Origin of the sequence: Pseudomonas typographi (assembly GCF_014694385.1) — a bacterium.
In the GTDB taxonomy this organism is placed as follows: Bacteria; Pseudomonadota; Gammaproteobacteria; order Pseudomonadales; family Pseudomonadaceae; genus Aquipseudomonas; species Aquipseudomonas typographi.
Genome location: NZ_JAAOCA010000019.1, coordinates 1 through 111705, shown reverse-complemented (window position 1 = coordinate 111705; position 111705 = coordinate 1). Strand labels below are relative to the sequence as shown.

Annotated in this window: 112 protein-coding genes and 1 tRNA gene; 75 read left to right on the top strand and 38 right to left on the bottom strand. The window is 64.1% G+C overall.

All coding sequences use genetic code 11. The features are described 5' to 3' along the window. Positions 1 to 77 precede the first annotated feature (77 nt). Genes HAQ05_RS16030 through nadE form a run of 3 tightly spaced genes read left to right on the top strand, consistent with a single transcriptional unit; the run spans position 78 to position 2762 of the window. Positions 78 to 728 (top strand): nicotinamidase, encoded by a 651-nt coding sequence (locus tag HAQ05_RS16030; RefSeq protein ID WP_190422346.1) that lies wholly within the window; start codon positions 78 to 80, stop codon positions 726 to 728. Then, positions 721 to 1908 carry a nicotinate phosphoribosyltransferase gene (pncB, locus tag HAQ05_RS16025; protein WP_190422345.1) on the top strand — a complete coding sequence of 396 codons (1188 nt, stop codon included), beginning with the start codon at positions 721 to 723 and terminating at the stop codon, positions 1906 to 1908. Before HAQ05_RS16030 ends, pncB begins: the two co-directional genes overlap by 8 nt. A 26-nt stretch (positions 1909 to 1934) precedes the next feature. After that, positions 1935 to 2762 (top strand): ammonia-dependent NAD(+) synthetase, encoded by an 828-nt coding sequence (gene nadE / locus HAQ05_RS16020; protein WP_190422344.1) that lies wholly within the window; start codon positions 1935 to 1937, stop codon positions 2760 to 2762. 30 nt (positions 2763 to 2792) lie between these two features. Here the strand turns inward: nadE and HAQ05_RS16015 are convergent, their stop codons facing one another. The 4 genes from HAQ05_RS16015 to HAQ05_RS16000 form a co-directional block, all read right to left on the bottom strand. Continuing rightward, on the bottom strand, positions 2793 to 4076 hold the full coding sequence (locus HAQ05_RS16015; protein WP_190422342.1) for an MFS transporter: 1284 nt from the start codon (positions 4074 to 4076) through the stop codon (positions 2793 to 2795). Between the two features lie 114 nt (positions 4077 to 4190). Beyond that, positions 4191 to 5501 (bottom strand): glutamine synthetase family protein, encoded by a 1311-nt coding sequence (locus HAQ05_RS16010; protein ID WP_190422340.1) that lies wholly within the window; start codon positions 5499 to 5501, stop codon positions 4191 to 4193. Positions 5502 to 5672: 171 nt separating this feature from the next. Next, positions 5673 to 6875, bottom strand: coding sequence for a multidrug effflux MFS transporter (locus HAQ05_RS16005; RefSeq protein ID WP_238935177.1), 1203 nt, complete (start codon positions 6873 to 6875; stop codon positions 5673 to 5675). A gap of 595 nt (positions 6876 to 7470) precedes the next feature. Further along, positions 7471 to 8109, bottom strand: a complete 639-nt coding sequence (locus HAQ05_RS16000; RefSeq protein ID WP_190422336.1) for a TetR/AcrR family transcriptional regulator — start codon at positions 8107 to 8109, stop codon at positions 7471 to 7473. Between the two features lie 383 nt (positions 8110 to 8492). Between HAQ05_RS16000 and fabF the strand changes: the two genes are divergently transcribed. Continuing rightward, positions 8493 to 9794, top strand: a complete 1302-nt coding sequence (gene fabF / locus HAQ05_RS15995) for a beta-ketoacyl-ACP synthase II (protein WP_190422334.1) — start codon at positions 8493 to 8495, stop codon at positions 9792 to 9794. 11 nt (positions 9795 to 9805) lie between these two features. Here fabF and HAQ05_RS15990 read toward each other — a convergent pair. Further along, a tRNA-Arg gene (locus HAQ05_RS15990) sits at positions 9806 to 9877 on the bottom strand. Positions 9878 to 10361: 484 nt separating this feature from the next. Here HAQ05_RS15990 and HAQ05_RS15985 point away from each other — a divergent pair. The 3 genes from HAQ05_RS15985 (at position 10362) to HAQ05_RS15975 (ending at position 11752) form a co-directional block, all read left to right on the top strand. Continuing rightward, a complete protein-coding gene (locus HAQ05_RS15985) occupies positions 10362 to 10610 on the top strand; it encodes a hypothetical protein (protein ID WP_190422332.1) in 249 nt (82 codons plus the stop codon). A gap of 12 nt (positions 10611 to 10622) precedes the next feature. Continuing rightward, positions 10623 to 10808, top strand: coding sequence for a PA3371 family protein (locus HAQ05_RS15980; protein WP_190422330.1), 186 nt, complete (start codon positions 10623 to 10625; stop codon positions 10806 to 10808). 617 nt (positions 10809 to 11425) lie between these two features. Beyond that, positions 11426 to 11752, top strand: a complete 327-nt coding sequence (locus tag HAQ05_RS15975) for an Arc family DNA-binding protein (RefSeq protein ID WP_190422327.1) — start codon at positions 11426 to 11428, stop codon at positions 11750 to 11752. A gap of 60 nt (positions 11753 to 11812) precedes the next feature. Here HAQ05_RS15975 and mgtE read toward each other — a convergent pair whose 3' ends face one another. Then, on the bottom strand, positions 11813 to 13255 hold the full coding sequence (mgtE, locus tag HAQ05_RS15970) for a magnesium transporter (RefSeq protein WP_190422325.1): 1443 nt from the start codon (positions 13253 to 13255) through the stop codon (positions 11813 to 11815). Between the two features lie 320 nt (positions 13256 to 13575). Here mgtE and HAQ05_RS15965 point away from each other — a divergent pair, with 320 nt between their 5' ends. After that, entirely contained in the window at positions 13576 to 13905 is a 330-nt protein-coding gene (locus HAQ05_RS15965; RefSeq protein ID WP_190422323.1) for a hypothetical protein, read from the top strand. Between the two features lie 4 nt (positions 13906 to 13909). On the opposite strand, the gene def is transcribed toward HAQ05_RS15965, so the two are convergent. The 4 genes from def to HAQ05_RS15945 all read right to left on the bottom strand — a co-directional run bounded on the left by def (position 13910) and on the right by HAQ05_RS15945 (position 16658). Beyond that, positions 13910 to 14449 (bottom strand): peptide deformylase, encoded by a 540-nt coding sequence (def, locus tag HAQ05_RS15960; protein WP_190422321.1) that lies wholly within the window; start codon positions 14447 to 14449, stop codon positions 13910 to 13912. A 10-nt stretch (positions 14450 to 14459) separates the two neighbouring features. Further along, on the bottom strand, positions 14460 to 15404 hold the full coding sequence (locus HAQ05_RS15955) for a YihY/virulence factor BrkB family protein (RefSeq protein WP_190422319.1): 945 nt from the start codon (positions 15402 to 15404) through the stop codon (positions 14460 to 14462). 118 nt (positions 15405 to 15522) lie between these two features. Beyond that, entirely contained in the window at positions 15523 to 15705 is a 183-nt protein-coding gene (locus HAQ05_RS15950; protein ID WP_190422317.1) for a CsbD family protein, read from the bottom strand. A 116-nt stretch (positions 15706 to 15821) separates the two neighbouring features. Then, positions 15822 to 16658, bottom strand: coding sequence for a CvfB family protein (locus tag HAQ05_RS15945; protein WP_190422364.1), 837 nt, complete (start codon positions 16656 to 16658; stop codon positions 15822 to 15824). A gap of 285 nt (positions 16659 to 16943) precedes the next feature. Here HAQ05_RS15945 and HAQ05_RS15940 point away from each other — a divergent pair, with 285 nt between their 5' ends. Continuing rightward, positions 16944 to 17666 (top strand): TorF family putative porin, encoded by a 723-nt coding sequence (locus HAQ05_RS15940; RefSeq protein ID WP_420825776.1) that lies wholly within the window; start codon positions 16944 to 16946, stop codon positions 17664 to 17666. 134 nt (positions 17667 to 17800) lie between these two features. Here HAQ05_RS15940 and HAQ05_RS15935 read toward each other — a convergent pair whose 3' ends face one another. The 3 genes from HAQ05_RS15935 to HAQ05_RS15925 all read right to left on the bottom strand — a co-directional run bounded on the left by HAQ05_RS15935 (position 17801) and on the right by HAQ05_RS15925 (position 21489). Next, the gene (locus HAQ05_RS15935) at positions 17801 to 18778 is read right to left on the bottom strand and encodes a 2-hydroxyacid dehydrogenase (protein ID WP_190422313.1); all 978 of its coding nucleotides are present in this window, start codon (positions 18776 to 18778) and stop codon (positions 17801 to 17803) included. A gap of 24 nt (positions 18779 to 18802) precedes the next feature. Next, on the bottom strand, positions 18803 to 20167 hold the full coding sequence (locus HAQ05_RS15930) for an MFS transporter (RefSeq protein ID WP_202988089.1): 1365 nt from the start codon (positions 20165 to 20167) through the stop codon (positions 18803 to 18805). Positions 20168 to 20454: 287 nt separating this feature from the next. Continuing rightward, positions 20455 to 21489, bottom strand: coding sequence for a LacI family DNA-binding transcriptional regulator (locus tag HAQ05_RS15925; protein WP_190422310.1), 1035 nt, complete (start codon positions 21487 to 21489; stop codon positions 20455 to 20457). 285 nt (positions 21490 to 21774) lie between these two features. On the opposite strand from HAQ05_RS15925, the gene HAQ05_RS15920 reads away from it, so the two are divergent. Both HAQ05_RS15920 and HAQ05_RS15915 read left to right on the top strand, forming a co-directional pair. Further along, on the top strand, positions 21775 to 22665 hold the full coding sequence (locus HAQ05_RS15920) for an alpha/beta hydrolase (protein ID WP_190422309.1): 891 nt from the start codon (positions 21775 to 21777) through the stop codon (positions 22663 to 22665). Positions 22666 to 22715: 50 nt separating this feature from the next. After that, positions 22716 to 23567, top strand: coding sequence for a formate/nitrite transporter family protein (locus HAQ05_RS15915; RefSeq protein WP_190422308.1), 852 nt, complete (start codon positions 22716 to 22718; stop codon positions 23565 to 23567). Between the two features lie 52 nt (positions 23568 to 23619). On the opposite strand, the gene cysS is transcribed toward HAQ05_RS15915, so the two are convergent. Then, entirely contained in the window at positions 23620 to 24993 is a 1374-nt protein-coding gene (gene cysS, locus HAQ05_RS15910) for a cysteine--tRNA ligase (protein ID WP_190422307.1), read from the bottom strand. 6 nt (positions 24994 to 24999) lie between these two features. Beyond that, entirely contained in the window at positions 25000 to 26688 is a 1689-nt protein-coding gene (locus HAQ05_RS15905) for a glutamine--tRNA ligase/YqeY domain fusion protein (protein WP_190422306.1), read from the bottom strand. 127 nt (positions 26689 to 26815) lie between these two features. On the opposite strand from HAQ05_RS15905, the gene HAQ05_RS15900 reads away from it, so the two are divergent. The 4 genes from HAQ05_RS15900 to HAQ05_RS15885 all read left to right on the top strand — a co-directional run bounded on the left by HAQ05_RS15900 (position 26816) and on the right by HAQ05_RS15885 (position 29662). Continuing rightward, on the top strand, positions 26816 to 27316 hold the full coding sequence (locus HAQ05_RS15900; protein WP_190422305.1) for a peptidylprolyl isomerase: 501 nt from the start codon (positions 26816 to 26818) through the stop codon (positions 27314 to 27316). Beyond that, positions 27313 to 28056: a UDP-2,3-diacylglucosamine diphosphatase gene (gene lpxH / locus HAQ05_RS15895; protein ID WP_190422304.1), complete on the top strand. Its 744-nt coding sequence runs from the start codon at positions 27313 to 27315 to the stop codon at positions 28054 to 28056. Before HAQ05_RS15900 ends, lpxH begins: the two co-directional genes overlap by 4 nt. A gap of 85 nt (positions 28057 to 28141) precedes the next feature. After that, on the top strand, positions 28142 to 28621 hold the full coding sequence (greB, locus tag HAQ05_RS15890) for a transcription elongation factor GreB (protein ID WP_190422302.1): 480 nt from the start codon (positions 28142 to 28144) through the stop codon (positions 28619 to 28621). Between the two features lie 72 nt (positions 28622 to 28693). Beyond that, positions 28694 to 29662, top strand: a complete 969-nt coding sequence (locus HAQ05_RS15885) for a GlxA family transcriptional regulator (protein ID WP_190422300.1) — start codon at positions 28694 to 28696, stop codon at positions 29660 to 29662. Here HAQ05_RS15885 and HAQ05_RS15880 read toward each other — a convergent pair. Both HAQ05_RS15880 and HAQ05_RS15875 read right to left on the bottom strand, forming a co-directional pair. Next, positions 29646 to 30434, bottom strand: a complete 789-nt coding sequence (locus HAQ05_RS15880; protein WP_190422298.1) for a nitrilase-related carbon-nitrogen hydrolase — start codon at positions 30432 to 30434, stop codon at positions 29646 to 29648. The two genes, HAQ05_RS15885 and HAQ05_RS15880, sit on opposite strands and share 17 nt — an antisense overlap. Further along, positions 30431 to 32425 carry a CocE/NonD family hydrolase gene (locus tag HAQ05_RS15875; protein WP_190422296.1) on the bottom strand — a complete coding sequence of 665 codons (1995 nt, stop codon included), beginning with the start codon at positions 32423 to 32425 and terminating at the stop codon, positions 30431 to 30433. Before HAQ05_RS15875 ends, HAQ05_RS15880 begins: the two co-directional genes overlap by 4 nt. A gap of 243 nt (positions 32426 to 32668) precedes the next feature. Between HAQ05_RS15875 and HAQ05_RS15870 the strand changes: the two genes are divergently transcribed. Genes HAQ05_RS15870 through HAQ05_RS15835 form a run of 8 tightly spaced genes read left to right on the top strand, consistent with a single transcriptional unit; the run spans position 32669 to position 41974 of the window. Beyond that, positions 32669 to 33283 carry a DUF1989 domain-containing protein gene (locus HAQ05_RS15870; protein ID WP_190422294.1) on the top strand — a complete coding sequence of 205 codons (615 nt, stop codon included), beginning with the start codon at positions 32669 to 32671 and terminating at the stop codon, positions 33281 to 33283. Between the two features lie 33 nt (positions 33284 to 33316). Further along, positions 33317 to 34261, top strand: coding sequence for an ABC transporter permease (locus tag HAQ05_RS15865; protein ID WP_190422292.1), 945 nt, complete (start codon positions 33317 to 33319; stop codon positions 34259 to 34261). Positions 34262 to 34263: 2 nt separating this feature from the next. Beyond that, the gene (locus HAQ05_RS15860) at positions 34264 to 35160 is read left to right on the top strand and encodes an ABC transporter permease (protein WP_190422290.1); all 897 of its coding nucleotides are present in this window, start codon (positions 34264 to 34266) and stop codon (positions 35158 to 35160) included. Continuing rightward, positions 35157 to 36125, top strand: coding sequence for an ABC transporter ATP-binding protein (locus HAQ05_RS15855; RefSeq protein ID WP_190422288.1), 969 nt, complete (start codon positions 35157 to 35159; stop codon positions 36123 to 36125). The genes HAQ05_RS15860 and HAQ05_RS15855 overlap by 4 nt, the downstream gene beginning before the upstream one ends. Further along, a complete protein-coding gene (locus tag HAQ05_RS15850) occupies positions 36118 to 37092 on the top strand; it encodes an oligopeptide/dipeptide ABC transporter ATP-binding protein (protein WP_190422286.1) in 975 nt (324 codons plus the stop codon). The genes HAQ05_RS15855 and HAQ05_RS15850 overlap by 8 nt, the downstream gene beginning before the upstream one ends. A gap of 11 nt (positions 37093 to 37103) precedes the next feature. After that, positions 37104 to 38660 (top strand): ABC transporter substrate-binding protein, encoded by a 1557-nt coding sequence (locus HAQ05_RS15845; protein WP_202988086.1) that lies wholly within the window; start codon positions 37104 to 37106, stop codon positions 38658 to 38660. A 56-nt stretch (positions 38661 to 38716) separates the two neighbouring features. Continuing rightward, positions 38717 to 40000, top strand: coding sequence for an MFS transporter (locus tag HAQ05_RS15840; RefSeq protein ID WP_190422282.1), 1284 nt, complete (start codon positions 38717 to 38719; stop codon positions 39998 to 40000). Positions 40001 to 40003: 3 nt separating this feature from the next. Beyond that, on the top strand, positions 40004 to 41974 hold the full coding sequence (locus tag HAQ05_RS15835) for a CocE/NonD family hydrolase (protein ID WP_190422280.1): 1971 nt from the start codon (positions 40004 to 40006) through the stop codon (positions 41972 to 41974). A 196-nt stretch (positions 41975 to 42170) separates the two neighbouring features. Here HAQ05_RS15835 and HAQ05_RS15830 read toward each other — a convergent pair whose 3' ends face one another. Next, positions 42171 to 43082 (bottom strand): LysR family transcriptional regulator, encoded by a 912-nt coding sequence (locus tag HAQ05_RS15830; RefSeq protein WP_190422278.1) that lies wholly within the window; start codon positions 43080 to 43082, stop codon positions 42171 to 42173. A 309-nt stretch (positions 43083 to 43391) separates the two neighbouring features. Here HAQ05_RS15830 and HAQ05_RS15825 point away from each other — a divergent pair, with 309 nt between their 5' ends. From HAQ05_RS15825 to HAQ05_RS15815, 3 genes are all read left to right on the top strand, one after another. After that, complete coding sequence (locus HAQ05_RS15825) at positions 43392 to 44273, top strand: alpha/beta fold hydrolase (protein ID WP_190422276.1); 882 nt, start codon at positions 43392 to 43394, stop codon at positions 44271 to 44273. 367 nt (positions 44274 to 44640) lie between these two features. Beyond that, positions 44641 to 47064 (top strand): endopeptidase La, encoded by a 2424-nt coding sequence (lon, locus tag HAQ05_RS15820; protein ID WP_190422274.1) that lies wholly within the window; start codon positions 44641 to 44643, stop codon positions 47062 to 47064. 39 nt (positions 47065 to 47103) lie between these two features. Then, entirely contained in the window at positions 47104 to 47508 is a 405-nt protein-coding gene (locus tag HAQ05_RS15815) for a protease inhibitor I42 family protein (RefSeq protein ID WP_190422272.1), read from the top strand. Between the two features lie 51 nt (positions 47509 to 47559). Here HAQ05_RS15815 and HAQ05_RS15810 read toward each other — a convergent pair whose 3' ends face one another. The 3 genes from HAQ05_RS15810 to HAQ05_RS15800 form a co-directional block, all read right to left on the bottom strand. Next, positions 47560 to 48792 carry a D-mannose isomerase gene (locus tag HAQ05_RS15810; RefSeq protein WP_190422270.1) on the bottom strand — a complete coding sequence of 411 codons (1233 nt, stop codon included), beginning with the start codon at positions 48790 to 48792 and terminating at the stop codon, positions 47560 to 47562. A gap of 66 nt (positions 48793 to 48858) precedes the next feature. Beyond that, on the bottom strand, positions 48859 to 49122 hold the full coding sequence (locus HAQ05_RS15805) for a DUF6021 family protein (RefSeq protein WP_238935176.1): 264 nt from the start codon (positions 49120 to 49122) through the stop codon (positions 48859 to 48861). Positions 49123 to 49275: 153 nt separating this feature from the next. Beyond that, complete coding sequence (locus HAQ05_RS15800) at positions 49276 to 49587, bottom strand: hypothetical protein (RefSeq protein WP_190422268.1); 312 nt, start codon at positions 49585 to 49587, stop codon at positions 49276 to 49278. 138 nt (positions 49588 to 49725) lie between these two features. Here HAQ05_RS15800 and argC point away from each other — a divergent pair, with 138 nt between their 5' ends. Further along, positions 49726 to 50667, top strand: a complete 942-nt coding sequence (gene argC, locus HAQ05_RS15795) for an N-acetyl-gamma-glutamyl-phosphate reductase (RefSeq protein ID WP_190422265.1) — start codon at positions 49726 to 49728, stop codon at positions 50665 to 50667. Between the two features lie 18 nt (positions 50668 to 50685). Here argC and HAQ05_RS15790 read toward each other — a convergent pair whose 3' ends face one another. Next, on the bottom strand, positions 50686 to 52575 hold the full coding sequence (locus HAQ05_RS15790) for a sigma 54-interacting transcriptional regulator (RefSeq protein ID WP_190422263.1): 1890 nt from the start codon (positions 52573 to 52575) through the stop codon (positions 50686 to 50688). Positions 52576 to 52794: 219 nt separating this feature from the next. Between HAQ05_RS15790 and HAQ05_RS15785 the strand changes: the two genes are divergently transcribed. From HAQ05_RS15785 to HAQ05_RS15755, 7 genes are read left to right on the top strand one after another with little or no spacing between them, the layout of a single operon-like run. After that, positions 52795 to 53277: an MSMEG_0572/Sll0783 family nitrogen starvation response protein gene (locus HAQ05_RS15785; RefSeq protein ID WP_190422261.1), complete on the top strand. Its 483-nt coding sequence runs from the start codon at positions 52795 to 52797 to the stop codon at positions 53275 to 53277. Between the two features lie 58 nt (positions 53278 to 53335). Continuing rightward, positions 53336 to 54289, top strand: a complete 954-nt coding sequence (locus tag HAQ05_RS15780; RefSeq protein ID WP_190422259.1) for a Nit6803 family nitrilase — start codon at positions 53336 to 53338, stop codon at positions 54287 to 54289. Then, positions 54282 to 55367, top strand: a complete 1086-nt coding sequence (locus HAQ05_RS15775) for an MSMEG_0568 family radical SAM protein (RefSeq protein WP_190422257.1) — start codon at positions 54282 to 54284, stop codon at positions 55365 to 55367. The genes HAQ05_RS15780 and HAQ05_RS15775 overlap by 8 nt, the downstream gene beginning before the upstream one ends. A 24-nt stretch (positions 55368 to 55391) precedes the next feature. After that, the gene (locus HAQ05_RS15770; RefSeq protein ID WP_190422255.1) at positions 55392 to 55952 is read left to right on the top strand and encodes an MSMEG_0567/Sll0786 family nitrogen starvation N-acetyltransferase; all 561 of its coding nucleotides are present in this window, start codon (positions 55392 to 55394) and stop codon (positions 55950 to 55952) included. Beyond that, entirely contained in the window at positions 55945 to 56931 is a 987-nt protein-coding gene (locus HAQ05_RS15765; RefSeq protein ID WP_190422253.1) for a sll0787 family AIR synthase-like protein, read from the top strand. The genes HAQ05_RS15770 and HAQ05_RS15765 overlap by 8 nt, the downstream gene beginning before the upstream one ends. A gap of 2 nt (positions 56932 to 56933) precedes the next feature. Beyond that, positions 56934 to 57260 carry an MSMEG_0570 family nitrogen starvation response protein gene (locus tag HAQ05_RS15760; protein ID WP_190422251.1) on the top strand — a complete coding sequence of 109 codons (327 nt, stop codon included), beginning with the start codon at positions 56934 to 56936 and terminating at the stop codon, positions 57258 to 57260. 13 nt (positions 57261 to 57273) lie between these two features. Next, complete coding sequence (locus HAQ05_RS15755; protein ID WP_190422249.1) at positions 57274 to 58500, top strand: MSMEG_0569 family flavin-dependent oxidoreductase; 1227 nt, start codon at positions 57274 to 57276, stop codon at positions 58498 to 58500. Here HAQ05_RS15755 and HAQ05_RS15750 read toward each other — a convergent pair. Continuing rightward, positions 58489 to 59199 carry a dienelactone hydrolase family protein gene (locus HAQ05_RS15750; protein ID WP_190422247.1) on the bottom strand — a complete coding sequence of 237 codons (711 nt, stop codon included), beginning with the start codon at positions 59197 to 59199 and terminating at the stop codon, positions 58489 to 58491. The two genes, HAQ05_RS15755 and HAQ05_RS15750, sit on opposite strands and share 12 nt — an antisense overlap. 120 nt (positions 59200 to 59319) lie before the next feature. Between HAQ05_RS15750 and HAQ05_RS15745 the strand changes: the two genes are divergently transcribed. From HAQ05_RS15745 to HAQ05_RS15735, 3 genes are all read left to right on the top strand, one after another. After that, a complete protein-coding gene (locus HAQ05_RS15745) occupies positions 59320 to 59742 on the top strand; it encodes a low affinity iron permease family protein (protein WP_190422245.1) in 423 nt (140 codons plus the stop codon). A 49-nt stretch (positions 59743 to 59791) separates the two neighbouring features. Then, on the top strand, positions 59792 to 60832 hold the full coding sequence (locus tag HAQ05_RS15740; RefSeq protein WP_190422243.1) for a substrate-binding domain-containing protein: 1041 nt from the start codon (positions 59792 to 59794) through the stop codon (positions 60830 to 60832). Positions 60833 to 60983: 151 nt separating this feature from the next. After that, complete coding sequence (locus HAQ05_RS15735) at positions 60984 to 62342, top strand: MFS transporter (RefSeq protein ID WP_190422241.1); 1359 nt, start codon at positions 60984 to 60986, stop codon at positions 62340 to 62342. Between the two features lie 243 nt (positions 62343 to 62585). On the opposite strand, the gene HAQ05_RS15730 is transcribed toward HAQ05_RS15735, so the two are convergent. Beyond that, positions 62586 to 63524 (bottom strand): lipid A biosynthesis lauroyl acyltransferase, encoded by a 939-nt coding sequence (locus tag HAQ05_RS15730; RefSeq protein ID WP_190422239.1) that lies wholly within the window; start codon positions 63522 to 63524, stop codon positions 62586 to 62588. 121 nt (positions 63525 to 63645) lie between these two features. Between HAQ05_RS15730 and minC the strand changes: the two genes are divergently transcribed. The 6 genes from minC (at position 63646) to HAQ05_RS15700 (ending at position 69768) form a co-directional block, all read left to right on the top strand. Then, positions 63646 to 64389, top strand: a complete 744-nt coding sequence (minC, locus tag HAQ05_RS15725; RefSeq protein ID WP_190422237.1) for a septum site-determining protein MinC — start codon at positions 63646 to 63648, stop codon at positions 64387 to 64389. A gap of 120 nt (positions 64390 to 64509) precedes the next feature. Next, complete coding sequence (gene minD, locus HAQ05_RS15720; RefSeq protein WP_190422235.1) at positions 64510 to 65325, top strand: septum site-determining protein MinD; 816 nt, start codon at positions 64510 to 64512, stop codon at positions 65323 to 65325. Next, positions 65322 to 65576 carry a cell division topological specificity factor MinE gene (gene minE, locus HAQ05_RS15715; RefSeq protein WP_190422233.1) on the top strand — a complete coding sequence of 85 codons (255 nt, stop codon included), beginning with the start codon at positions 65322 to 65324 and terminating at the stop codon, positions 65574 to 65576. Before minD ends, minE begins: the two co-directional genes overlap by 4 nt. 70 nt (positions 65577 to 65646) lie before the next feature. Then, positions 65647 to 66282: an RluA family pseudouridine synthase gene (locus tag HAQ05_RS15710; RefSeq protein WP_190422231.1), complete on the top strand. Its 636-nt coding sequence runs from the start codon at positions 65647 to 65649 to the stop codon at positions 66280 to 66282. A gap of 36 nt (positions 66283 to 66318) precedes the next feature. Then, entirely contained in the window at positions 66319 to 67608 is a 1290-nt protein-coding gene (locus HAQ05_RS15705; protein ID WP_190422229.1) for a M18 family aminopeptidase, read from the top strand. Next, the gene (locus tag HAQ05_RS15700; RefSeq protein WP_190422227.1) at positions 67609 to 69768 is read left to right on the top strand and encodes a mechanosensitive ion channel family protein; all 2160 of its coding nucleotides are present in this window, start codon (positions 67609 to 67611) and stop codon (positions 69766 to 69768) included. A 36-nt stretch (positions 69769 to 69804) separates the two neighbouring features. Here the strand turns inward: HAQ05_RS15700 and HAQ05_RS15695 are convergent, their stop codons facing one another. Both HAQ05_RS15695 and HAQ05_RS15690 read right to left on the bottom strand, forming a co-directional pair. Continuing rightward, positions 69805 to 70257, bottom strand: a complete 453-nt coding sequence (locus HAQ05_RS15695) for a DUF421 domain-containing protein (protein WP_190422225.1) — start codon at positions 70255 to 70257, stop codon at positions 69805 to 69807. 10 nt (positions 70258 to 70267) lie between these two features. After that, on the bottom strand, positions 70268 to 70789 hold the full coding sequence (locus HAQ05_RS15690; protein ID WP_190422223.1) for a hypothetical protein: 522 nt from the start codon (positions 70787 to 70789) through the stop codon (positions 70268 to 70270). Between the two features lie 208 nt (positions 70790 to 70997). Here HAQ05_RS15690 and HAQ05_RS15685 point away from each other — a divergent pair, with 208 nt between their 5' ends. The 20 genes from HAQ05_RS15685 (at position 70998) to HAQ05_RS15590 (ending at position 90551) form a co-directional block, all read left to right on the top strand. Continuing rightward, complete coding sequence (locus tag HAQ05_RS15685) at positions 70998 to 71714, top strand: TetR/AcrR family transcriptional regulator (RefSeq protein WP_190422221.1); 717 nt, start codon at positions 70998 to 71000, stop codon at positions 71712 to 71714. Between the two features lie 182 nt (positions 71715 to 71896). Next, complete coding sequence (locus HAQ05_RS15680; RefSeq protein ID WP_190422219.1) at positions 71897 to 72955, top strand: aromatic ring-hydroxylating oxygenase subunit alpha; 1059 nt, start codon at positions 71897 to 71899, stop codon at positions 72953 to 72955. Next, positions 72942 to 73898: a PDR/VanB family oxidoreductase gene (locus tag HAQ05_RS15675; protein WP_190422217.1), complete on the top strand. Its 957-nt coding sequence runs from the start codon at positions 72942 to 72944 to the stop codon at positions 73896 to 73898. Before HAQ05_RS15680 ends, HAQ05_RS15675 begins: the two co-directional genes overlap by 14 nt. 34 nt (positions 73899 to 73932) lie before the next feature. After that, the gene (locus HAQ05_RS15670; RefSeq protein ID WP_190422215.1) at positions 73933 to 75192 is read left to right on the top strand and encodes an FAD-dependent monooxygenase; all 1260 of its coding nucleotides are present in this window, start codon (positions 73933 to 73935) and stop codon (positions 75190 to 75192) included. 111 nt (positions 75193 to 75303) lie between these two features. Then, the gene (locus HAQ05_RS15665; RefSeq protein WP_190422213.1) at positions 75304 to 76515 is read left to right on the top strand and encodes an ABC transporter substrate-binding protein; all 1212 of its coding nucleotides are present in this window, start codon (positions 75304 to 75306) and stop codon (positions 76513 to 76515) included. A gap of 45 nt (positions 76516 to 76560) precedes the next feature. Continuing rightward, complete coding sequence (locus tag HAQ05_RS15660; protein WP_190422211.1) at positions 76561 to 78492, top strand: ABC transporter permease; 1932 nt, start codon at positions 76561 to 76563, stop codon at positions 78490 to 78492. After that, positions 78489 to 79265 carry an ABC transporter ATP-binding protein gene (locus HAQ05_RS15655; RefSeq protein ID WP_190422209.1) on the top strand — a complete coding sequence of 259 codons (777 nt, stop codon included), beginning with the start codon at positions 78489 to 78491 and terminating at the stop codon, positions 79263 to 79265. Before HAQ05_RS15660 ends, HAQ05_RS15655 begins: the two co-directional genes overlap by 4 nt. After that, positions 79262 to 80002: an ABC transporter ATP-binding protein gene (locus HAQ05_RS15650; RefSeq protein ID WP_190422207.1), complete on the top strand. Its 741-nt coding sequence runs from the start codon at positions 79262 to 79264 to the stop codon at positions 80000 to 80002. Before HAQ05_RS15655 ends, HAQ05_RS15650 begins: the two co-directional genes overlap by 4 nt. A gap of 78 nt (positions 80003 to 80080) precedes the next feature. Next, on the top strand, positions 80081 to 81283 hold the full coding sequence (locus HAQ05_RS15645) for a benzoate/H(+) symporter BenE family transporter (protein ID WP_190422205.1): 1203 nt from the start codon (positions 80081 to 80083) through the stop codon (positions 81281 to 81283). A gap of 321 nt (positions 81284 to 81604) precedes the next feature. After that, positions 81605 to 81952, top strand: a complete 348-nt coding sequence (locus HAQ05_RS15640) for a RidA family protein (protein WP_190422203.1) — start codon at positions 81605 to 81607, stop codon at positions 81950 to 81952. A gap of 15 nt (positions 81953 to 81967) precedes the next feature. Beyond that, on the top strand, positions 81968 to 83215 hold the full coding sequence (locus tag HAQ05_RS15635; RefSeq protein ID WP_190422201.1) for a D-amino acid dehydrogenase: 1248 nt from the start codon (positions 81968 to 81970) through the stop codon (positions 83213 to 83215). Next, positions 83212 to 83988 carry a maleate cis-trans isomerase family protein gene (locus HAQ05_RS15630; RefSeq protein WP_190422199.1) on the top strand — a complete coding sequence of 259 codons (777 nt, stop codon included), beginning with the start codon at positions 83212 to 83214 and terminating at the stop codon, positions 83986 to 83988. The genes HAQ05_RS15635 and HAQ05_RS15630 overlap by 4 nt, the downstream gene beginning before the upstream one ends. Next, a complete protein-coding gene (locus HAQ05_RS15625) occupies positions 83985 to 84686 on the top strand; it encodes a GntR family transcriptional regulator (protein ID WP_190422197.1) in 702 nt (233 codons plus the stop codon). The genes HAQ05_RS15630 and HAQ05_RS15625 overlap by 4 nt, the downstream gene beginning before the upstream one ends. 28 nt (positions 84687 to 84714) lie before the next feature. Further along, a complete protein-coding gene (locus HAQ05_RS15620) occupies positions 84715 to 85803 on the top strand; it encodes an ABC transporter substrate-binding protein (RefSeq protein ID WP_190422195.1) in 1089 nt (362 codons plus the stop codon). A 51-nt stretch (positions 85804 to 85854) separates the two neighbouring features. Next, positions 85855 to 86748, top strand: a complete 894-nt coding sequence (locus HAQ05_RS15615) for a branched-chain amino acid ABC transporter permease (protein ID WP_190422193.1) — start codon at positions 85855 to 85857, stop codon at positions 86746 to 86748. Further along, the gene (locus tag HAQ05_RS15610) at positions 86741 to 87628 is read left to right on the top strand and encodes a branched-chain amino acid ABC transporter permease (protein WP_190422191.1); all 888 of its coding nucleotides are present in this window, start codon (positions 86741 to 86743) and stop codon (positions 87626 to 87628) included. The genes HAQ05_RS15615 and HAQ05_RS15610 overlap by 8 nt, the downstream gene beginning before the upstream one ends. After that, positions 87625 to 88407, top strand: a complete 783-nt coding sequence (locus tag HAQ05_RS15605; protein ID WP_190422189.1) for an ABC transporter ATP-binding protein — start codon at positions 87625 to 87627, stop codon at positions 88405 to 88407. The genes HAQ05_RS15610 and HAQ05_RS15605 overlap by 4 nt, the downstream gene beginning before the upstream one ends. Then, the gene (locus tag HAQ05_RS15600; protein ID WP_190422187.1) at positions 88404 to 89123 is read left to right on the top strand and encodes an ABC transporter ATP-binding protein; all 720 of its coding nucleotides are present in this window, start codon (positions 88404 to 88406) and stop codon (positions 89121 to 89123) included. The genes HAQ05_RS15605 and HAQ05_RS15600 overlap by 4 nt, the downstream gene beginning before the upstream one ends. Beyond that, positions 89120 to 90343 carry an MFS transporter gene (locus HAQ05_RS15595; RefSeq protein WP_190422185.1) on the top strand — a complete coding sequence of 408 codons (1224 nt, stop codon included), beginning with the start codon at positions 89120 to 89122 and terminating at the stop codon, positions 90341 to 90343. The genes HAQ05_RS15600 and HAQ05_RS15595 overlap by 4 nt, the downstream gene beginning before the upstream one ends. Continuing rightward, positions 90312 to 90551, top strand: a complete 240-nt coding sequence (locus HAQ05_RS15590) for a helix-turn-helix domain-containing protein (RefSeq protein WP_190422183.1) — start codon at positions 90312 to 90314, stop codon at positions 90549 to 90551. Before HAQ05_RS15595 ends, HAQ05_RS15590 begins: the two co-directional genes overlap by 32 nt. A gap of 27 nt (positions 90552 to 90578) precedes the next feature. On the opposite strand, the gene thpR is transcribed toward HAQ05_RS15590, so the two are convergent. The 3 genes from thpR to HAQ05_RS15575 form a co-directional block, all read right to left on the bottom strand. Further along, positions 90579 to 91115, bottom strand: coding sequence for an RNA 2',3'-cyclic phosphodiesterase (gene thpR / locus HAQ05_RS15585; RefSeq protein ID WP_190422181.1), 537 nt, complete (start codon positions 91113 to 91115; stop codon positions 90579 to 90581). A gap of 87 nt (positions 91116 to 91202) precedes the next feature. After that, complete coding sequence (locus HAQ05_RS15580) at positions 91203 to 92060, bottom strand: 1-aminocyclopropane-1-carboxylate deaminase (RefSeq protein WP_190422179.1); 858 nt, start codon at positions 92058 to 92060, stop codon at positions 91203 to 91205. Positions 92061 to 92097: 37 nt separating this feature from the next. Next, complete coding sequence (locus HAQ05_RS15575) at positions 92098 to 94134, bottom strand: NADPH-dependent 2,4-dienoyl-CoA reductase (RefSeq protein WP_190422177.1); 2037 nt, start codon at positions 94132 to 94134, stop codon at positions 92098 to 92100. A 161-nt stretch (positions 94135 to 94295) separates the two neighbouring features. Here HAQ05_RS15575 and HAQ05_RS15570 point away from each other — a divergent pair, with 161 nt between their 5' ends. Together HAQ05_RS15570 and HAQ05_RS15565 are read left to right on the top strand one after the other, a co-directional pair. Further along, positions 94296 to 95339, top strand: coding sequence for a carbon-nitrogen hydrolase family protein (locus HAQ05_RS15570; protein ID WP_190422175.1), 1044 nt, complete (start codon positions 94296 to 94298; stop codon positions 95337 to 95339). A 4-nt stretch (positions 95340 to 95343) separates the two neighbouring features. Next, positions 95344 to 96372 (top strand): AraC family transcriptional regulator, encoded by a 1029-nt coding sequence (locus HAQ05_RS15565; protein WP_338050237.1) that lies wholly within the window; start codon positions 95344 to 95346, stop codon positions 96370 to 96372. A gap of 59 nt (positions 96373 to 96431) precedes the next feature. Here the strand turns inward: HAQ05_RS15565 and HAQ05_RS15560 are convergent, their stop codons facing one another. Then, a complete protein-coding gene (locus HAQ05_RS15560; protein ID WP_190422171.1) occupies positions 96432 to 97178 on the bottom strand; it encodes a DUF2242 domain-containing protein in 747 nt (248 codons plus the stop codon). Between the two features lie 201 nt (positions 97179 to 97379). On the opposite strand from HAQ05_RS15560, the gene HAQ05_RS15555 reads away from it, so the two are divergent. Together HAQ05_RS15555 and HAQ05_RS15550 are read left to right on the top strand one after the other, a co-directional pair. Next, on the top strand, positions 97380 to 98270 hold the full coding sequence (locus HAQ05_RS15555; protein WP_190422169.1) for a LysR substrate-binding domain-containing protein: 891 nt from the start codon (positions 97380 to 97382) through the stop codon (positions 98268 to 98270). Between the two features lie 164 nt (positions 98271 to 98434). Then, entirely contained in the window at positions 98435 to 98968 is a 534-nt protein-coding gene (locus tag HAQ05_RS15550; protein WP_190422167.1) for a cytochrome b, read from the top strand. Positions 98969 to 98999: 31 nt separating this feature from the next. Here HAQ05_RS15550 and HAQ05_RS15545 read toward each other — a convergent pair whose 3' ends face one another. Then, positions 99000 to 99464, bottom strand: coding sequence for a TlpA family protein disulfide reductase (locus tag HAQ05_RS15545; protein WP_338050236.1), 465 nt, complete (start codon positions 99462 to 99464; stop codon positions 99000 to 99002). Between the two features lie 70 nt (positions 99465 to 99534). Here HAQ05_RS15545 and arsC point away from each other — a divergent pair, with 70 nt between their 5' ends. Genes arsC through HAQ05_RS15530 form a run of 3 tightly spaced genes read left to right on the top strand, consistent with a single transcriptional unit; the run spans position 99535 to position 101155 of the window. After that, positions 99535 to 99888 (top strand): arsenate reductase (glutaredoxin), encoded by a 354-nt coding sequence (gene arsC / locus HAQ05_RS15540; protein ID WP_190422163.1) that lies wholly within the window; start codon positions 99535 to 99537, stop codon positions 99886 to 99888. Further along, entirely contained in the window at positions 99885 to 100484 is a 600-nt protein-coding gene (wrbA, locus tag HAQ05_RS15535; RefSeq protein WP_190422161.1) for an NAD(P)H:quinone oxidoreductase, read from the top strand. Before arsC ends, wrbA begins: the two co-directional genes overlap by 4 nt. Next, on the top strand, positions 100484 to 101155 hold the full coding sequence (locus tag HAQ05_RS15530; RefSeq protein WP_190422159.1) for a DNA-3-methyladenine glycosylase I: 672 nt from the start codon (positions 100484 to 100486) through the stop codon (positions 101153 to 101155). Before wrbA ends, HAQ05_RS15530 begins: the two co-directional genes overlap by 1 nt. A gap of 7 nt (positions 101156 to 101162) precedes the next feature. On the opposite strand, the gene HAQ05_RS15525 is transcribed toward HAQ05_RS15530, so the two are convergent. Then, on the bottom strand, positions 101163 to 101723 hold the full coding sequence (locus HAQ05_RS15525) for a GNAT family N-acetyltransferase (protein ID WP_190422157.1): 561 nt from the start codon (positions 101721 to 101723) through the stop codon (positions 101163 to 101165). A 499-nt stretch (positions 101724 to 102222) separates the two neighbouring features. Between HAQ05_RS15525 and HAQ05_RS15520 the strand changes: the two genes are divergently transcribed. Together HAQ05_RS15520 and HAQ05_RS15515 are read left to right on the top strand one after the other, a co-directional pair. Continuing rightward, positions 102223 to 102624 carry a GlcG/HbpS family heme-binding protein gene (locus HAQ05_RS15520; RefSeq protein WP_190422155.1) on the top strand — a complete coding sequence of 134 codons (402 nt, stop codon included), beginning with the start codon at positions 102223 to 102225 and terminating at the stop codon, positions 102622 to 102624. Positions 102625 to 102739: 115 nt separating this feature from the next. Further along, a complete protein-coding gene (locus tag HAQ05_RS15515) occupies positions 102740 to 104545 on the top strand; it encodes a sensor domain-containing phosphodiesterase (protein WP_190422154.1) in 1806 nt (601 codons plus the stop codon). 1 nt (position 104546) lies between these two features. Here HAQ05_RS15515 and HAQ05_RS15510 read toward each other — a convergent pair whose 3' ends face one another. Next, on the bottom strand, positions 104547 to 104969 hold the full coding sequence (locus HAQ05_RS15510; protein WP_190422153.1) for a response regulator: 423 nt from the start codon (positions 104967 to 104969) through the stop codon (positions 104547 to 104549). A gap of 236 nt (positions 104970 to 105205) precedes the next feature. On the opposite strand from HAQ05_RS15510, the gene HAQ05_RS15505 reads away from it, so the two are divergent. Further along, positions 105206 to 105478 carry a DUF6555 family protein gene (locus HAQ05_RS15505; protein ID WP_190422152.1) on the top strand — a complete coding sequence of 91 codons (273 nt, stop codon included), beginning with the start codon at positions 105206 to 105208 and terminating at the stop codon, positions 105476 to 105478. A gap of 119 nt (positions 105479 to 105597) precedes the next feature. After that, positions 105598 to 106809, top strand: a complete 1212-nt coding sequence (gene fabV, locus HAQ05_RS15500) for an enoyl-ACP reductase FabV (RefSeq protein ID WP_190422151.1) — start codon at positions 105598 to 105600, stop codon at positions 106807 to 106809. 120 nt (positions 106810 to 106929) lie between these two features. Here fabV and HAQ05_RS15495 read toward each other — a convergent pair whose 3' ends face one another. Next, on the bottom strand, positions 106930 to 107358 hold the full coding sequence (locus HAQ05_RS15495) for a PACE efflux transporter (RefSeq protein ID WP_190422150.1): 429 nt from the start codon (positions 107356 to 107358) through the stop codon (positions 106930 to 106932). Between the two features lie 92 nt (positions 107359 to 107450). On the opposite strand from HAQ05_RS15495, the gene HAQ05_RS15490 reads away from it, so the two are divergent. After that, the gene (locus HAQ05_RS15490) at positions 107451 to 108350 is read left to right on the top strand and encodes a LysR family transcriptional regulator (RefSeq protein WP_190422149.1); all 900 of its coding nucleotides are present in this window, start codon (positions 107451 to 107453) and stop codon (positions 108348 to 108350) included. Here HAQ05_RS15490 and HAQ05_RS15485 read toward each other — a convergent pair. The 4 genes from HAQ05_RS15485 to HAQ05_RS15475 all read right to left on the bottom strand — a co-directional run. Further along, positions 108336 to 109055, bottom strand: a complete 720-nt coding sequence (locus HAQ05_RS15485; protein ID WP_190422147.1) for a hypothetical protein — start codon at positions 109053 to 109055, stop codon at positions 108336 to 108338. The genes HAQ05_RS15490 and HAQ05_RS15485 overlap by 15 nt on opposite strands. Positions 109056 to 109123: 68 nt before the next feature. Further along, positions 109124 to 109252, bottom strand: a complete 129-nt coding sequence (locus HAQ05_RS29160; protein ID WP_338050235.1) for a PA1414 family protein — start codon at positions 109250 to 109252, stop codon at positions 109124 to 109126. Between the two features lie 253 nt (positions 109253 to 109505). Continuing rightward, entirely contained in the window at positions 109506 to 110795 is a 1290-nt protein-coding gene (locus HAQ05_RS15480) for a DEAD/DEAH box helicase (RefSeq protein ID WP_190422145.1), read from the bottom strand. A 135-nt stretch (positions 110796 to 110930) separates the two neighbouring features. Beyond that, the coding region (locus HAQ05_RS15475; RefSeq protein WP_190422143.1) for an MFS transporter at positions 110931 to 111705 on the bottom strand (775 nt) is incomplete at its 5' end.

Sequence of the window (111705 nt, the reverse complement as noted above, 5' to 3'; positions counted from 1 at the left end):
GTGTCTGGTAAAAAAAACGTACCACGCCGCGCGCGCATCAGGTGAAATACGCTTTTGCCGCACCGCAGGAGAGCGCCATGAAAGTCGCCAGCTTCGATGTCGATGCACAAAAAGGCTTCACGCCCCTGTGCCCCGAGCAACTGCCGGTGCCGGGGGGCGATTTGATTGCGGCAGACCTCAACTTCCTCGCCAGCCGCGCTGCGCTGCGCCTAGGCAGCAAAGATGCGCATTCGCCCCACGCCAGTTGGGTAGTAGCCCAGGCGGCAGACATGCTGAAGCCGCTGCCCCTGGCCAACGCCGATGTCACCTGGGTAAGCCACTGCGTGCCGGGTACCCCAGGCTTCGAATTGCTCGACGGGCTGCCCGCGCCACTGGAGTACGACTTTTTCGTGTGGAAAGGCATCGAACCCGACCTGCACCCCTATGGCGCCTGTTACCACGACCTGGCCGAACGCCGCAGCACCGGTGCCATCGAGTTTTTGCGCGCCCAGGGGGTGGGCACGGTGTTGGTCGGCGGCCTGGCCTTGGACTACTGCGTGCGCACCACCGCGCTGCAGTTGCGCCGCGCCGGTTTCGAGGTGGGCGTGTACCTGCCTGCCTGCCGGGCCATCGCCGAGCACACCGCCGAGCAGGCGTACCAAACCCTGCGGGGCGCGGGCATCGCGCTATACGCCAACGCCGCGGAACTGGACGCCGCCCTCGGCCACCAGGAGCCATACCATGGCTGAAAGCGTATTTGCCGAGCGAATCATACAGGGCATGCTCGACACCGACTTCTACAAACTCACCATGATGCAAGCGGTGCTGCACAACTACCCTGACGCCGAGGTGGAGTGGGAATTACGCTGCGACGAAGACCTGACCCCCTATTTGGCCGAAATCCGCTACCAAATCGAACGCCTGGCTGAGATCAGCGCAACCCCGGACCAATTGGGGTGGCTTGAGAAAATCCCCTTCATCACGCCAGACTTCACCCGCTTTTTAAGCCTGTTCCGCTTCAACCTGCGCTATGTGCACACCGGCATCGAGGCCGGGCAACTGTACATTCGCCTGCGCGGGCCCTGGCTGCACGTGACCCTCTATGAAGTGCCGCTGCTGGCGATCATCAGCGAAGTGCGCAACCGCTACCGCCACCCGGCGGTGGTGATCGAGCAGGTGCGCGAGCGGCTTTACCTAAAGCTCGACGCCCTGCGCGCCGAGGCCAGCGCCAGCGAATTGGCCGGCCTGCAGTTGGCCGACGTCGGTAGCCGCCGGCGGTTTTCGTACCGGGTACAAGAAGAAGTGGCCAACGTGCTCAAGCATGATTTTCCCGGGCGGCTGGTGGGCACCAGCAACGTGCACTTGGCCCGCGAACTGGGCCTCAAGCCCATCGGCACCATGGCCCACGAATGGCTGATGGCCCACCAGCAACTGGGCCCGCGGTTAGTCGACAGCCAAAGCGCCGCGCTGGATCGCTGGGTGCGGGAGTACCGCGGCTTACCCGGTATCGCGCTCACCGACTGCATCACCCTGGCGGCGTTCCTGCGGGACTTCGACCTGTACTTCGGCAAACTTTTCGACGGCCTGCGCCACGCCTCCGGTGACCCGCTGGTATGGGCGCACAAGGTTATCGCCCATTATACGGCGCTGGGCATCGACCCTATGACCAAAACCCTGGTCTTCTCCGACGGCCTCGACCTGCATAAGGCCCTGGCCCTCTACCGAGCGCTCAAGGGGCAGATCAATGTAAGCTTTGCTATCGGCACCCATCTGAGCTGCGATATACCCGGTGTCACACCGCTGAATATCGTGATCAAAATGGCGGCCTGTAACGGCCAGCCGGTGGCGAGAGTTTCCGATTCGCCCGGCAAAACCCAGTGCCGTGACGAAAATTTCGTCGCGTACCTTAAACACGTTTTCCGCGTCTGATTCACATCGATTGGAGATCGACCGACATGAGCAACCGCCAAGCTGAGATCGCCGCCGCGCTGGATGTTACCCCGCCCTTCAAGGACGATGCCGCCGTGGCCAAAGAGGTAGAGCGGCGCAAGGCCTTTATCAAGCACACCTTGCGCAGCGCGGGCCTGAAGGTGCTGGTACTGGGCATCAGCGGCGGCGTGGACTCCTCCACCGCCGGGCGCCTGGCGCAATTGAGCGTGGAAGAACTGCGCGCCGAAACGGGCGACGGTGCCTATCGGTTCGTGGCCGTACGCTTGCCCCATGGCGAGCAGCATGACGAAGCCGACGCCGCAGCAGCCATGCGCTTCGTAGCGGCCGACGAAGAAGCCACGGTGAACATCGCCGGCGCCGTGAAGGGCCTGGCCGGTACCGTAAGCCACCTGGCGGGGCTCAGCGAGGCGCGCCGCGATTTCGTGACCGGCAACATCAAGGCACGCATTCGCATGGTGGCCCAATACACCATCGCCAACGCCTACGACGGCCTGGTGATTGGCACCGACCACGCCGCCGAAGCCGTAATGGGCTTCTTTACCAAGTTCGGCGATGGCGCTTGCGACCTGGCGCCGTTGAGTGGCTTGGTCAAAGGCCAGGTGCGCGAAGTGGCGCGTTTTCTCGGTGCACCAGAAACACTGGTGATGAAGGTCCCGACCGCCGACTTGGAAGAACTCAACCCTGGCAAGCCGGATGAACATGCGCATGGCGTCACCTACGCGCAGATCGACGCCTTCCTGCACGGTGAAAAAGTGCCCGCCGAGGCCTACGACATCATCGTGAAAACCTATGATAAAACCCACCACAAACGCGCCCTGCCGTTCGTGCCGTAAGGGCGGGTTCACGGGCCGCCCGCTAGCGCCCTATGGCGACGGGTTGGCCGGGGTGTCCTGCATTTGGTCTTGGACCACCTGTTCGTCTACCCGTGGGTCGAGTGCAGCGGCCAGCGGCGAGGCGGTCATGTTGTCTGGCATCGGGATGTGATGCAGCGGTGCATCTTGCACCTGATGCCGGTTGGTCACCGCACCAGGCCGCACGCGTAGCACCACCAGCAGGCCGCAGGCACTGAAGAAGGCATAGAGCATCTGGTGCCCGAACTGTTTCATCAGCACGCCGGCCAGTAACGGCCCGATACTGGCGCCCACACCGTAGGTGACCAGCAGCATCGCCGTGAGCGAAACCCGCCGTTCGGTTTCGACGTGGTCGTTGGAGAACGCCACCGCCAGTGGGTACAAGCTAAACTGCAGCAGCGACACGCAAAAGCCCATGCCGAACAGCAACTCCAGCGGCAACACCGGAAACACTGCCAGCGGTATCGCCATCAGGCACAGCGCCGCCGCGATGCAGCGGATCAACAGGGCGCGGTCGTAGCGGTCGGAGAGCCAGCCCAATGGCCACTGCACCACCAACCCTGCAAACACGCAGCAGCCCATGAACAAGCCAACCGCCTCGGTGGACAACCCCTGGCCCGTGGCGTAAAGCGGCGCCAGGCCGTAGAACGAGCCAATCACCAGGCCGGCGCCCAACACGGTGCTCAATGATTGCGGTACACGCTTAAGGAAGAACAACGGCTCCATCGGCACCGGGCGCAGCGGCGCCGGGTGGATACGCCGGGTCAGCGCCACCGGCACCAGGCACAGGGCGAAGCACAGCGCCACGATCATCAGCAGGTCTGGGCCCAACTGCGGGTGGGCGACCAGCAGCAACTGCCCCACCACCAGGCCCAGGTAGGAGGCCACCATGTAGCCACTGAACACCACCCCCCGCTGGCGCGCTTCGGCTTGTTCGTTGAGCCAGCTTTCGATCACCATGTATTGGCACATCATGCCGATGCCGACCACTAACCGCAGCACCAGCCAAACCGACAACAGCCCGACCACGCCATGGCCCAATACCGCGGCCGTGACGATACCGGCACACGCGGTATAGGCACGGATGTGCCCTACGCGGGCGATCAACCGGTGGCCCAGCTTACCGCCCAGCACCAGCCCGAAATAGTAAGCCGCGGTGAGCCCGCCGACCCACAGGCCATCGACATGCTCGGCCGCCAAACGCAAGCTTAAGTAGGTGGTGAGCAGCCCAGAGCCAATCAACATCAACAACGCAGCGAAATACAACGCACTGAAATTTTTCCAGACCTGACGCATCGGACTGCCCAACGGGCTCCCCCGGTAGATGATGCCCGGCATGGCATACCGGGCTTATTGCCTTTGAAACCTGTACGCGGGGTCACCGAGCGCAGCCACTTTTTCGTACGGATTCTATACTTGCGCGGCCAGAATGCGCCGTTCCCAAGGCGTAATTTCGTCCATGAAACTGCACAATTCCAGGGCCTTGGTCGCGACAAACCCTTCGATGAATTCACTGCCAAACAGTTCAACGGCCAGTTCGCTGCGTTTCAGACGCTCCAGCGCATCGGGAAGGGTACAGGGCAGCGTAAAATTTTCCGGCACCTCGAATTCGCCCTGCAGCGGTGCGCTAGGCGCCCGCTGTTGCTCGATGCCGTGCAACCCGGCGGCCAGCACCGTGGCGATGGCCAGGTAGGGGTTGGCGTCGGCCCCCGGCAGGCGGTTTTCCAGGCGCCGTGCGCTGGGGTGGCTGGCCGGCACGCGCAGGCCGGCGGCGCGATTGTCGTGGGACCAACACGCGTTGTTGGGCGAGGCATAGGGGTGGAAGTAACGTTGGTAGGCGTTGACGTTGGGCGCCAACAGCGCGGTCAGCTCGGCCATGGCCGCCTGCTGGCCGCCTATGAAGTGACTGAACGCATCGGTGGCCTTGCCGTGGGCATCGCTGAACAGGTTGCTGCCATCGTCACGGCGCACCACGCTCTGATGGATGTGCAGCGAGCTACCGGGCATGCGCGCCAGCGGTTTGGCCATGCACACCACACTCAGGCCATGGCGCAAGCCCACTTCCTTGAGCAAGTGCTTGAACAAAAAAGTTTGGTCGGCCAACAGCAGGGCGTCGCCATGCAACAGGTTGATCTCGAACTGGCTCACGCCCATTTCATGCATGAAGGTGTCGCGCGGCAAGCCCAATTGCGCCATACAGCGGTACACCTCACTGAAGAACGGATGCAAGCCGTTGTGCGAACTGACGCTGAAGGCGCCATAGCCCAGCTCCCCCGCCGGAAGCTCGAAGGGCTGGGCCGGGTCTGCCTGGCGGGCGAACACGTAGAATTCAAGCTCAGTCGCCACCACCGGCGCCCACCCATGTGCCGCGTAACGCTGCAGCACCCGCTTGAGCAGCACCCGGGTAGACAACGCGGAGCCACGGCCATCGAGCTCTACGGCATCACAAATGGCCAAGGCCCGCGGCGATTCGCCCCAAGGTAGCCGATAGATACGCTGTGGGTCTGGCACCAGGGCCAGGTCGCCGTCGTCGCTGCCGTAGTAGCGCGCGGCCGGGTAGCCACCCATGATGCATTGCAGCAGCACCCCGCGGGCCATCTGCAAGCGCCGCCCTTCGGCAAAGCCCGCGCCGGTCATCACTTTGCCGCGGGGCACGCCGTTCAGGTCTGGCGTCACGCATTCGATTTCATCCACCCCCGCCAACGGGCCCTGGGTACTCATTACGCTGTCCTTATTTGCAATGGTATGCGCCTGAATCGGCGGGGCTAAGGATACGCTTCTTGCGCCCCCGCGGCGATCCCATGGCACCAGCCGCGCCGGGGTATCCGGCACGGCTCGGTGGTGCCGGGCACGGCTATGCAAAGCGAACCGAGCGCTGAGAACACACCCGTTTCAGGCTTGCGAAGGCTCAACTCCGCCCGCGGCCAAGGCGCGGCGTTCACTGCCAAAGCCTAGCCAGAAGCCGATTTGCCCAAGCAAGGCGGCGCTGACCAACACCACCGCCGCCGCCATGGCCGGGCTGCCCATCCACCCCACCGCGGTGGTGCAAAGCGCGCCCACCAGCATCTGGGTGAAGCCGTAAAAGCCGGCGGCAGACCCTATCAGGTGCTGGTCTACCGAAAGGGCCTTGGTCATCGCCGCCGGGCTGGTCAGCCCCGCGCCCAGGGTGAACACGAACATCGAACCGAGTACCCACGCCACGCTCAATGCACCCGCACACTCTGCCGCCAGCAGGGCCGAGGCGCTGGCCAAGCACAGCAGGTTGCCTGCCATCAGCAGCCGCGCCAGCGGGTAATTGCGCGCCAGCCGGCGGGTGAGCGCATTGCCCACCGACATACCCACGATCAATGCCCCCAGGTACCAGCCCACTTCCTGCGGGCTGCGCTGCAATTGCTCAACGAACAAGAAAGGCGCGGCGGCGATGAAGGCGTAAATCGACGTAGTGGTGCAACCGCCGCCGAGGGCAAAACCGAGAAACGCCCGGTTGCGCAGTAACGCGCGGTAATCACTGGCGAGTGCGCGCAGGCTGACTTGGCCGCTGGGGCGGCTGGTTTCGGGCAACAGCCGCCAGCAACAGGCCAATGTGATCAGGCCCATGGCCGCTAGCAACATGAAAATGGACCGCCAGCCGAAATGGGCACTTAAGGTAGAGCCGATCAGCGGTGCCAACCCCGGCCCCACCATCATCATCAAATTGAGCAGCGCCAGGTCGCGCACCGCGTCTACCGTGGTAGATACATCGCGTACCATGGCCCGGCCCAGGGCCAAGCCCGCGCAGCCGCCCAACGCCTGGAACAATCGGGCGGCCAGCAGCACATGGATACTATGGGCGGTGGCCGCCACCGCCCCGGCCACGGCATAAATAGCGAGCCCCAGCAACAGCATCGGGCGCCTCCCCAGCCCGTCGGAGAGCGGCCCATACACCAACTGGCCAACCGCCAGGCCAATGATGTACACACCGATCGCCATTTGCATGGTCGCCGGGCTCACCGCGAACGCGGTGGCGGCCGCGGGCAAGGCCGGCACGAACATGTGCATGGCCAGGGTGCCGCTAATGGTGACCATTACCAGCAACCACAGCGGGGCTTTTTTCAAGGGGGGGTCAATGGTGCGCAAAGCGGGCCTGCCAAAGCAAAAAGGCTGCTAGATAGTTAGCCACGCAATTATAGGCATAACCGCCTGGGCGCCCGCCAGCCCCGCATGGCATAGGCATACGGGAGCGGTGTCGGAACCATGCCGACCACGCCAAATGGCACAGTCGCCAGCACCATGGCCATCGTAGCTAGCGACCGTACCTGAACCTGATCACGACCCTCCTCAACACCAGCATCACCGCAAACAACGGCGCAAGCGCGGCATCCGCTTTGGCCGCATCTTCGGTCGCACCGGCTGTTTCGATACGGTACCCGGCAGGCGTTTTTCTACCATCGGCTGTAGGGGAGTTCAAACGCTCATGCAAACGCCAGGCGCTGCATACCGTCTGCGATATCACCCCGTTCAGGGTTAGGGTCTTTGCGCCGCAGAAGCGGGGCTTCCTGCCGCACCCAGATGGACGCAACCTGAGACAAGGTTACGGGTTTGCCAGCCCTGGCAACGCGCGTGAAGTCTTCGAACGCATATGAGCATAGAAGCCTCCTTCGGCAGAGGCATATTGTTTACATATTTTAATTATGTAAACAACAAACGCGAACTAGGGCGCCAGGCTCCGTAGGATCATGCTGGTGGTGGCCATCATCCCCGCCTCCAGGTCGGGCAGCAAACGCCGCTCCATTGCCGACGGCCGGGTATACGGAATCAAGGCCTCTTCGATGGCCAGTACCACTTCATCCAGAGGGGTCTTCCGTTCGAATTCGCCGGCCCGCCGCCCTTGCTCGAGGATTGAGCGGATGATCTCGGAGAGGGCAGCCTGATGGCCGGCGGCAGTGCACCAGCTTTCCTCCTCCGCCACCCGCACCAAATCGAAAAGCTTGCTTTGGTTCATGAACAGCGCATGGCTAAGCATCAGCGCATGCCGGGTAAAGGCCCTGAATTTGCGGGTCGCGGTGGCTTCCTGGTCGGCCAAGCGGCGCAATTCATTATCCAGTTCGCCCAGCACCAACGCGCAAATAGCCTCACCAATCGCCTGCTTGGATTCAAAAAAACGATAGATGTATGCCGTGGTAATGCCAATGGCTTTCGAAAGGTCTGCCACCGTGGCCTTGCGGTAGCCGTATAGCCGGAAATGTTCGTTGGCCACCCGCAAAATTTGCAGCCGACGATCGTGTTCGGCAGGGCCGCGTTGGCCAGACGATGGCAGTTCAATGCTTTCCTGCGCGGAGGGCTGCTTCATAGCGGTCAAACATCCATTGACAAAAAAGTAACGCATTAACAATACTGTAAACACTCAACGGCGCCCCGGGGAACATGAATATGAATCAGCATCCGGTCAAGGGCACACAGAGTGTACTCGTGTTCAGGGTGCCGGGAGCCATCGACGGCCAAGGGCTGGCCCAGGGCATCACAGCCTCCAGCCGGTTTCAGAAGTGGCCTGCACCGTTTTTGGCGGTGCCTTTGCTGCAGGGCTGCGTTGGCGCTGCTCGCCATAGCCCCGCTATGCCGGGTTACGGTCGAGCCGCCCCTTGAGTCACTACCACTATTAAGCCCGCACCTTCACGATGAACATGGAAAGTGTCGCAATGGGTAACAGCTCACTGCGCCATGAGGAGTTTTAGAATGCCAATGCGTTTAGTGATCACAGGCACCGGTATTGTTTGCCCGTTAGGCTCGGGCACGGAACTTGTCTGGAAGCGCATGCTGCAGGGGCGCTCTGGCATCGCTGCTCTACCGCCCGAGTTTTGCGAGGGTATTGGTTGCACTGTGGGCGGCCGAGTACCCAGTTTGGCGGACGACCCGCAAGCAGGTTTCGACGCCACCCACGTGATACCCAGCAAAGATTTGAAAAAGATGGACCGCTTCATTGTATTTGCCCTGGCCGCCGCGAAAGAAGCGCTGGCCCAGGCACAGTGGTTTCCGACCAGCGACAGGGCCCGCGAAAGGACCGCGACCATTATTGCGTCTGGCATTGGCGGGTTCGGCGCGATAGCTAATGCGGTGAGGGTGACAGACAGCCAAGGCCCCAAACGGCTTTCGCCATTCACAATTCCGTCCTTCTTAGCGAACATGGCCGCCGGCCATGTATCGATTGCCCACGGCCTGCGTGGGCCTCTGGGTGCACCAGCGACGGCCTGTGCCGCGGGTGTTCAAGCCATTGGCGACGCGGCCAGGATGATTCGAAATGGCGAAATCGATGTGGCCATTTGCGGAGGTGCAGAAGCGGCAATAGACCGGGTAAGCCTGGCCGGCTTTGCCGCAGCCAGGGCGTTGGCCAGCGCTTTTAACCATAAGCCATCAGCGGCCTCGCGGCCGTTCGACATCCATAGAGATGGGTTTGTCATGGGAGAGGGTGCAGGTTTGTTCGTGATTGAAGCCCTTGACCATGCACTGGCCAGAGGGGCAACGCCCTTGGCAGAAATCGTCGGTTATGGCACTACAGCAGATGCCTACCACCTGACGGCAGGCCCGGAAGATGGAAGCGGCGCGGCCAGGGCTATGAAAATCGCAATCGAGCAGGCGGGCATTGCGCCAGCGGCCATCGGCCATATCAACGCCCATGCGACCTCAACGCCAGTAGGCGACAAAGGAGAACTGGCTGCCATCGCGAGTGTGTTTGGCCCCACCGCGGGCCCTGCGGTGAGCGCTACGAAATCTGCGACCGGCCACCTATTGGGGGCAGCGGGCGGCATCGAGGCGATTTTCACCCTGCTTGCCTTGCGCGACCAAATCGCGCCCCCCACCTTGAACCTGGAGAACCCCGACCCAGCCGCGGGCAACCTAAACCTGGTAAGAACCGAGGCGCAAACGTTCGCTGCCGATTACGCGCTTTCCAATGGCTTCGGGTTTGGCGGGGTCAATGCGAGCATTATCCTCAAGCGCTGGGGCGCTAGTGGGCATTCGAGGGGCTACACAGGTCGCTAAGCAATAGGATGCGCTCTCTGCTGGAGTCGAACCAGCATCTAACCCTTAGGAGGGGCTTGTTCTATCCATTGAACTAAGAGAGCACTGCTTATAACTGCTTGATTTTCTCAGCGTTCCCTTTGGTTGGCAAGTGTTTCCAGCCAAACCCCACCCTTTGCACTTAGGGCGGCGCTATTAGCGTTCAGTGGGAGTAACGCGAATGCCATGCGGTTAAGGTGGGTCACGGCATTTAGCCGGGCCCAACGCCATGGGCGCTTATAAGGCGGCGTGATTCTGGCAGTTTTGTGGAGCGCCTTCAACCGCTTATCAGCCGCCAAGCAGCCGCCACCACGGCGCGTCAAAAAAATAGGGCAAGCGCTTACAGGCAAAATGCCACTGCCCGTACCGGGCATTTTGCATTGGGCGCACGGTGCTATCTTGCAAATTGCATGCTGCGTAGCCAAAAACAACCTTTTAACTTATTGATATCACAAGGCCTTTATTGCCATGGCCGGGTGGCATGAGACATGCTCGGTATAACGCTCGCACCCATCAACCTGAGCCCCCTCGCGATCGCGGAGCCCTGCCATGAATGCAACCTTGCTCACGCTTAATGTTCTGGCCTTTATTGCGATGGTTTCGTTCCATATGGCTTCCGACCGTAGTGACGCCGCGCTGGTTCATATTGATACTGAACAATGGGTACAGCGCCCGCCAGCCCAGCACGCCACGATGGCCCCGCAGCGTGTTCAAGCCCGCCAGGTGCGCGAAGCGGGCGGCGCGCCAGAAAGCATGGAGACGACGCAGCCAGCGCCTGTCGAACGCTACACTTTTTGAAGGAACGTGAAGATGTCTGTTTCGGCGTTGGTATTTCTCCTGGCCAGTGCGCTGAGTGTGCTGGGAGCATTGCTCTGTTCACCCACCGCAGGCGCTGACGGTCGCGTGTTGCTATTCGCCGGCAGTTGTTTCGCAGTGCTGTTCCTGTTGGCGCTGATCCGGGGCAAACGTTTTCGTTTCAACCCCCAGTTGCGTTAGCGAGCGACGACGAGCCTGCTGCGGCGCGTTCACCGATAACATCTATCCCCGACACCCGAGAATGCGCTAGCGCGGTGGGCGAAGGCGCCTTGGGCTGGTAGCTGCTCGAAGCCCGCTTATCCATCCCCGTTAAACATTCGCCGGGCTACCCAGCCAAGCCTGTAACCACCCGCCGCGCCGCCTGCTCCCTTGCGCGCGGCCGGCCTGCGCACGACGGGGTCCATGAGCAACCGACAGCCTGGGTTGCATTTCGTCAGCCTCTTAATATGGAACTAGCGCTTAGCCTGATTGCCACTATGCTCTAGCCAAGGCGCGCCGTGATATCGACCAGCCATGACGGCCTAGAGACATCAGCCCAGTTATGCGCTGAGCTTCGGGCACAAAGGGGTGTCTTTTTTCCGACCAGTACGCATTTCAGACAATGGGTACTGGCATTAAGCCTTTATTCAAGCCAGAATTTGTCACATAATTGACGCCAATGTTATGGCGATACCAGGCATCATAGTGCCAACAGCAGACAATTCGGGTTGAACGTTTGGCAGAATGCATTGTCTTACCGGCATTCTGCGGCCAACTTTTCCGAGAAACCGCTTTCCCTGAACTCAATCGGTAATCCTATGCGCCCAATGAAACAGGCAGTTTATTCCAGCCGCACCGCAGACAAATTCGTGGTACGGCTTCCCGATGGCATGCGCGAGAATATCGCTGAGGTCGCACGCAATCACCACCGCAGCATGAACTCGGAAATCATCGCGCGGTTGGAACAGAGCCTTATCCAGGAAGGTGCGCTGGGCGAAGAACTGAGCATGCGCCTCGACAGCCCCGAGCTGTCGCTGCATGAACGCGAGTTGCTGCAACGCTTTCGGCAACTGAGCCATCGCCAGCAAAATGCGCTTATCGCCTTGATCGCGCATGATGTGGAAATGGCCGTAGACGCCGAATAATCCAGCAGGCGCAATAAAAAAAACCAGCTTTCGCTGGTTTTTTTGCGACCGGGTGAAGGCTTACATCAAAAACAACGTCGCCAACCCCAGGAAGATAAAAAAGCCGCCGCTGTCGGTCATCGCCGTGATCATCACGCTTGAGCCCATGGCCGGGTCGCGCCCAAAGCGCGCCAGGGTCATGGGGATCAGTACACCCATCAAGGCGGCCAATATCAGGTTGAGCGTCATAGCCGCGGTCATTACTACCCCCAACGACCAACTGTTATAGAGCAGCCAGGCGACCACGCCAATCACCCCCCCCCAGATCAGCCCGTTGAGCACGGCTACGCCCAACTCCTTGCGCATCAGCCGTTTGGTACTGCCAGGCCCCACCTGGTCCAGCGCCATGGCGCGCACGATCATGGTGATGGTTTGGTTGCCGGAGTTGCCGCCGATACCCGCCACAATCGGCATCAGCGCTGCCAGCGCGACCAAGTGGGCGATGGAGTCTTCGAACAAGCCGATCACCCGCGAGGCGACGAACGCGGTGACCAGGTTCACGGCCAGCCATGACCAACGGTTACGCAGCGACCGCCACACCGAAGCGAAGATGTCTTCTTCTTCGCGCAAGCCCGCCATGTTCAGCACTTCGCTTTCGCTTTCCTCGCGAATCAGGTCGACGATTTCGTCGATGGTCAAGCGGCCGATGAGGCGGTTGTTCTTGTCCACCACGGGGGCGGAAATCAGGTCGTAGCGTTCGAAAGCTTGGGCGGCCTCGTAGGCATCGCCATCCGGGTGGAAGGTGACCGGGTCGTTGGCCATCACCTCGGCCACTTGTTTGTCCGGGTCGTTGACCAGCAAGCGCTTGATCGGCAGCACGCCCTTGAGCACGCCCTCCTGGTCGATCACGAACACTTTGTCGGTGTGGCTGGGCAGCTCGCGCAGGCGGCGCAGGTAGCGCAACACCACTTCGAGGGTCACGTCTTCACGCAACGTGACCATTTCGAAGTCCATCAGCGCGCCCACTTGGTCCTCTTCGTAGCTCAACGCCGAGCGCACACGCTCGCGCTGCTGCGCGTCGAGGCTTTCCATCAGTTCGTGGACCACATCGCGCGGCAGCTCTGGCGCAAGGTCGGCCAACTCGTCGGCGTCCATGTCCTTGGCTGCGGCGAGGATCTCGTGATCGTCCATGTCGGCGATCAGGTTCTGGCGCACCGCGTCGGACACCTCCAGAAGGATGTCACCGTCGCGCTCGGCCTTGACCAGTTGCCAGACGGTCAGCCGGTCTTCCAGGGGCAAAGCTTCAAGGATGTAGGCGATATCGGCCGAGTGCAGGTCATCGAGTTTGCGCTGCAACTCGCTCAAGTTCTGCCGGGGCACCTGCGTCTCAGCGCGGTCTTGCTGCTGGCCGTCCTGGCGGAGGGTGAGGTCTTCCACGGCTTTTTGCCGTTGCAACAGCTCTACCACCTGGGCCAGGCGGTCCTGCAGGCTGTCTTGCAGCTTTTTGACTTCTACTTCGCTCATAGGCGTACTCCACTCCCAGCAGTGGACCACGCCGGGAGATCAATCAATCAGTGCTGAAGGGGCGAAACGCGGTGTTGAGGTTCTACTGGGTAAGTCCATTGGAAACGATTCCAGAGCCCCGGCGGGCAGACGGCGGCAATCATACCTGTTTGGCATCGACTAGGGTTAAAAAAACCGCGTGAAACAACCATTTGCAGCAGAAACCACAGGCACCTTCTAACGCCCGAAATATCCGGCAACAGTTGCCCCTATGGCACCTTCCCGGTTGGCGCTACCCTGAACAGCGCAGCGGTAGACCCCAACGCCAGGGAGGGCGTGCCATGTTTCAGTTGTTTTTTTTGCCGGCGGCCTTGTTGGCCAGCACCCTAGAGGCCCGGACTTTTCAGCGCTGTGTCGACGCAACCGGCCACCTCACCTTCACCTATACCCTGTGCCCACCCGGGGCTGAGGGGGCAGACCATCGCGCTTACAACCCGCCACCGGGCAGCGTGGCGCCGCCCACGGGCAAAACACCGGCACCGCGGGCGGCCATGCCGCTAGTAGTAGTGGGGGAGCGGGAAACGACCCAGGCCAAGGCGCTTGGGGCGCCCGCCACCGGCGCCAAAGCCACACCGGCAAAGCGGATCAAATACCGGCCAGCCAAGCCTTGAGCGCTCAGCCCTCAGGCTGGGCGGCCAATTCGGGGAACAGCACGCTGGTGTAGCCAAAACGGCTGAAGTCGGTAATACGGGAGGGGTACAGGCGGCCAATGAGATGGTCGCATTCGTGCTGCACCACCCGCGCATGAAACCCCTCGGCCACCCGCTCGATAGGGTTGCCGTCGGGATCGAAGCCTTCGTAACGAATGCGCTGGTAGCGCGCTACTACCCCGCGCAATCCCGGTACCGATAGGCAGCCTTCCCAGCCCTCTTCGTGGGTGGGCCCCAGCGGCGTGATCAGGGGGTTGAGCAATACCGTGCGGGGCACGGCCTCCGCATCAGGGTAGCGGTCACTGCGCTCGAAGCCAAAGATCACCAGTTGCAGGTCGATACCGACCTGCGGCGCCGCCAACCCAACGCCGCCCACATGGGCCATCGTTTCGAACATATCGGCAATCAACGTATGCAGTGGCTGCGTACCGAACATTTCGGGTGGCACGGGCGGTGCCACCCGCAGCAAGCGTTCATCACCCATTTTGAGTACTTCGCGGATCATGGTCGCCTCCTCACGGGCCAGCTTCGGTTTTGCCCAACGGGTGAGCACGGCGTGCCGCTTCGGGTTCTTCGGCAGCGGCAGGTTCGCCCGGTGCCTTCTCCCCGGGGTCTTTGCCTTCGGCCGACATGTGTTCGATAACGGCGTTCATTTCTGCACCGAACAGCAACACGGCCGCCGAAATATAGAAGTACAGCAGCAGCACGATAATGGCACCGATACTGCCATACATGGCGTTGTAGTTAGAAAAACTTTTAGCGTAAATGCCGAAGCCTACCGAGGCGACGATCCATACCACCACCGCCAACATGGAACCTGGGGTGATGAATCGAAACTGCTGTTTCACATCGGGCATCACGAAATAGATCAGGGCCACCGCCATCATCATCAAGACGATAACCACCGGCCACCGCGCCAGCGTCCACAGTGTGACGATGAATGCCTCTATACCAATGCGCTGGGCGATCCAGGTCATTACCTGGGGGCCGAGCACCATCAGCGCCGCAGCCGACAGCAGCATACCGGCGATGCCGATGGTGTATAGCACCGACAGCGGCAGGCGCTTCCATATCGGGCGCTGTTCGGGCACGTCGTAGGCGGCGTTCATCGCACTCATCAGCAGCCGCACACCCGACGAGGCTGTCCACAGGGCAACCAGGATTCCGAACGACAGCAACCCACCCTGCGACTGCTGCAGTTGGTCGATCACCGGGTTCACCTGGTCCAGCGCTTGGGGCGGCAATACCAACGAGGCCTGGGTGCGCAGCCAACCGAAGAAGTCGGGCAGGTGCAAAAAGCCAACCAATGAGATTAAAAACAGTATGAAAGGAAACAGCGAAAACAGCATCTGGTAAGCGAGTGCCGAAGCGTAGGTAGACATCTCGTCGTCGACGAATTCCTTGACGGTCCTCACCATCAGCGTCTTCAGTGGCAGGTGCCTCATGTGTGCGAAGATCATCACGCCCCCTGTTGCCCTTCACCCCTCGGCCCTTAGGGCCTGCTGGTAGCTTCAGCCGTTGGATAGCACAGCGGCCATCCGAAGATGACCGCTACGCTTTGCCTGGCATTGCAGGATATCAGCGATCTTTGCTGACCGCGTCTTTAACATTGCCTTTGGCTTTTTGTACGTCGCCTTTGACCTCTTGGGCTTTACCCTTGGCCTGCAACTCGGCGTTACCGGTGGCTTTGCCGACGCCTTGTTTCACATTACCGGTAGCTTCGTTGACCGCGCCTTTGATTTTGTCTTTGGTGCCACTCATGGTCGAACTCCTGTGTGAAGACTGAAATATTTCAATCGACATAAAGTGGACTCGTCGCTTCGGTGTGGAGTTTCAACCCATGGTGCGCAACGGCGCTTAGCCGACGAAGGGTACACTCAGGGAAGTTCAATTTTGTCGTTAAGGATCACCAACTTGCCTTCCTTATAAAGGGCCCCGATCGCTTTCTTGAAATTGCCCTTGCTCACCCCGAACAGTTGGGCGATCAGTTGCGGGTCACTTTTATCGCACACCGCCAAGCTGCCGCCGGCGGCTTGCACGCGCTCGAGGATTTGCCGGTGCAAACCATCGCTTGCCTGCACGCCAGGCGGCTGCAGGCTGAGCGAAACCTTGCCGTCGGCGCGTACTTCGCGGATGTAGCCCTGTTCCTGTGAGCCACCGCGCAAAAACTTGAACACTTCGTTTTTATGGATCAAGCCCCAGTGGCGATTTTCGATGATCGCGTTGAAACCCAGGTCGGTTTTGCCAGTGACCAGCAGGCTCACCGCCTGGCCCGGGACATAGGGTGGCGGGGCCTTGTCGAGATAGCGGTCAAGCTTCGCACTGGCGGTGATGCGCCGCGTGCGATGGTCGAGGAACACATGCACCACCACGTAGTCGCCCACCGCGAGCTGGCGTTTTTCTTCGGAGAACGGCAACAGCAAGTCTTTGGGCAGGCCCCAATCGAGAAACACACCAATGGCATTGACCTGTACCACCTTCAGGCTGGCGAATTCGCCCACCTGCACCTTGGGCTTGGCGGTGGTGGCCAGCAGGCGGTCTTCGCTGTCGAGGTAAACGAACACATTCAACCAATCGCCTACTTCATGGGGCTCTTCTTTGGGCAGGTAGCGCCGTGGCAGAAGGATTTCCCCTTCGGCGCCGCCGTCCAGGTACACACCGAAGTCCGTATGCTTGACCACTTGCAAGCTGTTATAGCGCCCCACCAAAGCCATCATCTTTACCTATTTTGCGAAGGCGTATAGTCTAACCCAGAACCCGCGTGGACCTGCCAGTACGCCCCACGCCCGGCGCCAGGCCGTGACCCTTCGTCACCGGTGTAACAAAAATCGACGAACGGTTGTCTGATCACGCATTTCGCCGGTATCCTCGAACCCGTCTATTGCGGGCCTTGTGCCCCTTTCCCCTGATTGCCGAAACCGAACATGCCACCGCCGGCCTTTGCGCCCGGCGTTTTGGCCGGCTCTATCGCAAGGGAGTGCAGCATGCTCATCGCCTTTTTGCCCACGTTGCGCCGCGGCGCGTTGCCGCTACTGCTGTTGGCCGGTGCACCGGCTGCGCACGCGCAGGTGATGCAACGCGAGCTGGGCGACTTCGACCTCAAGGTGGGTACCACACCGTCCCGCACCATGGCCCAGGGCCTGGTAACGCCGAGCGCCGGTGCGGCGATGCACGGCGGCATAGACCTTACTCACGACAGCGGCTTTTATGTCGGCCAATGGGCCCCCAGCCTGGGCCTGACCAGCGACACCACCTGGGAGGTCGACTCTTACGCAGGCTACAAACGCAAGCTCAACCCTGCGTTAGGTTATGAAGTGGGCATGATCGGCTATGCGCGCCCCGAGGTCGATGGTGACAGCCATGAGGTCTATGCCGGTTTGCGCGTGCTGGGCACCCGCTTTGGCGCGGCGCTCAGTTCGGCGATCGGCTCGCGCGCCAGTACCCTTTATGCCGACTTCGGTGCCTTACCCCTGGTGGGCCTGGGCGTTTCGATGAAAGTCACCAACTACCAGCTCACCACACCCTACGACGTAGGCGATGGGAGCTTAGTCAATGGCTATCACGACTGGTCGATGACCGTGTCGCGGCCATGGTTGGGCATGGACCTGAATTTCGTCTACACCGGCTCTGACCTTAACGGCGACCGCTGCGCGGCCTATGCTGGGCATAACCCCGAGTGCGGCGGCACCTTTACCTTAAAAGCCGTGCGGTCGTTTTTCTAAGCGCTACACCCGTGCAACCCAAGGCCGCCCCAGGCCAACCAAGCGGCCACCGGTGCAAGGCTGTTTCCCGGCGGCAGTGGGTGGCGCTTAAGCCGCGGCGGCTTGACCCTGGGCGGTTTCAGCAGGGCGCCGCGTCAAGCATGGCCGGCCACAACATTGTGCAAGGGCTCACCGCGGGCCAGGCGGTCGATGTTCTGTGCGATCAGCCGGTAACGCCGCTCGAACAGGCCGTGGGTCCAGCCAGACACATGGGGTGTGCAGAAGGCATTGGGTAAATCCTCGAAACGAAAGCTGGCCGGCATCACTTGATCGCCTTCGCGTGCCGGGTACTGGTACCACACATCGAGAAAGGCGCGGGCAATGCGCTGGTGTTTCAAGGCATCGTACAGCGCGGCTTGGTCTACCACGGCGGCGCGGGCGATGTTGATCAGCACCGCCTCTGGGCGCATAGCCGCCAGTTGCTGTGCACCAAAGGCGCCACGGGTGTGTTCGTTGAGTGGGCAACTGAGCACCACGAAATCCGCGCGCGGCAGTTGCTCGAGCAACTGCGCGTCGGTGTAGGCTTCGTCCATGGGCCCCGCCACCTTGCCGTCGCGGGCGCGGCTGGAGAGCGCAATCACGCGGATGCCGAAGGCCCTGGCGCGCACCGCCACGGCCTGGCCGATGCGGCCGAAGCCGATGATCAGCATCGTTTTGCCATACAGCTCGCCGCGCGGTTGGCGGCCCAGATAAGCCTGGGAAAAGCGGTCGCTGTCGAAGCGTGCATCGATGCTGGCCAGGGCGATTTGGTGTTCCAGCAAGCAGGCCATGGCGTATTCGGCCATGGGGATTTCATGCTCGAACACATTGCACACGGTGCAACCGGCCGGTAATGCGGCGAAGTCGATACCGTCGAGCCCGGCACCGGGCGCATGCAGCAAGCGAAAACGCGGTGCCGGGGTGCTGCGCTTGAAACGCATCGCTACCAGTACGTCAGCGCCGTCGATCTGGTCATCCCATTGCGCCGACTCGTGGGCTTCGCGCGGCAGCGCAACGAACTCGGCGGGGGTCGCCAGTGCTGCCGCCAGTTCATGCTGGTGGGTGGCGGCTTCGCCAACCATCACTATCTTCATGGGTGCTCCTAATGCTTACATGGGTCAGTTTGCGTGCGGCCCGGCTACCACGGAGGTTTTCAATTGCAGCCGCTGGATCTTGCCCACCATCACCAGGTAACACAGGATAGCGCCGAGGGCATGAGCTGCAATGAACATCAAGGCAACGGAGAAGTTACCCGCGTCGCTGACCAGGTAACCGATAATGATTGGCGTGATAATCCCGGCGATATTACCGAAGCCGTTGAACAGCGAACCGGCCAGGCCCGAGGCCTCCTTAGGCACCACGTCCGACATCACGCCCCAGCCCTGGGCGCCGAAACCTTTACCGAAAAACGACGCGGCCATGATCGCCACCACCAGCCATTCGGTGTTGATGTAATTGCAAATGATCATCGAGGTGCACAGCAGCATGCCCGCCACCAGCGGGATTTTGCGGGCCGCGCTCAGCGAATAACCGCGCCCCAACAACCAATCGGACACCACCCCGCCGAGCACGCCACCGAGAAAACCCGCGATTGCCGGGATGGCCGCAACCATGCCGGCCTTGAGAATCGACATACCGCGGTCTTGCACCAGGTAGATGGGAAACCAGGTGAGGAAAAAGTAGGTGAGCGTGGTCACGCAGTATTGGCCGAGAAAGATCCCGGCCATCATGCGGTTGCTGACAATCTCACGGATCGCCGGCCAGGTTCTGACACTGCCCTGCTCGCCCTTTTTGCGCTGGGTGTTCTCGGGGCTGTCCATGTCGACTACGGCGCCGCCCTGGATGAGGTAGTCCAGCTCGGCCTGGTTCATGCGCGGGTGTTGGCGCGGTGAGTGGATCACTTTTAGCCACACCAGCATCATGGCAAAGCCCAGGGTGCCCATTAGCAGGTACACGTACTGCCAGCCAAACGCCTGGGTGATCCAACCCATCAACGGGGCAAAGATCACCTTGGCGAAATAAGACGACGAGGTGAACAGCGCCGAAGTGGTGCCACGCTCCGAGGCCGGGAACCAAGTCGCCACTACCCGGCTGTTGGCGGGAAATGCCGGCGCCTCTGCCGTGCCGATCAGGATACGCAGCAGGAACAGCGCCGCGATGCCCAACGTGGCCGGTAACCCGACAACGAAGCCCATGCTGAACGTGAGGGCAGACCATAGGCCGAAACTGACCGCGTACACCCGCTTGGAGCCATAGCGGTCGAGCAAACGCCCCCCGGGGATTTGCGCCACCACGTAGGTCCAGGCGAAGGCCGAGAACAGATAACCCAAGGTAATCGAGGACACGCCGAGCGTTTGCTGGATCGCCACGCCGGTAATCGACAATGTCGCACGGTCGGCGTAATTCATTGCAGTCATGCCAAACAGCATGGCCATGATGCCGTAGCGCACGCGGGTGGCTTTGGCGGCATGGGCGGTTTCCATTGTGATGGTATCGCTACCATTCACCGGAATTGTCGCAGGGGCAAAGGTCTTGGACATGGAGGGGCCCTAGGCTGGTGTTGTATTTATTGTGTGGCGCCACCGGTAGCTCAATGGTAGCGCAATCATCCATGGGCGCTACATTAATGGGTTTGTTTTCCATTGGCAAGCGCCAGCGCTGAGAGGGTATGTTCGCATCCGGCCCGGGTGTTCAGTGGTTCGCACACGCATTAACGCGTGCGGGTTGTTGCGCGGCCATGCGGCCCGGCCACCGCCATCGGCTGAACCCTTTAAACGGTGCTTTGGCGGTCTACCAGGCTGAAGCCGATATCACGCAGCGGCGGCCCGCCGTCGTTACCGTTCAGCCGCGCCATCAGCAAAGCGGCCGCTGCATCGCCCATGGTGCGGCCATCGATGCGCACGGTAGACAGCGCCGGGAAGGTGTAGGCAGCGAACACCATGTCGCCAAAGCCCATCACGGCCACCTGCTGAGGTACCCGCAGGCCGCGCGCCGCGGCTTCGGTAAGTACGCCGTGGGCGATGGTGTCGGAGGTACACACCACCATCAATGGCTCGCCACCCTCCCCCGCGCCACGCTCGAGCAACCGGCCCAGCCCCTCGCGGCCTTGGGCCAAACTGGGCAGGCCCTCGAAGCGCTCGGTGTAGGCCAGCGCCACACCATGGCCCTGCAGCGCCTGGGCGAAGGCATGACTACGGCGCATACCGCGCGGGTCGCCCACCTTGAGCAGGGCGAAGCGACGATAGCCTTTGCCCAATAGGTGCGTGGCCAGTTGCTGGCCCACCTGTTCATGGGAAAACCCCACCAGCATGTCGATGGGGTCGTCGGTCAAGTCCCAGGTTTCCACCACCGGTACACCACTGGCTTTCAGGCGCTGCCGGCTGCCTTCGGTGTGCAGCGTACCGGTAAGGATGATGCCGTCTGGCCGACGGCTGAGGATCACTTCGAGCAGTTCCTGCTCACGGTCGGCCTGGTAGCCGCTCATGCCCAACAGCACTTGGTAACCGGCGCTGGCTAGCCGCTCGGCAACGGCCTGGAAGGTGTCTGAAAAAATAGGGTTGGTCAGCATGGGCACGATCACCGCCACCAACCGGCTGCGGTTGGAGGCCAAGGCACCGGCCAGGCGGTTGGGTACGTAGCCGGTTTGCTCGATGGCCTTGAGCACTTTGTCTCGCGTGCCCTCGCGCACGGCCTCTGGCTGGTTGAGTACCCGCGATACGGTCATGGGGGCAACGCCCGCCAAACGGGCCACGTCGATCAGGGTAACGCCGCCGGTATGCCGGCCGCTGTGAGACTTTTGCGCCATCAAGGTTTTGCCGAAAGTGAATGAGGCATCGTACAGTGCGCTTGCAATGGCTGCTAGTGTGGTGGCTTAGAAGTTGGCACAAGAATTGACAAGTGCTTCCCCGGCGAGCAAGGCGCCGTGGCACGCCCTCGCAGGGCTATGGCGAGCTGCGCTAACCCGGCGCGGCAGCAAAAGGCACCGCCGAAAGGCTACAGCTCGCTGTTGAGGCGCCACACCGATTGGCAAGCGTGGCCCCCGAGCATACCCTGTGCACGTTCAACCCACGCGCTACCTTCAGGACCGCCCATGCTCCCAGCGTTGTTTCGGCGCCGCCGCGCGCGCCTGCTAACGGGCCTTACCCTGGCGCTGGCGCTTGCCCTACCCTATGGCTGTTCGCGCCTGGCGTACAAGGAGCGCGAGCTGATCTTCAGCATCGAGCCCGGCACCGCCAGTTGGTTCGGCGGCCTGCCGCCCGGCGTCGAGCAACTGAATATTGCGCTGCCCAGCAACAGCAGCAGCACCCAATACATCCATGCCTGGTGGTGGCCGGCGGCCCACCACCACAGCCCGGCGGTGCTGTACTTGCACGGCACGCGCTGGAACCTCACCGCCCAATTGCGGCGCATCACCCAGTTGCGTGAGCTGGGGTTTTCCGTGCTGGCCATCGATTACCGCGGTTTTGGCGACAGCCCAGGGGACCTGCCCTCGGAGCGCAGCGTGTACCAAGACGCCCAAGCCGGCTGGCAGCGGCTGGCCGAGTTACAGCCCGACCCGACCCGGCGGTTCATCTACGGCCACTCCCTGGGCGGCGCCATCGCGGTGGACCTCGCCCAGCGTATCGGCGATGGCGAACAGCCCAAAGCCGCCGGGCTGATCGTGGAATCGACCTTTACCAACATGGGCGACGCGGCCCAGGCGGTGATCAACACCTCATTGCCGGTGCGTTGGTTGCTCTCGGAAAAATTCGACTCGATCGACAAGATCGCGCACATCGCCATGCCCGTACTGATCGTGCATGGCACCGACGACAAGTACGTGCCCGACCGTTTCAGCCAGGCGCTTTATGCAGCCGCCAACACACCCAAAGAACTGCTGCTGGTGCCCGGCGGCACTCACAACAACAGCATGATCATCGGCAGCGATGAGTACGCCAAAGCCCTGCGCCAGTTATTCGGGCTGGGGGTGGCACGCAACTAACCAGCGCGTTCAACAGTCAGTTGTTCACCTTCGCGACGAGCACCCCTGGCATGGACCAACACCCGCAACAGCATCCGGAACAGACCCCTGGGCTATCCGCCGGCGAACAGCAAGCGGTGGATGACAACCAACAACCCCGTGCCGCGGTGCTGCACGAGATCATCCGCGCCCAAGGTGACCACGAACTGGAGCGTAGCGTGGCGGCGCTGTTTTGGTCAGCGCTGTCGGCAGGGCTAACGATGGGCCTGTCGCTGATGGCCATGGGGTTGCTCACTTCGCATTTGCCCGACACCCAAACCAGCCACGTGATCGCAAGCTTCGGCTACAGCGCGGGGTTTCTCGGGGTGATCCTGGCGCGCCAACAGCTGTTCACCGAAAACACCATCACCGCCGTGCTGCCGATCATGACCCAGCCCACCCTGGGTAATTTCGCCCGCCTGGCACGGCTATGGGCCGTAGTGCTGGTGGGCAACCTTGCCGGCACCCTGCTGGTGGCCTATGTGATGCTGCGCCTGCCGATTTTCGATGCGCAAACAGACCACGCCTTTCTCGACATCGGCCACAAGGTGCTGTTGAACGAACCGGGGCAGATGTTCGCCAAAGGCATTATCTCTGGCTGGATGATCGCCACCATGGTGTGGATGATCGCCGCCCTGGACAACGCACGGATCTGGGTGATCATCCTGGTCACCTACCTGATGGCCTTGGGCGATTTCACCCATATCGTGGTGGGCTCACTGGAGGTGAGCTACCTGGTCTGGGCTGGGCAGGCCGGTTGGCAGGACTTCCTGCTTTTCGCTGGGCCAACCCTGGCAGGCAATATCATTGGCGGCAGTTTCATCTTCACCCTGATCAGCCATGCACAGATCAGAAGCGACAAGCCGGCCCGAGGTGACCAATAACCGGTCGGCAGCACCCAGCCCTCCCAGTAAAAGCCCGGCACTGCCGGGCGGCTTATTGCAACCGCCAGGTAGTGCCGCCCTTGCCATCCTCCAGCACCACGCCCATGGCTGCCAACTGGTCGCGAATTCGGTCGGATTCGGCCCAGTTTTTCTCGGCGCGGGCGGCCAGGCGCGCCTGGATCAGTGCGTCCACGGCGGCCCCATCCACGGTCGCGCCCGCACGTAAAAAGTCGTCGGCTTCCAGTTGCAGCACACCCAGCACACCGCCCAGCTCCCGAAGCCGTGCGGCGAGGCCCGCGGCGGCGTTGGCATCCACTTCACGCAAGCGGTTGATCTCCCGCACCAAGTCGAACAGCACCGCGCAGGCTTCCGGGGTGCCGAAGTCGTCGTTCATCGCGGCCGTGAAGCGCTCAACGAACGCCTCGCCGCCGGCTGGCGCTACCTGTGGCAAGCCCTTGAGCGCGTTGTAGAAGCGGTCCAGCGCGGCCTTGGCGTCGCGCAGGCTCTCTTCGGAGTAATTGATGGCGCTGCGGTAGTGGCTCGACACCAACAGGTAACGCACCGTTTCGGGGTGATACTTCTCCAACACGTCACGAATGGTGAAAAAGTTGTTCAACGACTTGGACATCTTCTCGCCGTTGATACGGATCATCCCGCAGTGCATCCAGCGTTGGGCGTACAGCTTACCGGTGGCTGCCTCGCTCTGGGCGATCTCGTTCTCATGGTGGGGGAATTCGAGGTCACTGCCGCCGCCATGGATGTCGAAGGTGTCGCCCAGGCAGCAGGTCGACATCACCGAGCATTCGATGTGCCAGCCAGGCCGCCCGGCGCCCCAGGGCGACGCCCAGCTCGGCTCGCCGGGCTTGGCGCCCTTCCACAGCACGAAGTCCAGCGGGTCTTGCTTGGCCTCGTCCACTTCGATGCGCGCACCGATGCGCAGGTCTTCGATGCGTTTGCGCGAGAGCTTGCCGTAGCCCTGGAACTTGCCGACGCGGTAGTACACATCGCCATTACCCGGCGCATAGGCATAACCCTTGTCGATCAGGGTTTGGATCATCGCCTGCATCCCGGGGATGTGGTCGGTGGCGCGCGGCTCCTGGTCGGGGCGCAGGATGTTCAGGCGCGCTTCATCCTCGTGCATCGCCACGATCATGCGCGCGGTCAGGGCGTCGAAGGCTTCGCCGTTGGCCTGGGCACGGTGGATGATCTTGTCGTCGATGTCGGTGATGTTGCGCACAAAGGTCAGTTCATAACCGCTGTAGCGCAACCAGCGGTTGACCAGGTCGAATGCCACCATGCTGCGGCCATGGCCGAGGTGGCAATAGTCGTATACGGTCATGCCGCATACGTACATACGCACCTTGTTGCCCTCGAGCGGCTTGAACGGTTCCTTGGTTTTGGTAAGCGTGTTGTAAACGGTCAGCACGGCCAGTCAGCTCCAGGAATCACGCAGGGTCACGGTCAAGTTGAACACCGGCTTGGCGGCGCTGTGGTCTTTCAGGTCTGCGCAAAAGTACCCTTCGCGCTCGAACTGGAAGCGCTCCTCGGGCGCGGCCTGGGCCAACGATGGCTCGGCGCGGCAGCCGCTCAGCACCTGCAGCGAGTGGGGGTTGATGTTGTCCAGGAAGGTGCCGCCCTCGTCGGTTTTTTCCGGGTTCGGCGACCGGAACAAGCGGTCATACAGGCGTACTTCGCAAGGCACCGAAGCCTCGGCCGGCACCCAGTGGATCACACCCTTGACCTTACGCCCCTCGGGGTTCTTGCCCAAGGTATCGGGGTCGTAGCTGCAGCGCAGTTCCACGATATTGCCGTGCTCGTCCTTGATCGCCTCATCGGCGCGGATCACGTAGGCGCCGCGCAGGCGCACCTCACCGTTCGGCTCCAGGCGCTTATAGCCCTTGGGCGGTGCTTCCGTGTAATCGGCTTGGTCGATGTACAGCTCGCGGGCAAAGGGCAGCGTGCGGTGGCCCAGGTCCTGCTTGGGGTGGCGGGCCAACTGCAACTGCTCTACCTTCCCTTGCGGGTAATTGGTGATCACCACTTTCAGCGGGCGCAGCACGCACATCGCCCGTGGGGCATTGTGGTCGAGGTCTTCGCGGATGCTGAACTCGAGCATGTTCATGTCGACTACCCCGTCAGAGCGGTTGGTGCCGATCATTTCGCAAAAGTTACGGATCGATGCCGGAGTATAACCACGGCGGCGAAAGCCTTGCAGGGTGCTCATGCGCGGGTCGTCCCAGCCGGCCACATGCTGTTCGTCCACCAATTGTTTGAGCTTGCGCTTGCTGGTGATGGTGTAGTTCAAATTCAGCCGCGAGAACTCGTACTGGCGCGGTTTGCATGGCACCGGCAGGTTGTCGAGGAACCACTCGTACAGCGGCCGGTGGCCTTCGAACTCCAGGGTGCAAATCGAATGGGTCACGCCCTCGATGGCATCGGACTGGCCATGGGTAAAGTCGTAGTTGGGGTAGATGCACCACGTATCACCGGTTTGGTGGTGGTGCGCATGGCGGATGCGATAGAGGATCGGGTCGCGCAGGTTCATGTTCGGCGACGCCATGTCGATCTTCGCCCGCAGCACCCGGGCACCATCGGGGAACTCGCCGGCCTTCATGCGGGCGAACAGGTCGAGGTTCTCTGGCACCGAGCGCTCGCGGAATGGGCTGTTCTTGCCCGGTTCGGTCAAGCTACCACGGTATTCGCGGGCCTGCTCGGGGGTGAGGTCGCACACGTAGGCCTTACCGGCTTCGATCAGCGTCACGGCCCAGCGGTGCAGTTGGTCGAAGTAGGCCGAGGCATAGCGCACCTCACCGTTCCAGGCAAAGCCCAGCCACTGCACGTCGCTTTTGATCGCGTCGATGTATTCCTGGTCCTCCTTGGCCGGGTTGGTATCGTCGAAGCGCAGGTTGCACACGCCGCCGAATTCCTGGGCCAGGCCGAAGTTCACGCAGATCGACTTGGCGTGCCCGATGTGCAGGTAGCCGTTGGGCTCTGGCGGAAAGCGGGTCACGATGGCCGTATGCTTGCCCGCGTCCAGGTCGGCTTGGATGATCGGCCGCAGGAAGTTACTGGGCACCACGGGTGCCTTGGCGGCATGGTTGTCGGCGGTAGGCTTGCTCATAGAATCCTTGAATACGGGTGTGCCGGCTGGAACAAAGCGCTTATCATAGCCGAAGCTGTCAAGCGTTCGACAGGCCGGCGCCATGCGGCGCAGGCCTAAACTGTTTATTTCGACAAGAGTGATGCTTATGCCCACCGTCAAACTGACCACCAACCACGGTGATATCGTCCTGCGACTGGACGCCGAGAAAGCGCCGGAAACCGTGGCGAACTTCGTCCAGTACGTCAAGGAAGGCCATTACGACGGCACCATCTTCCACCGCGTCATCGGTAATTTCATGATCCAGGGCGGCGGCTTCGAACCTGGCATGTCGCAAAAGAAAACCCGTGCCAGCATCAAGAATGAAGCCAACAACGGCCTTAAGAACAAACCCTACAGCATCGCCATGGCCCGCACGTCCGACCCGCATTCGGCCTCGGCGCAGTTCTTCATCAACGTGGGCGATAACGACTTCCTCAACCACAGCGCGCCCACCACCCAGGGCTGGGGTTACGCCGTGTTCGGTGAAGTGATCGAAGGCGAGGACGTGGTCGACAAGATCAAGATCGTCGCTACCGGCTCCAAGGGTGGCCACCAAGACGTGCCCAAAGACGACGTGATCATCGAGAAAGCCGAGATCGTTGAGTGATCCTGCTGATCTCCGACTTGCACCTGCAGGAAGAACGCCCGGCCATCGCCCGGGCGTTTCTCGATTTCCTTCGCGGCCGCGCCCGGGGGGCCGAGGCGTTGTACATCCTGGGCGACTTTTTCGAGGTGTGGCTCGGTGACGACGCCATGAGCCCGTTCCAACACGCTATGGCCGCAGCGCTAAAGGCCCTGGCCGAACAGGGCACGCGTATCTACGTGATGCACGGCAACCGTGACTTTCTCATCGGCCGGCGCTTTTGCCGCGAGGCCGGCTGTACCCTGCTGCCAGACCCGAGCATCGTCACCCTGGGCGGCGAGCCGGTGTTATTGATGCATGGCGACGCCCTATGCACCCTGGATGTGGGCTACCAGCGCATGCGCCGGCTGCTGCGCAACCCACCGGCCCGCTGGCTGCTGCGCCATTTGCCGCTGGCCAGCCGGCATAAGCTGGCGCACAGGCTGCGCCGCGAGAGCCGCCAGCATACCCGCATGAAGGGCCACGATATCGTCGACGTGACCCCGGCCGAGGTGCCCCGGATGATGGCGCGCCTGGGCGTGCGCACCTTGGTGCACGGCCATACCCACCGCCCGGCCATCCACAAGCTGCAACTGGGCGAACAACCGGCCCGGCGTATCGTACTGGGCGATTGGGAGCGCCAAGGCTGGGTATTGGAAGTAGACGGCCCACGCTGGCAGCTCGAACCGTTCGACATTGCCCCCGCCGGCGCCCTCAACGGCTGAAGGGTGGCGGGCCACGGTTGGATGGCGCCCGCCGGCTGCAGGATAATGCCGATCAACGGCGGCAAGCATCGCGCAGGAGAACACCTTGCCCACCAACATCATCACCCGCGAAGGCTACGACGCACTCAAACAAGAGCTCGACCACCTCTGGCGCGTGTACCGGCCCGAGATCACCCAGAAGGTGGCCTGGGCGGCTTCCCTCGGCGACAGAAGCGAGAACGCGGATTACCAATACAATAAAAAACTGCTGCGAGAAATTGACCGCAGGGTGCGATACCTGCGCAAACGCCTGGAAGACATCAGGGTTGTCGACTACTCACCCGAACAGGAAGGCAAGGTTTTTTTTGGAGCATGGGTGGTCATCGAAAACGACGCCGACGAAACGAAGCGGTTTCGCATCGTAGGTTACGATGAGATCTATGGGCGCCAAGATTACATTTCGATTGACTCGCCGATGGCCCGGGCATTACTAAAAAAACAAGAAGGCGACGAAGTCACGGTTCAAACCCCAAGCGGGCAGGCCGTGTGGTACGTGAGTACCATTGGCTACCAAGCGCCTGAGTAGCGTGGCGATGGCCGCCATCGCCGGGCGAGAAAAGGCATACTGGCCAGCGCCTTTTCGACGAGAGCACTTCGAATGAACCCCGCCGCGCCGGTCGTTTTTACATTCCTGCTGGGCCATGACTTTTCCATGATGAGCCTGGCCTCGGCCATCGAACCCTTGCGCTCCTACAACCGCCTGTTCGGCACCAAAGCCTACGCCTGGCACTTGCTGAGCCTGGACGGTGGCCCGGTGGAAGCGGCCAACGGCATCGAATTCCTGACCCAGCCCATGGCCGACTGGTTGGGGCGCTCGGACTACTTGTTCGTCTGTGGCGGCGAGCGCATCGCCCAGCGCAACGAGCGCCGCTACGTGGCGGCCCTGCGCCAGGCGGCACGTTCGGGGATACCGATCGGCTCGCTGTCCACCGGAACCTTCGTGCTGGCCCGGGCCGGCCTGCTCAATGGCTACCGCTGCACCATCCATTGGGAAAGCCGCTCGGCGTTCCGGGAGACGTACCCGGACATCGAATGCACCCGCAAAATCTACGAGATCGACCGCAGCCGCCTGACCTGCTCGGGCGGCACGGCCGCGATGGACATGATGCTCAACTTGATTGGCGAGCGGCACGGCGCCGAGCGTGCTGCGGCGATCGCCAATCAGTTCCACCATGAGCGTATTCGCAGCGCCGCCGATGACCAGCGCGGCGGCGATAGCGACAGTGGATACCTGCCGCCCACCCTGCGGGCGGCGGTGAAGGCCATGCAAGAGGCCATCGAGGAGCCCTTGCCATTGCCGGAAATCGCCGCAGCGGCGGGCATCGGCGCGCGGCAGATGGAACGGCTGTTCACCCGCCACCTGTCGAGCACGCCACAGCGCTACTACATGGAGTTGCGCCTGGAACGGGCGCGGGAAATGCTCATCTACACGGACCAATCGATCATCGAGGTGGCGGTGTCGGTGGGCTTCACCTCGACCTCCAGTTTCGCCGCTTGGTTTCGCCGCACCTTCGCCATCTTGCCCTCCGACATCCGCCGCAGCCGGCGGCTCAAGGACACTCGCTAGCCCTGCCAAATGGCCACTTGCAGTCGGCAACCCCGGGGTGGGCCTGGCGCCAGCGCTGCAGCCATTGCCGGTCAAGGCTGGCCTGCACCACCGCGGCGCCCGCGCCAGCTACGCCAGCGAGCACGTGCCCATCGGGCCGAACGATACGGCTCTGGCCTACGCAGGCGAATGGGCCGTGCACCTCGCCACGGTTGGCGAACACCGCAAAGCAATTGTTTTCATAGGCCCGGGCCGGCACCAGGGCCTGGGGCACCACCTCATAACCCACAGTGGTAGCGCTCAAGCACAGCAGCACGTCGATGCCCGCTACGGCCAGCGCCCGCGACGCCTCGGGAAAGTCCAGGTCGTAGCACACCAGCAGGCCGAAGCGCAGGCCGTCGAGCTCAAAGCGCTGCAACTGCTGGCCCGGCGCGAACAGCTCGGTTTCGTGCCCGCCCCACAGGTGGACCTTGCGGTAATTGGCCAGCACCTCGCCGCGCCCGTCGATCACCTGGGCGGCGTTGAACAGCCGCTCGCCGCTGCGCTCGGCGTAGCCGAACACCAAGGCCTGGCCACGGCGGCGCGCCTGCTGTGCCAGGGCGAGCAGGGTTGGCCCAGCGGCCGGCTCGGCCCGGCGGCGAATCGCCGCCGGGTCGGCGTAGCCACATAGGGCCAGCTCTGGGAACACCACCATGTCGCAGTCCGGCAGCGCATCCAGCGCCTGGTAAACCCGTTGCAGGGCCTGCTCGGCCTCCAGCGGGCTGTGGTCGAGCTGGGCGATGCCGACCTTCATGCGTCACCTTCTTGTGCTGGGAAGAACGCAAAGTGTTCGTCCCAGTCCCGGCGAAAAACCGACTGCTCGCCTTCGAAGGCTTCCAGGCTCGACTCCAGCCGCCAGCCATCGGCGCTGGCGGTCAGCAGGTTGCGCGTATGCAGGCGCACCGACCAGTCGCCACGGCTGAAGCTTGCCGTGCGCAGGGCTTCGCTGCGGGCGGTGGCTGGGTCGTCGGCGTTGATGCTGTAGGTTTCGTTGCCGAGGGCCCCCAGCTCCAGGCCGGTTTCTTCTATAAGCAGCGCCCCGAGGTTGCGCACCACGTTCATCCGGGTGTCGCCGCTGGCCAAGTCACGAAGCAATTGCAGGCGCCCGCGCTGGGGGGGCACCAGCACTGTCGAGGGCAATGCAGGTGGCGACCATGGTTGGCCCAGGGCCGGCGCCTGGCAACTGGCCACGGTGGCATCGCGCCGGGGCAGGGCCAACACACCCCCACGCAGGGTCAGCGTGGCGCGCCAGGGCAGGGGCGCGGCCAGCGGCCAATAGGCAGACGACACCGCCACCCGCAGTCGGTAGCCGGCCGGCACCTCGAAAGCGCAAGCCTTCAGTTGTACCTCGACCTGATAATCCATGCCCGGTAGCAGCGGCACCTGGCGATGGTGGCCGTCGCGCTGCGCCAAGTTGAGCAGGCCATAGCTGACCCGCTGGCTACTGCCATCGGCCGCCACCGCGCACAGGCGTACGGCGAGCATGGCCATGGCCGTATCGCTGCACAGGGTCAAGCGCAGCCGGGGGTTGCCCAATAGCTGCAACGGTTCGCCCAAGGGCTCGCCGTCGAAGCACAGCGAACCGGCGTCATCCTCGCGCTGGTCGGTGGGCATGTCCGGGCCCCAGCCATAAGGGCACCACTCCCCCGAAGCGCTGCCAGTGGTGGCCGGCGAACACAGCACCAAGGCGAACGCGGCGGCCGGCTGCTCGGCCAGCCGCCCCGGCGCCAGGTGCCATAGGCTGTCACTGATCGCGGGGCTGGGCCATTGTTGCTCAGCGATCCAGCGCCCACGGCGAGTCTCGTAGCGCGCCTTGGGCGGCTCGGCCTCCTGCAGCCAGGCGCTGAGCATCGGCTCGGCCATGATCCCGTTGTCGATACCCTTGAGCCAATGGTCGAACCAGCGCACCACGTAGCCGATAAAGTCGATTCTCGGCCCCGGGGTAGCCACGTGGGGAAAGGCGTGGGCCCACGGCCCGATCAACCCCTTGCGCGGCCCACTGAGGTTGGCCAGCAACCGCGGCACGGCGTTGGTGTAGCCGTCGGCCCAGCCGCCCACCGCCAGCACCGGCACCTGGATGCGCGGGTACGCCTCGCACACCGAGCCACTGCGCCAATAGGCATCGCGTGTGGCGTGGCGCATCCAGCGTGCCGGCGGCGGCAATGCCATCGCCTGCAAACGCTCCAGCCACATGGCGCGCCAGCGCTCACCGACGATCAGCGGGTCAGGCGGGGTCGGCGTCCAGGTGAACAGCGTACTGCCGTATTGCAGGTTGTCGTTGAGCAGTACCCCGCCCATGTAGTGCATGTCATCGGCGTAACGGTCATCGGTGGAACAGGCCGTGACGATGGCCTTGAGCGCCGGCGGTTGCAGCGCCGCGACTTGCAGCGAATTGAAGCCGCTCCAGGAGATGCCGATCATCCCCACCGCCCCCGAGCACCAGGGCTGGGCGGCGATCCAGGCAATCACCTCGGTGCAATCGGCCCACTCCTGCGGGGTGTACTCGTCGTGCAGCAGACCATCGGAATCACCCGCGCCGCGCATGTCCACCCGCACCGCCGCGTAGCCGGCGGCGGCCAGGCCTGGGTGAAGGATCGCATCGTCGCCCCGGTGCCGGTCACGGCGCCGATACGGCAGGTATTCGAGCACCGCTGGCACCTTATCGGCGGCCTCGGGCAACCAAACCCGCGCGGCCAGGCGGCAGCCGTCGGCCAAGGTGATCCATACGGTTTCCTGATGCTGCATGGGTGCTCCGGGGGTGGCTGGCGAGGAGTACAGTGTCGGCGCGGTGGCCAGGAGACAGCACGTAGAATACGACGATTGGCAATTGGAATACGACATTACTGACGCTGACTGGGCCGCGCCATCACGCAGCATACCGCGAGCAACAATGTCGTATTTTTTGGATAATATGTCGTATATCAGGCCTGAAACCCGCCCCGGCACTGTCAAGATCTGGCCACCAGCCACCCTGCTCCAGGTTCAGCGATGCCGCCAGTGATTATCCCCGTTGCCGCCCGAACCGGTTATGCAGTGCGGCTGGCCCCGGGTGATCGCATCGACGTGGTCAACAGTGAGGGCGCCCAAGTTGTGGACACCTGGGCCTTTGCGCTGGGTGAGCCGTACGAATACCTGTCCATGGAACATTCACGGGTGGCCCACTACCGCCTGGCATTCGAACCGGGTGACCTGCTGTACACCCAGCGATGGCGGCCGATTCTGCGCTTCATGGAAGACCGCTCGCCCGGCGTGCACGACACCCTGTGCCCGGCGTGCTGCGCCGCCAGCTATGTATTGTTCGACGGCTACGAGGGCTATCACGCCAACTGTACGGATAACCTGCAACGGGTGCTGGCCGCCGAAGGCCGAGCCCTGCCGGCCACACCCACCCCTTGGAACCTGTTCATGCACACGGTGGTGGAGCAAGACCGTGTGATGAAGGATTACCCCAGCGAAGCAAGGCCCGGCGACTATGTCTCGCTGCGTGCCGAAATGAACTGCCTGTTTGCCGTCTCGGCCTGCCCGCAAGACATTATCCCGATCAATGGCGTCGATGCCCGCCCGCGCGGCATCGAGTTGCGCCACACCTCTGGCGGTTATTGATCGGCCAACCCGGACTCAAGCAGGCGGTACAGGATGCTGTTCTATCTCTTTCGCCGGTTACTGCTGGCGATCTCGGTGCTGCTGGTGACCGTGACGATGCTCTTCAGCCTGGTGTTTCTGGTGCCCGGGGACCCGGCGTCGGTGGCCCTCGGCCCGCGCGCTACCCAGGCGCAAAAAGAGGCACTGCGCCAGCGCATGGGCATGGACCAGCCAGCGCTGGTGCAGGTCGGGCGCTTTCTGGCGCGGGTGGCCACGGGAGACTTGGGCGAAGACGTGTTGACCCACCGCCCGGTCAACCAGTTGGTGGCCCGGGCGCTGCCTAATACATTGGTGCTGGCATTGACGGCGATCGGCTGGGCCATGCTGTTGGGCATCCCGCTGGGCTGCTGGGCGGCGCTGCGCCCAGACACCCTGGCCGACCGCGTGATCGGGGTGCTGTCGACAAGCGTGATCGCGCTTCCAGCGTTCGTTGTGGCCATCTATGCGCTGCTGGTTTTCTCGGTGGGGCTGAAATGGTTTCCGGCGATTGGCGCCGGGCACCCAGGCGACCTCGGTTCGCAGTTGCATGCGCTGGTGCTGCCGTCGCTGACCGTGGGGCTGTCGTGGATCGGTTACCTGGCGCGGCTGGTGCGCGCCTCGATGCTCGAAGTGCTGCAGGAAAACCACGTCCGCACCTACCGCGCCTTCGGCCTGAGCGACCGCTTGATCGCCCTGCATTACGTACTGCCGATCGCCATTGTCCCGGTGGTGTCGGTGCTCGGCGTCGGCATCGGCTCGCTGCTGTCCGGCGCGGTGCTTACGGAAATCGTCTTCGCCCGCCCCGGCCTTGGCAAGCTGGCCTACGACTCGGTGATTTCGCGCAATTTCCCGGTGGTGATGGGCACCGTGGTCGTCACGGCCGCCCTGTATGTGCTGGCCAACGTCGCCGCCGACCTGATCAACGCGCGGCTCGACCCGCGCCTGCGCCAGGGCCTGTGACCATGAACCTCAATACTGCACAGCCCCCTGTGGCCAGCGCCGCGCCGCGCCAAGGCGCCGCCCGAGTGCTGCGCCATGTGTGGGCGCGCAACATGGGCCGCTTTGCGCTGGTGTGCGTGCTGCTGTTGCTTGCGTGTGCGCTGTTCGCCCCGTGGATCGCGCCCCACGACCCGATCGCGATCAAGGCAGCGTTGCGCCTGCAGGGGCCCAGTGCCGAATACTGGCTGGGTAATGACCAATTGGGCCGCGACGTGCTGTCACGGCTGATCTACGGCAGCCGCATCGCCATGAGCGTGGCCTTTCTCGGCGCTGGTGGGGCACTGGCCTGCGGCATGGTCCTCGGCCTGCTGGCTGGCTATGGGCCGCGCTGGCTCGATACGGTGTTGATGCTCTGCTGCGATTCGGTGATGTCGATCCCGATGATCCTGTTCGCGCTGGTGGTGGTGGCGCTGGTCGGCTCTTCGGTGAGCACCATTATCCTGATCATCGTGACCTTCATGATGCCCGGCTACTTTCGCGTGGTGCGCAGCCAAACCCTGGTACTCAAGCGGATGGATTACGTGACCGCCGCACGCGGCATGGGCGCCTCGGGGCTGAGCGTGGTGGTGCGCCATCTGGTCCCCAATCTGGGCGGCACCCTGCTGGTGCTGGTGGCCATGGACATTCCCGCGGTGGTGGCCATCGAGTCGGGCTTGAGTTTTCTCGGCCAAGGCGTGCAACCGCCCACCGCCAGTTGGGGCTCGGTGCTCAACGACGGCTACGCGTTCATTCGCCAGGCGCCGCACATCGTGATCGCCGCCGGCCTACCGATTGTCTTCGCCACCCTCGGCTTCACCTTCCTCGGCGAAGCCTTGCGCGACGCCCTCGACCCACGCAGCACTGGGGGGCAACGGCCATGAGCATGCTGCTGGACATTCGCCGCCTGAGCGTCAGCTACGCGTCCGAGCACGGCCCGCTGCAAGCGGTACGCAACATCGACCTGACGCTGGAAAAAGGCCAAGTGCTGGGCCTGGTGGGTGAAAGCGGGTCGGGCAAGTCGACGCTGGTCAGCGCCCTGCTCACCCTGCTGCCACCCGGTGCCCAGGCCTCTGGCCAGGTGATATACCAGGGCCAGGACCTGCTGCAGATGAGCCCGGCGCAGCGCCGGGGCTTGCGCGGCAACGGCATCGCCACGGTATCCCAAGACCCCTTCACCGCGCTAAACCCAGTGGTGACCATTGGCAAGCAACTGGTCGCCTTCCAGCATCATAAACCGGGCTCCAAGGCCGAAAAGGCCGCTCGCGCCCTGGCGATGCTCGAACGGGTCGGCCTTTCCGACCCGGCCACGCGCATGCGCCAATACCCCCATGAACTCAGCGGCGGCATTCGCCAGCGGGTGGCGATCGCGGCGGCATTGCTGACCGAACCTGCGCTACTGATCGCCGACGAGCCGACCACCGCGCTGGACGCCACCACCGAGATGCAGATCGTTGCCCTGCTGCGCGAAAGCCGTGATGTGGTAGACGCGGCGATTCTGTTCGTCACCCACGACCTGCATCTGGTGGGCAGCCTGTGCGACCACGTCGCGGTGATGTACGCCGGCGAAATGGTCGAGGCCGGGCCCGTAGCGCAGGTTTTTGCGGCGCCTCGCCATCCCTATACCCAGGCGCTGTTGGCCTGCGACCCGGCGCGGATCGTCACGCCGACGCGCACCTTGCCGTTCATTCCGGGCCATGTGCCGCCGCCCACGGCAGCACGCTTGGGCTGCCCCTTCCAACCGCGCTGCAGCCATGCCTTCGGGCCCTGCGCCAGTGAAGCGCTGCCCACCACGCCATTGCCCTTCGGTGGCATGGTGCGCTGCCATAAGGTGACCGCGCATGCTTGAAATCGACAACCTGGTGGTGCGCTACCCGACCGGCAACCTGCTCGACCGGCTGCGCCCCGGCGCGCCGCGCTACATCGAAGTGCTGGCGGGTGTCAGCCTGCACGTACCGCCAGGCAAGACCCTCGGCCTGATCGGCGAGAGCGGCAGCGGCAAGACCACCCTGGGCCGCGCGGTGGCCGGGCTCACCCCGATCGCCCACGGCAGCGTGCAAGTCAACGGCCGCCAGCCGGGCGGTGCCAGCGACCTGGCCTGGCGAGCGATCCGCCGCGACATCGGGCTGATCTTTCAAGACCCGATGGCCGCGCTGGACCCGCGCATGACCGTCGAGAGGCTGATCACCGAGCCCTTCGCGGTCAATGGCGTGGCCATCGAGCGGCGCCTGGAGGCGACCCGGCTGCTGGACCAGGTGGGCTTGCCGGCGAGCTTTCTCGATCGCTACCCGCATCAGTTGTCTGGCGGCCAGGCACGCCGGGTGGCGGTGGCGCGGGCGCTGGCGTTGCGGCCTAAACTGGTGATCGCCGACGAGCCCACCGCCGGGCTCGACCTTTCGGTTCAGGGCGAGTTGCTCAACCTGCTCGGCAGTTTGCAGGCGCGCCTGGGTTTGGCCTACCTGATCATCACCCACAACCTGGCGATCACCCGCCACGTCACTGATCTGCTGGCGATCATGTACCTGGGCCGGCTGGTTGAGACCGGGCCCACCGAGCTTATTTTTCGCAGCCCCGCGCACCCCTATACCCAGGCGTTGCTCAACGCCAAATCGGCCAGCGCGGTGGTGTTGCAAGGCGAAGTGCCCAGCCTGAGGCGGCGCCCCGCCGGCTGCGAATTCCATACCCGTTGCCCCTTGGCGCTGCCGCGCTGCCGCGCCGAAGCACCGCCGTTGCAAGCGGTCGCGCCAGGGCATCTGGTCGCGTGCCATACCCCCGCAGTTCCCCTTGCCGCCCCTTCTCTGGAAGCCCATGCATGACAGGTCCTTCGATGAATAGACGTGAGATTTTGAAAGCGATGTCGGTGGCCGCCGTTGGCCTATCCTGCAGTATGGTGATGGGCGGCCGCCAGCTTGCCTTCGCCGCCGAGGGCAAGGTGCTCAAGGTGCAGAACGATCAGGACATCACCAACCTCGACCCGGCGCTGCGCGGCGGCTGGTACGATGAAATGGTCATGTTCGCCACCTACGCCGGCCTCTGCCAGTATAAGGCCGGCGACACCTGGGGCTGGCAGTTGGATGCGGCCAAGACGTTGGAGCAGGTAGACCCACTCACCGTGCGTTTCGAACTCAAGCCCGGGCTGCTCTGGACCGGCGACTTCGGCGAGATGACCGCCGAAGACGTCAAGTACTCCTTCGAACGCTTTCTCGACCCGAAGCTGGCCGCCGTCTATGCCACCGATTGGGACGCCCTCGACCATGTGGAGGTGACCGGCAAGTACACCGGGGTCATCCACCTCAAGCACGCCTTCGCCCCGCTGTTCACCAGCACCCTACCCCATGCCTCGGGCCTGATCGTGTGCAAAAAAGCGGTGAGCGCCGCCGGCGGCAAGATCGCCACCGACCCGCTGGCCACCTCGGGCCCCTACCGTATCGGCAACTGGCAGCCGCGCGAGCGCCTGACCCTGGTGCGCAACGAAAAATGGCAAGGCGCCAAGCCCTATTTCGATGAAATCCAGCTGGTGCCTATCGGCGACCTCAACACCGCCGAGATCGCCTTCGAGGCCGGCGACCTCAACATGACCAAGATCAACGTCAGCGCGATCGCCAAGTTCCAGGACAACGCCCAGCCCGACACCACCCTGACGGTGCGCCCGGCCCTGGCCTATACCTGGCTGGGCATGAATGTGGAGCACCCCAAGCTAAAAGACGTGCGGGTACGCCGGGCGATCCAGCAGGCCATCGATGTGCCGGGCGTGCTCGATGCCGCCTTTGGCGGCGCGGTGAAGCCGGCCTTCGGCCTGGTGCCGCCGCCGCTGCCCGGGGCCCGCAGCGCCAACCGCTACGCCTATGACCCGGCGGCGGCTAAAAAATTGCTGGCCGACGCCGGTGTGGGCAACCTCCAATTGCGCCTGGACTTCGGCACCAACACCGACATCGCCACCGCCGCCCAGGTGATCCAGGCGCAACTGGCGCAAATCGGCATCACCCTGCAGGTTAACCAAATGGACAGCGCCGCCTTTGTCGCCGCCGGGCAGAACGCTGAGGGCGACGCCTGGAAAGACTCCCAGCTACGCATCACCACCTTCACCACCGCCCCCGACGCCAGTTGGGTGACGGCCTGGTTCACCTGCGATCAGGTGGGGGTGTGGAACACCCAGCGCACCTGTGACAAGCAATGGGACCAGGCCAACGCCGCCGCCGCGCTGGAGCTGGACCCGGCCAAGCGCGCGGCGCAGTACATCAAGCTTCAGGATGAGCTGGAGGAAACCGGCGCCTACGTTTTCCTCTACCACGGCACCAATGCGTGGATCACCCCGAATACCGTGCACGGTGCCTGGACCCCCGACGGCCAATGGCCGCTGTTCCGCGACGTCACTGGCGCCTGAATACGCCCCCTGGCAGCGGCACCCGCCGCTGCGTTTTTTCCCGCTGGGAGACTGCCTTGAGCACTGCCCCGATCCAACTGCCCCCGCTGGGCTTGCGCCGGGCGAGCCGCGCGTTGCGCCACCCGAACTACCGGCGGTTTTTCGGCGGCCAATTCATTTCGGTGATCGGCAGCTGGATCCACTCCATCGCCCTCGGCTGGCTGATCTGGCGGCTGGGGGTGTCGCCTTGGTTGCTGGGCATGTTGGCCTTTTGCAACCAAGGGCCTATTTTGCTGTTCGGCCTGTTCACCGGTGCCATCGTCGACCGCTGCGACCGGCGCAAGCTGGTGCTGTGCACGCAGGTGGGGCTGACCGGCCTGGTCAGCCTGCTGGCGGTGCTGACCCTCAGTGGGTACATCACCGGGGAACTGGCCATCGTCATCGCCCTCGGCCTGGGGCTAATCAGCGCCTTCGACCTGCCCGGGCGCCAGGCGCTGGTGGTCGACCTGATCGAGCGTGATGACCTGAGCAATGCCCTGGCCTTGAACTCGGTGATCTTCAACGGCGCGCGGCTGATCGGCCCGGCCCTGGGCGGGGCCTTGGTAGGCTGGGTCGGCGAGGGTTGGTGCTTCGTGCTGATCGCCTTGGCGTACCTTCCGCTGATCGTATTCTTGCTGCGCATGCAGGTGCCGCAGAGGCCACCGGCGGTGCGCCGCGAAAGCCTGCTGGCGGAGATCGGCGAGGGCCTTAAGTACCTGCGCAGCGAACCGGAGGCGGCGCGGATTCTGCTGTTGGTGGGCCTGTGCAGCCTGACCAGCGTGCCGTATTTCTCGTTTCTGCCCATGCTCTCGGCGACGGTACTGGACGGCGGCCCGGCGGGGGCCGGAATTCTGATGAGCATCACTGGCATCGGCGCCCTCGCCGCCGCCCTGCGCCTGGCGCTGGTGGACCATTTGCCGGCGCTCAAGCCCTGGCCGCTGCGGGCCGCGCTGATGCTCGGGGTGGCTCAGGTAGCGTTGAGTTTTTCTCACCAGTTCTGGCTCAGTGCGCTGATCGCGGCCCCCATCGGCTACGCCATCCTGACCCAGAACCTGGCCTCCAATTCCCTGCTGCAGCAGCAGGTCCCGGATGCCCTGCGGGGCCGCTTGATGTCGTTTTATTCCATGATGCTGATCGGCACTGTACCGATCGGTGCGGTGATCTGCGGCGCCATGGCCGGCCACCTTGGCCTGCCCCTGACCACCTTGATCGGCGGCCTCACCTGCGCAATGGGCGCCCTGCTGCTGGCCGCCCGCGACCGCTTCGGCCCACGGCGCCCGCACACCCCAGCGGCGCCACCCGACAGCCCTACGGAGCTTTGACCCATGACCCTGAAGCCTGAGCCCTACCAGCAAATCTGCATTACGTTGGCCGACGGTATCGTCCTCACCGGCCGGCTGTGGCTGCCCGAAGGCGCTGCGCCCGCGCCGCTGGTGCTGGAGTGGATCCCCTACCGGCAGTCCGACAACACAGCCGTGGGCGACTCGATGCTGCACGGTTTTTTTGCCCAGCAGGGCATCGCCGCCCTGCGCGTCGACCTGCGGGGCAGTGGCAACTCCCAGGGCCTGTTGCACGATGAATACCTCAAACAGGAGCAGGACGATGCCTGCGAAGTGATCGCCTGGGCCGCGGCGCAACCCTGGTGCAACGGCAAGGTCGGGATGATCGGCATTTCCTGGGGTGGCTTTGCCGCGCTGCAGGTGGCGGCACGCCGCCCGCCTGCGCTCAAGGCGATCGTGACCTGTTGCTCCACCGATGACCGCTACAGTGACGATGTGCACTTTATGGGCGGCGCGTTGCTCACCGACGGCCTGCAATGGGGCACCGGCCTGTTCACCCAGCTCGGCCGCCCGGCCGACCCGGCGCATGTCGGCCAGGCCTGGCGAGAACTGTGGTTGCAACGCCTGCGGGGGCTTGAGCCGCCCCTCGACGCCTGGCTGAGCCACATGGAGCGCGACGCCTATTGGCAGCACGGCTCGGTGTGTGAAAACTACGCCGATATCGAGTGCGCGGTGTACGCCGTGGGTGGCTGGACCGACGGTTACTCCGACGCCATCCTGCGCCTGATGGAGCACTTGCCGGGGCCGCGCAAGGCGCTGATCGGGCCTTGGACCCACGTTTATCCGAATTGGGGCACGCCAGGGCCGGGGATAGATTTTCTCGGTGAATGCGTACGCTGGTGGAAGCACTGGCTGGCGGACGAAGACACCGGGGTCATGGCCGAGCCGATGCTACACCTGTGGCAAGGTGAAGCGCTGCGCGCCGATGCGTCATTGCCCAGCATCGATGGCCATTGGGTGACCGCCCCGCACTGGCCGCCAGGCAGCGCCGAGCGTTCGCTGCACCTGGGTGACGGCCGCCTGCTGGCCCTGCCCGCCGGGGAACTGCCGCCTCAGCTCATCGACAGCCCCAGCCATTGCGGCCTGGACGGCGGTGAGTGGTGCCCGCTGGATGGCGGTGGCGGCGCGCCGGAATTCCAGGCCGACCAACGCGGCGACGACGGGCTGTCGCTGTGTTTCGACAGCGCGCCACTGCAGGCCCCACTGACCCTGTTCGGCAAGGCCACCCTGGCCCTGGACTTGGCTTTCGACAGCCCCTCGGCACTGCTGGTGTTGCGCCTGAACGAAGTCGACCCCGGCGGCTATTCGAGCCGTGTCACCTTTGCCGTGCACCGCATCGTCCGGCCGCCGAACGTCGCCGCCGGCGAACGCTTTCGCCTGAAGCTCGCAATCAAGGGCGTAGCCTACCGCTTCCGCCCCGGCCACCGCCTGCGCCTGGCCTTGTCGACACGCTACTGGCCGATGGTCTGGGCCGAGCCCGGCCAAGGCCCGGTCACTGTCTGGCCCGCCAGCAGCCAGTTGGCCCTGCCGGAACGCCCGGAAAACTGCCTGGCCAGCCCCACGCCGTTCGCCGCGCCGCGCTGCGCCGCGCCTTTGGAGCATCAGGTGCTGAGCCCGGAAACCACTCATCGCGAAGTGCGCCACGACGTCGGCACAGGTGTGCATGAGTTGCGGATGGCGAATCAACGCCAAAGCATCGAACTGGGCGGCCTGACCCTGACCAGCAGCGGCAACGAGCGTTACGTGATTGGCCGCGATGCGGCCAGCGCGCAGATGACCGCCGAGCGCAAGCAGGGTTACCGCCGCGACGGCTGGGACATCGAATTGCGTACCTTCACCCGAATGGGTTGGCGGCAAGGCGGGTTGTGGCTGGAGTCACGGTATGAGGCCCGGGAGAACGGGGTGCTGGTGTTCGAGCGCGATTGGCGGCAGGTGTTTGCGCCGCGCCACGGGTGAACCCGCCGGGGCTGCCGGCTTTTTTCCGGTTCGGGCCGTTAAGGCCCTGCAACCCTGTCTTTGCCCCATAGCCAAGGTCAGGGCGTGGCAAACACCTGTGGGGGTCAGCTGTCGCCCTGCCAAACCATTGAATATGTTCCGGGGCCATACACCGCTGGCGCGGCCATCTCCAGCGCTGGGCCCCAGCAAAACGGCATTAAGCAGGGTCGTGTTCGAAATGCAGATCATGCCTTAGGGCATTGACGCAGACGTCCACGAAAGATCGCACTTTCGAGGAGCCACGGCGGCCCTCCGAATAGACGACGTGCACCGGCTCAGGCGCGATTTCAAAAGCGTCCAGCACGCACTGAAGCCTGCCACCCTGCAGGTGTTCGCGTATTTGGTGAGACGGGACCTGAGTAAGCCCCCAACCCTGTACCGCCGCACCGATTGCAGCCTGAAAGGACGTTAGGCTAAGCCTTGAGCCAACGGCCACCGAATAATCCTCACCATCAACCCGGAAAAGCCATTGCGGCGCACGTTCGGAGGCCGACGTCGAGATGGTCGAATGCTGGCGCAGATCGTCGGGGTGCCGTGGAACACCATGCTCTGCCAAGTACTCGGCAGAGGCGCACACCATACGCCGCACGCTGCCTACCGGGATGGCCGTCAGCGAAGAATCGGGCAGCGCGCCAATCCGCACGGCCACATCGACCCCCTCCTCGAGCAGGGGCACTACGCGGTCTACCAGGATGGCGCGGATCTCTACAGCGGGATATTGGCTGAGAAACCTGGTCAATACCGGCGTGACATGCAACGCGCCAAACATCTGCGGGGCCGTGACCGCCAGTGAACCAGCAGGGCGCGCGTGCAGGCCGGCCGCCGCGCTTTCAGCTTCATCCAGGTCGGACAGTAAACGCCGACAGTCAATGGCGAACCGTTGCCCTGCCTCGGTGAGGCGCATATTACGCGTTGTGCGCACGACCAACAGGGCGCCCAGGCGGCTCTCCAGGCGAGCCACCGCCCGAGTGACCGTGGCGGTAGACAGCCCAAAATGGCGCGCTACCGCGGCAAAGCTGGGTTGCTCCGCGATGGCAGCGAAAAGCGTCATTTCCTGAATGCGATCCATAGTCGGCTTGCGGTGTGAGATCACTGAAGGTGGAAAGCCTACAGCATTGCATAAAGCGAAAGGGTGAATTGATTTTCGCGGTCATTCTCGGCTGCTAGCGCAACACATAGCATGGGCCGACTTCAACCTTGCTGAGGCTTTACCGTGAACAACTCCGACCCACCCAAGGCCGCCGACGAGACGACATCCGGCGTCAATCGGCGCAAAGTTTTACAGGCAACGGCGGTTAGTGCGGCTTCCGCGCTTGGCGCTTCGCGGGTAAGCGCCGCTGCATTTTCCGCCAAGGGCCCTACAGATCAGGAAAACGTTATGGCTTTCGATGATGCCTTTCGTGTCACGTTCAACCAGCAGCAGGTGGGTGATGTAGAGGTCTTCTATCGCGACGTGGGCCCCAAGGACGCCCCTGTGCTCCTGCTGCTGCACGGTTTCCCCACCTCCAGCCACATGTTCCGCAACCTCATGCCGTTGTTGGCCAGCCAGTACCGCCTGATCGCGCCTGACCTGCCGGGTTTCGGCAACACCAAGGCGCCGCCGCGCGGCCAGTTCGATTACACATTCGACACGCTCTATAAGGTGATCGAGGGCTTTACCGAGGCATTGGGGCTGACCCAATATAGCCTGTACCTATTCGACTACGGTGCGCCCGTGGGCTTGCGCCTGGCAGCGGCGAATCCAGAAAAAGTGACTGCAATCATCAGCCAGAACGGCAACGCCTATTTGGAAGGTTTCAGCGACCAATGGGGCCCTTGGCAAACCTATTGGCGGGACCCTTCGGCCGCCAATCGCGAAGCCTGCCGCGCCTCGTTATCGCCGGCTACCATCCGTGACTGGCAATACGGCACGGGCGCCGACCCCAAAAAAATGCCGCCCGACGGCTATAACCTGGACATCCTTTATATGGCGCGGCCAGGCGCGCAAGAGATTCAACTCGACCTGATTCTCGACTACCGCAGTAACGTGGCCGCTTATCCAGCGTTCCAAGCGTATTTGCGCCAATACCAACCGCCATTGCTGGCGGTGTGGGGTAAGCACGATCCCGCTTTCATCCCAGCGGGTGCGCAGGCATATCGTAAAGACATTCCGACTGCTGAAGTGCATCTTTTGGATGCAGGCCACTTCACCTTGGAAACCCATGCACCGGAGGTGGCACAGTTCATCCGCGAATTCCTCTGGCGAAAGCTAAAACATTAAAGAATCTGCGGACGCCAATGGCGTTTGCTCAACAACCTTATGCATTTAGGCATGTGGCCACCGATGCGGCAGCCGCCGGTTGATCTCGCTCGCCCATGGACCCTGCAGCCAAGCCCGGTCAAGCCGAGTTCACAATGGCCCCGTAACCGCCAAGCGCATCACGAGCCAACCTGCCCTGCGAGTGTTGCCGGAAGTTGCAAGCATGCCGGCACGCCCAGGCTGAAGAAAACCCGCCGGGCGTGTGCCCAAGCGCCACGCCCCCGGCCTAGGCCAACCAGCAAGGTTCAGCAAAGCAGGGGCGGTTCCCATTGAAACCCACCCGGCGGCACCCCATCTAACGCAACATACTCAATTGCGCAGGTGCCCCATGAGCGACCAGCAAAAGCCTTCGGCCCACCTCGACGGGCAAGACAACGAACAGGAACACATCGAACATTCACCGACCTCCAGCATGGAGTTGGCCCTGCCCGGCCAGAGCCTGCCAGACAAGGTCTACGTGATCCCGATACACAACCGGCCGTTTTTCCCGGCCCAGGTGCTGCCGGTGATCGTCAACGAAGAGCCGTGGGCCGAAACCCTCGACCTGGTTGCGAAAACGCCACACCACAGCCTGGCGTTGTTCTTCATGGAAACCCCCTCCGAAGACCACCGCCACTTCGACACCTCGCGCCTGCCGCTGTATGGCACCCTGGTGAAGGTGCACCACGCCAGCCGTGAAGACGGCAAGCTGCAATTCGTGGCCCAGGGCCTGTCGCGGGTGCGCATCCGTACCTGGCTCAAGCACCACCGCCCGCCCTACTTGGTGGAGGTCGAATACCCGCAGCAGCCCGCCGACCCCACCGACGAAGTGAAGGCCTACGGCATGGCGCTGATCAACGCCATCAAGGAGCTGTTGCCGCTTAACCCGCTGTACAGCGAAGAGTTGAAAAACTACCTCAACCGCTTCAGCCCCAACGACCCCTCGCCGCTCACCGACTTCGCCGCTGCGCTGACCTCCGCCACTGGCGCGGAACTGCAACAGGTACTGGATTGCGTGCCGATGCTGCGGCGTATGGAGCGGGTGCTGCCGATGCTGCGCAAGGAAGTGGAAGTGGCGCGGCTGCAAAAAGAAATCTCCGCCGAGGTGAACCGGCAGATCGGCGAGCACCAGCGCGAATTTTTCCTCAAGGAACAACTGAAAGTCATCCAGCAAGAACTGGGCTTGACCAAAGACGACCGCAGCGCCGATGTGGAGCAGTTTCAGCAGCGCCTTGACAACAAAACGCTGCCCGCACAGGCGAAAAAACGCATCGCCGAAGAAATGAACAAACTGTCGATCCTGGAAACCGGTTCGCCCGAATACGCCGTAACCCGCAATTACCTCGAATGGGCCACGGCCCTGCCCTGGGGGGTGTTTGGTAAAGACAAGCTGGACCTTGTGCATGCACGCAAGGTGCTCGACCAGCACCATGCGGGCCTCGACGACATCAAAAAGCGCATTATCGAATTCCTTGCCGTGGGCGCCTACAAAGGCGAAATCTCCGGCTCGATCGTGCTGCTGGTTGGGCCGCCCGGGGTGGGCAAAACCAGCGTGGGCAAGTCCATCGCCGAATCCCTGGGGCGGCCGTTCTACCGTTTCAGTGTCGGTGGCATGCGCGATGAAGCCGAGATCAAGGGCCACCGCCGCACCTACATCGGTGCCCAACCGGGCAAGCTGGTGCAGGCGCTCAAGGACGTGGAGGTGATGAACCCGGTGATCATGCTCGATGAAATCGACAAGATGGGCCAAAGTTACCAGGGCGACCCGGCCTCGGCGTTGCTTGAAACCCTGGACCCTGAGCAAAACGTCGAATTCCTCGACCATTACCTCGACCTGCGCCTGGACCTCTCCAAAGTGCTGTTCGTGTGCACCGCCAACACCCTCGACTCCATCCCTGGGCCGTTGCTCGACCGCATGGAGGTGATTCGCCTGTCTGGCTATATCACCGAAGAAAAACTCATTATCGCCAAGCGCCACCTGTGGCCCAAGCAACTCGAAAAAGCCGGCGTGGCCAAGGGCAAGCTGGCGATCAGCGATGCCGCCCTGCGCGGGGTGATCGAAGGCTATGCGCGCGAAGCGGGCGTGCGGCAACTGGAGAAACTGCTCGGCAAACTGGTGCGCAAGGCCGTGGTCCGCCTGCTCGAAGAGCCCGACGCCATTATCAAGATCGGCCCCAAAGACCTGGAAGCCTCGCTGGGCATGCCGGTGTTTCGCAGTGAGCAAGTGCTCAGCGGCAAAGGCGTGGTCACTGGCTTGGCCTGGACCAGCATGGGCGGCGCCACGCTGCCGATCGAAGCCACCCTGATCCACAGCCTGAACCGTGGTTTCAAGCTGACCGGGCAACTGGGCGAGGTGATGAAAGAGTCGGCCGAAATCGCCTACAGCTACGTGAGCTCGCACCTTAAGCAATACGGCGCAGACCCAAAGTTCTTCGACGAAGCCTTCGTGCACCTGCACGTGCCGGAAGGCGCCACGCCCAAGGACGGCCCCAGCGCTGGCGTCACCATGGCCAGTGCGCTGCTGTCGCTGGCGCGTAACCAGGCGCCGAAAAAGAACGTGGCCATGACCGGTGAATTGACCCTCACCGGCCACGTGCTGCCGATTGGCGGGGTGCGTGAAAAGGTGATCGCGGCGCGCCGGCAGAAAATCTTCGAGCTGATTTTGCCGGAGGCCAACCGTGGCCATTTCGAGGAACTGCCCGACTACCTCAAACAGGGCCTGACCGTGCATTTCGCCAGGCAATATGGCGACGTGGCCAAGGTGTTGTTCTGACAGCTATGCTGGGGGCTCGCTGGTTTATTTGGAGCCCCTATGCCGCGCCTTTATCCCCTGTTGCCCGCCGTAAGCCTGGTGCTGCTCGCGGCGTGCACTTCCCATGCGCCCAACCCGGCTGAAACCTTTACCTTGGCCAAGCAAAGCCAATGCCCAGCGCGCCTGGCGGTGGGCCAACACCTGGACCTCACCCTGCCAAGCCTGCCCACCACCGGTTACCGTTGGCGCATCGTCGACGCCGCCCCAGGGGTACTGCAAAGCCTCGGCCCGGAGGTGTACAGCAACCCTGAAGACGCAGGGCTGGTGGGCGGCAACGGCCAATCGCTGTGGCGCTTCAAGGTAAGCGCCGCCGGCAGCGGGCACTTGAAACTGGTGTCGCAACAACCCTGGGCACCGGAGGTGAAGCCAGTACAGACGTTCGACTGCGCGATCGACGCACGCTAGAACGCCCGCCCGAACGCCCCCATGCCAGGTGCTGCCGGCGCGCCCCCGCTGTCAATGCCCTTGCGCCCAGCGCGCCAGGCTCAACCCCAACGGCAAGCGCGGTATCAACGTCGCTTGGTAAGCATGGTACAGGTCGGCCTTGCCCGGCCACAGGCGCCCGGCCGGTTGGTTGGCCGGGTCCAACTCATGGTGCCAACTGCCATGTACGCGGTCGATCAAGTGTTGGTCGATAAACCCCCAGAACGTCTGGTACCACTGCTCGTATTGGGCGTCACCACAGCGCTGCAGCAGGGTCGCTGCCGCCGCGCAGGCTTCGGCGAGGGTCCAGTGCAGGCGCTCGCGCACTATCGGCGCACCGGCTTCATTGACCGTGTACACCACCCCTGGCAAGCCATCGACGGCCCAGCCGCGGGTGACGCCATAGCGAAACAACGCGGGGGCGTCTTCGAACAGCCAGGGCGGCGCGTCGAGGCCGGCGCTTTTGCGCGCAGCTTCCAGTTCCAGCAGTAAGCGCGCCCACTCGAAGGCGTGCCCAGGTGTGAGGCCGTAGGGGCGAAACGGGTGGTCGGGGGCGTCGCGGTTGTAATCCGGCAGGGGTTGCCAGTGGAGGTCGAAATGCTCGTTAACGCCCTCGCCCGGGCGCTCATGCACCACCCGCTGGGCCACGGCCAAGGCCCGGTCGAGCCACACCGGTTGGCTCAGTGCCGCCGCCAGGGCGAGGCAGGCTTCCACGCTGTGCATGTTGCTGTTGGCGCCACGGTAAGGTTCCTCGCTTTGCCAATCGCGGGCGAACGACTCCCGAAAAGCGCCTTCGGCGTCGGCCCAAAAATGTTGCTGATAAACCGCGGCCGCCTGCTCAAGCAGCGCCTGCGCACCAGGGCGCTCGGCCACATAGGCAGAGCTGGCCGCCAAGCACACGAAGGCATGCACGTAGCAGCCCTTGCTGCCCTCCCGCGCCGCCGATGAAAACCAGCCACCGTGCTCGGCATCCCGCAGAGGGCCGGCCAAGGCCGCCAGGCCATGGTCTGCCAAGTCGGCATAACCTGGCAGGCCCAGCAAGTGCGCCAGGGCGAAGCAGTGGGTCATGCGGGCGCTGAAGGTGGTGTCGGGTACCGCATCGGCCGGCAAACGGCCAAACCCATCGAGGCTACCGAAACCGCCGGGCATGCGCGCGGCACGGGCAAACGCCAGCAAGCGATCGCCCTCGTCTTCGAGCCAGCGGTGGTGGCCAGGCTTGCGCAGCCAACTGCTGCGGGGCAAATGGGCTAGGTGAGCCAGAGGCATCGGGCAGGTCCTTGTTGTTATGAACGATACCGACACGATAGCGCACTGGCTGTAACGTTACAGCCCTTAAGGCTTGCTGTAGGGCGGGTACTCATGGCCCGGGGCGCGGCGCTCGGTGGTCACATCCTCGCCCGGTACCTCGGGCACCTCGGCGGGGTGCAGCGGGTCCATTTGTGGGTCTTTCACGTCCGGCGAGTCGGGGTCAAAACCTGGCTCATCTTGCCCTGCGCCAGCCTTGGGCCTATGGCCCTGCTCGGGGTACCCCGGCAAGCCACGGGCGTGCTCGGGCCCCTCACGCTGGGGCCATTGGCCTTGGGTTTGGTCTTTCATCCAGATACTCCTGATCGGGCCATTGATACCCGTTCGAAGCCCGTGCCACTGCACCGTTCAATACCGCCGATGGCCGGCGCACGGGCGGCGCCCGCGCAGCCCGTGCGCGAGAGGCCACAGCAAACGTGTTCGGCCCGCTTATGCGACGCCACGCTAGGCCTGTGTGGGGTAGAACTCGCCTTCCAGCCCCTGCGCCTGCACCCGCTGGCGCACCTGGGCCTCGGCCCAGCCCAGGCGGGCTGGGTCTTGTGGGTGCTCCAGGCGCAGCCACACCCTGCGCACGTTCTGCTCATGGGTGCCCTCGCTGAGCATGTCATGGCTCACCATGGGCCGGCCGCGCCACAGGCAAAACTGCCCAGCCTCCGTCAGCGGCTGGCGCGGGCCGGTGGGGCCGGTGATCCACAGCTCGAGCGCCCCGCGTAGATCGGCGCCAGGCAGCTCGTGCTCACTCAGGGTAAGGTCCATCGCAATCACTCCGTTTCAAGGCTCACTGCATCAGACAATACGCGGCGCCCACAGGTTTGCCACGGTTTCCATTGGCCCCCACACACGGGTTAAACTCTTGCCCCCATTTGCCCATGCGCACCCCACAGAGGCTTCAAGATGACCCACAAGATCTATGTCGACGGCCAGGAAGGCACCACCGGCCTGCGCTTGCTCGATTACCTGAGCAAGCGTGACGATATCGAACTGCTGCGCATCGACGAAGCCAAGCGCAAAGACCCGGTAGAGCGCGGCCGCCTGCTCAATGCCGCGGACCTGGCCTTTTTGTGCCTGCCCGATGCCGCCTCGCGCGAAGCGGTCACCCTGCTGGAAAACCCCGACACCTGCGTGATCGATGCGAGCACGGCGTTTCGTATCGACCCAGCGTGGGTATACGGCCTGCCGGAACTCGCCCCAGGGCAGCGCGAGAAACTACGGGCCACCAAGCGCATCGCCAACCCTGGCTGCCACGCCACCGCGTTTATCCTGCTGGTGCGCCCGCTGGTCGATGCCGGGCTGCTGCCGGCCAGCGCCCTGCTCAGCGCCACCTCAATCACCGGCTACAGCGGCGGCGGCAAACAGATGATCGCCGACTACCAAGCGGGCGGCCCGGCACTGCATAGCCCGCGCCCGTATGGCTTGAACCAGCAGCACAAACACCTGCCAGAAATGCGCGTGCAAACCGGCCTGGGCCAGGCGCCGGTGTTCAACCCTATCGTGGGCAATTTCCTCAAGGGCCTGGCGGTGACCATTCCCCTGCACCCGTCGCAACTGGCCAACGGTGCCACGCCGCAGGCGCTGCAAGCCGCCCTGGCCAAGCATTACCACGGCGAACAGTTCATCCGCGTGCTGCCCTTCGGCGATGACGCCGGTAACCTCAGCGGCGGCTTCTTCGATGTGCAGGGCTGCAACGACACCAACCGCGCCGACCTGTTCGTGTTCGGCAACGACGAGCGCATCAACCTGATCTGCCGCCTCGACAACCTCGGCAAAGGTGCCGCCGGGGCGGCGGTGCAATGCATGAACGTGCACCTGGGGGCAGACGAGGCGAAGGGTTTGTAAACAACCGGGTGTGGTGTTTCAGGGCGCTGCGATTTTTTTCAGCCGCGACGCCAGGGTAGTCGGTTTGATCCCCAGCATTTGCGCCGCGCCGTCGGCGCCGAACAATTTGCCAGCGCAGGCCTCCAGCGCCGCCAGGGTGTTGTCCCGCTCGTACTGGCGCAGCTCGGCATCGGTGAGTATCCGCTTCGGCGCCGCCGAGGCCGGTTCGCTGGGCGCCGAGTCGCTGGGCAGCACCAGGTCCAGTTCGGCCCCGCGGGAGGTAATCAGTGCCCGCTCGATCACGTTTTGCAATTCGCGGATGTTACCTGGCCAGCTGTAACGCTGTAGGCGCTCGATGTCGCCTTTGCGCAAACGCCGGCCCGGGCGGTTCAGGCGCTGGCCGATCTGCTTCAGAAAATGCGCCGCCAACGGGGCGACATCTTCAGGCCGCTCGCGCAGTGCAGGCGAGGTCAGCGGGAACACGTTCAGGCGAAAGTACAGGTCTTCGCGAAAGCGCTTGGCCGCCACCTCTACGCGCAGGTCGCGGTTGGTCGCCGCGATGATGCGCACATCCACCTTGCGCGTGCGCTCCTCCCCCACCCGCTCGAACTGCCCCTCCTGCAACACTCGCAGCAACTTGCTTTGCAGGTCCAAGGGGATTTCGCCGATCTCATCGAGGAACAAGGTGCCGCCATCGGCCAGTTCAAAACGCCCGGTGCGGTCACGCAGCGCGCCAGTGAAGGCCCCGCGCACATGGCCGAAGAACTCGCTTTCGAACAGGTCTGCCGGGATCGCCGCGCAGTTCACCCGGATCAACGGCTGCTCGGCACGGCGGCTGGCCTGGTGGATGGCGCGGGCGATCAGCTCTTTGCCGGTGCCGGATTCACCGTGGATCAGCACACTGGCATCGGTGGGGGCTACCACGTCGATCTGCCGTACGATTTTAAGGATCGCCTCGCTCTGGCCGACGATTTCCCGGTAACTGTGTTCGATACGGATTTCTTCTTGCAGGTAGGCGTTTTGTTCTTCCAGGCGTTGCTTGAGCTGCTGCAACTCGGCCAGCGCTTGTTGCAGTTGTTGCTCAGTGGTACGCCGCTCGGTGATATCACGAAACACTACCACTGCACCGACGATGCGGCTGTCTGCGATCACCGGGGTGCTGGTGAATTCGACCGGGAAGCAACTGCCATCGCGCCGCCAGAACACCTCCTGGCGGCCCTCATGCACGACCCCATCGCGCACCGCGCGGTAGATCGGGCAATCCTCCACGGGGTAATGGCTGCCGTCGGCATGGCTGTGGTGGTGAATGCGGTGGATGTTCTTACCGATCATGTCGGTAGGCTCCCAGCCGAGCATGCGCGCCCCGGCGGGGTTCACGAAGGTGGCTAGGCCCTGGCTGTCGATGCTGTAGATGCCATCGCCCACCGCACTGAGCAACAGTTGGTTATCGCGCTCGGTTTCCTGGAACAGGTTGAGGATATTGCGCCACTCCAGCAGCCCGGCGCGCATGGTGCGCTCGGTAATGGCCCGGTCGCGCTGGAAACGTTGTTCGCTTTGCTCACGCAGTACTAGCACCAAGTGCGGCCGGGCGTGGCCGGCCAGGGTGGTAGCAGACACTTCCAATTGCAGCCGCTCGCCACTTTTGCACTGGCAACTGAGTGCGTCGCTCCAGCCACGGCCCTTTTCCATCACCCCTTGGGTGAACACGATCAAATCCGCCAACTGGTGGCCGAACAACCGGCTCACCGGGCGCTCGAGCAATAGCTGGCGGGGGTGGCCAAACAGCCGGCAGGTGGCGATGTTCAAGTCTACAAAACGGTCGGCCCAGGGGTCGAGCACGGCGATGGCCTCGGCGCAGTGCTCGAAGGCCATGTGCCGGGACGCATAGGCAAGGTCTGCCCATGCCTCGAAGTAATCGGTCTCGCTCATGACACGAAGCCTCGTACTGTTGGCTACGAAAACTCGTATTAGTACTGTTTTTCGTAGCGTAGCGGTAGGCCCAGTTTGCACCGAAAAAACCAGATCAGATGCTTTTATAGCTACGAATCAATCACTTATGCACACACCATGAAAATTGGCACGGGCCTGGCTATGCCTCTGTAAACGCCTTCGCCGCTTTGGTGAAGGCCGCCCCACGGAGACGAAGCGATGCCCAGCGTGAACATCGAGCAGTACAAAGACGGCGACTTTTTGGTGAACTATGAAGAAAAGGTTTTCGAGGACGTCAAGGCCGAACCGGGCGAGAAAGCCCTGCTGACCTTTCACACTATCGCCTTCGAAGGCTCGATCGGCCTGGTGAACCTGCTACAAGCCAAGCGCCTACTGCGCAAGGGCTTCGAAACCAAGGTGCTGCTGTATGGGCCGGGCGTGCAATTGGGTGTTCAGCGCGGCTTCCCCACGTTGGGCGCCGAGGCGTTCCCCGGGCACCTGGCGGTGAACAACCAGCTCAAGGCGTTCCTCGCCGAAGGTGGCGAAGTGTACGCCTGCCGCTTTGCCTTGCAGGCCCTGTATGGGCAAACCGAAAAGGCCCTGATCGAAGGCATCCGCGCCATCAACCCGCTAGACGTGATGGACCTGCGCCTGCTGATGCGCCGTGAAGGCGCGCTGATCATCGACACCTGGACCGCCTGAACGGTACGCCCTCCCTGCGCCCGAGCGGGCGTGGGGCCCTTTTTTCCAGGAGCCACCCATGCCCACTGTTCGCGCCGCCGCGGTACAGTTCAGCCCCGTACTGTATTCACGGGAAGCCACCGTCGCCAAGCTCTGCCAAACCCTGCTCGACCTGGGCCGCGAAGGCGTGCGCTTTGCGGTATTCCCTGAAACCGTGGTCCCCTACTACCCGTATTTTTCCTTCGTGCAAGCGCCGGTGGCCATGGGCCGCGAGCACCTGCGCCTGATGCAAGAATCGGTCACGGTGCCGTCGGAGGTGACCGCGCAAATCGGCGAAGCCTGCCGTGAGGCGGGTATCGTGGCCTGCATCGGAGTCAACGAGCGCGACGGCGGTACCCTCTACAACGCCCAACTGCTGTTCGACGCCGATGGCCGGCTGGCCCAGCATCGGCGCAAGATCACCCCCACCTATCACGAACGCATGGTCTGGGGCCAAGGCGATGGCGCCGGCCTGCGTGCCAGCGACACTGCCGTGGGCCGCGTCGGTGCGCTGGCCTGCTGGGAGCATTACAACCCGCTGGCGCGCTATGCACTGATGGCCGATGGCGAGCAAATCCATGCGGGCATGTTCCCGGGCTCATTGGTGGGCCAGGTATTCGCCGAGCAGATCGAAGTGACCATACGCCACCACGCCCTGGAAGCCGGCTGTTTCGTGGTCAACGCCACCGCTTGGCTGGCGCCGGAACAACAAGCACAGGTGATGGCCGACACCGGTTGCCAAGCCGAGCCGATTTCCGGCGGCTGCTTCACCGCCATCGTGACCCCAGAGGGCAAGCTGCTTGGCCAGCTCACCGAAGGTGAAGGCGCGGTGATCGCCGACCTGGACCTGAACCTGATCGCCAAGCGCAAACGCATGATGGACTCCGTAGGCCATTACAGCCGCCCAGAGCTGCTCAGCCTGCTGATCGACCGCCGCCCCGCCCGCCACGTGCATGAACGCCGCAACGGTTTCGAGGAGCTTACCCATGGTTGACCTGGCGCAACACCTGCTCAGTGAACTGCAGTGCCACGGCTTGCGCTGGCAGGGCGACGGCGGCTTGGCGCGCAAGGGCGGCGCCGGCCCGTCGGACCACAAAGCGCTGACCCTGGGCGAGCACACCGCCATGGTGCCGATGCTCAACCAAGCCTCGTTGCAATCGCCCTACCACGCCGTGCCCGACGCGGCCGGCGAGCATGCGCTGATTTTTCGCGAAGGCCAGGCACTGGGCCGGGTGGCCTTGCCCGCTGTGCCGAAGTTCTACGCCCTGGCCACCGCCGACGGTATCCCCTATCGGAAGATCGCCACCCTGCACAGCCGGGACGTGCTCGCCACCACCGTGTTGCAGCATTGCATTCGCCTCAACCAGGCCGAAAGCGCCTGCCAGTTCTGTGCCATTGGCCAATCCCTGGCCAGCGGTAACACCATCGCCCGCAAGCGCCCAGCGCAACTGGCGGAGGTGGCTGAGGCTGCGGTGCGCCTGGATGGCGTCAAACACATGGTGATGACTACCGGCACACCGAACACGCCCGACCGTGGCGCGGCCATCCTGTGTGAATCTGCGGCCGCGGTGAGCGCGGTGGTGGCGTTGCCAATCCAGGCGCAATGCGAGCCACCGGATGATGACAGCTGGTTCATCCGGCTCAAACAGGCCGGCGTGGTGTCGTTGGGCATGCACCTGGAAGCGGTGACCGACGCGGTACGCGCCAAGATCATGCCGGGCAAGGCGCAGGTGCCGCTGGCGCGCTACTTCAGCGCCTTCGAGGCGGCGGTGAAGGTGTTCGGCCATGGCCAGGTAAGCACGTACATCCTCGCAGGCCTGGGCGACAGCCAAGACGCCATCGCCCAGATGAGCGAGCGGCTCGCGGCCATGGGGGTGTACCCCTTCGTGGTGCCGTTCGTGCCCATCGACGGCACTCCATTGGCAGGCCACCCCAAGCCCAGCAGCGAATTCATGCAGGCGCTGTACCCTCGCATCGGCCAAAGCCTGCGCCGCCACGGCCTGCATTCGGCCAACATCCACGCCGGCTGCGCCAAATGCGGCGCTTGCTCGGCGCTGCGCCAACACGAATAGCCAGCACCCACCGGGAGCCTTGCCATGGCCGAACACGCCTTCGCCCTGATCGACGCCACTTTTGCGGATTTTCGCGCCGACGATCTACGGGTCAAACCCGCCGAACACGCTTGGGAGCGCCGTGGCTATTACCGCCTGCGCCACGCCGTATTCACCGCCGAGCAAGCCCTGCTCAGCCAAGACCGCGACGCGCATGACTTTACCGCGGTGCCAATCGTGGCCGTGGCGCACCACTGCGGCATGCCTGAAGACGTGGTAGGCGCGGTACGCATTTATTCCCCCGAGCCAGGCCTGTGGTATGGCGGGCGCCTGTGCGTGGCCCCGGCCTACCGCCGCCATGGGCTGATCGGCACGGCACTGGTCAACGAAGCGGTGGCCCGCGCCAAAGACTTAGGTTGCGAGCGGTTCCTGGCCACGGTGCAGCAGCATAACGAGGGGTATTTCCACGGCCTGCACTGGCACAACCTGGATACACTCGACCTGCACGGCCAGCCGCACTGCTTGATGCAAGCCGAGCTGTCGCGCTACCCCTTTATGCCGCGCCAGGTGTCGCTGATCCCCTTCAAGGGCCGCCACCATGGCTGAACTGGCCACCCTGCTCGCCACCCTGCGGGAAACCCCGGCCCTGCTAGCCAAACGCAGTATCCAGCACAGCGCCCGAGCCCTAGCGGCCAGCACCAGCAGCCTGGAGCAGGCCTACGGGTTACCGGGCGATGACTGCGCCGCGCTGCGCTGCGGGCAGGGTTACCAACTGCTAGCGATAGAAGGCATGCTGCCGGCGTTCGTCGAGGCCGCGCCGTGGTTCGCCGGTTGGTCGGCGGTGATGGCCAATGTCAGCGATATCACCGCCATGGGCGGGCGCGCTAGCGCGGTACTCAATGCGTTTTGGCACAGCGACGCGGAACTGGCGGGCGAGTTGCTGAACGGCCTGCAAGCGGCCTGCAGCGCCTATGCCGTGCCCATGGTGGGCGGCCACACCAGCCTCGCCGCGGGCAACCCCGGCAGCCTGGCGGTGGCGATCAGCGGCTGGGCCAACCGCTTGCTCTCCACCTTGCATGCGCGGCCCGGCCAAGTACTGGCCATGGCGGTGAGCCTCGACGGCCAGTGGCATGCGGATGCGCCCTACTGGAAAGCCTTCGAGGGCGTACCGGCGCAGCGCCTGCGCGACCAGCTCGAGGTGCTGCCGCGCCTGGCCGAGGCCGGCTGGGTGCAGGCCGCCAAGGACATTTCCAACGCCGGCATCCTCGGCACCTTACTGATGCTGCTCGAAGCGCGCGGCCTGGGTGCCTGTGTTGACCTGGACGCGCTACCGCGCCCCGCCGGGGCCCCGCTGCTGCGCTGGCTACAGGCGTTCCCCAGCTATGGTTTTCTGCTGGCACTGGAGGCCACGCAGTTACCGGCAGTGTGCAAGGCCTTTGCCTTCGAGGGGCTGCAATGCCAGCCCATCGGCACCCTCGACGGCAGCGGCCAACTGCATGTGCACATGGGTGCGCAGCGGGCGCTGTTCTGGGACCTGAACCAGCAGCCGCTCACCGGCTACCACTACCCCCACCTGGAGGCCTGAAAATGCCCGCCGTGAACATTCGCCTACGTTGGCCAGACGGCCATGAAAGCACCAGTTACAGCCCCTCTACGTCGATCTTCGACTACTTGGAGGCTGGCCGCAGTTATCCGTTACCCGAGTTCTTGCAACGCGCAACGCAGGGGCTGAACGCCGCGGCCGAGCGGGTGAAGCAGGTCAGAGGGTTTTACTGCAGTTCAGCCATGGACAGCCTCGACGGCCTACGCTTGCTGGCGCAGCGCTTCGACCAGGCGCAGGCCTGCGTGCAGGTAGTGCACATGCAGCAACAAGGCGCCGGGCAGGTGCATAACCGTTCATTCGGCGAAATCTGACAGGGGCATTACCATGGCCGATTACAACACGATCGTGGTGGGCGGCGGCCAAGCCGGCCTCGCTGCGAGCTATTACCTGCAACAACACGACGTCGATCACCTGGTACTGGAAAAACACCAACTGGCCCACACCTGGCGCACCCAGCGCTGGGATACGTTCTGCCTGGTCACACCTAATTGGCAATGTGCGTTGCCCGGGCACCCATACCCCGGTACGGACCCGCACGGCTTCATGAAAAAAGATGAAATCATCGCCTACCTCGACAGCTTCATCGCCGCGGTCAAGCCGCCGGTACGCGAAGGGGTCGCCGTTCAGCGCCTGGCCCGGCGCGCTGGCGGGGGCTTTGAACTGAACACCGGCGCCGGTGACTTCAGCGCCACCCAGGTGATCGTGGCCAGTGGTGGCTACCACACGCCGATTATCCCACGCCTGGCCGAGCGCCTACCGGCCAGCATCACCCAACTGCACTCGGAACAGTACCGTAACCCAGGCGCATTGCCCGAGGGCGCGGTGTTGGTGGTGGGCTCCGGGCAATCGGGCGCGCAAATCGCCGAGGACTTGCACCTGGCCGGCCGCGCAGTGCACCTGGCCGTAGGCGACGCACCGCGCTGCGCGCGCTTCTACCGCGGCAAGGACGTGGTCGACTGGCTGGCCGAGATGGGCTATTACGATATCGACGTGGGCGCCCACCCCTTGCGCGAAGGCGTGCGCGACAACACCAACCACTACGTGACCGGCCGTGACGGCGGCCGCGACATCGACCTGCGCCGCTTTGCCCTGGATGGGATGAAACTCTATGGCCGCTTACAAGGCCTGGAGGGCGGTACCCTGCGTTTCGCCAGCAACCTCAGCGCCAGCCTGGATGCAGCCGACGCGGTGTACAACCGCATCAACGCCAGCATCGACCGCTACATTGCCGAACAGGGCCTCGATGCCCCTGCGCCAAGCCTGTACCAACCGGTGTGGCAACCCATCGGCGACCGTGCGCAGCTAGACATCACCGAGGCCGGCATCAGCACGGTGATCTGGTGCATAGGTTTCACGCCCGACTTCAGTTGGGTCGACTTGCCCGTGTTCAATGGCAAGGGCTACCCCGGCCACGTGCGCGGGGTCACCGCCGAGCCAGGGCTGTACTTTCTCGGCCTGCCCTGGCTGCACACCTGGGGCTCGGGGCGCTTCAGCGGGGTGGCACGGGATGCTCAATACCTGGTGGAGCACCTGCTGCGCTCACGGCCATAGCGTGCGGCCGAAGAACGTCAGGGTGCGGTCCCAGGCCATCTGTGCCCACACGGGGTCGTACTGGGTGCCGGCGATGCGCCCAGGGCCCACGGCGGTTTCGTTGGCGAAGGCGTGTTGGGCCAAGTAACGGTGGAACTCGAAATCCACACCACCGCCCTTGAGCTTCTGCTCCAGGGCATCCACCGCATCGTTGCCAAAGAAGGCATCCTGGGTACCGAAATGGCCCACTATGGGCACCTGCAAGGCGGCCGGGTCGATAAATTCCAACGGCGGCACCCCGTACCACACCACCCCAGCGTCGGCCTCGGGCGAGGCATTGAGCGCCAGCAGGGTCAGTGCCCCACCCATGCAAAACCCGGTCACCGCGACCTTGGCGCTACGCGCCTTCAGAAACTGCACGGCACCGCGTACATCCTGGCTGGCGGCATCGGCGAAATCCAGGGCGCTCATCAAGTGATGGGCTTCCTCTTCCTCCACCGTGGCCTTGCCCCGGTACAGGTCGGGTACCAAGGCGAAGTAACCGGCCTCAGCCAAGCGGCGGGCCACACCGCGGATCTGCTCGTTCAGCCCCCACCATTCCTGGATAACCACGACGGCGGGCGCCCCGGCCTGCTCGGCGGGGCTGGCCAGGTAACCTGACACGCTACGGCCATCGGGGCGTTGGTAGGCGACAGTGCCGGTGGAAATCGTGCTGTTCATCGGGGCCTCCTCGGCAGGTAAGTGTTACGGGCTTCTTCAGAAAGTTTAATGTTCAGCTTGGGAACGAGCTTTTTCGGCGGTCAGTCTAAACGCCAGGAACCCGTGCATCGAGACCAGACCATGACGTTTGAAAATGTTTCCCAAGCCCTGGCCAAAAAAGCCGGCAGCTCGAAAACCTTCGCGGTCGCGGTGGTGCTGATCATTTTGTGGGCCCTGAGCGGGCCTTGGTTTCACTATAACGACACCTGGCAACTGATCATCAATACCTCGACCACCATTATCACGTTCCTGATGGTGTTCGTGATCCAGAACACCCAGAACCGCGATAACGATGTGCTGCATATCAAGATCGATGAGCTGTTGCGCGCGACCAAAGAGGCGCACATGGCCGTGGTGAACCTGGATGAAAAAGACGCCCATGAGCTCAAGCTGATTCGCAAGCACTACAAACAATTGGGTGATGGCCAAGAAATCGAAGTGGCCCATGACGAAACCACCCTCAAGGACGTGCCAGCGGCCACCCCCAAGCAGCCCCCGGCCTGACGGGCGTGGCATACTGCGCACCCTCGCGTTAGCCCACACAAGGACGCCCGTGGCCAGAAAATCCCGCCGAAAAACGCCGCAGCCGGATGGCGCGCTACTGCCGGTGACCGTCACCGAGGTGGCGCAGCGCGCCGGGGTGTCCCCGATCACGGTGTCACGCGCCATCCACCGCCCGGAACTGGTCAACCACGCCACCCGTGAGCGGGTGCTCACGCTGGTGCGGCAAATGGGCTATGTGCCGAACCTGCTGGCCGGCAGCCTGGCCACGAGTCGCAGCCGGCTGGTGGCGATCTTGTTGCCCACGGTGGCCAATTCCATTTATGCCGGGGTGATCCAAGCCATTACCGAGCGGCTCACCGAGGCCGGTTACCAAGCATTGATCGGCCCCACCGGGTATTCCCCGGAAAAAGAACAAGCCCTGCTCGAAGCCATTCTCGGCCGCCGCCCCGACGGCGTGGTGCTCACTGGCACGCTGCACACCGCTGCCAGCCGCGAACGGTTGCTCGCCGCCGGGGTGCCGGTGGTCGAGGCCTGGGACCTGTCGCCACAGCCGCTAGACCTGCAAGCCGGGTTCTCCCATGAAGCCGTGGGCGCCCACATCGCCGAGCATTTTTTCGCCCAGGGTGTGCGCCGTTTTGCCGTGGTGTCGGTGAACGACGCGCGCGCCGCGCGGCGCAACCGCAGCCTGCGCGCGCGGCTGGCGCAATTGGGCGTGGCCGCGGTGCCTGAAGCCATGCAGCCCCTGCCGGCGAGTTGGGAAGTCGGCCGCGTAGGCTTGGCACGGCTGCTCGAAGCCGATGCCAGCCCACCGCAACTGGTGGTGTGCAGCTCCGACACCGTCGCTTTTGGCGTAGTCGCCGAGGCCACCAGCCGTGGCTTGCGGGTGCCGCAGGATGTGCGCGTGCTCGGCTTCGGCGACACCGTGAATAGCCGCTTTGCTCACCCGGCGTTGTCTACCATCAGCGTCCACGCCCCAGCGATGGGCCTGGCGGTCGCCGAAGCACTGCTGCAACGCTTCGCGGGGGAACCGGCGCAAAAAAGCGTAGACACCGGCTTCGCACTGATCGAACGCGCCAGCACTCACGCCTGATGCTTGCGGCCCGCCGCTGGTAAGAAAAACGGCCTACGGCCTTTGAATGATAACGTTATCTAAATATGATGATAACGTTATCGTTGTACGATAACTAACAACGCATTTGCAGCTTGCCCGCACACAAAAACAAACCCGTGGGAGCATTACCATGCCACGCACTGCACCAACTCGCGTCCGCTACCTGATCTTGTTCATGTTGTTTCTGGTGACCACGGTCAACTATGCCGACCGCGCGACCATCGCCATCGCCGGTTCCAGCTTGCAAAAAGAGCTCGGCATCGACGCCGTGTCGCTGGGGTATATTTTCTCGGCCTTCGGCTGGGCCTATGTGATCGGGCAAATCCCCGGTGGCTGGCTGCTCGACCGCTTTGGTTCGAAGAGGGTCTATGCCGCGGGGATCTTCTTCTGGTCGGTGTTCACCATTCTGCAGGGCTATGTGGGCGTGTTCGGCACTGGCACCATCATCGCCGCGCTGTTCTTCTTGCGCATGATGGTGGGCTTGGCCGAGGCGCCGTCGTTCCCGGGGAATGCGCGCATCGTCGCCGCCTGGTTCCCGACCCAAGAACGCGGCACCGCCTCGGCCGTGTTCAACTCGGCGCAATACTTCGCCACCGTATTGTTTGCCCCGCTGATGGGGGCGATTGTCTACCATTGGGGTTGGCAGCATGTGTTCGTGGTCATGGGCGGGCTGGGCCTGGTCGTATCCGCCATCTGGATGGTGACCGTGTACGGGCCCAAGGACCATCCGCGCGCCAATGCCGCCGAAGTGCGCTACATCGCCGACAATGGCGGCCTGGTCGACCTCGACCGCCCCGGCGAGAAAAAAGACGCCGGCCCCAAGTGGAGCTACATCGGCCAACTGCTGAGCAACCGCATGATGGCCGGCATTTACCTGGGGCAGTTTTGCATCAACGCGCTCACCTACTTCTTCTTGACCTGGTTCCCGGTGTACCTGGTACAGGAGCGCGGCATGACTATCCTCAAGGCCGGGTTCGTGGCGTCGTTACCGGCGATCTGTGGCTTCATCGGTGGCGTGTTGGGCGGGGTCGTTTCCGATTGGCTGCTGCGCCGTGGCCACTCGCTCAGCGTAGCGCGCAAGGTGCCCATCGTGGGCGGCATGCTGCTGTCGATGTGCGTGATACTGTGCAACTACGTCGATGCCGACTGGATGGTGGTGAGCTTCATGGCCCTGGCGTTTTTCGGCAAGGGTATCGGCGCACTCGGCTGGGCGGTGATGGCCGACACGGCCCCCAAGCAGATCGCCGGGCTGGCGGGCGGCTTGTTCAACATGATCGGCAACATCTCATCGATCACCACTCCGATCATCATCGGCTACATCATCTCCGTCACCGGCTCGTTCAAGATGGCTCTGGTGTTCGTCGGCCTGAATGCCTTCGTCGCCGCGTTCAGCTACCTGTTCATCGTGGGCGACATCAAGCGGATCATCCTCAAGGGGGTGAATGATGGCGATGCCGCTGAGGGGAGCGCGCAAACGCCCGCGCGTTGACCGGGGGTAAACGGAACCGTGCCCGGAGGGCACCCCTCAGGCACCGGCCGATAGGTCCACGTATGCATCCATGAACCATTCCGGGACATCGTGTTGGATGCCCCGCTCGAGCGTGAATGTTTCCTTTACGGACAACGGTCGCCCGCACGATGGCCTACGTTCCGCCTCCTGCAGCGTAGCGGCCATGGCAGTGCGCGGGGATTTCATAGCCTGCATAGCGCTGCGCGCCGCATCCCCAGGGAATCATTGGCGGCGTTTCTTTTCATACAGCCGCGCCGCCCCCGGCGGCCGCGATTTGAAACGCCGGTGTGCCCACAGGTACTGCTGCGGGCATTCGGTGATCGCCTGCTCCACCCACTGGTTGATGCGCAGGCAATCGGCCTCTTGGGTCGCCCCGGGGAAATCCTCCAGGGGTGGGTGCACCACCAACTGGTAGCCGCTGCCATCGGCCAGCCGCTGCTGGGTGAAGGGGATCACCCGCGCCTTGCCGAGCTTGGCGAACTTGCTGGTGGCGGTCACGGTGGCTGCCGGGATGCCGAACAGTGGCACGAACACGCTTTGCTGGGCGCCGTAGTCTTGGTCTGGCGCGTACCAGATCGCACGGCCCTTGCGCAGCAGCTTGAGCATGCCACGCACGTCTTCGCGTTCCACCGCCAGTGAATCGGGGTTGTGCCGCTCGCGGCCACGGCGTTGTACGAAGTCGAACACCGGGTTCTTGTGCTCGCGGTACATGCCATCGATGGTGTGCAACTGCCCCAGCAACGCGGCGCCTATTTCCAGGGTGGTGAAGTGCGCGGCCATCAGGATCGCGCCCTCGCCGGCCGCCTGCGCGGCATGCAAATGCTCAAGCCCTTGCACATGCGCCAAGCGCGCCAGGCGGGCCTTTGGCCACCACCAGCTCATGGCCATTTCAAAGAACGCGATGCCGGTGGAGGCGAAGTTTTCCCGCAGCAGACGCTGCCTTTCGACGAACGGTAAGCGGGGGAAGCACAACTCCAGGTTACGCGCCACGATGGCCCGCCGCTCGTGGGCAAATAGTTGCATGCCCCGGCCAACCCCCGCGCCCAGGCGCAACAACAGGCCATACGGCAGTTGCACCACCAGCCAGAGCAACCCCAAGCCCAGCCACAGTGGCCAAAAACGAGGGTGAAGGTAAGCGCGGCGAAAACGCGTGCGTTCCATGAACGATCCTGGGCAAACCACAGAGCCGCGCATTCTACATCGGTTCGGCGCGGCTTGCGGCTGCCTGGCGTAATCGTTATAAGTCTCGGCACTTTTCCGCGAAACAGCGCTACGTGCCGACATGAGCCAAACCGAACGACTCGACCAGGAACCGGTATTCCAGCTAAAGGGCAGCATGCTCGCCATCACCGTGCTGGAGCTGGCCCACAACAGCCTGGAGCGCCTCGACCAGCAGTTGGCGGCCAAAGTCGCCCAGGCGCCGAATTTCTTCAGCAACACCCCCTTGGTGCTGGCATTGGACAAACTGCCCGCCAGCGAGGGTAGTATCGACCTGCCCGGGCTGATGCGAGTGTGCCGCCACCACGGGCTGCGCACCTTGGCCATCCGTGCCAGCCGCATCGAAGACATCGCCGCGGCGATCGCCATCGACCTGCCGGTGTTGCCCCCATCCAATGCCCGCGAGCGCCCGGTAGACCTACCGGCCCCGGAGCCTAAAGCCGAGAGCAAGCCCGCCGAGCCGCCCGCGCCGAAGGTGCAGCCCACCAAGGTGATTACCCAGCCGGTACGCGGCGGCCAGCAGATCTACGCCCAGGGCGGCGACCTGGTGGTAATCGCGTCGGTCAGCAGCGGAGCGGAACTTCTCGCCGATGGCAACATCCATGTGTACGGCCCCATGCGTGGCCGGGCCCTGGCCGGCATCAAGGGCGACACCAAGGCACGGATTTTCTGCCAGCAATTGGGCGCCGAGCTGCTGTCGATCGCCGGGCAATACAAGGTCAGCGAAGACTTGCGCCGCGATCCGCTATGGGGCGCCAGTGTGCAGATAAGTTTGAGCCAGGATGTGTTGAACATCACCCGCCTTTAACGGATACTGCCGCCATTTTATATGTAACTTCCAAGAGCGGTAACGATCGCCGCCTGAAGTTCTCATCGTCACGTTTTCAAGGGCTAGCGCCCTTGTTTTCCTTTTTAGGGGTGAAACACCTTGGCCAAGATCATCGTGGTTACTTCCGGCAAAGGTGGTGTGGGCAAGACCACCACCAGCGCCGCCATTGGCACCGGCCTCGCGTTGCGCGGCCACAAAACGGTCATTGTCGACTTCGACGTGGGCCTGCGTAACCTCGACCTGATCATGGGCTGTGAACGCCGCGTGGTGTACGACTTCGTCAACGTGGTCAACGAAGAGGCCAATTTGCAGCAAGCCCTGATCAAGGACAAGCGCCTGGAAAACCTCTACGTGCTGGCAGCGAGCCAAACCCGCGACAAAGACGCGCTGACCCAAGACGGCGTGGAAAAGGTGCTCACCGAACTGGCCAAAGACTTCGACTTCGTGATCTGCGACTCGCCGGCCGGTATCGAAAAAGGCGCCAGCCTGGCGATGTATTTCGCCGACGAGGCCATCGTGGTCACCAACCCCGAGGTGTCATCGGTGCGCGACTCCGACCGCATGCTCGGCCTGCTCTCAAGTAAATCGCGCCGCGCCGCCAACAACGAAGAGCCGATCAAGGAACACCTGCTACTGACCCGCTACAACCCCGAGCGGGTGAGCAAGGGCGAGATGCTCGGCGTCGAAGACGTCGAAGAGATCCTCGCCATTCGCCTGCTGGGGGTGATCCCCGAGTCGACCGCAGTGCTCAAGGCGTCGAACTCTGGCGTGCCGGTGATCCTCGACGACCAAAGCGACGCAGGCCAGGCCTACAGCGATGCCGTCGACCGCCTGCTGGGCAAGGAAATGCCACACCGGTTCCTCGACGTGAAGAAAAAAGGCTGGATGGAGCGTTTGTTTGGAGGCCGTGAATGAATATTTTCGACTTCTTTCGCGACCGGAAAAAGGGCAACACCGCTTCGGTGGCGAAAGAGCGTCTGCAGATTATCGTTGCCCACGAGCGCGGCCAGCGCAATACGCCCGACTACTTGCCGGCCCTGCAAAAGGAATTGGTCGAGGTGATCCGCAAATACGTGGCCATCGATAACGACGACGTGCACGTGGCCCTGGAGAACCAGGGCAGTTGTTCGATCCTCGAGCTGAACATTACCCTGCCGGATCGCTGATCCGGAAGCACTCGCCCCGCATGCGGCCCAGGCTTTGCGTGCGGGGCGTGTGCGTTTGCAGAGACTGGCAATGCCACTGTCCAACATTCGCATCCTGCATGAGGATGCCGCGTTTTTAGTGGTCGACAAACCGACCTTGCTGCTGTCGGTGCCCGGCCGCGCCGACGACAATAAAGATTGCCTGATCACCCGCCTGCAACAGCACGGCTACCCCGAGGCGCTGATCGTCCACCGCCTGGACTGGGAAACCAGTGGGCTCATCCTACTGGCACGCAACCCGGCCGCCCACCGCGAACTGTCGCGCCAATTCCACGACCGTGAAACCGAAAAGGCCTACACCGCACTGTGCTGGGGGCAACCGGCGCAAGACAGCGGCAGTATCGACCTGCCCTTGCGCTACGACCCACCGACCAAGCCACGGCACGTGGTCTGCTTCGAACACGGCAAGCGCGCGCTGACCTACTGGCGTGTGCTGGAGCGCTTTGCCCAGGGTTGCCGGGTGGAACTCACGCCCATCACCGGCCGCTCGCACCAATTGCGGGTGCATATGCTGTCGCTCGGCCACCCGTTGCTGGGCGACCGCCTGTATGCCCACGAACAGGCCCTGGCGGCCCATGAGCGGCTGTGCCTGCACGCCAGCCTGCTGGGCTTCAGCCACCCGGCCAGCGGCAAACGCCTACGTTTCGAATGCCCCGCGCCGTTCTGATTCGCTAGAATCGGCCCATTGCCTGGAGTACTGAACATGCGAGACACGCTCAACCAGGGCCTGATCGACTTTCTCAAGGCCTCGCCCACGCCCTTCCACGCCACCGCCAGCCTGGCCAAGCGCCTGGAAGCGGCCGGTTACCAGCGGCTCAACGAGCGCGACCCGTGGGCCATCAGCCCCAATGGGCGCTATTACCTGACCCGCAACGACTCATCGATCATCGCCGTGAGGATGGGCCGCCAATCACCTGCCACCGGCGGTATCCGCCTGGTCGGCGCGCACACCGACAGCCCCTGCCTGAAGGTCAAGCCGCAGCCCGAGCTGCAACGCCAAGGCTTTTTGCAACTGGGCGTGGAAGTGTACGGCGGCGCGCTATTGGCGCCGTGGTTTGACCGCGACCTGTCGCTGGCCGGGCGGGTGACTTTCCGCGAGGGCGGCAAGGTCGAAAGCCAGCGGGTCGATTTCAAAACGCCGATCGCGATCATTCCAAACCTGGCGATCCACCTTAACCGCGGCGCCAATGACGGTTGGGCGATCAATGCGCAGAACGAACTGCCGCCTATCCTCGCCCAGGTGCCCGGTGGCGAACGCTTTGACTTTCGCGCCTTGCTCGCCGACCAACTGGGCCGCGAACACGGGCTGAACGCCGATGTGGTGCTGGATTACGAACTGTCGTTTTACGACACCCAACCGGCCGCGGTGGTGGGCCTGAACGGCGAATTCATCGCCGGCGCCCGGCTCGACAACTTGCTCTCCTGCTATGCCGGCCTGCAAGCGCTGCTGGGTGCCGAAGGCGAGGAAACCTGCGTGCTGGTGTGCACCGACCACGAGGAAATCGGGTCGACGTCGGCCTGCGGTGCCGACGGCCCAATGCTCGAACAAACCTTGCAGCGCCTAGTGCCTGACCAAGCCGACTATGTGCGGGCCATTCAGCGTTCGCTGCTGGTGTCGGCCGACAACGCCCATGGCGTACACCCCAATTACCCCGACAAGCACGACGGCAATCATGGGCCCAAGCTCAACGCCGGCCCGGTGATCAAGGTCAACAGCAACCAGCGCTACGCCACCAACAGCGAAACCGCCGGGTTCTTCCGCCACCTGTGCATGGCCGAAGAAGTGCCCGTGCAAAGCTTCGTGGTGCGTAGCGACATGGGCTGCGGCTCGACCATAGGCCCGATCATCGCCAGCCACCTGGGCGTACGCACCGTCGACATCGGCTTGCCCACCTTCGCCATGCACTCGATCCGGGAACTGGCCGGTAGCCAAGACCTGGCGCACCTGGTCAAGGTGCTCAGTGCGTTCTACGCCAGCCAGGAACTGCCCTGAATGAACCGCCTTGCCTGTTGGGCGCTGTGCCTGGCGCTGTGCCTGGGGTTGCAGGGCGGCGCGGCTGCCGCCGGCTTGCCGGGCCTGCTCGGTGGCACGCACAAAGCCCAGCCCGAGGCCACCGAGCCGCTTGGGCCGGCGCTCGACCAGGTGATCCAAACCCTGGAAAACGACCAGCAACGCAGCCAACTGCTGGCAGACTTGAAAAAACTCCGCGACGCGACCGAAAAGGCCCAAGTGCAGCCCGAACAAGGTGTATTGGGGCTGGTCGGTAGCAGCCTGCGCGAGCTCGAGGCGCAATTCAGCGGCGACGCCAGCCCGTTCGCCCGTTGGGGCGATGAATTGGCCTTGGCCCGCCAGGAACTGGCCGAGCGCTCGCTGACGCCGGCCGAATGGGTCCCGGTGATCGGCGTGTTCGCCCTGGTGCTGCTGGCTTGGAGCCTGTTGGCTTATGGCCTGATCTGGCTCGGCCAACGGGTGCGCGAACGCTTCGGCCTGACCGACGAACTGCCCCAGTACCCACGCACCTGGGACCTGCTGCGCTTCGCCCTGCGCAAGCTCGGGCCCTGGCTGGTCGCACTGGTGATCACGCTGTTCGTCGGTTATTGGGCGCCCTCCTCGCTCGGTAAAGACCTGGCCATGGTATTGGCCTACGCACTGGTGGTGGGCACCTGCTTCTCGGCCATCTGCGTGATCGCCTTCTCGTTGCTCGACGGGCCCCACCGCCACCAGGCACTGTTCATCCTGCGCCGCCGCGCGTTTCGCCTGCTGTGGCTGGTGGGCAGCTTTGCCGCCTTTGGCGAAGCCCTGAACGACCCACGGCTGGTGGCCAACCTCGGCATGCACCTGGCGCAGAGCGCCGCCACCCTGGCCAACGTGCTGGCAGCTTTGTGCAGCGGCTGGTTTATCCTGCGCTTTCGCCGGCCCGTGGCGCACTTGATCTGCAACCAACCGCTGCAGCGGCGCCTGCATCGGCGTGCACTGACCGATACGATCGAAGTGCTGGGCACCTTCTGGTATATCCCGGCGCTGTTGTTGGTGGCGGTGTCGCTGCTGTCGACCTTCGTCTCGGCCGGCGACACCAGCACGGCCTTGCGCCAGGCGCTTATCTGCACGGTGTTGCTGGTGGTGTGCATCGTGCTCAACGGCTTGGTGCGCCGCCACGCCACCCGCCCGGTGAAACACCCACGCCGGCACGCGCCGTATTCCGAACGGCTGAAGCTGTTCGGCTACACCTTGGCGCACCTGGCGGTATGGGCGCTGTTCATCGAGTTGGGGCTACGGGTATGGGGGCTGTCGTTCGTGCGCTTCGCCGAAGGCGATGGCCGCGACATCAGCATGCGCCTGTTAAGCCTGGGCGGCACCTTGCTTCTGGCATGGCTGGTGTGGATCCTCGCCGACACCGGTATCCACCACGCCCTGAACCGTTCGCGCAAAGGGGTGGCCAACGCCCGCGCGCAAACCATGATGCCGCTGATTCGCAACGTGCTGTTCGTAGCCATCTTCGTGATCGCCGCGATCGTGGCCCTGGCCAACATGGGGGTAAACGTCACACCATTGCTGGCCGGTGCGGGTGTGATCGGCCTGGCGATCGGCTTCGGCGCGCAGTCGCTGGTGGCCGACTTGATCACAGGGCTGTTCATTATCGTCGAGGATTCCCTGGCCATCGACGACTACGTCGATGTGGGCGGCCACCTGGGCACGGTCGAGGGCCTGACCATCCGCACCGTACGCCTGCGCGACATCGACGGTATCGTGCATACCATCCCGTTCAGCGAAATCAAAAGCATCAAAAACTATTCGCGCGAATTCGGCTATGCCATCTTCCGCGTGGCCATCCCCCATAGCATGGGCATCGACGCGGCCATGAAGCTGATCCGTGAAGTGGGCCAAAAGATTCGCCAAGACGCCTTGCTGCGCCGTGAGATCTGGTCACCGCTGGAAATCCAGGGGGTGGAGAGCTTCGACCAGGGCACCGCCGTTTTGCGGGCGCGCTTCAAGACTGCGCCGCTCAAGCAGTGGGAAGTGTCGCGGGCCTTCAACCTGCTGCTCAAGCGCACACTGGACGAGGCCGGGCTGGACCTGGCCACGCCACGGCTGAGTGTGCAGGTAGTCACTGCCGCACAGCCGGCGGCCGCCACCCACGGCGCGGCCTCCTAGGGGCTACGTTGCTCGGTGCGCGGTCGCGCTCAGGTGCTACTGCTGCGCCTGTGGCCGGGGGATGATCGACAAGGTGCCGTTGCGTTCGATGATCGCGTACTGGATATCGGCCATGTCCACCACGGCCTGGTTGGAGCGCGCCGCTTCCATGATGTCTGCCTCGGTCAAACGGGCCTGGCGCATGCGGGCCTTCAACGGTTGGCCGTTCTCCACCACGATGGTAGGGCCGCCATCGAGCTTGGCCAGCGCCGGGGAGCGCTGCTTGGCATAGGAGAACACCACATCCATCGCGATCAGCGTACTGATGATCAGCACTGCGTTGGTCACGGAAAAATCGTCCCCTAGCAGTGCTTGTTGGGTCGCTTCGCCGATGATCAACAACAATACGAAATCGAAGGCGGTCAAGTCGGCCAAGGAGCGCCGCCCAGCCACTTTGAATAACACCCACACGACGAAGTACATCACCGCTGCGCGCAGTACGGAGTCCATTGGCAAGCCCTCAGGGGTAGATGAATTTGTTGATGGTCAATGCCTGCCCGGTAGAGGCCTGCAGGTGGCAACGAAACAGCCCTATGCCCTGGGTTCGCAGCGTCAGGTAAAGGGCTGCCACCCCTTGCGGGTCGGCGAGCATGGGGATACTCAGCCCTTGCCCCTGGCTGCGCGAAGGGCCCGGCAAGGGGTGCATGGCTTCGATGTTCGCCGCCTGCAGCAAGGCCGGGTCCAGCACCACCGCCAGTTGCTGCCCCGGGGCCGCCCGCAAGGTGATGTGCAGTTGTTCCTCTGTGTCATTGCGGCTGAAGCGCTGGTACTCCACGCTTAACTGGCCGTCGCTGCTGCTGGCATTCGCATTGCTCAGTGGCCCCTTGGAAAACAGCCCCAGCAGGGCCAGCAATATCAACAGCAACAGCACGGCCAGCCCGATGCGCTCGAACCGCCAGGTGCCTAGCTGTAAGGCGATGTCCTCTTCCACCGGCTCGCGGCGGCTGGCGTATTCGGGTGTTTGCTCGTCGTTATCGTGCATGCCGCCACCGCTCCATCGCCACGGGTGTGTACATCTGGGACCGGCCAACGCCGGCGCGCTTCCGTTTTTTCGCCGGCGGCCGACGAGCGGCAGGCCCGGTCGCCGGCCGAAGGCCGCAAGCGGCAGCCGAAAAGCCCGTGCACGCGTATTTAAAGAGCCGGCCAATTAATTTATCTTACGCGCTTTATCGTCGCCTCCGAGCATTTGCATGCAAACCGTCAGTGGCCGCCGTGGCACCCTGCCCGCTTCACCCGCCAAACCCAAACCCAAGCGCAAAGGCCCCGGCCGGCCAGAGGGGGCCAGCGGGGTACGCGAAACCATTCTCGATGCGGCCGAATGCCTGTTCGCCAACCTGGGCTATGCCGGCACCACCCTGCGGGAAGTGTCCGACCAGGCCCGGGTGACCCAGGCGCTGATCAACTATTACTTCGGCTCGAAGTACGGCCTGTTCGAAGAGGTGTTCCTGCGCCGGGGCGTGGCCGTGAGCGAAGAGCGTTTGCGCAACCTCGAGGCCGTGCGCCAGGCCGGCACCGCCAGCGTGGGCGATATCGTACGGGCGTTCCTGCTGCCCACCGCGGCGCTGCGTACCAGCGAACAAGGCCGGCACTTTTTGCGCCTGCAGGCGCGCCTGCACACCGAGCCGCCGCACATTTCCTACGCACTGCGCGATAAAGCCTATGGTGTGTCGACCGAACGCTACGTAGAAGCGCTACAAGAGGCGATGCCGCATTTATCGGCGCTGCAGGCTCATTGGCGCATCACCCTGATGGTGGGCACCTACCTGTATGCATTCTCCGACAGCCACCGCATGGAAGAGCGTGTACCCGAAGGTCAGTACCAGGCCGACGATTGCCAGTCGTTGATTGAGCAAGTGACCGGTTTCGTCGTCGGGGGAATCTCGGCAGCACCGCAGAACCTGGCATAGCCCGGCGCACCAAAGCGGAACAGCGTGCCCAGCAACGGGGCCAGCCGGCCATGTTAAACGGCATGGGGCGCCGGGCCGCCACGTTAGAAACAACCAGTTAGGGTGTACACACTCTTTGGCACGGCAACTGCAAGCGATAAATTAACGAGTTGATTAATTAATGGCTCATGCGAGGCGCCGTGATGAACCTGATCGCCGTTTCAGCGCAACAACCCCTCACCGCCGGCGATGGTTGCCAAGACCCGGTGTTGCTCAATGACTGGCATGTGATCGGTTATGCCGATGATTTCGCCGAGGGTACGATCTACCCGGTGCGCCTGTTGGAACGCGAATTGATCGCTTGGCGCAGCAGCGATGGCCAGGTGCACGTCTGGGAAGACCTGTGCATCCATCGCGGGGCGCGGTTGTCCAAGGGCTGGATCAAGGACGACAAGGTGGTGTGCCCCTACCACGGCTGGCAGTACAACGGCGAAGGCGGCTGCACCTTGATGCCGGCGGCGCCCGATGAAACCCCGATGAAAAAAGCACGGGCCTTTCCCTACGCGGCGGTGCAGCGTTATGGATTCGTTTGGGTATGCCTGGGTACGCCGGCCAGCGACATCCCGCAATTCCCGGAGTGGAAAGACGAGCGCTTCATGAAGGTCCACAGCGGGCCCTACCCCTACGCCGCCAACGGCTTTCGGGCGGTAGAAAACTTCATCGACGCCAGCCACTTCCCCTTCGTGCATGCCGGCCTCAACGGCGTGATGGACAACCCCGACCGCCTGGAGCCATACACCGTCGAAGAAACCGACACCGGGCTTAAATCCTCCGAGGTGCGGGTGTTCCAGCCCTGGGGCGATGCCCGTGGCCAGCCGCTGGTGGCGTTCTACACCTATCACACCTTCCGCCCGTTGGTGGGTTACTTCTCCAAGCGCACCCAGGCCGCCGACGCCCAGGGGCTGCCCGTGACCGATCACAGCGATACCTTCACCACGCTGTTCACCGTGCAGCCATTGGATGCCACCCACAGCATCGTGCGGGTGTTGGCGGCGCTGGATGTGAACCCGCGGCCGACCGCCGAAGCGGTGCGCGAACGCGCCGACGTGGTGTTCGCCCAGGACCGCGACATCGTCGAAAGCCAACGCCCCGAACGCATCCCGGTAGAGCTGCGCTACGAGCTGCACCACCGCACCGACCTGATGGGCCAACGCTACCGCACCTGGCTGCGTAACAAGGGCATTACCTATGGCGTTATCTGAGCCCTGTAGCCTGGTACTGCGCCTGCACGCGGTGGAGTATGCGGCGCCCGGGGTCAACCTGTACCGCTTCGCCTCGCCCAGCGGCAACGCATTGCCCGCCTTCGAGCCCGGGGCCCATGTGGATGTGCAACTGGCACCGGGGCTGGTGCGGCAATATTCGCTGCTGTGGCCGCAGCCGCATCCCTCGCAGTATCTGATTGCCGTGCAGTTGGCCGAAGGTGGCAAAGGCGGCTCACGGCGCCTGCATTACGAATCGGTGGTCGGGGAACACTACCGCCTCTCGCCACCGCGCAACCACTTCGCCGTGCAACCGGGCGCAGCGCCGAGCGTGCTGCTGGCCGGCGGCATCGGCATTACCCCGCTGCTGGCCATGTACCGCCAGCTCAAGGGCGAAGGCCGCCCAGTGGAGCTGTATTACTGGGCTGCGCGTGCCGAGCATTGGCTGTTCCAGGCCGAGCTGCAGGGCCAGCCCGGGGTACAGCTGTTCGCCACCCGCGAAGGCGCCCCAGTGCCGCGCTTGGCCGATGTACTGCCGGCGCTGCCGGCCGATGCCCAACTGTATTGTTGCGGGCCGCAGGCGATGGTCGATGCCTTCGACCGCTTGACCGCCGCCCGGCCCGCTGAACGCACCCACCGCGAGCGTTTCAGCGCCAGCGCCGAGGCCTTGCAACCCGGCGGCGGCTTTAGCGCCTACCTACAGCGCTCTGGCATTACCGTGAACGTGGCGCCCGAACAAACCTTGCTGCAGGCGTGCGAAGCCGCCGGGGTGAACGTGGCCTACTCCTGCGAAGAAGGCGTGTGCGGCGCCTGTGAAGTCAGAATACTGGCCGGCCACGTAGAGCACCGTGACAGCGTGCTCAGCCCCGCCGAGCGCAAGGCCGGAAACCAGATGTTGATCTGTTGTTCACGCGGCCTGGGCGATGGCCTGGTACTTGACCTGTGACCCCTTTAGCGCCGTGGCGCGGGAGCCTTTTACCATGAACAGAACCTTACGCGTCGGTATCATCGGCGCCGGCATCGGCGGTGTGACCCTCACCCGGGCCCTTAACCAACTGGGCATCGAGGCGCAACTGTTCGAACGGGCGCCGGCCTTCGGCGAAGTGGGCGCCGGGGTGCAGATGACCCCTAACGCGGTGAAGGTGCTCAAGGCCCTCGGCCTGGAGCAGCGCCTGGAGCAGATCGGCTTTTTGCCGCAAGCGATGGTGGGGCGTAACTGGAAAACCGCCCGCGAGTTGTTTCGCACCCCCTTGAAGGCCAGTTGCCCAGCGCTGTACGGCGCAGCCTTCTACCATGTGCACCGCGCCGACCTGCACGCCGCGCTGGCCGAGGATATTCCAGCGCGCCAGACCAACCTGGGGGCGGCCTGCACGGGTTTGGAGCAATGGCGCGGCGGCGCGGCGGCCACCTTTGCTGACGGCACGCAGTTCGAGGCAGACCTGATCGTGGGCGCCGATGGCGTGCGCTCGGTGATCCGCGAGGCCCTATGGGGCGCCGAGGCGCCCCGCTACACCGGGCATATGTGCTGGCGCGCGCTGGTGCCGGTGGTTGAGCACCCGTTGCCGTTCGTGACCCCGGATTCCAACTTCTGGATGGGCCCCAAGGGCCATGTGGTGACCTATTACGTTAAAGGCGGCGCCGCGGTGAACATCGTGGCGGTGAACGAAAGCCCAGCCTGGGTGGAGGAAAGCTGGAACGCCAAGAGCACCCAGGCCGAACTACTGGCCGGCTTTCAGGGCTGGCACCCCGACCTGATCGAGCTGTTCAAGCGTACCGACCCAGACGCCATCTACAAATGGGGCCTGTTCGACCGTGACCCCATGGCCACCTGGTCCAAAGCCCACGCCACGCTGCTGGGCGACGCCGCCCACCCGATGCTGCCGTTTCTGTCCCAAGGCGCGGCCATGGCCATCGAAGACGGCTATGCGTTGGCCCAGGCCCTGGCCTTCCATGGCAAGGCGAACCTGGCCGAGGCCCTGGCCGCCTACGAACGCGAACGGCTGCCGCGCACCCGCCGCGTGCAACTCGAAGCCCGTGAGCGGGGCCGCACCTACCACTTGCCCTCGGCCTGGTCGCAATTCAAGCGCGACGTGGCCTACCGCTGGCGGCAATGGCGCGACCCCAACGCCGTGGGCATCCAGGCCAACTGGGTTTATGAATACGATGCGCAACTGTGCCGGGCGCGTTACGCCGAAGCGGCCCAAGCCAGGGGCGAGACCGCGCACAGCGCGGTGGCGTGAACGGCTGAACATTTCAACAACGACAGGCCAGGGCCCGCTGGCACACCCCTTGCCTTGCCTTAACTGCCCCGACCCTGTGCAAGCCGGTTCAATGGACCTATGGAGAATGCGATGGCTTTTCGTGCATGTTTCAAAGTGGCACCGCTGCTGCTCGCGCTGTTGGGCGCCCCTTCGGCCTGGGCCGAGGATGTAATCAAGATCGGCGAGGTAAACAGCTATAAATCCCAGCCGGTGTTCACCGACGGCTACAAAAAGGGCATGCAACTGGCCATCGACCAAATCAACGCCCAGGGTGGCGTAGCCGGTAAAAAGCTCGAACTGCTGACCCGCGACGACAACGCCAACCCCGGCGATGCCATCCGCCAGGTCGAAGACTTGATCAACCGTGAACACGTCGATGTGCTGGCCGGGGCGTTCTACGCCAACATCGGCACCGCCCTGGCCGACTATGCCAAGCAGAAGAAACGCTTCGTGCTGGTCACCGAGGCGCTGTCGGACAACATCGTCTGGAGCGCCGGCAACCGCTACACCTACCGCCTCGACGCCTCCACCTACATGCTCACCGCCGCGTTGGTGGATGAAGCGGTGAGGCTCCACAAGAAACGCTGGGCACTGGTGTACCCGAACTACGAGTTCGGCACCGCCGCCGCCTCTGCCTTCAAAACCCTACTCAAAGCCCGCCAGCCGGATGTTGAGTTCGTGACCGAGCAGGCACCACCATTCGGCAAGGTGGATGCCGGCAGCCTGGTGCAGGCCCTGGTAGACGCCAAGCCCGATGCACTGTTCAACGCGCTGTTTGGCGCGGACCTGGCCAAGTTCGTGCGCGAAGGCACTACCCGGGAATTATTCGGCGAGCAACTGCCGGTGTTGAGCATCATCACCGGCCAGCCGGAATACCTGGAACCGCTCAAGGATGAAATCCCGCCAAACTGGACGGTCACCGGCTACCCCTGGTACAGCATCGACACCCCAGCACACAAAGCCTTCGTGGCTGCCTACCAAGCCAAGTACGGCAAGGAAAACCTGCGCTTCGGCTCGATCATCGGCTATGCGGCGGTGCAATCGATCGCCGCGGGCATCGAGGCCGCCGGTGGCAAAACCGACTCCGAATCGTTGGCCAATGCGTTCGCCGGGCTAAACCTCACCACGCCCGACGGCCCGCTGCAATTTCGCGCCAGCGACCACCAGGCCACGTGGGGCTTGTACGTGGGCAAACTGGCGGTGCAGGACGGTGCCGGGGTAATGGTCGATACCCAATACAAGCCTGGCCTGGGCCTGCTGCCCTCGGATGACGAGGTACGCAAGCTACGGCCCGCCGAATGACCCACGCCGGCCCGTTCGGCTAGCCCTTTGCACATCGAGGACGCCATGGAGTTTTCCGCCCTGCTTGCCCAACTGCTCAACGGCCTGGCCGAGGCCTCGTCGTTGTTCCTGGTTGCCGCCGGGTTGTCGCTGATCTTCGGCGTCACCCGTATCGTCAACTTCGCCCATGGCTCGTTCTATATGCTGGGCCTGTACGTGGCCTATTCCACAGTCGAGTACCTGGTCGGCCGGCTCGGCCCGGCCGGCTTCTGGGTGGGCTTGGTGGTAGCCCCGGTGGCAGTCGGCGCCTTCGGCGCGCTGGTCGAAATCGTGCTGCTGCGGCGCATCTACAAAGCGCCGGAGCTGTTCCAACTGTTGGGCACCTTTGCCCTGGTATTGGTGATCAACGATGCGACGCTGTACCTGTGGGGCCCTGAGGAACTGCTCGGCCGCCGTGCGCCGGGCTTGGCAGGCTCCATCAGCCTGCTGGGGCGGCAGTTCCCCACCTACAACCTGTTTCTGATGGTCATCGGGCCGTTGGTGCTAGGGCTGGTATGGCTGCTGTTGGCCCGTACCCGCTGGGGCGTGCTGGTGCGCGCGGCCACTGAAGACCGGCAAATGCTCGGTGCCTTGGGGGTGAACCAAGCCTGGCTGTTCACCGCCGTGTTCGCCCTGGGGGCACTGCTGGCAGGCTTGGGCGGTGCGGTGCAACTGCCGCGCGAGCCGGCCAACCTGGCGCTGGACCTGCGCAGCATTGGCGATGCCTTCGTGGTGGTGGTGGTCGGCGGCATGGGCTCATTGCCCGGCGCCTACCTGGCCGCCCTGCTGATCGCCGAAATCAAAGCGCTGTGCGTGGGCATCGGCAGCGTACATGTGCTGGGCCTGGACTTCTCGCTGAGCAAACTCACCTTGGTGGTGGAGTTCCTGGTGATGGCGGTGGTGCTGGTGGTGCGGCCGTGGGGGCTGCTCGGCAAACCCCAGGCCGGCAGCCGCAACTCGGCCCCTGCCGAAGCGCCGCTGCGCCCGGCCGGCAATGGCTTGCGCTGGGTTGCCCTGGTGGTGTTCGTGGCACTGGCGGCGCTGCCTTTGCTGCAAACGTGGCTGCCCTATGCCAGCGTGTTGGCCCAGGACGTGTTGGTCAGCGTGCTGTTCGCGGTCAGCTTGCATTTCATCATGGGGCCTGGCGGGCTGCACTCCTTCGGCCATGCCGCGTATTTTGGCCTGGGCGCCTACGGTGCCGGCATCTTGCTCAAGGTGCTCACCCTGCCCATGCCGCTGGCATTCACCTTCGCGCCGCTGGTGGCGGGGCTGGGGGCGTTGCTGTTCGGCTGGTTTTGTGTGCGCTTGTCGGGGGTGTATCTGGCCATGCTGACTTTGGCGTTTTCACAAATCGTGTGGTCGGTGGTGTTCCAGTGGGAAGCGGTCACCGGTGGCTCCAATGGCCTTACCGGCGTGTGGCCGGCCGCTTGGCTGGGCGACACTGCCTATTACTACCTCACCCTGGTGCTGGTGGCGGCTTCGGTACTGCTGGTACGGCGCATCGTGTTCTCGCCGTTTGGCTACGCCCTGCGCGCCGCCCGCGACTCGGCCCTGCGAGCCGATGCCATCGGCATCGATGTGATGCGCGTGCGCTGGGCGGCCTTCGTGGTCGCGGGCCTGTTCGCGGGGCTGGCCGGCGCACTGTTCGTGTTCTCCAAGGGCGGCGTCTCGCCCGACGTCATGGCGGTGGGCAAATCGGTGGACGGCTTGGTGATGGTGTTGCTCGGTGGTATCCAGCAGTTGGTCGGCCCGCTGTTGGGCGCCAGCGTGTTCAGCGTGCTACAAGACTCGATCATGCGGGCCACCGACTACTGGCGCGCGGTGTTCGGCGGGGTGATCCTGCTGCTGGTGCTGGTGTTCCCCCACGGCATCGCCGGTTTTTTCCAGGGGCTGGGCAACGCCTGGGCGCGCCTGGCGGCCCGTAAGCCAGCCCTTTTGCCTCGGGAGAAACGTGCATGAGCCTGCTGCAAGTGCGTGACCTGTCCAAGGCCTTCGGCGGCGTGCGCGCGGTCGATGGCATTCACTTCGACCTGCACGAGGGTGAGCTGTTGGCGATGATCGGCCCCAACGGCGCCGGCAAATCGACCACCTTCAACATGGTCGGTGGCCAACTGCGCGCCTCCGGTGGTTCGATCCAACTGCAAGGCCGCGAGTTGGTCGGCGCCAAACCCCGCCAGATCTGCCACCTCGGCGTGGGGCGAACGTTTCAGATCGCCGCGACCTTCGCCTCGCTCACCGTGCTGGAGAACACCCAAATGGCCCTGCTCTCCCACCACAAGCGGCTGTACCACTGGTGGCGGCCGGTACGCGACCAATACCGCGAACAAGCCCTGGCGCTGCTTGAACAAGTGGGCATGGCCGCCCATGCCGAACGGCCATGCAGCGAGTTGGCCTACGGCGATGTGAAACGGGTAGAGCTGGCCATGGCCTTGGCCAACGACCCTCGCTTGCTACTGATGGACGAGCCCACTGCCGGCATGGGCCCGCAAGAGCGCAACGAATTGATGGCCCTGACCAAACGCTTGGTGGTGGAACGGCGCATGGCGGTGCTGTTCACCGAACACAGCATGGATGTGGTGTTCGCCCACGCCGACCGCATGCTGGTGCTCGCCCGTGGCCGCTTGATCGCTGAAGGCGACGCGCACAGCATCCGCAACCACCCGCAGGTCCAGCAAGTGTATTTCGGCAGCGGCAAAACCTTTGAACGGCCGCCCCAGGAGCCACAGCCATGAATGCCCTGCCTACCCCCGCGCTGCTTGAAGTCAACGGGCTCGATGCCTGGTACGGCGCTGCCCAGATTCTGTTTGGCGTAAACCTGAACGTGCGCCGTGGCGAGGTGGTGGCGCTGATGGGGCGCAACGGCGCCGGCAAGTCGACCACGCTCAAGGCGCTGATGGGCATGCTTGACCGCCACCGCGGCCAGGTGCGTTTTCTCGGGCAGGACGTTTCGCAGCAGGTGCCGTTCCAGCGTGCCCGCCTGGGCCTGGGCTTCGTGCCCGAAGACCGCCGCGTGTTCACCCACTTGTCGGTGGCCGAAAATCTCGAGGTGGGGCGCCAGCCCGAGCGCCGCTGGCCCGACGGCAGCGCCGCGCTGAACTGGACGCCGCCGGCGCTGTACGAGCTGTTCCCGAACCTGGGCGCCATGCAAGGCCGCCCCGGCGGGCAAATGAGTGGCGGTGAGCAACAGATGCTCACCGTGGCGCGCACGCTGATGGGCAACCCATTTCTGATATTGCTCGACGAACCCTCGGAGGGCGTCGCGCCGGTTATCGTCGAGCAAATGGCGCAGATGATCCTGCAGCTCAAAGCGCGGGGTGCGAGCATTCTGCTGTCGGAGCAAAATGTGCATTTCGCCGAATGGGTGTCGGACCGCGCCTATGTGCTGGAGAAGGGGCAAATCCGCTTCGAAGGCAGCATGGCCGAGCTGGCCGCCGATGAAGCGGTGCGCCGGGCGTATCTCACGCTTTAGCGTGCCGACCTGTTTGCGGCGGCACCGAACCGCTAGCGCTCAATGGCAGCGTAGCGCTTGAAACCTTTAGGACCCTCAATGGACCTCTCCCAACCCGCACCCTCCCGCCGCGACGGCTGGCCGCTGTATTTTTCCCTGGCCCTGGTCGGCATGACTTTCTCCGCCACCGGCCCAGTGGCGATCATCATCACCGCGGCACGCGACGCCGGCCTCGATTTTGCCCAGGTGTCGTCATGGTTATTCGCGGTGCTGGCGCTCAATGGCGTGGCCAGCCTGATCATCAGCGCCGTCACCCGCCAGCCGCTGGTGTTTCTCTGGACCATCCCCGGCACCCTGCTGGTGGCGCCGGTGATCATCCACCACGGCTTCCCCGCCGTGGTCGGCAGCTACCTGGTGTGCGCCGTGGCGTTGGTGGTGCTGGGGTTGTCGAACGTGGTGGCCTGGCTCGACCGGCTGGTGCCGATGCCGGTGGTGATGGCGATGATCGCCGGGCTGTTTCTCAAGTATGTGGTGGGCATCGTGCATGCCACGGTAGCCGCGCCCTGGGTGGGTGGCAGCATGCTGGCGGTGTATTTCGTATTGCTGTGGCAACAGCGCCGTGGCAGTGCGCTGGTGCCGCCGATCATTGGCGCGCTGGTGGCGGGCGCCCTGGTGGTGTTGGCCGGCGGCTTCGCCTGGCCTGCCGGCACGGCGCCCCATGCCTTGGCCACGCCAATGCTGACCGCACCGGTGTTCAACCTGCAGGCGATCTCCGAACTGGTGGTGCCGATGCTGGTAACCGTATTGTTCGTGCAGAACGCCCAGGGCATCGCGGTGCTTAAAACCGCCGGTTACCAGCCGTCGCTGCGGCTGATCACCGTTGCCAGCGGCGTGCTCACCGCCGTGGTGGCGCCCTTCGGTGGTTGCCCCTCGGTGCTGGCCGGCCCCTGTAATGCGATTCTGGTTTCCGCTGGGCAAACCGGCCGGCATTACCTGGGCGCCCTGGGCGCGGCGGCCATCAGTGTGTTTATTGGCGCCTTCGCCAGCGCCTACGGGTTCGTACTGACCAGCTTGCCCGTGCAGTACATCGGCATCCTGGCCGGTCTCGCCATGCTCAACGTCGTCGAGAAAGCCTTCAGCGCCGCCTTCAGTTCCGCGCTGCCGCTGTCTACCCTGGCGGTGTTCGTGGTGACCCTGAGCGACGTGAACCTATTCGGTATCGGCTCGGCGTTTTGGGGGTTGGTGTGTGGGTGCGTGCTGGCGGCCTGGATAGAACGGGACTTCTCTGCCGTGCGCCGCTAAGCACGGTGGCAGGGCCGCCGCACAGTGCCGGGGCGGCCATGCGGCGCGCCGCACTGCCTTGGGGCGTTTCGCCAACAGTGCCCGGCCCAAGCCGCGCCACATCATTGAAATCAGCCGGGCGAAGTAATGCCACACCCAGCCCGCTGGTAACCAATTGTTTACCGGGCGGGTTCGCCGCTGTCGCCGCAACGCCTGCGTGGCATTACTTTTTTGATCCTACCCAAACCGCTCTAGCATGGGCTAACCCGTGCAAAAGCTGGCACGCCCCTGGCAATACACAAGTGTATTCAGTTGTTAATTCACTTGAGCCAGGAGTTCCGTATGTCGATCAAGCGCTTTGCCAGCAACGCCCGCATGAGCCAGATGGTGATCCATGGCAACGTCGCCTACTTGGCTGGGCAGGTGGCCGCTGACACCTCAGCCAGCCTTACCGGGCAGACCCAACAGATCCTCGCCAAGATCGATGGGCTATTGGCCGAGGCCGGCTGTGACAAGCGCCAGGTGCTGAGTGCCACCATCTGGTTGGCCGACCACAACGACTTCGCCGCCATGAACGAGGTGTGGGACGCCTGGGTGCCAGAGGGCCATGCGCCAGCGCGGGCGTGCGTGGAGTCGGCATTGGCCTTCCCGCCTTACCGGGTGGAAATCGCCGTGATCGCCGGCCTTTAGGCCCTGGAGCAGCCCATGACCACCACCCTCGTGCTCGGCGCTGGCGTGATCGGCATTACCAGCGCCTATTACCTGGCCAGCAGTGGCCGGCAGGTCACCGTCATCGACCGCCAGCCGGAACCTGCCAATGAAACCAGCTTCGCCAACGCCGGGTTGATTGCCCCAGGGCACTCCTATACCTGGGCCTCGCCACGGGCACCGGGCATTTTGTTGCGCTCGCTGTACCAAGAAGGCCAAGCGCTGCGCCTGAAGTTGCGCGCCGACCCGCAGATGTGGGCCTGGGCCATCAAGTTCCTGGCCAATTGCAACGCCGCCCAGTCGCGCCTGAACACCTCGCGCAAGCTGGTGCTGTGCCGCTATTCCCAGGCGCAATTGCAGGCGCTGACCGAAAAAGAAACCCTGCACTACGACCGCCTGAGCAACGGCCTGCTCTACCTTTACCGGGATGCCGCCTCGTTCGCCCGGGGCACGGCGAACATGCAAGTGCTGGCCGACGGCGGCATGCCGCTGGAAGTGATAGACGCCGCCCGAGTGGTCGCCCTGGAGCCGGCCCTGGCCCAAGCGCAGCGGCACATTGCTGGGGCGATCCACTGCCCCACCGATGAAAGCGGCGATGCCCGGCTGTTCACCCAAGACCTGACCGAGCGCTGCCGCCGCCTGGGTGTGCGTTTCGAATTCAGCAACCCGATCGTGCGCCTGGAACAGGCCGCCGATAGGGTGAGCGGGGTGGTGACCGAACAGGGCCGGCGCGAGGCCGACGAGTATGTACTGGCGCTGGGCAGTTATGCGCCGATTCTCGCCCGCCCGTTGGGCTACCGGCTACCGGTGTACCCGGTCAAGGGCTACTCGGTGACCTTTCCCAGCGGCGAGGGCTTCAACCCGCCGAACATGGGCGGGGTCGATGAGAACAACCTGGTGGCCTATGCGCGCTTCGGCGATCGCCTGCGTTTCACCGCCACGGCCGAATTTACCGGCTACCGCACAGACCACAGCCCGGCCGACTTCGCCCATATGCTGGCGGCCGGCCGTGAGCTGTTCCCCAACGGTGCCGACTACGAGCGCCCACGGTTTTGGGCCGGTCTGCGGCCGATGACACCCGAAGGCACGCCGATCATAGGCCGCAGCCACCACCGCAATCTGTTTTTGAACGTAGGCCACGGCCATATGGGCTGGACGATGTCGTGCGGTTCGGCACGCATCCTCACCGACGTGATGAATGGCCAACACCCTGAAATCGACCTCACGGGAATGACCCTGGTATGAATAGCGTATCGGCAACGGCAACACCCTACGACCATTTCGGGTTCTCCATGGACGCCGGCCTCGCCGCCCGGGCCCGCATCGGCTTGGTGGTATTGGCCACCGACCATACCCTGGAATACGAATGGCGGCATTTGCTGACCCAACCGGGTGTGGCCTTCTACGAAAGCCGGCTGTACAACGCCGCCGAGATCGCCCCGGCCACCCTGGCCGCCATGGAGCAAGACATCCGCCCCGCGGTGGAGCTGATCCTGCCAGGCATCGACCTGCAGGTGGTGGCCTTCGGCTGCACCTCCGGCACCCTGGTGATCGGTGAGGGCAACGTGTTCGCACGCATCCGCGAGGCCCGCCCGGGGGTGGCCTGCACCACTCCGCTGACCGGCGCCATGGCCGCCTTGAAGGCACTGGGTGCGCGCCGCATCGCCTTGCTCACGCCCTATGTGGCCAGCATCAACCAACTGTTCGCCGAGCACATCGAGGGTGCCGGCATCCAGGTTACCCGTATCGGCAGCTTCAACCACGCCGACGACAACGAAGTGGCGCGCATCGACCACGGCTCGCTGCGCCGCGCCGCCCTGGCGCTGGGCAACCACGCCGAGGTAGACGCGGTGTTCGTGTCGTGCACCAGCCTGCGCATGGCCAGTTTGATCCCAACGTTGGAACGTGAACTGGGCAAGCCGGTGATTTCCAGTAACTACGCCATGGCCTGGCATGCCTTGCGCCTGGCCGGCGTGCACGACGCCCAACCACAATTGGGGAGCCTGTTCGCCCAATGAGCCCTATCGATAAGCCTCATGGCGCGGTGGTCACCAAGCGTGCCGGGCAGACCGTGAACGATGTGTACCGGCGCCTGAAAGAAATGGTCATTTTGTTTCAGATCCGCCCCGAAGAGCGGGTCAACGAAAGTGAGCTGGCCAACGCCCTAGGGGTTAGCCGCACGCCGCTGCGCGAGGCGCTGCACCGGCTGGTGGCGGAAAACATGCTGACCATGGTGCCCAACCGCGGCTTCTATGGGCGCAAGCTGCAACGCCAGGAAGTGTTCGACCTCTACGAACTGCGCGCGGCGTTGGAGCGGTCGGCCCTGGCGCTGGCGCTGGGGCGCGCCAGCGATCAGGCCATCGCCGAACTGCGCGGCGCGTGGACCGCGGTGATGGCCAACGCCCAGCACCTGAGCACACTGGAGCTGGTACGCGAAGACGAACACTTCCATGTGCGCCTGGCGCAACTGTCGGGTAATCAGGAAATGGCCAACGCCCTGGATGCGATCAACGCGCGCATTCGGTTCTTCCGCTGGATCGACCTCGAAGAACGGCGCGAGGCGCTGTACGACGACCACCTGGCGATCCTCGATGCCCTGGCCCAACGCGATGCGCCGGCCTGCGCGGCGCTGATCGAGGAGCACATCTCACAACGCATGGAAGACATCGTTTCGTTCATTCAAGCAGGCGTGCTTCGCCTGTATGCCACGCAGTGACCCCCATCGACCTTTGGAGCTTCACATCATGCGCATCCGCTTTGGCATCACCCTGGCCATCGCCCTGGCAATGGCCAACACCGCCCACGCCGTGACCCTGGGCGCCGTCTTGCCGCTGTCCGGCTCCAGCGCCAGCATCGGCGAAGATCAGCGCCGTGGCATCGACATGGCGGTGGCCGACATCAACGCCAAGGGCGGCCTGCTCGGCGCGCCGTTGGCGGTGAAGATCGAAGACTCCGCCGACGGCGCCACCGGCGCGCTGGACGCCGCGACCAAGCTGCACAGCATCGACAAGGTGCCGGTGGTACTGGGGGAGTATTCCTCCAGCGTGTCCATCCCCTTGGGCCAGTACCTGGTCAAGCAGGGCATGGTGCACCTGAACATCGGCAGCTCCAGCCCGGCGATCCGCCAGATCGGCGCGTCATCGTTCAGCCTGATCGGGCTGGATGACCTGTCGGCACAGTTCGCCGCCAAAGACATACTCGGCCTGGGCTACCGCAAAGTGGCCTTCATCGCGCCCAACGGTGCCTATGGCCAGGGCATCGACGGGCAGTTCAAGAAATACCTGCAGGCCGGCGGTGGCAGCGTGGTCGCCGAGGTGCTGTACACACCCGGGCAGTCGAGCTACCGCCGCGAACTGCAACAAATGCAGCGCAGCCAGCCGGATGTGTATGTGTACAGCGCCTACGGCCAGGAAGCCGCGGTGATCAACCGTGAATCCTTCGAGCTGGGCATCAGCAAAACGCCCTGGTACGGCATCTACCTGAGCATGTGCACCGCCGACACGCCGGCGCAGATCGCCAACGGCCAGATCGGCATGGAAGTGGCCAGCTTGGGCAGCGCTGGCCAAGCCTTCGCCGCCGAGTACCAGAAGCGCTACGGCTTTGCGATGAAGTCGTCCTACAGCAGCTACGCCTACGACGGGGTGATGCTCGCCGCAGCCGCCATCGCCCAGGCCAAAAGCGCCGACCCGGCGAAGGTCATCGCGGCCTTGGACCAACTCGGCGCCAGCTTCGCCGGGGCAACCGGCAAGCTGGCGCTGGACGCCGACCGCCAGCGCACCGAGCAGCCCTACGACAAGCTCGCCTACGAAGGCGGCAGCTTGCATGCACGTTGACACCTTGCCCCGCGCCCTTGGGCGGGGCGTTTCGCACGAGGCTTAGCCACCATGTTGCAGTTTCTGTTCGACACCCTCAGCCGTAGCAGCGACCTGGCGCTGATCGCGCTGGGCTTGAGCCTGGTCTATGGGTTGGCCAAGTTCCCCAACATCGCCCATGTGCAATACGCCATGCTCGGCGCCTTCGCCAGCGTGGTGCTGCAACGGGCCGGCACGCCGCTGGCGCTGGCGCTGGGCATGGCCAGCCTGCTGGCCGGAAGCCTGGCGGTGCTGTGCAACCTGTGGGTGTTCAGCCGCCTGCGCCGGCAAGGCCCGGCCATCGCCATGATCGGCTCGCTGGCGCTGGCGATGATCCTGGTGGCCGCCGCCCTGGCCGGGCACGGCGCCAGCCCCTTGGCCTATCGCTTGCCGCTCAGTGCACCTTGGGTGCTGGGGCCATTGTTCGTAGCGCCGAACCAAGCACTGGCCATGGGCGTGACCCTGGCGGTGCTGCTGGCGTGCACCTGGCTGCTGCTCGGCACCCGCCAGGGCCGGGCCATGCGCGCACTGGCATGCAACCCGCCGCTGGCCGCGGCGGCGGGGCTGGACGCCGAGCGCATCATCCATGCGGTGCACTTTCTCGGCGCCGCCCTGGCGGGCTTGGGCGGTGCGCTGCTGGCGCTGAACACCGGGGCCTACGTGAACCTGGGCAACGACCTGCTGCTGCCGATTTTTGCCGCGGCGATCCTCGGCGGTTTGGGTAACCCGCTGGGGGCGGTGTTTGGCGGTTTGCTGATCGCCCTGGCCGAAACCCTGGTGACCAACCTCAACATCGGCTGGCTGTACGGCCAACCGATGGCTTTCGTGCCGGCCGGCTATATCGGCGCGGCATCGTTCGTGATCCTGCTGCTGGCCTTGCTGCTAAGGCCCTACGGCCTGTTCGACCGGGAGGTGCGCCGTGTTTGACTTCTGCCTGCATGTGTTAACCCTGGCTTGCCTGTATGGGCTGATGGCGCTGGCGCTCAACCTGCAGGCCGGCTACGCGGGCTTGCTCAACTTCGGCCATATCGCCTTCGTCGGCGTGGGCGCCTACGCCGTGGGCATTGGCCGCTTGGCCGGCTGGCCGCTGCCGCTGTCGATGCTGGCCGGTGTCGCCTGCGCCATGCTGCTGGGCGTTGCGGTAGCGCGCCTGGGGCGCAACCTGGCCAGCGATTACTGGGGCATCGCCACCCTGGCGGTGGCGGAAATCGTGCGTATCGTGGTGCTCAACCAAAGCGGCATGGCCGGCGGCGCCCAAGGCATCAGCGCCCTGCCCGGGCCGCTGGATGCCTTGCCGGAAACAGCCCAGCCGCTGGCGTTCGCCGTGCTCGGGCTGTTCGCAGTGGCGCTGGCGGCGTGGCTGAGCGCGCGCTTGGCCGCATCGCGCTTTGGCCGCGCACTGCGCCTGTTGCGCGAGCAGCCGGCATTGGCCAGTTGCCTGGGTTACGACCTGGGCCGGCTCAAGCGCAGCGCCACCCTGGCCAGCGCCGCCGTCGCCGCGCTGGCCGGTAGCCTGCTGGCGGGCTACACGCATTTCGTCAGCCCCGACTACCTGCTGGCGGCACAGACGTTCTTGGTCTGGAGCATGCTGATGATCGGCGGGGCCGGGCGTGTGGCCGGTGTGCTGCTGGGCACGGTGCTGGTCCAGGGTGTGTATTCCTTTGTGCCACTGGCACGTGACCTGTTGGGGCTGGGCAGCGAAACGGTGGGCGCGTTGCGCTTGGGTTTGATCGGCGCCATTTTGCTGTTGTGCCTGCTCTGGCGCAGCGCCGGCCTGTTGCCTGAACGCTTGAGGACCTTGCCATGAGCACATTACTGACGGTCACCGGCGTGACCAAGGCGTTCGCCGGCAACGCGGTGCTGCAAGGGGTCGACTTCGCCATCGGCCCGGGCGAAATCGTTGGGGTGATCGGCCCCAACGGCTCGGGCAAGAGCACCTTGCTCAATGCCATCTCTGGGTTCACCCCGGTCGATGCCGGGCGCATCGAACTGGGCGGCGCGCCGTTGCAACGGCTGGCGCCCCACCGTATCCATGGGCTGGGCCTGGCACGCACCTTTCAATTGCCCGCCATGCCGGAAAAAATGACCGTGTTCGAAGTGCTGCTGGCCGCCGACAACCGCCGCCACGGCTTTTGGGCCAGCCTGTGCGGCGGTGCCGAACAACGGGCCCAGGAGGCTGCCAGCCGCGCACTGGCCACGCAATGGTTGGGCGAACTGCTGCTCACCGGCGTGCGCGACACGCCGGCCGCGGCGCTTTCTGGCGGGCAGAAAAAACTCCTCAGCGTGGGCTGCGCGCTGATGGGCAACCCGCGCCTGTTGATGCTCGATGAACCCACCGCTGGGGTGCACCCGAACCTGCGCCGCGACATGGTCGCCATGCTCCAGGGGCTGGCGGCGCGCGGCATCGCCCTGCTGATCGTGGAGCACGACATGCACTTTATCGGCGAGCTGTGCCAGCGCTGCATCGTGCTCGACCGTGGGCGTGTCGTCGCACAATGCACCCCGGCGCAACTGTCGCAACACCCACAGGTGCTGCAAGCCTACCTGGGCAGCGAGCACCCTGTGGTATTGGAGGCTGCCGTATGATCCGCGTCGAAGACCTCACCGCCGGCTATGTGCGCGGCGTCGATATCCTGCAGGGTGTGTCGCTGGAGGTGGGCCGCGGCGAAATCGTCACCCTGCTCGGGCCCAACGGCTGCGGCAAGTCGACCTTGCTCAAATGCATCGGCGGGTACTTCTTCCCCCGCCAAGGGCGCATCCTGCTCGAAGGCGATGACGTCAGCCAACAGCCGATGCATACCAAGGTGCGCAGCGGCGCGCTGGGCTTCGTGCCGCAAACCGACAACGTGTTCACCGCCCTGAGCGTGCGTGAGAACCTGCTGGTCGGCGGCCAGTTCCTGCCGCCGCGCCAGCGCGCCGAACGCTTGGATACACTGTGCGCCCTGTACCCGGTGCTGGGGCAAAAACGCCACTTGAGCGCTGCGGCGCTCTCCGGCGGCGAGCGGCAGCTCCTCGCCCTGGCCCGCGCTCTGATGCCCAACCCACGTACCCTATTGCTAGACGAACCGTCGGCGGGGCTGTCGCCGAAAATGCTCCAGGAGGTGTTCGCGGCCATCGAACACACCCGCCGCCAGGAAACCGTGGCGATCCTGATGGTTGAGCAGAACGCTGTGGAAGCACTGCGCATCAGCGACCGCGCCTATGTGCTGGCCCAGGGCCAAGTGGCGATGAGCGGCAATGCCCAGGCGCTGCTGCGCGACCCGCGCATGCGCGAGCTGTACTTGGGCGGGCGCGCGGCATGAAGGCCACGGCAGGGTATGTCACCTACGTGGTCGTAATGGCGCCGCTGCTCAACAGTGTCAGCGGCATCGCCATCGACCTGTTCGCCCCGAGCATGCCAGCCATTGCCCGTGAGTTCGGCGCCAGCACCGCGCAGTTACAAGGCAGCATCACCCTGACGCTGCTGGCTTACGCCGCCGGGCAGCTGTTTTTCGGCCTGCTGGCCGACGGTAAGGGCCGGCGGGTGGCGCTGCTACCGGGTTTGCTGGTGTTCGTGCTGGGCAGCCTGCTGGCCATGCTGGCCCATGGGCTGGCGTTGTTCCTCGCCGGGCGCATGCTGCAAGGCTTTGCCGTGGGCGCCTGCCAAGTGTGCGCCCGCGCGCTGCTGGTAGACACCGTTCAGGGTGAACGCTTCGCCAGCGCGGTGGTGTACTTGAGCCTGGCCTGGGGCTTGGGGCCGGTGCTGGCGCCGTTTATCGGCGGGCTGGTCGACCAGGCCCTGGGCTGGCGCTGGAACTTCGCCCTTTACGCCGCCTACGGCGCTACGCTGTTGCTGCTCAGCCTGGGCTTGCGCGAATCGCTCGCACCCGCGCAGCGCAAGTCGCTGGGCGATTCCCTGCGCGGTTATCGGTTGATCCTGGGCAACGCACGGTTTCTGTCCGCGACCTTGGTGCTGGGCACCAGCCTGTCGCTGTTCCTGGTGTGGAACGTGATCGGGCCCTTTGTGATCGAGCACGCCTTGGGCCGCGGCGCGGCGTTCTTCGGCATCACTGCGCTGGCCGCCGGCAGCGCCTACCTGGCCGGCACCCTGCTCAACCGCGTGCTGCTGGCCCGAGCCGGCGCGCCACGGCTGATCGGCACGGGGCTGGCCTGCACCGCCGCTGGCACCCTGGCCATGCTGGCGTTACCCCGGAGCCTGCACGTGCCGACACTGCTGGCCGGGGTATTGCTGGTCAACTTCGGCCAGGGCTTGCTGTTCGCCAACGTGGTGGCCATCAACATGCGCTTGTACCCGGACCGCGCCGGCGCCACGGCGAGCCTGCTGGGCTGCGCAATGATGCTCTGCGCCGGCGTGAGTACCGAGGTGACCGGCCAGTTGCCGCTGGTCGCCAACTGGGTGATCGCGGCCCTGTTCGCCGCCCTGGCGCTGTTGCAAGGCCTGGGTGTGCGTTTCGTGTTGCGCCCTGCCCTTTCCCATGAGGTGAACGATCATGACCGTACCGCCGTCGCTCGACGCCCGTAGCCTGGACCACCGTGTGCTGCAGGCCCTGCGCCAACGGGCAGTGGCCGCCGTGGAACAGGGCTGCAGCGTGGCCCAGGTGGCCGCTGCCATGGGCCTGAACCGCCGTACCGTGTTTCGTTGGCTCGCCGATTACCGCCGCGGCGGCCCCCAGGCCCTGCTGGCCAAGCCCGTACCGGGCCGGCCGCGGCGCAGCCTCGACGTGCCCTGAGCGCGCCACGGCTTACTCGGGTTGAGTTCAGGGCTGGGCCAACGGCCACGCGCGGATCACCCGGTAACCACCACGGGCGGACTCATACAACGCGAACGCATGGGCGCGTAACAGAAAATCGGGGGCCACCGAGGCTTCGGGCAAGGCCCCGCGAACATCCCGTGCCAGCGTCAGGTGCGGCCGGTACTCGCGGTGGGCATCGGCAAACCCCAGCGGCAACAATGCCTGCTGCAGGTTATAAACCAACCGCAACAGCGGCTTGGGCGGTTGCTCGGCGGCCAGCACCAGGGCCTGCACCCGTGGCCACAGGTCTAGCCGGTCGAGCGCCAGCAGCAACGACCCGCCCGGCCCGGGCAGTGCATCCACGGCGCGGCAAATAGCGTCGATATCGCGGATGGGCACAGCCCCCAGAAACATCAGGGTGATGTGGAAGTTCTCTGCCGGCACCGGTTTGCCACTGCGCAGCCGCAAGCCGGCGCGCCATTGGCTAATGCTTTTACGCAGTGCCGGGTTGGCCGCCAGGGCGAAGAACAGCCGTTTGGTCGGTTCCGGGGCGTCAGCCATAGTTTATAGGGCCCTACATACGCGGTTGAACGGGGTGCGGGCGCGAGCGACGCCTTAGCGCATCAGAAACCATTAACCGGGTTCTGTTCACGGCCTGTGGCCGCCAGCGCAAGGCCGCACACCGCCGGTGTGCACGAACAGCACCCGTTGCTCGCGCAGCGGGTGTGCGAGCAACGCCAGCAGGGCCTTGCCGGTGTACAGCGGCTCCACCGGCAACGGGCATTGCTCGACGAACGCCAACAGCGCCGGGTCGACACGGCCGAAACCGCCGCGCGCCGCCTGCACCAGGTGCACCGCGCTACCGGCCACGGTGGCTTCCACCCCGTGCGCGGGTGGCACCGCCATGGCCGCGAACACCGGGCGCGAATCATAGCGCGCGATGCCCACAGCCGTGGTGCCGGTGCCAGCGGCGAGCCACCACGCGTCGAACCGGTCCCAGCCCACCGCTGGCAGTTGCGCCAGCGCCTGGGCCACCAGCAGCCGGCAACCTTCCTGCCCCGCTTCGCCGCCACCGCCTTCCGGGACCGGGTAAAGGCGCGGGTAGCGCGCCCGCCAAGGCGCCCAGAAGCCAGGCGAATGGCGCTGCCGGTAACCGCCATAGCCGAGCCAGTGCAAACCCATGCCGAAACCCAGCAGGGCCTGCACGGTGGGCGTGTCCTTGGGTTCGCCACGCAACAGGCCTACCGTCTGGAAACCATAGCGGGCGCCGGCGGCGGCCAGGGCATGCAAATGGTTGGAGTGCGCCCCGCCTAAACTGATCAGCCCTTCGGCGCCGGCCTTGGCGGCCCGCTGCAAAAAGCCGTGCAACTTGTACGGCTTGTTGCCGGTGAGCAGCGGGTCGACCAAGTCGAGGCGCAGCACGGCGGCCTGGGCCAGGCCCGGCAGCCGCAGCGGTTGCAAAGGCGGCACCGGCAACGGCTGCAAGGCGTGGGTAAATGCGGGCATAACACCCCCTTGCGCAAAAGGTGGCCAGTGTAACGGCTTACAGCGTGGCGGCGAGCCGGCAACCCTGGTTGATGGCGCGCTTGGCGTCGAGTTCGGCGGCCACGTCTGCGCCGCCGATCAGGTGCACCACCTGGCCGGCGGCGAGCAAGCCGGCCTCCAGCTCGCGCAATGGGTCTTGCCCGGCGCAGATCACGATGTTGTCCACGGCCAGCCACTGCGGCGCGGCGCCCTGGATGCTCACCTGCAGGCCGGCGTCGCCGATGGCCAGGTATTCCACCGCGTTGATCATCTGCACGCCCTTGTGCTTGAGCCCGGCGCGGTGGATCCAGCCGGTGGTTTTGCCCAGCCCATCGCCCACCTTGGTCGCCTTGCGCTGCAACAGGTACACCTGGCGCGCCGGCGGGCTGACCTGGGCGCGCACCCCGGCCACCCCGCCGCGGGCCTCAAGGGCCAAGTCGATGCCCCACTCACGCCAGAACAGCTCAGGGTTCAGGCTGGGCGTGGTGGCCCCGTGCACCAGGAATTCGCTCACATCGAAACCGATGCCACCCGCGCCGATCACCGCCACCCTTGGGCCGACCGGCGCGTGGCCGAGGACTGCATCCAAATAGGTGAGCACCTTGGGGTGTTCAATGCCAGGAATGGCCGGCACCCGCGGCAGGATGCCGGTGGCCAGGATCACCTCGTCGAAGCCGCCCGCCAGCAAGGCGGCCACGTCCATGCGCCGGTTCAGTTGCAGGTCTACGCCCGTGACGGCGAGCTTGCGTTGGAAGTAGCGCAAGGTCTCAAAGAATTCTTCCTTGCCAGGGATGCGCTTGGCCACGTTGAACTGCCCACCGATGCTCGGCGCGCTGTCGAACAGGCTTACCCGGTGGCCGCGCTCGGCGGCCACCGTGGCGGCGGCGAGCCCGGCGGGGCCGGCACCCACCACGGCAATGCGCTTGGGCGCCGCCGTTGGCCGGTAGTTAAGCTCGGTTTCGTGGCAGGCCCGTGGGTTGACCAGGCAACTGGTGAGTTTACCGGCGAAGGTGTGGTCCAGGCAGGCCTGGTTGCAGCCAATGCAGGTGTTGATTTCATCGGCCCGGCCGGCGGCGGCCTTGGCGATAAATTCAGGGTCTGCCAGAAACGGCCGGGCCATCGACACCATGTCGGCACAACCCTCGGCCAGTACCCGCTCGGCCACTTCCGGGGTGTTGATGCGGTTGGTGGTGATCAACGGCAGCTTCACCGCGCCGCGCAGCTTGGCCGTGACCCGGGTGAAGGCGGCGCGCGGCACCTTGGTGGCGATGGTGGGGATACGCGCTTCGTGCCAGCCAATACCGGTGTTGATCAGGGTGGCACCGGCCTGTTCGACGGCCTGGGCCAATTGCACCACCTCCGGCCAATCGCTACCGCCCTCGATCAAGTCGAGCATCGACAGCCGGTAGATGATGATAAAGCCCTCGCCCACCGCTTCGCGTACCTGCCGCACGATCTGCACCGGCAAGCGCATGCGGTTTTCGAAGGGGCCGCCCCATCCGTCGGTGCGCCGGTTGGTGGCAGCCGCCAGGAACTGGTTAATGAAGTAGCCCTCCGAGCCCATGATCTCGACACCGTCATAGCCGGCCTGCTGGGCCAGTAACGCGCAGCGCACGAAGTCGGCGATCTGCTGTTCGACGCCAGCGGCGTCCAGTTCTCGGGGCTTGAACGGGTTGATCGGCGCCTGCAGCGCGCTGGGGGCGACCAGCTTGGGGCTGTAGGCGTAGCGCCCGGCGTGGAGGATCTGCAGGCAAACCTTGCCGCCGGCGCCATGCACCGCCTCGGTGACCACCCGGTGTTTGGCCGCTTCTTCAGCCGTGGTGAGCTTGGCGGCACCGGCATACACGGCGCCCTCCTCGTTAGGGGCGATACCGCCAGTGACCATCAGCCCCACCCCGCCGCGTGCCCGTTCGGCAAAGTACGCGGCCATGCGCTCGAAGCCGTGCTCGCGCTCTTCCAGCCCGGTGTGCATAGAGCCCATCAGGCTGCGATTAGGCAGGGTGGTAAAGCCCAGGTCTAGCGGGGCGAGCAGGTGCGGGTAAAGGCTGGCGGTCATCAGGGGGCTCCGGTTCACGGGGTAGCGGCGCTTTATGGGTAGCGCCTGGCACAGACATTAAAGCTCGCCCAGCACGCCCTCAATGATCGAAACTGACAAGTCATTGATCCAAACGCACAGGGCGACTACCCTGGGCGGCGAATTCACGCTTGGCTTCGTTCATGCGCACGTTTCTGTTTTTTTTGTTACTGCTGGCCTGTGGCGTGCTGGCGGGTGCTTACGCCCATTGGGCCGAGCAACGCAGCCCCACCCATTACCTGTCGGACCTGCGCATCACCCTGGCGGTGAACCAGGGCACCCCGAGCGGGCGCGGCAATTTACTGGGCGTGCAAGCCGAGCTGTTCGCCCCCGATTACCAAGACGTGGGCCGCCTGCGCCTGAAGCTGGAAGCGTACCTGCAAAAAGCCCGCACCCTGGGCCTGGTAAACCCGCGCACGGTGGTGGTGTTGCCAGAGCACATCGGCACCTGGCTGTGGCTGCGCGGTGAAAAACGCGAGTTCTACGAAGCCTCGCAGCACAGTGAAGCCAGCCATTGGCTGGCCGCCAGCCACCCCTTGGCGTTCGCCTGGGCCTGGCTGGGCGCTGCCGATGACGACCGCTCCGCCGACGCCCGCCTGCGCCTGAAAGCACGGCACATGGCCCATGAATACCAACGGCTGTTCAGCGGCCTGGCCCAGGAATTCGGCGTTACTTTGGTCGCCGGCAGTATCGTGCTGCCGGCACCGCACCTGCAGCAAGGCGAACTGAAAATCGGCAGCGGCCCGTTGTACAACACCACCGTGGTATTCGCGGCCGATGGCCAGGTGCTCGGCCAGCCCCTGCGCCAACGCGAAGCCGGCGCCATGCGCGGGGTGGCCGATGCCGAGGCGCCGTCGGCGTTGCCGCTGTTCGACACACCGGCGGGGCGCCTGGGGGTGCTGATCGGCCGCGACGGCCTCGACCCCGCCCAGGGCCAAGCGCTGGTGCGCGCCGGCGCCCAATTGCTGGCCATCCCGGCGTTTCTCGACGGGCCCGACGACTGGGCGCGGGAGCGCCAGGCCTGGCAGCGTTCGAGCCTGGCGCTGGCGGTGCCGAGCGTGAGCGTGTTCATGCATGGGCGCTTCTGGGACCGGCGCAACCATGGGCAAAGTTTCGTTGGCCAGCACGGCCAGGCGGGCGAGGCTGAAGCCCTACCGGGCGCGCGCCTGGTCAACCTGTGGTTGTAAGCCCGTGGCCAGCCCCTCGATACGCCTAGGTGACCTCTCGGTCGGTTTCGTGCACTTGCTCGCCCGTGCCGTGTGCGCCCAGGGGCACGACCCCGGCCCCTTGCTGGCACAGTTCGGCCTGGACGCCCAACGCTTGGCCGAGCCGCGGGCACGCCTGTCGATACCCCGCTATATGCGCCTGGGCCACGCGGCGAGCCAGTTGATCGGCGACCCGGCGTTGGGTTTGCACATGGGCCGTGCCAGCCGCCTGCCGCTGCTGGGCCTGGCCGGTGTTACCGCGGCGCAGGCACCGAACGTGCGCGAAGCGGCGCGCACCGTGATCCGCTTCGAGCCGCTGTATGCCAGCAACTACCGTGGGCAATCGAGCTTCGAGGAAGACGCCCGCGGCGCATGGCTGAATTTCTATTCGATCAGCCCCTACAACGCTTACAACCGGTTCGTGGTCGACTCGGTGCTCAGCGGCTGGCTGCAGCAGTTGGCCCAGCTAGCCGGCGTGCCGTTGGCCGCCGAGCAACTGCACATCGAATTCGCCGCGCCCTGCGACGCCCCGGCCTATGCCGCGCTGAGCCAACAACCGGTGCAGTTTGGCGCCACTGCCAACCGCCTGCGCCTGGGGCAGGCCCAACTCGCCCTGCGCAACCCGGAACACTGCCCCGGCACCTGGCAACAACTGGTGCAACTGTGCGAAGTGGAATTGGCCCAACTCACCCGTACCCGCACTTTGAGCGAGCGCATCACCGCCCTGCTCGGCCCGCTGCTGGGCGGCGGGCGCGAACCGGACCTGGAACAGGTGGCGGCACGGTTGAAAATGCCCAGCTGGACCCTGCGGCGTAAACTCGCCGAAGAAGGCACCCGTTTTCGTACCCTGCTGGGCGATACCCGGCGCGATCTGGCCATGGCCTACATCCGCGATACGGACCTGGCCTTCGGTGAAATCGCCTACCTGCTGGGCTTTGCCTCGGCCGAGGCATTCGCCCGCGCCTTCAAGCGCTGGAGCGGGGTGACACCGGGGGCGTATCGACGGCTGGGGTGACCGGTATGGCCCCTCAGCACTGCCTGAGCCTGGTTGAAGGAACGTCTAAAACACCCCATTCAGGGCGTTTCGGTGCTGATCGGTGCGGCCTCGGCCGGCGGCACCACGGGCTCTGAGCTGCCATTGCCTTCGGCGGCCGGTTGCGCTACAGGTGCCGGAGCCGGCGCCTCGGCGGGCGCGGGGGATGGCTGGGCCTGGGCTTCCGGTTGTTCAGGCACGCCCAGTGCCTTGCTCGGTTTTTCGTCGACGTGGGCCGTGTTTTTCGCCTTCGCTGGCAAAAAGCTCTCGACCAGGGAAAAGTAACGGTCGTAAAAGGCATTGGCGGCCACCGTTTCACTGGCGACCTTGACCATCGAGTCGTCGGTGGAGCCAATCGGCATCGACAGCGAGCCCAGCACCCCGACGCCCAGGCTGGCCGAGCTGTTCACCTTTTTCAGGGCGTAGCGGTCTTGCAACGCATTGGCGAACACGATCGAGCTGGTGTTGCTCGGCGAGTCGGCGGCACAGGTCACGTTGAAGCTGATTTCAAGGTGAGTATCGGCGGTTTGCTGGAAGCTCTTGTGCCCGGCGACCGACTTGGGGTCGCTGCTGGTGATGATATACCCCTGGCTGAGCAGGGCACGGCGGGCCGCCTCGCAGGAGGCTAAATCGCTGACCGGGTAGTTACGCGAGAAGGTGCCCGAGTCGTCGAAATTTTCGTGTTCGTAGATGCCGGCTTTCTTCGGCGAGCAGCCAGCAACGCTCGCCACCAGCGTGGCCAGCACGATGCCGTTGCGCAAGGCAGCGAAGGCATGGGAATAAGACATGGCAGGTCCTGGGGAATTTCGATCGGCCCCTATTGTGCTACAGCGCATGGCCTTGCGCATGAAACAGGTGGCAAGGGCGATGACTTTACTATGGATAGCCGCCACACGACAGCCGCTGGCACCTGCCTAAGCGCCAATGGCGGCGCTACGCGGCCAGCGGTATAGTCGTGGCCTTCTCGCCACCCGCACTGCCCACCCGCCATGTCCAAACGCCTGACCCCATCGATGACCGCCCTGCAATGCTTCGAGGCAGCCGCGCGGCATTTGAGCTTCACCCGCGCGGCGCAGGAGCTGCACCTGACCCAAAGCGCGGTCAGCAAGCAGGTCGCCCAGCTCGAAGACATGCTGCGCCACCACCTGTTCCAGCGGGTGCGCCGGCGCTTGCAACTGACCCCGGCCGGCTCGCTGTACCTGGCCGAGGTGAACAAGATCCTCACCCAGGTGCATATGTCGAGCCGCTACATTTTGTCTTACGGCGGCGAAACCGAGGTGCTGCGGGTGGCCACCCAGCCTACCTTCGGCGCCCGTTGGCTGATCCCAGCGCTCAAGGGCTTCGGTACGCAGTACCCGAACATTCACCTGGAAATCCGCAACGAACTCGAACCCTTCGACCTCACCCAGTCCAAGGCAGACGTTGCATTTTTTTTCGGCCACGGCACATGGCCGGGCGCCACCTGTCTTGAGTTGTTCCAGGAAGACGTGGTGCCGGTGTGCGCACCGGACACCTTGCGCCAAACGCCCATCCCGAATGCACAGGCCCTGGCCAACACGGTGTTGCTGCAATGCACGTCGCGCCCAGAGGCCTGGCACGAATGGTTCCTGGCCCAGGGCCTGCATTCGGTGGGCAGTTATCACGGGCCGCGCTTCGACACGTTTTATATGTGTATCCATGCGGCCATCGCCGGCTGCGGCGTGGCGTTGATCCCACGGTACTTGGTGGCCGAGGAATTGGCCGAGGGCAAACTGGTGGTGCCACTGCCCTACGTAACCCCCAGCCACGGCGCGCACTTTATCGCCTATTCGGAGCACGCTGCCGATGTGCCGAAAATCCGCCACTTCGTTGACTGGGTGCTGGCCCGTGCCAGGGCCTGATCGCCCGCGCCACAGCACGCCCGGGGGCTAAGCCCGGAGCCTGCGATACCGTGGTAATCACGACCACGAAGATGCCGGCGAACCGATCGCGCGACGCCGCTTGTGGTGGCCTTCGGCCAAGGGTATATATCGCTCACTGCCCAGGCGCACAGGGACACGGCACCATGCACAGCGAACACTACACCGCCACCGCCAAATGGCTGCACTGGGTGATGGCCGCGATCTGGCTGGGTGCCTGGCTGCTGGGGTTTTGCGCGGCGCACTGGCACGCGATCAACAGCGATCACCAAGTCACCTTCGTGCATAAGGCACTTGCCAGCAGCGTGCTGTTCTTGGTGGTGCTGCGGGTGGCCTGGCGCCTGACCCATTCGGCGCCAGCGCTACCGGCGAGCATGAGCCCCCTGATGCGCAAAGCCGCCCATTATGGGCACCTGTTGCTGTATGCCGTGGCATTGATCGCCTTGCCGGTGTCCGGCTGGCTATGGAGTTCGGCGGGCAACCATGAGGTGTGGGTGCTGGGCCTGCTCAAACTGCCGCCGCTGGTGGCACCGGCCGAGAGTACCCAGCACCTGGCCGGGCTGTTCCACACCTACGTGGCCTGGCTGTGCGGGGCCCTGGTGGGCGGGCATATCCTGGTGGCGCTCAAGCACCATTTTGTCGACCGCGATGGGGTATTGCGGGGCATGCTGCCCCGATAAACCAAGGCCACTCGCCCGGCCCGCTGGCCGGCTACGGCTGGCCGAGCTGCGCCAGTTTCGCCTTGATCCCTTGCGCGGTTTGCTCGCCCAGCAATTGCGCGCGCACCTTACCCTGGGTGTCGATCAGGTAGGTGACCGGCAAACCCTCATTGTTGGGCAGGTCGAAGCGCGGCGCGGGGTCGTCCACCAGCACCCGGTAACGGATGCCCAAGCTGGCAATGGCCTGGCGCAGCTCGTCGCCTTTGAGGTTGTCGAAGTTCACCCCCAGCACCTGTACGGGTTGGCCCTTGAGCTGTTCGGCCAAGGCGTTGAGCTGCGGCACCTCGGTGCGGCAGGGGCCACACCAGTCGGCCCAATAGTTGAGTACCAGCCACTGCCCTTTGAGTTGCGCGGCGGTGACCGCCTGGCCGTTTTGGTCCTGGCCGTAGTCGGCACCGCAGCCGGCCAGCCACAGCGCAGCCGATAGCAACAGGGGCAGGTAAAAACGTTTTTGCACAGGCCGGTTCCTCGTCATCGCTGTTTCGCCGGGTAGAATAGCCCCCTATCCATGACCCAGGCGAGCCCCTATGCCATCCCTGACCCTTTACCATAATCCCCGCTGCTCAAAATCCCGCGGCGCCTTGGAACTGCTTGAAGCCCGTGGCCTGGCCGCAACCGTGGTGCGCTACCTGGAAACCCCGCCCGATGCGGCCACCTTGCAAGCACTGCTCGGCAAGTTGGGTATCACTGCCCGTGAACTGCTGCGCACCGGCGAGGACGAATACAAGGCGCTGAACCTGGCAGCCCCAGGGTTGAGCGAGCAAGCACTGATCGAGGCGATGGTCGCCCACCCCAAACTGATCGAGCGGCCGATTTTGGTCAATGGCGATAAGGCCGTGATCGGCCGGCCGCCGGAGAAAATCTTGGAGATCCTGCCTTGACTGAGCCGTACATCCTTGTGCTGTATTACAGCCGCCATGGCGCTACCTCAGAGATGGCCCGGCACATCGCCCGTGGGGTCGAGCAGGGCGGGCTTGAGGCCCGCCTGCGCACCGTACCGGCGGTGTCAGCCGACTGCGAAGCCAGCGCCCCCAGCGTACCGCAGGCGGGCGCCGTGTATGCAAGCGTGGAAGACCTGGCCCATTGCGCAGGCCTGGCCCTGGGCAGCCCGACCCGCTTCGGCAACATGGCGGCACCGCTGAAGTACTTTCTCGATGGCACCAGCAACCTGTGGCTGAGCGGCGCACTGGTGAACAAGCCGGCGGGGGTGTTCACCTCCACCGCCAGCTTGCATGGCGGGCAAGAAACCACGCTGCTATCGATGATGTTGCCCCTGCTGCACCACGGCATGCTCATCACCGGCCTGCCCTACAGCGAACAAGCACTGCTCGATACGCGCGGCGGCGGCACGCCGTACGGCCCCAGCCACCACGCCGGCAGCGACGGCAAGCGCGCCCTGGACGAGCACGAGATCGCCTTGTGCCGTGCCCTCGGGCTGCGCTTGGCGACCACCGCCAGCCAGTTGGGGGCGCGCTGATGCACGACTATGCCTGGTTGCAGGCGTTCGCCCTGAACCGCTTCGGCTCCCTCGCCGCGCTGCAAGCCCAATTGCCGCAACCGCGCAGCCGTGACGCCCTGCGCGCCCTCCCCGACGACCGTTATTTGTCCACCATCACGTTGCGGATATTCCGCGCCGGGCTCAAGCACAGCTTGGTCGATGCCAAATGGCCGGCATTCGAAGAGGTGTTCTTTGGCTTCGACCCGCGCAAAGTAGTGCTGATGGGGGCCGAGCACCTGGAAAGGTTAACCCAGGACAAGCGGCTGATCCGCCACCTCGGCAAACTCAAGAGCGTGCCGCGCAATGCGCAGATGATTCTCGACGCGGCCCAGGAGCGCGGCAGCTTTGGCGCGCTGGTGGCCGAGTGGCCCGCCAGCGACATCACCGGGCTGTGGCGCTACCTGGTCAAGCACGGCAACCAATTGGGCGGCCTGTCGGCGCCGCGCTGCCTGCGCATGCTGGGCAAAGACACCTTCATCCTCACCGACGACGTGGTCGCCGCGCTGGTCGCGCAAGGTATCGTGAGCAAACGGCCCACCAGCCAACGCGACGTGGCGGTGGTGCAAGAAGCCTTCAACATCTGGCAAGAGCAGAGCGGCCGGCCGCTTTGCCAGTTATCGGTGATGCTCGCCCATACCGTTAACCATTGAGCCCTTGTTAATGGGCCAGGCCCGGTGTCGCCCGGCGCATCAGCCATTGCCCGTATGGCACCGGCTCTTGCCGGGCCGGCAGCGCATCGAGGGTGAGGCACCAACTGCCGCATGCGCCCTGCAGGTCGATTTCGGCCGCCAAGTCGATGTGAGCAAAGCCCAGCCGTTCATGCAGGGCGATGTGCCCTTCGCCCGCCAACGGCAAGGTCACGTACAACGCCAGGTAGCCTTGCTCGCTCAGTTGTTCGGCCAATTGCCGATAGAGCGCGGTGGCCACCGCCGCCTGATGTTCCCCCGGCGCGGCGTGCACGGCCACGTCCACCGACCAGCGAAAGCCCGCCGCGGCACGATGCGCCCTGGCATAGGCAAAACCCACCAATTGCTCGTTGCGCTGTGCCACCAAAAACGGATACCGGCCCAAGGTAGCGCCGATCAACCCGGCGGCATCCAACCCTTGCCCCAAGGGTGCATCTGCCAGGTATGCCAGGGCACCGCCGGGGTGCTGATAAAGCTGATACACCGCCTCGCCGTCATCGGCGCGCGCTGTTCTGATCAGTGAAAACGCCATACCTACGTAATTCCGGAATAAAGTCCCAATGCGAAGAGTCCATCGCGGTTGACCACCTGACGCGTCCGGCGCAAGTGTGGATTCACTCTGCCCGAGTGTGGATCCAACTACCGTTCAAAATCAATAGCGAACGGATCTAAGGCACTGACCCACATCAAAAGTGCCCATCGCCCGGCGTCGCGCTTCGCCAGGCTGCATGCGCTGTGACGGCCGTCACGTTATGGCGCCCCCGGCAAGCCCGCATCGATGGCCTGGTTTAATCCTCCAAAGGGCCACGAACAGCGCTGCGCAATGAACCGGCGCGACCACAAACAGCGCCTGAGCGGCGGGTGGTGGCTGCAGCGCGCAACAACACACGGTGATAGCACTTGTGGCGCGTGCGATAGCGCGCCAAGATCAGCCGGTGCGCTGTGAGCCGCAACCTGATGCCGAACGTAATCGCCCGGCACCGCGTATAGCTTGCGCCCCCAAAAAACACCGCCCCAATAAGGAGCTGCCCATGCAGTCTAAATTCATTCTCGGCCACGCCGAAGTGACCCGCATCCTCGCCGCCGCCCGCGCCGAAGCCCTCGCCAACCAATGGGCAGTCAGCATCGCGGTGGTTGACGACGGCGGTCACCCACTGGGCCTGGAACGCCTGGACGGCGCCACGGCCAGCAGCGCCTACATTGCCTACGAAAAAGCCCGCACCTCGGCCCTGGGCCGCCGCGAATCTGGCCTGTACGAGCAGGTGGTCAATGGCGGGCGCACGGCGTTTCTTTCAGCCCCGAACCTTACCCCGCTCGAAGGCGGCGTGCCGGTGGTGCATGCTGGCCAGGTGATAGGTGCGGTGGGCGTGTCCGGGGTGAAGTCCGAGCAAGACGCGCAGGTGGCACGGGCGGGCGCCACCTGCGTAGGTTGATACCGCTGGTCTACACGGGCTGGCCGGGCCATGCGCAACTAATGGCATGGTGCTACTGTCCATAATGATGTTAATACAATATCACTTGACCGCTGTGGCAGGAGAGGAGTCACACATGGCCCGGGGAGCGCCCACACCCTTCAACGAAGCACAACGCCTGGGCCGGGTCGCCGACCTGTGCTTGCTCGACCCCGAACCGGACCCGGTGCTGGACCAACTGGTGAGCACCGTAAGCCTGCATTTCAACGTGCCGATTGCGCTGGTTTCGATCGTCGGCGAACACCGCCAATGGTTTCGTGCCGGCACCGGCTTATGCCAACAGGGCACCGCACGGGACATTTCGTTTTGCGCGCACGCCATTCTCAGCGGCGATGTGATGCAAGTGTGCGATGCACAGCTGGACGACCGCTTTCGCGAAAACCCGCTGGTCACCGGCGCACCGAACATCCGCTTTTATGCCGCGGCGCCGCTGACCACCGAGGACGGTTTAGGGTTGGGCAGTTTATGCATCATCGACACCCAGCCCCGGCCGCGGCTTTCAGCGCACGACGCGCAGATGTTGCGGCATTTCGCCCAACTGGCGATGCTACGCCTGTCGGGGCTGCGCCACGCCAGTTACCTGGATGGCCCTACCGGGTTGTTCAACCGCCTGCGCCTGGAGCAAGACATCACCGCCGTATTGCCCGCTGGCGACCATTGCCTGGCGGTGGTCGATATGCTTTCGCCAAGTTTTCTCAACGATATCGTCAAGGCCCTGGGTTACAGTTTCTCTCAAGAGCTGGTGGGTGTGATGCATGGGGCCCTCAAGGCCCACCTGCCGGCGCACACCACGCTCTATAAGGTCAGCCCCACCCGCTTCGGTTTTTTGCTGCCGCCCCATGTGCGGGAAAGCCCCGAAGTGATCTTCCAGCGCTTGGTCAGCGCCTTCGAAGCGCCGTTGCTATGCCGCAACATTCCTATCCAGCCGCAGGCCGGGGTCGGCGCAATTCGCCTGCAATTGGGCGACGACGTCGAAAAGGACTGGTTGCGCCTGGTGGTCAGTGCCGCCGATGAAGCCCGCGCCAAAGGCACCGGCTGGCGCTGGTACGAGCCCCACCTGGACCTTGCCCAGCAGCGGGCGTTCCTGCTGCTGGGGTCGCTGGCCGAGGCCGTTCGCACCGCCAACCAACTGCACTTGGTGTATCAGCCACGCATCGAAGTGGCCACCGGCCGGGTCGTCACCGTCGAAGCATTGCTGCGCTGGCAACACCCGGTACTGGGCCCGGTGAGCCCGACCGAATTCGTGCCTTTGGCAGAGAAAACCGCGTTGATTCGCCCTCTGAGCCTCTGGGTGCTGCGCGAGGCGGTGCAACAGGCCGCACGTTGGCAACGGCAGGGCCACCGCTTCAAGGTGGCGATCAATGTATCGGCCCCGGACCTGGGCAGCCCCGCCTTCATCGACCTGTTGCTCGACTTGCTGGCGCAGCATCAGGTCGAGCCGAAGGGCTTCGAGGTCGAGTTCACCGAGAGTGCCCTGTCGGATAACCCGAGCATGGTCCGCGCCCAGCTTGAACGGTTGCGCGCGATTGGCATGGACGTGGCCATCGATGACTTCGGCAGTGGCTATAGCAACTGGGCTTACCTGCGCGAGCTTCCAGCGACCACAGTTAAGCTGGACCGTTCGCTGGTACAAAATGCCGCCCATGACATCAAAGACCACCGCCTGATCGAGGCCATCGTTGACCTGGCCCGGCGCGTGGGCTACCGGGTAGTGGCCGAAGGGATAGAAACCGAGCAGGTTTACCAAGCGATGTGCGAAATGGGTTGCCAGGAAGCGCAGGGCTTCCTGCTGGCCCGGCCGATGAACACCACGCTGCTGGAACGCTGGCTACAACACGAGCGCCCAGGTGTGACCCGGTACCTGCGTGCGCTGAACCGCTGATTCAGCGCAGCGTGGGCCCTGCCGCCCGCCAATATTGGCCCTTGGCAACCAAACGCGTAGCGCTGTACAGCAACGACTCCAGGGCAAAGGGTTTGGCTAAGAACGGGCCCACCGGGTGGCGGTCCCTATCTCCGGCGTAGCCCGACATCGTCAGCACCGGAATGTGCGGCCACCACTGGGCGACAAAGTGGCCCAGCTCCAGGCCGTCCATCTCGCCAGGCATGCGCACGTCGGTGACCAGCAGGTTTACCTCCCCGGGGTGGTCCTGGAGAAAATGCATCGCTTCATTGGCATCGTTGACGCCGGTGACCACGAACCCTTCCTCCCGAAAGGCTTCGCATACCACGCAGTTGAGCAGAATTTCGTCTTCCACCACCAGCACGTGCAGCGCCCCACCGTCGCTGTGCAACTTCAAGTTCAACATGGTGCCCTCGCAAAGCCTTTTGCATGCCAACCAAATAGAACAGCCGGTGGCGATAAAAGTCCGCCGGGGCGACCGCCGAACGACCAACTGCGCTAAATATTCACGCGCGAGGGTAGCAGTTTGTATCCAAGCCATGACCGTTCACGCCAGCCAATTGAAATTCGATTGAATTTGTGACGCACGGCACGCTCCGTTAAAGCGTGTGATCGTTAACAGACCTATCGAGACTGCTGCAGATGCCTAATCCGAAGCTTTTTGTCATCGACTACCAACTCCACGGCTCGCCGAAGAGCTTCGTGTTGCGCCATGACCACATGGACAATGCTGAAGCCTGGCATTGGGCAAGTTGTGACGCGGGCATTGGCCACATCGCCCGCAACCGCCACGACAAGATCAAGAAAACCTCCAAACCCATGGCGGAGAAGTACGGCATCACCCAGGTGACCTGGCGCGAGGCGGGCGCATCGCCCTTGCAAGGCGATCGCCTGGCCGATGCACCGGCCTCCTGAGAGGGCGTGACGCGCAACGGGAATCGCTCATCGAAGCAAAGACCGCGGCATCGGCCCTTCACCCTCGTGGTGTTAGCCATTAAGATGCCGCAAGCGTTTTCGATGACGAGGAATATAAGTTGATCATCCACCCCAAGGTTCGCGGTTTTATCTGCACCACCACGCACCCGCTCGGCTGCGAGCGCAACGTGCTCGAACAGATCGAGGCCACCCGCGCCTTAGGCGTGCGCACCGACGGGCCGAAGAAAGTCCTAGTGATCGGGGCCTCCAGCGGCTACGGCCTGGCGGCACGCATCACCGCCGCCTTCGGCTATAAGGCCGACACTTTGGGGGTTTTTTTCGAAAAAGCCGGCACTGATACCAAGCCTGGCAGTGCCGGTTGGTACAACGCCGCCGCCTTCGATAAATATGCCAAGCGCGAGGGCCTTTATAGCAAGGCCATCAATGGTGACGCCTTCTCCAACGCGGCACGCGAGCAGGTCATCGAGCTGATCAAGAACGACATGGGCGGCCAGGTAGACCTGGTGGTCTATTCGCTGGCTTCTCCGGTGCGCAAACTACCGGACACCGGCGAGCTCAAGCGCTCAGCCCTCAAGCCCATCGGCCAAACCTACACCGCTACCGCCATCGACACCAACAAAGACACCATCATCCAGGCCTCGGTCGAGCCTGCCAGCGAGCAGGAAATCCAAGACACCATCGCGGTGATGGGCGGCCAAGACTGGCAACTGTGGATCGACGCCCTGGCCAAGGCGGGCGTGCTGGCCAAAGGTGCGCGTACCGTAGCCTTCAGCTACATCGGCACGTCAATCACCTGGCCGATCTACTGGGACGGCGCGTTGGGCAAAGCCAAAGCCGACCTGGATGCCACTGCCTTGCGCTTGAACGAGCAATTGAAAGCGAACGGCGGCGGCGCCGCGGTTGCGGTGCTCAAGTCGGTGGTCACCCAGGCCAGCGCGGCGATCCCGGTGATGCCGCTGTACATCGCCATGGTCTACAAGATCATGAAAGAAAAAGGCCTGCACGAAGGCACCATCGAGCAACTTAACCGCCTGTTCCGTGAGCGCCTTTACCCCGAAGGCGGCGCCCCTGTCGAAACCGACGAGCAAGGCCGCCTGCGCCTGGACGACTGGGAACTGCGTGACGACGTACAAAGCGCCTGCAAAGACCTGTGGCCACAAGTGACCACCGAGAACCTGTTCGCCATCACCGACTACGCCGGCTACAAGCACGAGTTCCTTAAGCTGTTCGGCTTCGAGCGCAAGGACGTGGACTACGACGCTGATGTCGCCACCGAGGTGCGGTTCGATTGCATAGCGCTAGTGCCCTAAAACGTCAGCGTGCCCGCGAGGTTGGCGGCATCCTGTTGACCGTCCCTGTTGCTGCCGGGCCACGTTGCCCGGCAGCAACATTCATGGGCCAGTGATTGGGCGGAATTGCGCGACACCCTGTCACGTTGCCGCTGAATGGGCCGAGCGTGGCAGGCCGAACACCGCATCGAACGCCCAGTTGAATGCGTAGGTGTAAACCAGAAAGAAGGCCAGCAAGCCTAGGTCCAGCCATAGCGCCTCCAGCAGGCTGATACCCAACCACCAGGCGAACATCGGCACCAGAACCACCACCAGGCCGCCCTCGAAACCCAGCGCATGCAACAGCCGCCGGGTGACAGTGCGCCGGCGCGAGCGTTGGCGGGCTTCCCAGGCTTCGAACAAGCTGTTCCAGCCCAGGTTCCAGGCGATGGCCACCACCGATGCCAACACCGCGGCAGCTCCCGCATGGCCCAGGTCATGGCCGAGCCAGCCGATGGCAACACTGTTGAACGCGATGGCGATGCCCTCGTAAAGGCTCACATACACCACCTTGCGCTTGACCCCTTGCATTGCAGTACTCCAAGCAGAAAACAGCCGGTACAATGCCGCCGTTGAGCTGATAATAAAAGTCAGCTTCCTTCAGTTTTATTGATAGGTACGCCATGGCCTTTACCAGCGAAAGCGTGCGGGTGTTCCTGGCAGTGCTAGACCACGGGTCGTTTTCGGCCGCCGCTCGCCACCTGCGCCGCGTGCCCTCGGCAATCAGCATGGCCGTCGGCCACCTGGAGGCCGAACTCGGCTTGCAACTGTTCGTGCGCAGCGGCCGCGAAACCCTGCCCACCGCAGCGGCCCTGGCGCTGGAGAACCAGGCCCGGCAATTGGCCCGGCAATTGGCGCAACTGCAGGCCCATGCCTTGCAACTGCACCAGGGCCTGGAGAAACGCCTCGCCATTGCCATCGCCCCCGAGCTGGTGTCCGCCGCCTGGAATGCGCCGTTGGCGCAGCTTGCCGAGGAATTTCCGGCGCTGGAGGTAGAGGTGCGCAGCGCCCCCCAGGCCGATGCCTTGGCCATGCTGCATGGCGCCCAAGTGCAACTGGCGATCGTGTTCGAACGGCCCGGCATGGACGAGCGCGAAGATTTCCAGGAGCTGTCAAGCGAAACCTTGGTGGCGGTGATCGCACCACGGCACCCGATGTTGCAGGCATGCAAAGGGCTGCTATGCGGCGATGATTTGGCCAGCATCCGCCAGATCGTGGTGGCCAGCCAGCGGGCCGAGAGCGCCGCACCGCGAGTACTGCTGTCGCGCCAGCACTGGCTAACCGATAACTACCTGGCCACCCTGAGCTTGGTGCAGGCCGGGCTCGGCTGGGCTTACCTGCCACAAACCCTGGTGCGCCCGCTGGTGGCCGACGGCACTTTGCAGGTGATCGCCTTCGAGAACATGAGCAACCAGCTTAACCTGTGGGTTGATGTGGTGTGGTCCAAGGAACACCCGCTGGGCATTGGGGCGCAGCGCTACTTGGCGCTGCTGCGTAGCGCATCGGGTTCATTGCACCGGTAGAAAGTTCATGAACAGCAGGCTTTGCGCATAGTTAAGGCCGATACGCCGGTAGCGCTCATCCAGCATTTGCGCGAGCAAGTCCAAACGCGCGGTGATTTTGCCGAACTCAGTGGCAAAACTGAGGTTGCTGCCCGCTTCGGAGATTTCGTTGGAAAACAGCAGCGGCGCGCCATTGTTACCTTGGCGCTGGCTGAGCATCCAAGTGGCCTTTTCGATGTTGCGCGCGGCATTATTGACGAAGCGCGGGTCAATGGCATCGGTGATGTAGAACTGTAGGCGGTTGCCGTGGGCGGTGACGATCATGCTGCCGATGGCATAGGTGAACGCGCCGACCCTATCACCCAGAAACGCCGGGCCCAGTGAATAGCTCAGGGCAGCCAGGTCTTTGCGCCCGCCCAATTGCGGCAGCGGCTGTTGCAGCTCAATAGCTTGGCGCACTTGCCGTTCGGCCGTAGTGGCATCGATAAAGCCGGATTTACGCAGTTGCGCGGGGTTGCGCCGGTACAGCTTGTCCATCAGCAGGTACAGGCTCGCCAAATTATCCTGCATGGTTAAGGTAGCCATGCGATCGACGCTGGTTTGGAAAAATTCCTGGGGCCGGGTGCTGCCCAGTTGCTGCATCATGTCCTGGCCCTGCTGGCGGGTGCAGCCGGCCAGCGCGAGGAGCGCAGAAAAAACCACATAAGCAGGGCGAGGCAACGGCATTGGGCGGCAAGCTAGCTGGAAAAAGGCCCTGCATAGAGCTTAAAAGTGCCCGAAAGTGCCCTTGTCGCTCAGCGGCGCGGTGGTTGCTGCCGGCGGCGATCGTCTTCGGTAGGGATTGGCACCGGATGCAGCGGAGGCGGAATCAGCCCCAACGCCACGCCCAGATCATGTAACCAGTTGAACAGATTTGTCTTCATAAAGCCCCCCTCGGGGTCAACTGCGCGGCCGTGAAACCAACTGCCGCCTTAACTGCAATCATAGTCCCTAGCCAATGGAAACACACTTCAATAGATGCGGCCGTTCAGCGCACATTCAACTGCACGCAGCCCCAGCACGACCGACGGCGGGCCCGAAGCATAGAGCCCGGCCGCCGCAGCAGCTGCGTGGATGAAGAACTGCCCCGTAAAACCTATGTCGGCCAACGGGGCACGAACTTTAAGCCGAGGCTACTCAGCGCTTTTTCAGCGGCGCCAGGCCATCGGCACTGGCCAGGGGCTTGGCGGCCGGCTTACGTTTAGCCGGCGCCTTGGCGGCGGTTTTTTTCTCGACCTTTTTCTTTTTGCTGCCAGCGGCCTTGCCCGACGCCTTGACTTTCTTCGGGCCGCTATAGCTGCCCTGGAGCGTTTTGATCACGCGGCGTTCGAACTGCTGCTTGAGGTAGCGTTCGATGCTCGACATGCGGTTCCAGTCGCCGTGGCAGATCAGCGAAATCGCCAACCCTTCACCACCGGCACGGCCTGTGCGCCCCACACGGTGTACGTACTCATCGCCACTGTGCGGCAGGTCGAAGTTGATGACCAAGTCCAGCCCGTCGATATCCAGGCCGCGGGCCGCCACGTCGGTCGCCACCAAGATTTTGGCGCCGCCCTGCTTGAGCCGCTCGATGGCGAACTTACGGTCTTTCTGGTCCTTGTCGCCATGGAGCACGAACGCTTTGTGCTCCAGTGCCACCAGATGCCCGTATACGCGGTCGGCCATTGCCCGGGTGTTGGTAAACACGATCGCCTTGCGGTACGTTTCGTTGGCCAGCAGCCACTGCACCAACTGCTCCTTGTGCGCCGAATGGTCGGCGGTGATGATTTGCTGGCGGGTATTGGCGCTGAGCTCGGCGACGTTGTTGACCATCAAGTGCAGCGGGTCTTTCAGCACTTTGCCGATGATCTCGCGCAGCGCCGCGCCGCCGGTGGTGGCCGAGAACAGCAAGGTTTGCTGGCGGCCGGCGCATTCGCCGCACAGGCGCTCGACGTCCTCGGCAAAGCCCATGTCGAGCATGCGGTCGGCTTCATCGAGCACCAGCACTTCGACGGCATTCAGCGCCAGGTGCCCGGCATTGAGGTGCTCGAGCAGCCTGCCAGGGGTGCCGACCAGTATGTCCGGCGCCTTGCGCAGCATGGCCGCTTGCACTTTGAAATCTTCACCGCCGGTGATCAGGGCCGCCTTGATAAAGGTGAACTGGGCAAAACGCTCCACTTGCTTGAGGGTTTGCTGCGCCAGCTCCCGCGTGGGCAGCAAGATCAAGGCGCGAATATTCGCCCGGGGCTGCGCCGGGCCGATCAGGCGGTGGAGCAATGGCAGCACGAAGGCGGCCGTTTTGCCGCTGCCGGTTTGCGCGGTCACCCGCAAATCGCGCCCGGCCAGCGCCGGTGGTATCGCTTCGACCTGCACGGGCGTAGGCTCGGTAAATTTGAGCTCGGCCACGGCTTTGAGCAGGCGTTCGTGCAGGTCGAATTGGGAAAACACAGGAAGCAACCTCGGAAACGGGGAAAAACGGCCGTATAGGTTAACCGAGGCACACGCCACAAGCCACACGCGCCATCAAGCCGGCGGGGCGCCGGCTGATGCGGGGCGCCCCGTGCAGCCAGCGCCACGGGGCGCCTAGCGCTGGTAAAAGCGCCGTGGCACGCCCCACAGAATCAGCCCCACAGCCAGCACCGACACACCGCACAGCAAGTACAGCGCCGGCGCGGTCACCCCGGTGAGGTCGCGCACCCGGCCTATCAGGTAGGGGGCGATAACGCCGCCGAGCTGGCCCACGGAGTTGATCAGCGCGATGCCGGCCGCCGCCGCCATGCCGGTTAAAAAGCGCGGCGGTAAGGTCCAGAAAATCGGCATCCAAGCGATGATACCAGCCATGATCAAGCTCATGCCCACCATCAAGGGCAGCAACTGCCCCGGCATCAAGGCACACACCCCATACCCCAACGCGGTGAGGCTGGCGCACGCCGCCATGTGCCAGCGCCGCTCACCGCGCCGGTCGGAGCTCACGCCCATGGCCAGGTTGAACAACACCGCCACGATGTACGGCACCATCGACAGCAGGCCGATATTGAGCGGGTTGTCGATCCCGGCACCTTTGATCAACTGTGGCATCCAGAACAATAGGCCGGTCAAGGCCATCACCAAAAACAGGTAGATGGCCGACATCACCCAAGTCACCGGCTGGCCCAGCACTGCCTTCAGGCCTTGCCCCTGCGCATCGGGCCCCTGCGCGGCGCGATCCTCGTGCATGCGTTGGCGCATCAAGGCTTTTTCTTCAGGGTTAAGCCAGCGCGCGTCTTCGATTCGGTCGGCCACCAGCCAGAACACGACGCCGCCGAGCACGATCGACGGCAGCCCCTCGAGCAAAAACAACCATTGCCAGCCCCTGAGC

Bases quoted from the DNA above. Each gene is read 5' to 3' on its own strand.
- HAQ05_RS16030 (WP_190422346.1), top strand. From the start codon at position 78: ATGAAAGTCGCCAGCTTCGATGTCGATGCACAAAAAGGCTTCACGCCC.
- pncB (WP_190422345.1), top strand. From the start codon at position 721: ATGGCTGAAAGCGTATTTGCCGAGCGAATCATACAGGGCATGCTCGAC.
- nadE (WP_190422344.1), top strand. From the start codon at position 1,935: ATGAGCAACCGCCAAGCTGAGATCGCCGCCGCGCTGGATGTTACCCCG.
- HAQ05_RS16015 (WP_190422342.1), bottom strand. From the start codon at position 4,076: ATGCGTCAGGTCTGGAAAAATTTCAGTGCGTTGTATTTCGCTGCGTTG.
- HAQ05_RS16010 (WP_190422340.1), bottom strand. From the start codon at position 5,501: ATGAGTACCCAGGGCCCGTTGGCGGGGGTGGATGAAATCGAATGCGTG.
- HAQ05_RS16000 (WP_190422336.1), bottom strand. From the start codon at position 8,109: ATGAAGCAGCCCTCCGCGCAGGAAAGCATTGAACTGCCATCGTCTGGC.
- fabF (WP_190422334.1), top strand. From the start codon at position 8,493: ATGCCAATGCGTTTAGTGATCACAGGCACCGGTATTGTTTGCCCGTTA.
- HAQ05_RS15985 (WP_190422332.1), top strand. From the start codon at position 10,362: ATGAATGCAACCTTGCTCACGCTTAATGTTCTGGCCTTTATTGCGATG.
- HAQ05_RS15980 (WP_190422330.1), top strand. From the start codon at position 10,623: ATGTCTGTTTCGGCGTTGGTATTTCTCCTGGCCAGTGCGCTGAGTGTG.
- HAQ05_RS15975 (WP_190422327.1), top strand. From the start codon at position 11,426: ATGCGCCCAATGAAACAGGCAGTTTATTCCAGCCGCACCGCAGACAAA.
- mgtE (WP_190422325.1), bottom strand. From the start codon at position 13,255: ATGAGCGAAGTAGAAGTCAAAAAGCTGCAAGACAGCCTGCAGGACCGC.
- HAQ05_RS15965 (WP_190422323.1), top strand. From the start codon at position 13,576: ATGTTTCAGTTGTTTTTTTTGCCGGCGGCCTTGTTGGCCAGCACCCTA.
- def (WP_190422321.1), bottom strand. From the start codon at position 14,449: ATGATCCGCGAAGTACTCAAAATGGGTGATGAACGCTTGCTGCGGGTG.
- HAQ05_RS15955 (WP_190422319.1), bottom strand. From the start codon at position 15,404: ATGATCTTCGCACACATGAGGCACCTGCCACTGAAGACGCTGATGGTG.
- HAQ05_RS15950 (WP_190422317.1), bottom strand. From the start codon at position 15,705: ATGAGTGGCACCAAAGACAAAATCAAAGGCGCGGTCAACGAAGCTACC.
- HAQ05_RS15945 (WP_190422364.1), bottom strand. From the start codon at position 16,658: ATGGCTTTGGTGGGGCGCTATAACAGCTTGCAAGTGGTCAAGCATACG.
- HAQ05_RS15935 (WP_190422313.1), bottom strand. From the start codon at position 18,778: ATGAAGATAGTGATGGTTGGCGAAGCCGCCACCCACCAGCATGAACTG.
- HAQ05_RS15930 (WP_202988089.1), bottom strand. From the start codon at position 20,167: ATGGAAACCGCCCATGCCGCCAAAGCCACCCGCGTGCGCTACGGCATC.
- HAQ05_RS15925 (WP_190422310.1), bottom strand. From the start codon at position 21,489: ATGGCGCAAAAGTCTCACAGCGGCCGGCATACCGGCGGCGTTACCCTG.
- HAQ05_RS15920 (WP_190422309.1), top strand. From the start codon at position 21,775: ATGCTCCCAGCGTTGTTTCGGCGCCGCCGCGCGCGCCTGCTAACGGGC.
- HAQ05_RS15915 (WP_190422308.1), top strand. From the start codon at position 22,716: ATGGACCAACACCCGCAACAGCATCCGGAACAGACCCCTGGGCTATCC.
- HAQ05_RS15905 (WP_190422306.1), bottom strand. From the start codon at position 26,688: ATGAGCAAGCCTACCGCCGACAACCATGCCGCCAAGGCACCCGTGGTG.
- HAQ05_RS15900 (WP_190422305.1), top strand. From the start codon at position 26,816: ATGCCCACCGTCAAACTGACCACCAACCACGGTGATATCGTCCTGCGA.
- HAQ05_RS15885 (WP_190422300.1), top strand. From the start codon at position 28,694: ATGAACCCCGCCGCGCCGGTCGTTTTTACATTCCTGCTGGGCCATGAC.
- HAQ05_RS15880 (WP_190422298.1), bottom strand. From the start codon at position 30,434: ATGAAGGTCGGCATCGCCCAGCTCGACCACAGCCCGCTGGAGGCCGAG.
- HAQ05_RS15875 (WP_190422296.1), bottom strand. From the start codon at position 32,425: ATGCAGCATCAGGAAACCGTATGGATCACCTTGGCCGACGGCTGCCGC.
- HAQ05_RS15870 (WP_190422294.1), top strand. From the start codon at position 32,669: ATGCCGCCAGTGATTATCCCCGTTGCCGCCCGAACCGGTTATGCAGTG.
- HAQ05_RS15865 (WP_190422292.1), top strand. From the start codon at position 33,317: ATGCTGTTCTATCTCTTTCGCCGGTTACTGCTGGCGATCTCGGTGCTG.
- HAQ05_RS15860 (WP_190422290.1), top strand. From the start codon at position 34,264: ATGAACCTCAATACTGCACAGCCCCCTGTGGCCAGCGCCGCGCCGCGC.
- HAQ05_RS15855 (WP_190422288.1), top strand. From the start codon at position 35,157: ATGAGCATGCTGCTGGACATTCGCCGCCTGAGCGTCAGCTACGCGTCC.
- HAQ05_RS15850 (WP_190422286.1), top strand. From the start codon at position 36,118: ATGCTTGAAATCGACAACCTGGTGGTGCGCTACCCGACCGGCAACCTG.
- HAQ05_RS15845 (WP_202988086.1), top strand. From the start codon at position 37,104: ATGAATAGACGTGAGATTTTGAAAGCGATGTCGGTGGCCGCCGTTGGC.
- HAQ05_RS15835 (WP_190422280.1), top strand. From the start codon at position 40,004: ATGACCCTGAAGCCTGAGCCCTACCAGCAAATCTGCATTACGTTGGCC.
- HAQ05_RS15830 (WP_190422278.1), bottom strand. From the start codon at position 43,082: ATGGATCGCATTCAGGAAATGACGCTTTTCGCTGCCATCGCGGAGCAA.
- HAQ05_RS15825 (WP_190422276.1), top strand. From the start codon at position 43,392: ATGGCTTTCGATGATGCCTTTCGTGTCACGTTCAACCAGCAGCAGGTG.
- lon (WP_190422274.1), top strand. From the start codon at position 44,641: ATGAGCGACCAGCAAAAGCCTTCGGCCCACCTCGACGGGCAAGACAAC.
- HAQ05_RS15815 (WP_190422272.1), top strand. From the start codon at position 47,104: ATGCCGCGCCTTTATCCCCTGTTGCCCGCCGTAAGCCTGGTGCTGCTC.
- HAQ05_RS15810 (WP_190422270.1), bottom strand. From the start codon at position 48,792: ATGCCTCTGGCTCACCTAGCCCATTTGCCCCGCAGCAGTTGGCTGCGC.
- HAQ05_RS15805 (WP_238935176.1), bottom strand. From the start codon at position 49,122: ATGAAAGACCAAACCCAAGGCCAATGGCCCCAGCGTGAGGGGCCCGAG.
- HAQ05_RS15800 (WP_190422268.1), bottom strand. From the start codon at position 49,587: ATGGACCTTACCCTGAGTGAGCACGAGCTGCCTGGCGCCGATCTACGC.
- argC (WP_190422265.1), top strand. From the start codon at position 49,726: ATGACCCACAAGATCTATGTCGACGGCCAGGAAGGCACCACCGGCCTG.
- HAQ05_RS15790 (WP_190422263.1), bottom strand. From the start codon at position 52,575: ATGAGCGAGACCGATTACTTCGAGGCATGGGCAGACCTTGCCTATGCG.
- HAQ05_RS15785 (WP_190422261.1), top strand. From the start codon at position 52,795: ATGCCCAGCGTGAACATCGAGCAGTACAAAGACGGCGACTTTTTGGTG.
- HAQ05_RS15780 (WP_190422259.1), top strand. From the start codon at position 53,336: ATGCCCACTGTTCGCGCCGCCGCGGTACAGTTCAGCCCCGTACTGTAT.
- HAQ05_RS15775 (WP_190422257.1), top strand. From the start codon at position 54,282: ATGGTTGACCTGGCGCAACACCTGCTCAGTGAACTGCAGTGCCACGGC.
- HAQ05_RS15770 (WP_190422255.1), top strand. From the start codon at position 55,392: ATGGCCGAACACGCCTTCGCCCTGATCGACGCCACTTTTGCGGATTTT.
- HAQ05_RS15765 (WP_190422253.1), top strand. From the start codon at position 55,945: ATGGCTGAACTGGCCACCCTGCTCGCCACCCTGCGGGAAACCCCGGCC.
- HAQ05_RS15760 (WP_190422251.1), top strand. From the start codon at position 56,934: ATGCCCGCCGTGAACATTCGCCTACGTTGGCCAGACGGCCATGAAAGC.
- HAQ05_RS15755 (WP_190422249.1), top strand. From the start codon at position 57,274: ATGGCCGATTACAACACGATCGTGGTGGGCGGCGGCCAAGCCGGCCTC.
- HAQ05_RS15750 (WP_190422247.1), bottom strand. From the start codon at position 59,199: ATGAACAGCACGATTTCCACCGGCACTGTCGCCTACCAACGCCCCGAT.
- HAQ05_RS15745 (WP_190422245.1), top strand. From the start codon at position 59,320: ATGACGTTTGAAAATGTTTCCCAAGCCCTGGCCAAAAAAGCCGGCAGC.
- HAQ05_RS15735 (WP_190422241.1), top strand. From the start codon at position 60,984: ATGCCACGCACTGCACCAACTCGCGTCCGCTACCTGATCTTGTTCATG.
- HAQ05_RS15730 (WP_190422239.1), bottom strand. From the start codon at position 63,524: ATGGAACGCACGCGTTTTCGCCGCGCTTACCTTCACCCTCGTTTTTGG.
- minC (WP_190422237.1), top strand. From the start codon at position 63,646: ATGAGCCAAACCGAACGACTCGACCAGGAACCGGTATTCCAGCTAAAG.
- minE (WP_190422233.1), top strand. From the start codon at position 65,322: ATGAATATTTTCGACTTCTTTCGCGACCGGAAAAAGGGCAACACCGCT.
- HAQ05_RS15710 (WP_190422231.1), top strand. From the start codon at position 65,647: ATGCCACTGTCCAACATTCGCATCCTGCATGAGGATGCCGCGTTTTTA.
- HAQ05_RS15705 (WP_190422229.1), top strand. From the start codon at position 66,319: ATGCGAGACACGCTCAACCAGGGCCTGATCGACTTTCTCAAGGCCTCG.
- HAQ05_RS15700 (WP_190422227.1), top strand. From the start codon at position 67,609: ATGAACCGCCTTGCCTGTTGGGCGCTGTGCCTGGCGCTGTGCCTGGGG.
- HAQ05_RS15695 (WP_190422225.1), bottom strand. From the start codon at position 70,257: ATGGACTCCGTACTGCGCGCAGCGGTGATGTACTTCGTCGTGTGGGTG.
- HAQ05_RS15690 (WP_190422223.1), bottom strand. From the start codon at position 70,789: ATGCACGATAACGACGAGCAAACACCCGAATACGCCAGCCGCCGCGAG.
- HAQ05_RS15685 (WP_190422221.1), top strand. From the start codon at position 70,998: ATGCAAACCGTCAGTGGCCGCCGTGGCACCCTGCCCGCTTCACCCGCC.
- HAQ05_RS15680 (WP_190422219.1), top strand. From the start codon at position 71,897: ATGAACCTGATCGCCGTTTCAGCGCAACAACCCCTCACCGCCGGCGAT.
- HAQ05_RS15675 (WP_190422217.1), top strand. From the start codon at position 72,942: ATGGCGTTATCTGAGCCCTGTAGCCTGGTACTGCGCCTGCACGCGGTG.
- HAQ05_RS15670 (WP_190422215.1), top strand. From the start codon at position 73,933: ATGAACAGAACCTTACGCGTCGGTATCATCGGCGCCGGCATCGGCGGT.
- HAQ05_RS15665 (WP_190422213.1), top strand. From the start codon at position 75,304: ATGGCTTTTCGTGCATGTTTCAAAGTGGCACCGCTGCTGCTCGCGCTG.
- HAQ05_RS15660 (WP_190422211.1), top strand. From the start codon at position 76,561: ATGGAGTTTTCCGCCCTGCTTGCCCAACTGCTCAACGGCCTGGCCGAG.
- HAQ05_RS15655 (WP_190422209.1), top strand. From the start codon at position 78,489: ATGAGCCTGCTGCAAGTGCGTGACCTGTCCAAGGCCTTCGGCGGCGTG.
- HAQ05_RS15650 (WP_190422207.1), top strand. From the start codon at position 79,262: ATGAATGCCCTGCCTACCCCCGCGCTGCTTGAAGTCAACGGGCTCGAT.
- HAQ05_RS15645 (WP_190422205.1), top strand. From the start codon at position 80,081: ATGGACCTCTCCCAACCCGCACCCTCCCGCCGCGACGGCTGGCCGCTG.
- HAQ05_RS15640 (WP_190422203.1), top strand. From the start codon at position 81,605: ATGTCGATCAAGCGCTTTGCCAGCAACGCCCGCATGAGCCAGATGGTG.
- HAQ05_RS15635 (WP_190422201.1), top strand. From the start codon at position 81,968: ATGACCACCACCCTCGTGCTCGGCGCTGGCGTGATCGGCATTACCAGC.
- HAQ05_RS15630 (WP_190422199.1), top strand. From the start codon at position 83,212: ATGAATAGCGTATCGGCAACGGCAACACCCTACGACCATTTCGGGTTC.
- HAQ05_RS15625 (WP_190422197.1), top strand. From the start codon at position 83,985: ATGAGCCCTATCGATAAGCCTCATGGCGCGGTGGTCACCAAGCGTGCC.
- HAQ05_RS15620 (WP_190422195.1), top strand. From the start codon at position 84,715: ATGCGCATCCGCTTTGGCATCACCCTGGCCATCGCCCTGGCAATGGCC.
- HAQ05_RS15615 (WP_190422193.1), top strand. From the start codon at position 85,855: ATGTTGCAGTTTCTGTTCGACACCCTCAGCCGTAGCAGCGACCTGGCG.
- HAQ05_RS15605 (WP_190422189.1), top strand. From the start codon at position 87,625: ATGAGCACATTACTGACGGTCACCGGCGTGACCAAGGCGTTCGCCGGC.
- HAQ05_RS15600 (WP_190422187.1), top strand. From the start codon at position 88,404: ATGATCCGCGTCGAAGACCTCACCGCCGGCTATGTGCGCGGCGTCGAT.
- HAQ05_RS15595 (WP_190422185.1), top strand. From the start codon at position 89,120: ATGAAGGCCACGGCAGGGTATGTCACCTACGTGGTCGTAATGGCGCCG.
- HAQ05_RS15590 (WP_190422183.1), top strand. From the start codon at position 90,312: ATGACCGTACCGCCGTCGCTCGACGCCCGTAGCCTGGACCACCGTGTG.
- thpR (WP_190422181.1), bottom strand. From the start codon at position 91,115: ATGGCTGACGCCCCGGAACCGACCAAACGGCTGTTCTTCGCCCTGGCG.
- HAQ05_RS15580 (WP_190422179.1), bottom strand. From the start codon at position 92,060: ATGCCCGCATTTACCCACGCCTTGCAGCCGTTGCCGGTGCCGCCTTTG.
- HAQ05_RS15575 (WP_190422177.1), bottom strand. From the start codon at position 94,134: ATGACCGCCAGCCTTTACCCGCACCTGCTCGCCCCGCTAGACCTGGGC.
- HAQ05_RS15570 (WP_190422175.1), top strand. From the start codon at position 94,296: ATGCGCACGTTTCTGTTTTTTTTGTTACTGCTGGCCTGTGGCGTGCTG.
- HAQ05_RS15560 (WP_190422171.1), bottom strand. From the start codon at position 97,178: ATGTCTTATTCCCATGCCTTCGCTGCCTTGCGCAACGGCATCGTGCTG.
- HAQ05_RS15555 (WP_190422169.1), top strand. From the start codon at position 97,380: ATGTCCAAACGCCTGACCCCATCGATGACCGCCCTGCAATGCTTCGAG.
- HAQ05_RS15550 (WP_190422167.1), top strand. From the start codon at position 98,435: ATGCACAGCGAACACTACACCGCCACCGCCAAATGGCTGCACTGGGTG.
- arsC (WP_190422163.1), top strand. From the start codon at position 99,535: ATGCCATCCCTGACCCTTTACCATAATCCCCGCTGCTCAAAATCCCGC.
- HAQ05_RS15530 (WP_190422159.1), top strand. From the start codon at position 100,484: ATGCACGACTATGCCTGGTTGCAGGCGTTCGCCCTGAACCGCTTCGGC.
- HAQ05_RS15525 (WP_190422157.1), bottom strand. From the start codon at position 101,723: ATGGCGTTTTCACTGATCAGAACAGCGCGCGCCGATGACGGCGAGGCG.
- HAQ05_RS15520 (WP_190422155.1), top strand. From the start codon at position 102,223: ATGCAGTCTAAATTCATTCTCGGCCACGCCGAAGTGACCCGCATCCTC.
- HAQ05_RS15515 (WP_190422154.1), top strand. From the start codon at position 102,740: ATGGCCCGGGGAGCGCCCACACCCTTCAACGAAGCACAACGCCTGGGC.
- HAQ05_RS15510 (WP_190422153.1), bottom strand. From the start codon at position 104,969: ATGTTGAACTTGAAGTTGCACAGCGACGGTGGGGCGCTGCACGTGCTG.
- HAQ05_RS15505 (WP_190422152.1), top strand. From the start codon at position 105,206: ATGCCTAATCCGAAGCTTTTTGTCATCGACTACCAACTCCACGGCTCG.
- HAQ05_RS15495 (WP_190422150.1), bottom strand. From the start codon at position 107,358: ATGCAAGGGGTCAAGCGCAAGGTGGTGTATGTGAGCCTTTACGAGGGC.
- HAQ05_RS15490 (WP_190422149.1), top strand. From the start codon at position 107,451: ATGGCCTTTACCAGCGAAAGCGTGCGGGTGTTCCTGGCAGTGCTAGAC.
- HAQ05_RS15485 (WP_190422147.1), bottom strand. From the start codon at position 109,055: ATGCCGTTGCCTCGCCCTGCTTATGTGGTTTTTTCTGCGCTCCTCGCG.
- HAQ05_RS29160 (WP_338050235.1), bottom strand. From the start codon at position 109,252: ATGAAGACAAATCTGTTCAACTGGTTACATGATCTGGGCGTGGCGTTG.